We start from the raw sequence: 115,343 nt of genomic DNA on the forward strand, positions 1-115,343 counted from the left end.
AACAGCAGGATCAGCAGCGCAATCGCGCCAAGTTTGAAAAGCAGGCTGCGGTTCATGGGTCTCTCCCTGTTTTGATGAGGAGAGTCTGGGCAGCCTGTGTGGGGGATTTATGTGGGCAATGTGGAGACTGTGTGGAGATGCAGCACCACGTGCACGCCGCCCGGCACATTGCCGATCTGCAAGGCGCCGCCGTGCAGCTTCATGACTTCCTCGACAAAGTTGAGGCCCAGGCCGGTGCTCTTGCGCCCGCTGCCGGGACGCGGCAGGGAATAGAAGCGCTCGCTGAGACGCGGCAAGGCATAGTCGGGGATCGGTGCGGCCTGATTGAACAGGCTCACCTGCACGTCGTTGTGCAGTGTCTGTGCGCTGAATCTCAACACGCCACCGGGCGGTGTGAAGTCCAGCGCGTTGTCCAGCAAGTTGCCCAGTGCCTGGCGCAACAGGAAGGGCTCGCCAAACACCTTCACATCCGCCGCAATCCCTTGCTCGACGTGCAGCCCGGCGCTTTCGATTCGCGCACACTGGGCGTTGAGTACATCGTCGACCAAGGCCGCCAGCGGGATACTCGCCTGCTCCTCCAAACCCTGGCGTTGCTCTACCTGCGCCAGGTTCAGCAGGCGTTCGATCAACTGCTGCAGGCGCGCGCTTTCGCTGTCGATATTGCCGACGAAGCGCTGCTGCTGTTCGCGGCTCATATCGCCCTGCAGCAACTCTGCCGCACCGCGAATCGCGGCCAGCGGGCTTTTCAATTCATGGGTCAGGGTGTGCACGTAATGCTCGACGTAGGCCTTGCCCTCCAGTTGCGTACGCATGTGCTCGACGGCGGTAGACAGCTGCTTCAGCTCGCCGCCGCGATAATGCGGCAGCTCCGCCCTTCGACCTTCACTGACGGCTTCGGCGTAGGCGGTCAGGCGACGCAGTGCAACGCTCAGCCACCACGACAGCAACGCACCGAGCAACAGGCCGAGGATGACCAGGCCCGCGCCGTACCACAGCAGGCGGCGCTCAGTGCGGTCGACATACGGCTGCAATGAGCTGTTGGGCTTGGCCACGGTGACCACGCCGATGATCTGCCCGTTATCGCGGATCGGCGCGCCGACGTGCATCACCGATGAGGTGGGGTCATCCGCTGCGCTGCGGGTGGAGCGCGCGCCGTATTCGCCGCGCAGGGTCAGGTAGACGTCGTTCCACTTCGAGTAGTCCTGCCCCACCGCTTCGCCCGTGGAGTCGAGCAATACGGTGCCCTTGGCGTCGGTCACGTAGATACGGTGGTTGACCTGGTTTTTCGCCAGGCCCCAGATGGTCGCGCCCGGCTGGCGGTTGCCGTAGGCCTTGAGCAATTCGGGCCAGTGGCTCTGGCCGAGGGTGCCGTTCTTCACGTCTTCGCGCAGGATTTCGGCCAGCAGGTTGGCGGTGTCCACCAGGGTTTCTTCGGTGGACTGGCGCACGCCGGGGCGGATTTCCTTCATCACCGTACTGAGCACGAAGTAACCGGTGAGGCCGATAAACAGCGCATACACCAGGAAAATCCGCAGCCCCAGGCGCATCAGCTGTTGCTCGGGCTGTAGCTGTAGCCGAGGCCGCGATGGGTCTGGATCGGCTCGGCATCGGCGGCCACGCTGCGTAACTTGCTGCGCAGGCTCTTGATGTGGCTGTCGATATTGCGCTCGTAACCGGCGTCGGCCGCCACGCCCACCGCGTCCAGCAACTGCTCGCGGCTGAACACCCGCTCGGGTTGCTCCAGCAGGCTTTGCAGCAGGCGGAATTCATGCCGGGTCAGGCTCAGGGGTTGGCCGCGATAGCTGATCTGCATGCGCTCCAGATCGACCTGGAACAGCGCCGGCGCCACACCGGGGCCGACGCGCTTGAGGATCGCCCGTACCCGCGCCGCCACTTCCCGTGGGCTGAACGGCTTGACCACGTAATCGTCGGCGCCGATCTCCAGCCCGACCACGCGGTCGATCTCACCATCCCGCGCGCTGAGGAACATCACCGGCACTTCGCTGAAACGGCGCAATTGCTTGCAGGTTTCAAAACCGCTGATGTCCGGCAGGCCGATGTCGAGGATGATCAGGTCGGCGGGGGTCTGGCGCTGATGGGCCAATGCCTCCTGGCCGAGGCTCAGCCAGGTGGTGGTAAAGCCCTCGCCTTGCAGGGCGAATATCAGCGTGTCGGCTATCGCCGCTTCGTCTTCGACAATCAGGATGTGGGGCATGGGTTCAAATCAGCAGTCCGGTTTGTCGGCAGTGTAGCGACGGGCCGGGTTTACTGCTGCGCCAAATTCACGCAAGGCCTTGGCGCCGATCAGCAACGGGTAATTGAAGCTGCTGCGGTCGGTGAGGTTGACCTCGACGGTACGCTTGACGTTGCCCAGGCACATTTCCAGGTCGATCACCGGGCGCTTGGCCACGGTGGCTTCGTCCTTGTCGTCGTCTTCATCGGCGCGGCTCTTGATCTTGCTGATGCGCGAGACCTTGTGTTCGTAGACCTTGTTGGTAGCGTCCTTGCCGCCGAGGCGGAAGCGCACCCAGTCGTCACCGTCACGGGTGAAGGTCTCGATGTCACGGGCCGACAGCGAGGCGGTCAGCGCGCCGGTGTCCATCTTGGCCTTGAAGGTTTCGCCGATCTCCGGCAACTGGATGTATTCGTAGCGACCGTAAAGGGTCGGCTCGGCGGCCATGACAGGCAGGGCAACCAACGCGAGGGAGGCAAGAAGCAGTTTCACGAAGTGATTTCCTCGGAAAGAAGTAGGCGGATTCTAGACCGCAAAGACGGCACTTAGTTAGTCACGCCCACCATAACCGGCACATTGTGAAACATTCGTACGGCCATTTGCGATTTGGCCTCTAGACTCAGCTTGCTTATGATGGCCCGCCCACACGATTCCAAGAGTTACTTATGCGCCGCCTGCTCACCGGCTGTTTGGTTTCACTGCTGCTGTTGCTCAACACCCTGGTCCTGATCGGGCCGCTGCTGGTGTTTGCCCTGCTCAAACTGGTGGCGCCCGGTCGTTATCGGGACTACGCCTCATGGGCGGTGATGTGGATCGCCGAGACCTGGGCCGAGATCGACAAGCTTATTTTCGCCTTGTGCATCCCCACCCAATGGGACATTCGCGGCGGCGACGAGCTGCGCGGCGACACCAGCTACCTGGTGATCAGCAACCATCAATCCTGGGTGGACATCCCGGCGCTGATCCAGGCCCTCAACCGCCGCACACCGTTCTTCAAATTCTTCCTGAAAAAAGAACTGATCTGGGTGCCCTTCCTGGGCCTGGCCTGGTGGGCACTGGATTACCCGTTCATGAAGCGCTACACCAAGGCGTTCCTGGCCAAACACCCGGAGCTGGCAGGGCAGGACTTGAAGATCACCAAGGAGGCGTGCGAGCTGTTCAAGCGCCAGCCGGTGACCGTGGTCAATTACCTCGAAGGCACGCGGTTCAGCGAGGCCAAGCGCAAGCAGCAGGCTTCGCCGTTCACACGTCTGCTCAAGCCCAAGGCGGGCGGCGTGGCGTTTGTGCTGGCGGCAATGGGCGAACAGCTGGACGCAGTGCTCGATGTGACCGTGGTCTATCCGCAGCAAAAGATTCCGGGGTTCTGGGAGTTGATCAGCGGTGCGGTGCCCAAGGTGATCATCGACATCCAGACCCGTGAGCTGGACCCGGCGTTGTGGCAGGGGGATTACGAGAATGATCCGGCGTTTCGCCAGACCGTCCAGAACTGGGTCAACCAGCTCTGGACGCAGAAGGATGCGCGCATCGAACAACTGCGCGCGGAGCGTATTTAGCTACCGGTGCCCCAGGCCTGGGCCAACTTACCCAGCAGCGAGCTGTTGGCACCCTGCCCGCCCAGGTATTGCAGGATCACCGGGGCAAACTGGCCGACCATGCCACTGTCCATCCCCAGCGCGCTGAACGCGGTGTTCAGGTCATTGGTGTTCTTCACGTTCCCCAGCAAGCCGTCCAGGCCGCTGGTCTTGCTGCCGCCGGCCTGGCCGAGCATCCCGCTCAAGGCCCCGAGGCTGCCCAATGCATTGTTACCCGAGAGTTGGTCGAGGCCGGACACGCTGTTGCCCAGTTGCGAATAGTCGTTGCCACTCAGTTTGTTCTTGGCCAGGCCCAGCATGGCACCGGTACCGCCAACAGCCTGCTCGGGGGTGATGTTCAGTTGTGAGGTCAGGGCGCTGAGCAGGCCAGCGGTTTCGGACGACGGTGCTGCAGCTGCGGCCTTGTTGTTGCCCCCTTGCATGCCGGAAATGGCATTGGCCGCATCGCCAAGGCTGAACCCTGCGGCAAACACCGGAGTGGCGGCCAGGCTCATCAGGCAGGAAAGGGCGAAACCGCGTGAAATCTTCATTGGAGCAACCTCTGGATGTAGGGGTGAACGCAGGCGTTGGACTGGGTATCCCGTCGGTTGTTCCAGGCACCTCTGCAACCCCATCGGAATAAGCCGGCCTGAATCCGCGTCAGCAGCAATCGATCAGCAACCCCGGGGAACTGATAGTGAGCTCGGAAAGCAAAGGAGGATCAGTGAGTAAGCGGCCAACGGGCCCGACCGCATACCAAGTGCGTTGGCCAATCGTAGATATCCCAAACACGAAAACCCAAATGTGGGAGGGAGCAAGCCCCTTCCCACATTTGGGTTTCGTGTAACCGGGATTTATGCCGCGCTGAACAACTTATGCGGATCAATCACAAACTTCTTCGGCACGCCCGCATCGAACTCGCCATACCCACGTGGTGCGTCATCCAGGCTGATCACCTGCACACCGACGATCTCGGCAATGTTGATACGGTCCCACATGATCGCCTGCATCAGTTGGCGGTTGTACTTCATCACCGGCGTTTGCCCAGTGTGGAAGCTGTGGGATTTGGCCCAGCCCAGGCCGAAGCGGATGCTCAGGCTGCCCATTTTCGCGGCGGCATCCACGGCACCCGGATCTTCGGTGACGTACAGGCCAGGGATACCGATCTTGCCCGCCACGCGCACCACGCCCATCAGTGAGTTGAGCACTGTGGCCGGGGCTTCGGCCTTGACGCCGTCGTGGCCATGACCGCGTGCTTCAAAGCCCACGCAGTCGACGGCGCAGTCCACTTCCGGCTCGCCGAGCAGCGCGGCGATCTGTTCATGCAACGGCGTATCGGTGGACAGGTCGACGATTTCAAAACCCTGGGCCTTGGCGTGGGCCAGGCGGATGGAGTTGACGTCGCCGATGATCACCACCGCGGCACCCAGCAGGCGTGCAGACGCGGCAGCCGCCAGGCCGACCGGACCGGCACCGGCGATGTACACGGTGCTGCCAGGGCCAACGCCGGCAGTGACGGCGCCGTGGTAGCCGGTGGGGAGAATGTCGGAGAGGCAGGTCAGGTCACGGATTTTCTCCATGGCCTTGTCACGGTCCGGCAGTTTCAGCAGGTTGAAGTCGGCGTACGGCACCAGCACGTACTCGGCCTGGCCGCCGGTCCAATCGCCCATGTCGACGTAGCCGTAGGCACCACCGGCACGCGCCGGGTTGACGGTCAGGCACACGCCGGTGTGTTGCTCTTTGCACGAGCGGCAGCGCCCGCAGGCGACGTTGAAGGGTACGGAAACCAGGTCGCCGATCTTCAGGTTTTCGACGTCGCTGCCCTTCTCGATCACTTCACCGGTGATCTCGTGACCGAGCACCAGGCCGGTCTGGGCGGTGGTACGGCCGCGCACCATGTGTTGATCGGAGCCGCAGATGTTGGTGGAGACCACGCGCAGGATGACGCCGTGCTCAATCTTCCTGCCACGGGGGTCCTGCATTTTGGGATAGTCGATTTTCTGTACTTCGACTTTACCGTTGCCGAGATACACGACACCACGATTACCAGACATGCTTTCACCTCGCTGTTGTTTTTATGGAACTGCGTTGCCCTTTTGGGTGGGCAGCGCGTTGAGTGCTCGGGTACAGATGCTGTTTCTTGTGTTGTTTGTGAGGGCCTCATCGGGGGCAAGTCGAATCGTCGCACCGCCCCTCCCACACTTGATTGGGTTCACACAGTCAAAATGTGGGAGGGGGCTTGCTCCCGATGGCGGCAGTCAGAGCACCACAGTCCTATTGGCATTCAAGAACACCCGCCGCTCAATGTGATACCCCACCGCCCGGGCCAGTGTCAGCCCTTCGATGTCCCGCCCCTTGGCAATCAAATCCTCGGGATAGTGACTGTGATCCACCACCTCCACACCCTGGGCGATGATCGGACCTTCATCCAGGTCGTTGTTGATGTAATGCGCCGTGGCGCCGACCAACTTCACCCCCTTGTTGTACGCCTGGTGATACGGCTTGGCGCCCTTGAACCCCGGCAGCAACGAGTGGTGGATATTGATGGCCTTGCCGTCCAGCTTGCGGCACAGCTCCGGCGACAGCACTTGCATGTAGCGCGCAAGGATCACCAGTTCGGCGCCGGTCTCTTCCACCACTTGCCACACCTGACGCTCCTGGGACGGTTTGTCGTTAGGGTCGAGGGGGAAATGGTAGTAGGGAATTTGATGCCAGTCGGCCAAAGGTTTGAGATCGGGATGGTTGGACACCACCGCGACCACGTCCATCGACAGTTGCCCGATACGCTGGCGGTACAGCAGGTCGTTGAGGCAGTGATCGGCCTTGGAGACCATGATCACCACTTTTGGCCGGTAGTTCGGCGCCGTCAGCTCGAAGATCATGCCAAAGGCTTCACCCCGCGAGGCCAGGCCATCGCGGAACGCCTGCTCATCGAAGCCATCCGGCTGACGGAATTCCACGCGAATAAAAAACCGGCCCGAGAGGCGGTCATCGAACGAATGGTGCTCGGTGACGTAACAGCCCTGCTCGAACAGATAGCGGGTGACCGCGTCCACCGTGCCGAGCACGCTGGGGCAGTCGGCGGTCAAAATCCATGTATCGGGTGCGCGGCTCATTACAGTTAACTCCTCATACAGCGCTGCTTACTGTAGGAGCGAGCTTGCTCGCGAAAAATCCAAGGGCGCCGCGCTCATTCAGGATGCGCGCGTTATCGTTGACGTTTTTCGCGAGCCAGCTCGCGCCTACAGGGTCATATCAGGCTTGAACGCTCAGGCCAAATTCGGCCGAGGCATCCTGCAACCACAACCACCAGTAATCCGAGAAGCTGCGACGAATCACCAGCTCCCAGGTGTCTTCAGCGGTATGGCGGATCACCAGCTGCGACTTGGCGAACACCGTGCCCACCGCCTTGCCCACCGGGAAGTTGTTGGGGTGCACGTCGTAGCTGGTGGACTTCATCAGCACATCACGCACATTCGGGCCGCTGAGTTCGAGGATCTGCTGGCCGCCGCTGACGTTGACGACCTGGATATGCAGGTCACCCAGGGCGGCGCGCAGGTTTTGTTCGGCGGCGAATTCCTCACCGCCTGGCACGATCAGCAACCACTCATCCGGGCCGAGCCATTGCAGGCTGGTTTCGCCTTTGACGATGACCTGCAGGGCGCCGGGCAGTTCGATGCCCAGGGCCTTGTGCACACCGGCGGCGAAGGCCGCGTCATGGCCGTCGCCACGGATCGTGAGATGACCAAGCAATTTCTTTTCGCGCACGGTCACGCCGGCGTTCTTGCGGCCCTTGCCGACCAGGCTGGCGAGGTCGGCATGGTGCAGCGACGACTCGGCCTTGGCACCGGAGGTGGGGCGTTGTTGGTAAACATTGGCTGCTGTCATAAAGCACCTGTCTTGAATTCTGGGGTGACTGTTCTGGCCTCATCGGGGGCTAGCCCCCGATGCAGGCGACTGGGTCTATCAGATGTTCTGCCGATCACCCTTAGGATCAAAGAACACCGAAGACACAATCTCCGCCTCGATCACGCTGCCATCCGCCTGAGGCGAGAACACCCGCTCACCGATGCGCTTCAAGCCGCCCTTGACCACGCCCATGGCAAACGAATAACCCAGGGAGTTATGCGCGTAGCTGGAGGTGACATGCCCCACCATCTTCATCGGGATCGTCTGCTTCGGATCGAACACCAGTTGCGCGCCTTCCGGCAGCCACACGTTCGGGTCGATCGGCTTCAAGCCCACCAGTTGCTTGCGCTCTTCACGTACACAGTCTTCCCGGTTCATGCCGCGCCAGCCGATCCACGAGAACGGCTTGGTGCGACCGACACACCAGCCCATGTTCAGGTCGTCCGGGGTCATCGAGCCGTCAGTGTCCTGGCCGACGATGATGAAGCCCTTCTCGGCCCGCAGTACGTGCATGGTCTCAGTGCCGTACGGGGTCAGGTTGTACTTCTTGCCGGCTGCGACGATCTGTTCCAGCACGCCCATGGCGTAGTCGGCCTGCACGTTGACTTCGTACGACAGCTCACCGGTAAACGAGATACGAAACACCCGCGCCGGAACACCGCCCACCAAACCTTCCTTCCAGGTCATGAACGGGAAGCCGTCCTTGTCCAGGTCGATGTCGGTGACTTCCGCCAGCAGCTTGCGGCTGTTGGGGCCGGACAGGGTCATGGTCGCCCAATGGTCGGTGACCGAGGTGAAGTACACCTTGAGGTCCGGCCATTCGGTCTGTTGGTAGATTTCCAGCCACTGCAGCACACGGGCGGCGCCGCCGGTGGTGGTGGTCATCAGGAAGTGGTTGTCGGCGAGGCAGGCGGTAACGCCGTCGTCGAAGACCATGCCGTCTTCCTTGCACATCAGGCCGTAGCGCGCCTTGCCCACGTCGAGCTTGGTCCAGGCGTTGGTGTAGATGCGGTTGAGGAACTCACGGGCATCCGGGCCCTGGATATCGATCTTGCCGAGGGTGGACGCATCCAGCAGGCCGACGCTGTCGCGCACGGCCAGGCATTCGCGTTTCACCGCGGCGTGCAGGTCTTCACCGTTGCGCGGGAAGTACCACGGGCGTTTCCATTGGCCGACGTCTTCGAACTCGGCGCCGTTTTTCACGTGCCAGGCTTGCAGGGCGGTGTAGCGCACCGGCTCGAAGATGTGCCCACAGTGCCGGCCCGCTACCGCGCCGAAGGTCACCGGCGTGTAGTTGGGGCGGAACATGGTGGTGCCCATCTGCGGGATGGTCACGTTCAGCGAGCGCGCGGCAATCGCCAGGCCGTTGACGTTACCGAGTTTGCCCTGGTCGGTGCCGAAGCCCAGCGCGGTGTAGCGCTTGACGTGTTCCACCGACTCGAAACCCTCGCGGGTGGCCAGTTCGATGGCAGCGGCGGTGACGTCGTTTTGCAGGTCGACAAATTGCTTCGGCGCCCGTGCGGTCGCTTTCTCGTGAGGCACCTGGAACAGCGCCAGGGTCGGCTCTTCCAGACGGCTCAAGGCTTTTGGCAGCGTACCTTCCACCGGGGCAAAACCGGCGTCGCTGGCGGCGCGCACGCCGCCTTCAAAACCATCGGCCAGGGAATCGCCAAGGCCGTAGACACCGTTGATACCACCGACGCACACGCGTTTCTGCGGGGCTTCACCCGGTACAAAGCCGAGGATGTCTTCGCGCCAGGTCGGCTTGCCGCCCAGGTGCGAGGCCAGGTGGACCACCGGGCTGTAGCCGCCGGAGCTGGCCACCAGGTCGCAGTCCAGCCATTCGCCGGGGCTGGTGACTTTATGCGCCTTGACGTCAATCGCGGCGATACGCGCAGCGGTCACGCGCTTGGTGCCACGGGCCTCGATCACGGCGCTGCCGGTGAGGATACGAATACCTTTGGCGCGGGCTTCTTCAACCAGTGCACCGCGTGGGTTGTGGCGCACATCGGCCACTGCCACCACTTGCAGGCCCGCGTCCAGCCAGTCCAATGCAACGCGGTAGGCGTGGTCGTTGTTGGTCGACAGCACCAGTTTCTTGCCCGGTGCCACGCCGTAGCGGCGCACGTAAGTGGAGACCGCACCGGCCAGCATGTTGCCCGGCACGTCGTTGTTGCCGTACACCAGCGGACGCTCGCACGCACCGGTGGCCAGGACCACACGCTTGGCACGTACACGATGAATACGCTGGCGCACCACGCCAATCGGCGCACGGTCACCGAGGTGATCGGTGAGGCGCTCGTGGATGGTCAGGAAGTTATGGTCGTGGTAGCCGTTGACCGTGGCGCGGGGCAGCAGCACCACGTCCGGCAGGGCTTTCAATTCGGCGATAACGCTGGCAACCCATTCGGTGGCCGGCTTGCCGTCGAGGCTTTCGCGGGAATCGAGCAGCGAACCACCGAACTCTTCCTGCTCATCGGCGATGATCACGCGCGCGCCGCTGCGGGCGGCGGCCAACGCGGCAGCCAGGCCGGCAGGGCCGGCGCCGACCACCAGCACGTCGCAGTGACGGTTGAAGTTGTCGTAGGTGTCCGGGTCGTTCTCGGTCGGCGAGCGACCCAGGCCGGCGGCCTTGCGGATGTACTTCTCGTAGGTCATCCAGAACGATTGCGGGTACATGAAGGTTTTGTAGTAGAACCCCGGCGGCATCAGCTTGCCGCCGACCTTGCCGAGGATGCCCATCATGTCGTTGTTGACGCTCGGCCAGCCGTTGGTGCTGGTGGCGACCAGGCCCTGGTACAGCGCCTGTTGCGTGGCGCGCACGTTAGGAATTTGCGTGGCTTCGGTAGCGCCGATCTGCAGCACGGCGTTCGGCTCTTCGGCACCGGCGGCAAAGATGCCCCGTGGGCGCGAGTACTTGAAGCTGCGGCCGATAATGTCGACGCCGTTGGCCAGCAAAGCAGCGGCCAGGGTGTCGCCCTCGAAGCCTTTGTAGCTCTGGCCGTTGAAGCTGAAGGTCAGGACTTTGTTACGGTCGATCCGGCCACCGTTGGACAGGCGATTGATCTGGCTCATACCTTCTCTCCAGAGGCCTTGGCGGTGAACTGAGGCTTCTCACCGATCTTGTAGGTTTCAAGAATTTCGTAGGTCACGGTGTCGCGGGTCGCGTTGAAGTACTGGCGGCAACCGGCAGCGTGAATCCACAGTTCGTGGTGCAGGCCACGGGGGTTGTCGCGGAAGAACATGTAGTCGCCCCACTCTTCATCGGTGCAGGCATTCGGGTCCAGCGGGCGCGGGATGTGCGCTTGGCCGGACGCGTGGAATTCCTCTTCGGAGCGCAGTTCGCCACAGTGAGGACAGAAGATATGCAACATAGGGAATTTCTCCTGTTAGTGGGCGACGGCCGCAGCGCCGTGTTCGTCGATCAACGCACCGTTGTGGAAACGGTCGATGGAAAAAGGCGCCGCCAATGGGTGCATTTCACCCTTCGCGAGGCTGGCGGCAAATACGTTGCCTGAGCCCGGCGTGGCCTTGAAGCCACCGGTGCCCCAACCGCAGTTGAAGAACATGTTCGGCACCGGGGTCTTGGAGATGATCGGGCACGCATCCGGCGTGGTGTCGACGATGCCGCCCCACTGGCGGTTCATGCGCACCCGCGACAGCACCGGGAACATCTCGACGATGGCCTGGATAGTGTGTTCGATCACCGGGTACGAGCCGCGCTGGCCGTAGCCGTTGTAGCCGTCGATACCGGCGCCGATCACCAGGTCGCCCTTGTCGGACTGGCTGATGTAACCGTGCACGGCGTTGGACATGATCACGCTGTCGATAATCGGCTTGATCGGCTCCGACACCAACGCTTGCAGCGGGTGGGATTCGATCGGCAGGCGGAAGCCCGCCAGCGAAGCCATGTGCCCGGAGTTACCGGCGGTCACAACACCGACGCGCTTGGCGCCGATAAAGCCCTTGTTGGTTTCCACACCGATGCACACGCCGTTTTCCTTGCGGAAGCCGATCACTTCGGTCTGCTGGATCAGGTCCACGCCGAGTGCGTCGGCGGCGCGGGCGAAGCCCCAGGCCACGGCATCGTGACGGGCCACGCCGCCGCGACGTTGCACGGTGGCACCGAGTACCGGGTAGCGGGTGTTTTTCGAGCAATCCAGGTACGGAATCTCGTCGGCTACTTGCTTGGCATTCAGCAGCTCGCCATCCACGCCATTCAGGCGGTTGGCGCTGACACGACGCTCGGAATCACGGATGTCCTGCAGGGTGTGGCACAGGTTGTAGACGCCACGCTGGGAGAACATCACGTTGTAGTTCAGGTCCTGGGACAGGCCTTCCCATAGTTTCATCGCGTGTTCGTACAGGTGCGCCGACTCGTCCCACAGGTAGTTGGAACGCACGATAGTGGTGTTGCGCGCGGTGTTACCGCCGCCCAGCCAGCCTTTCTCGACCACGGCCACGTTGGTGATGCCGTGCTCTTTCGCCAGGTAGTAGGCGGTCGCCAGACCATGCCCGCCGCCGCCGACGATGACCACGTCGTAGACCTTCTTGGGGGTCGGCGTGCGCCACATCTTCTGCCAGTTTTCGTGGTGGCTGAGGGAGTGCTTGAAGAGGCCGAAGCCCGAGTAGCGTTGCATAGTCATTACTCCAAAACCGCGCTCAGCGATAAACCGGGAAATCAGCGCACAGGGCAGACACGTGCTTGGCCACGTTGGCCTCGACGTCGGCGTCGCCGAGGTTGTCGAGGATGTCGCAGATCCAACCGGCCAGCTCGATGCACTGCGGCACCTTGAATCCACGCGTGGTCACCGCCGGGGTGCCGATGCGCAGGCCCGAGGTCACGAACGGCGACTGCGGGTCGTTCGGCACGGCGTTCTTGTTGACGGTGATGTGGGCGCGACCGAGGGCGGCATCCGCCTCTTTGCCGGTGAGGCCCTGACGGATCAGGCTGACCAGAAACAGGTGGTTATCGGTGCCGCCGGACACTACATCGTAGCCGCGTTTGATAAACACGCTGGCCATGGCCTGGGCGTTATCGATCACTTGCTGCTGGTACGCCTTAAAGCCAGGCTCCAGCGCTTCCTTGAAGCACACCGCCTTGCCGGCGATCACATGCATCAGCGGGCCGCCCTGGGCGCCGGGGAAGACGGCGGCGTTGAGTTTCTTTTCAATTTCTTCGTTGGCCTTGGCCAGGATCAGACCGCCACGGGGACCGCGCAGGGTCTTGTGGGTGGTGGTGGTGACCACATCGGCGTACGGCAGCGGGTTCGGGTACAGACCGGCGGCGACCAGGCCGGCGACGTGGGCCATGTCGACGAACAGCAGCGCGCCTACTTTGTCAGCGATGGCGCGAAAGCGTGGGAAATCCAGGGTCTTGGAGTAGGCGGAGAAACCGGCCACGACCATTTTCGGCTTGTGCTCCACCGCCAGGCGCTCGACTTCGTCGTAGTCGATCAGGCCGGTGTCGGTGTTGATGCCGTATTGCACCGCGTTGTACAGCTTGCCCGAGGACGACACCTTGGCGCCGTGGGTCAAGTGACCGCCGTGGGCCAGGCTCATGCCCAGGATGGTGTCGCCCGCATTGATCAGCGCCAGGTACACGGCGCTGTTGGCGGACGAACCGGAGTGTGGCTGTACGTTGGCGTAATCGGCGCCGAACAGCTGCTTGGCGCGTTCGATGGCCAGGGCTTCGACCTTGTCCACGTGCTCGCAGCCACCGTAGTAGCGCTTGCCCGGGTAGCCTTCGGCGTATTTGTTGGTGAGGCCGCTGCCCTGGGCTTCCATCACACGCTTGCTGGTGTAGTTCTCCGACGCGATCAGCTCGATATGATCTTCCTGACGCTGCTCCTCGGCATTCATGGCCGCCAGCAGTGCGTCGTCATACCCTTGGATCTGGTCTTGTTTGCTGAACATCGCGTCTCTCCCAGCCTTTCGTATTGTTGAGGCCCGTGCAGGGCCCTTTGATGCGATGGTAGGGCTGGCGCAGACAGGTCAAATGCCTGCGCACGCCACGCAAAGGTGCGTTTACGACATTGCCGGAACAACACGAAACAAATGTGGGAGGGGGCTTGCTCCCGACAGTGGTGGGTCAGGCGATGATGTGGCGCAGAAGCAGCAGCAGGAGGAAGTGCAGCGGATAAAGGGCGTAGGCCCAGCGGCGCATTGCTGGCGGTGAGGTGCGATGGGCATGTCGCAATAAGACCAGGCCCGCCAATGGCGCAATCAGGCAGGTCGCCAACCCCAACAGCGCCACCGGCGTACCGCTATTGAGCAGGATCTGCCATTGGTTAGCGGCCACGCAGACACATCCTGGCAACACACTGAAATACCAAGGCCGGCGAAACACCAGCAACATCGCCAGTGGCAGCAACACACCAAAGAAACCGAACATTAAGTGCGACGAAAATACCGCCGCTATCGTGACGGCGATCAACGCCAATCCTCGATCAAAAAACGCCTTCTGCTGCCATCCTCGGGCAACCAGCAGCCCCAACGCCAGGGTGGGCAGCACGTTCAACGTATCGGCATCCTCGATAAACAGCCGATACGGCACTTCGCTGATCACGCTGAACAGCAGCAGCCAGCCCAGGTAGCGCCACTGGCCGGTCACCGGTGCGTTGCGGGCCCGGTGCAGGTTCGCCGCAATCGCCAGGCAAAACCACGGAAACGCCAGGCGCCCCGGCACATACAGGCCATCGAGGCTCAGACCGACATAACGCAGGTGGTCCAGCACCATGCTCAGCAGCGCCAGCCACTTGAGCAAATCCAAAGCGCCATCACGGACGCGTCCGACAGGCATCGTTTCAGAACCGTGCATAATTCCCCAGTGACTTTGCATTTACAGTGCGTGCGCAGCGTCAACAATCTTGGTTACAGTGCGCACCAACATCGACCACAGGAATGGGCCATGACCGACAAGAGCCAACAATTCGCCAGTGACAACTATTCGGGCATTTGCCCCGAAGCCTGGGCCGCCATGGAACAAGCCAACCAGGGTCATCAACGTGCCTACGGTGATGATGAATGGACCCACCGCGCCGCCGACGGTTTCCGCAACCTGTTCGAAACCGACTGCGAAGTGTTCTTCGCCTTCAACGGTACGGCCGCCAACTCCCTCGCGCTGTCCTCCTTGTGCCAGAGCTACCATAGCGTGATTTGCTCGGAAACCGCCCACGTCGAAACCGACGAATGCGGCGCGCCGGAGTTTTTCTCCAACGGCTCCAAGCTGCTCACCGCCCGCACCGAAAACGGCAAGCTGACCCCGGAATCGATCCGCGAGATCGCCCTCAAGCGCCAGGACATCCACTACCCCAAACCCCGCGTAGTGACCCTGACCCAAGCCACCGAAGTCGGCAGCGTCTACACCCCGGAAGAAATCCGCGCCATCAGTGCTACCTGCAAGGAACTGGGGCTGAACCTGCACATGGACGGCGCACGCTTTTCCAACGCCTGTGCGTTCCTCGGCTGCTCACCCGCCGACCTGACCTGGAAAGCCGGAGTGGACGTGTTGTGCTTTGGCGGCACCAAGAACGGCATGGCCGTGGGTGAAGCCATCCTGTTCTTCAACCACAAACTGGCGGAAGACTTCGACTACCGCTGCAAACAGGCCGGCCAACTGGCCTCGAAAATGCGCTTCCTCTCCGCCCCTTGGGTGGGACTGCTGGAAAACGACGCCTGGCTCAAACATGCGCGCCACGCCAACCACTGCGCGCAATTGCTCAGTAGCCTGGTGGCGGATATTCCCGGTGTGGAGCTGATGTTCCCGGTGCAGGCCAACGGCGTGTTCCTGCAACTGTCGGAACCGGCGATTGCCGCGCTGACGGCCAAGGGCTGGCGCTTCTATACCTTCATCGGCAAAGGCGGGGCGCGGTTCATGTGCGCGTGGGATACCGACGAAGAGCGCGTACGAGAATTGGCGGCGGATATTCGGACAGTGATGGGCGCCTGACCGCAGCAGATGCTGGCGCAATGCCGAGTCTGTCAATTGATATTTCTGACAGCTGCGCACTGGCTTTTCATTGGCTAGCCTCTTGGAACCCGAAAGGAAAACGTCGCTGCAGAGACGCCCTTTCGGGCTAACTGCCTGCCGACCATTCGGCTGGAAACGGAAATCCAGAAGAGAGCCAAACCCATGGAATATCAAAGCAACGGCAACACCCTGCAAGGCGACGGCACCGTCAACACCACCGTGATTGATTGGGATGAGTTCAGGAAGTACGCAAAAGTCGGCGACACTATCCGAGAGTCATCGCGGACGCTGCGGATCTACGACAAAGTCTATGAACTGACAGCATCAGGCCAGCACTTTGTGGTCCACATCTACGCCCAGTAACCGTTAACCCCCACGTCGGAGATTCATGACCTCCGACGTCCCCTTGATCGTTCCCACGCTCGCGTGGGAACGAGCTGAGTGGATCAGAACTCGATGCGCACATCCCCCTTCGGCACGCTGCAGCACGACAGGATGTAACCCTCAGCTTCGTCTTCCTCGGTGATCCCGCCGTTGTGGTCCATCTCCACCTCACCGCCCAGCTTCATCACCTTGCACGTCCCGCAAATCCCCATGCCGCAGGCCTTTGGAATCAACAGCCCAAGCTTGGCCGCCGCCGCGTGGACGGTCTCGCCAGGGGCGACGCGAATGCTCTTGCCCGAGGCGATGAACTCCACTTGATGCAGATCCGCCAGATCGATTTCCGGGGCATCCGCCGCTTGCTCGGCCTGCTCCACCGCGTCGGCGCGGGCTTCCGGCGGCGTGGCGCCGAAGGATTCCTCGTGGTAGCGCGCCATGTCGAAACCGGCGACTTCCAACAGGCGTTTCACCGCATTCATGTAGGGCGTCGGGCCGCAGCAGAACACTTCGCGCTCAAGGAAGTCGGGCACCATCAGTTCGAGCATCTTGTGGTTCAGGTAACCGCGATAACCGGCCCAGGGCTCGCCCAGGCCGTGTTTTTCGCAGATCAGGTGCAGGCTGAAGTTGTCGATCCGCGACGCCATATGCTCCAGCTCGCGGTGGTAGATGATGTCTTTGGGCGAACGGGCACTGTGGATAAACGTCATGTCGACGTTGGCGTTGGTGTCGTAGAACCAGCGGGCCATGGACATCACCGGCGTGATCCCCACGCCGCCACTGAGGTACAGCACTTTCGGGCTGGGGAAGTCGATGGCATTGAACAGCCCGACCGGCCCGTGCACCGCCAATTCCTGGCCTTCATGCAGGGTGTCGTGCAGCCAGTTGGACACCTTGCCGCCCGGTACGCGCTTGATGGTCACCGAGAAGCTGTAGGGCACCGACGGCGAACTGGAAATAGTGTACGAGCGCATGATCGGCTGGCCCTCGATTTCCAGCTCCAGGGTGACGAACTGCCCCGGCTTGAAAAAGAACAGGATCGGCTGGTCAGCCATAAAGCAGAAGGTGCGCACATCCCAGGTTTCCTGGATGACTTTGACGCAACGGACGATGTGCCGACCATTGGCCCAGGTCTGGGTGGTTACCGGATTCAGGAAATTATTGGACATGTTGTTCTCCACCGCCGACGTCGGCCTTATGGTGGCGATTCTGCGTAACGCGGGAACCGCCCATTTACCTATCTGCGACATTCACATACTTATCGCGACCAGCCCCCATACCACGGGGGTTGCGCGTCGGGAACAGAGTGGGCCATGTCGCTCATGGATAAGGTTCGGCGCATCAGCAGCCCCACACTCGCTCCCAACAACGACGCTTTCTTTACGCCTTGCTGCAAACCTGATCAGCCACTATTCGTCGGCCACACAGAATGGCCTTGAGGACACACACGATGGACGTCACCGCAACCTTAAGCTTGGGCGATCCGCTGGAACCCGCACGCAAGGCCACCGCGCAAATGCTGCAAGAGCGCGAGCGCACCTTTTCGCTGCCGCAGCCGTTCTACTCTGATGAGCGGTTGTTTGATATCGACATGCAGGAGATCTTCCAGAAAGAGTGGTTGATCGCCGGCATGACCTGCGAGATCCCCACCAAGGGCAACTACCTGACCCTGCAAGTGGGCAAGAACCCGATCATCGTGATCCGTGGCGCCGAAGGCGTGGTGCATGCGTTCCATAACGTGTGCCGCCACCGTGGCTCGCGCCTGTGCACCAGCGACAAGGGCAAGGTTGCCAAGCTGGTGTGCCACTACCACCAATGGACCTACGAGCTGGACGGGCGCCTGCTGTTCGCCGGCACCGAGATGGGCGCCGATTTCGACATGAAGCAATATGGCCTCAAGCCGGTGAATGTGAAGACCGCCGGCGGCTACATCTTCATCAGCCTGGCCGAGAACCCGCCGGCCATCGATGACTTCCTGTCGACGCTGAACCACTACATGGAACCCTACGACATGGAAAACACCAAGGTGGCGGTGCAAACCACCTTGATGGAAAAAGCCAACTGGAAGCTGGTGCTGGAAAACAACCGCGAGTGCTACCACTGCAACGCGTCGCACCCCGAGCTGTTGAAAACCCTGCTGGAATGGGACGACGTCACCGACCCGCGCGCCGATCAGGCCTTTAAAGACCACGTGGCAGCCTCCGCCGCCGCTTGGGATGCCGAGAAGATCCCTTACGCCCACGCCAGCTTCGGCCTGCGCAACCGTATCGTGCGCATGCCGCTGCTCAAGGGCACCGTGTCGATGACCCTGGACGGCAAGCAGGGCTGTGCCAAGCTGATGGGCCGTATCAAGAACCCCGACCTCGGCTCGATGCGCATCCTGCACCTGCCGCACTCCTGGAACCACTGCATGGGCGACCACATCATCGTGTTCACGGTGTGGCCGATCAGCGCCCAGGAAACCATGGTCACCACCAAGTGGCTGGTGCACAAGGACGCCGTGGAAGGCGTGGACTACGACGTGGAGCGCATGCGCCAGGTGTGGGACGCCACCAACGACCAGGACCGTCGCCTGGCCGAGGAGAACCAGCGCGGGATCAACTCCACCGCCTACCAGCCCGGCCCGTACTCCAAGACCTATGAGTTCGGCGTGGTGAACTTCGTGGACTGGTACAGCGAGCGCATGTTGAACAACCTCGGCGCAGCGCCGGCGCCTTACCTGAAAGGCGTGGCTGCACACGAATAACCGATACCCACAGCTCAAAACTGTGAGAGGGGGCTTAAGGCTTTTTGTAGGAGCGAGCTTGCTCGCGAAAAACTCACAAGCGCCGCGTTCATTCAGGAAGCACGCGTTATCGTTGACGTTTTTCGCGAGCAAGCTCGCTCCTACAGGAGGCGATGTACGCTTAACTGACTGGCATTAGGGCTTGCCCCCTCTCCCACTTGAACCTCACACTGCTTAATATTTGATCAACTCTTTCGCAGACCACTGCCAGCCTGCCCTCCAGCCTTTACCCAACAACTTATCCACAAAGCCACCCACAGCAATTGTGGGCAACTGCGCTATCCAACCAAAATTAATTGAAGAAAATCCGTGACTTATTCAAGTTGACGGTTCCAGCGACACATTGATCATTTATTGATCAAAACCCTAAAAGCCACGTAGAACGTGACCTGTAGCGGTACGCAAACACCTTATCCACAGAACCGCCAACAGACTTTGGGGGCAACTTCGGCAGCGCTGTGGAAAACCGCGTCAAACCTTCATATACCAAGGGTTCCAGCTATATTCCTGGGGTTTAGCGGCAATTTGATCAATAAACAACCAGACGAAGGAAAGCCTCTATTCATAAGGCCTGTAGCGGATAGCAAACATCTTATCCACAGAAGCGCCAACAGACTTTGGGGGAAAGTCCGAACACCACTTCAACCTTATCCACACAAAAAAACACCTAAAAACCGTGACTTAGCTTGGTTGTTTTTCGTACAACGGCTTGCAGGCGTTGATTTACGGGGGTTGTGGAGACCCACGAACATCTTATCCACAGCTACGCTCACAGCGTTTGTGGGTAAACCCATAACCTGTACAAAAAACACCCAGCATCTACACTCACTCTTGCAGTCAATTCCATGGCCTGGGTTAACGCGGAAGTCCTTGGCAGCCTGATCGGGAGGGAGAACGGTGATGTGGCAGGGCAAGCCCAGCCATCACTGCGCCAAAGGTTTTACGCTGATTGAATTACTACTGACGCTGGCCCTGCTGGCCACGCTTGCGACAGTGGCTTATCCGCTGACAGCATTGATGGGTAAACGTGATCGAGAACTGGACCTGCAACGCTCGCTGCGGGAAATCCGGCGTGCGATCGATGCCTACAAAGACGCCAGTGACGATGGCCGCATTGAAAAGAGCATCACCGACAGCGGTTATCCACCTTCCCTGCAGGTATTGGTCGAAGGCGTAACGGACAAAACCCATCTGCAAGGCAACAAACTCTATTTCCTGCGACGTATTCCCCGGGACCCATTCTGCGAATGTCCCGAGCTGGCGGCTGACAAAACCTGGCAATTGCGCAGTTACAAGAGCAGCGCCGACAACCCACAAGAGGGAGAAGATGTATTCGACGTTTCATCCCGAAGCACCCGGGAGAGCTTGAATGGAACGTCATACAGCCAATGGTGATCGAGGGTTTACCCTGATTGAGTTGCTGGTGGTCATGGCGATCATCGCCACCCTCATGACCCTGGTCACCCCGCAGTACTTCCGCCAGCACACCAAGGCCCAGGAAACCGTGCTGCGCCACAACCTGTCTTCCATTCGCCAGGCCCTTGACCAATACCGCGAGGACCACGGCGCCAATCCCGAGTCACTGCAAGCCCTGGTGGACCGTCGCTACCTGCGCGAGATCCCCATGGACCCGCTGACCGGCAGGCGTGACACCTGGCAACTGCAACCTTCGGACGAACAAGGCCTGGGCGATGTACGCAGCGGTGCCACGGGGACCGACACGAACGGGAACGCTTATGCCGACTGGTAAGCACAGCCAGCAGGGCTCGGTGTTCATGGGCATGTTGGTGACAGTGGCGGTGGTGGCCGTGATGCTGATGGAAGTCGGCACCCTGTGGTCCAGCGTGCTGCAGCGCGAACGCGAGCTGGAACTGCTGGCGCGGGGCAATGAAATCCGCCGGGCGATCGGGTTGTACTACGCGGCCGGCAATACCTTTCCCAAGTCACTCGAAGACCTGGTCCTCGACCGTCGCCAACCCACCACCAAGCGCTACCTGCGCCGGATCTACAGCGACCCGCTGACCGGCACCACCGATTGGGGCGTCGTGCCAGGGCCGGGCGAAACCGTCATGGGCGTGTTCAGCCAGGCCAAGGGTACGCCGTTCAAGCAAGGCAACTTTGCGGTTATCAATCAGAGTTTTACAGGGCAAGGCAGTTATCAAGGGTGGGTGTTTCTGTATGGCTCTGTACAGAGTAACCCTGCAACCCGCGTCACTCCTCTGGGAGATCAGCTGACTCAATGATTTCAACGATATGAACACACTGATCGTTCCAGCAGTTCGGAACTTGTTTATCTGGATTGAAGGTGGACTTGAGCATGAATCACTTAAAGAGATATATGAGCGTTTTATTCAAGTGCGTGCTAGCAGGGGTGTTATTGGCACCCGCCGCGGGATGGGGGCATGGGGCTGTCGAAACACCCCCATCCCGCGCGATGAACTGTTACGCAACAGGAGGGCAGTGGGGCTCTGCCAATGGCTCTTCTATTAGAGATGAAGGCTGTCGGGAGGCTTTTACAAAAACCTTCAGTTCACCTAGTGAATGGGCTACTGCCGCCGATCAATGGCATGAGGTTGCGAAGATTCCTCACATCAATCATCCGACCATGGATCAGATCAAGGCCACTATCCCGGACGGCCACATATGCGCAGCAAATGATCCTAAAAAGGCCAGTCTGGATTACCCCACTCCGTTATGGACCAAGACAGATATCGTCCCAGGTCAATCACTGACGATTCGCCTTGTTGGCACGATTCTTCATGTGCCCAGCACGTTTTATGCGTTTGTAACCAGGCCGGATTTTAACAGTGCAACTGACGTATTGAAGTGGAGCGATTTGATCGCTTTGGGGGCATCCGAAAGACTCGAAAAAGCCTACACCAATTGGAACCCTCTCCCCTTGCTCAAGGGGCTTTCAGGCTTTTACCTCATAAATCGCCCCATCCCCAGCAACGCATCAGGTAATGGGTTAGTGGTAGGGGTATGGGTCAGGGATGATCCGAACGGCGAGTTCTTCATTTCTTGTTCAGATGTAAGGTTCCAAGCGGGCGGTGTTCCAGACCCTCTGACGAACATTGGCCCGTACATTGGTCCTGATATGCAATCGCTCAACGTCGGCGACGACGTACACTTCCGGATCTTTGGGGCCGATGTCAAAGGAACAGAATTGGTCGATATTACCCATAAAATCCGAACCGATAATTTGGCTCCAGGCAAATGGGGACAAGAGATAGCCAACCAAGTCCCACCGGCCATTGCCAGAATCGGCGTGAAGACCAATGGTACGGTTACGTTCGACTCGGCGAACCCATTGGCCAACTCAACCTATTCCACCCACCCGGATTACAAACAAGTGATGTCGATCATCGCCGGCGGCGGTGAAACCCCTATCGATCAACGCCCACCGGTAGCGGTCATCAAACCCCATGCAAACGTTAAATCAGGTGAGCGTTTCACCATGGATGGCACCGGTTCTACGGTATACAACCCAGGTGCTGCAGGATGGATGTGGACCAACCACTTCCAGGGCGGCAGCTTCCACGAGTCGACAGCCACGTTCACTGCTCCCTCGGTAAATCAGGACACGGAACTCAAGATTGAACTACGGGTGTATGACAATAAGAACAAAAAAAGTACAGCCGCGCCCCCCGTCATCGTTATCGTTAAACCAGCAGGTGGTGGCGAAGAGTACCCGGCCTACAAAGAAGGCACTGCGTACAAGGCCGGCGACATCGTGACCAACAACGGCAAAAACTATAAATGCAAACCTCAGCCCTTCACCCCATGGTGTGCAGGCGCCGCATGGGCGTATGCCCCCGGCACGGGCACAGCGTGGGGCCAGGCCTGGGACGACGTTAAATGACCCGCTCGAACGCATATTCAGTTACTGGATAAGCATAAGAGCCAAACGTTATAGGGCGCCTCACGGCGCCTTATATCGAGCAACGCTACAGTTGAAGATGTACTTGAATTGAAAAGGTTCTAACGCAGTCCTACCGGCGGTGCCCGCTTCACAGCGGGCCGGGAGAGTTATACACAACCGCCGTACCTTGGCACTCCCAACAGGGTATTTCCATGCGTATTCACTCATTTATCCACAGCCCCCAGCGTGCCTTCACCTTGCTGGAGCTGCTGGTCGTCCTGCTGATCATCGCCCTGCTCGCCGGCTACGTCGGCCCGAAGATGTTCGACCGTCTGGAACTGGCCAAGGTACAAACCGCCCAGGGCCAGATGAAAGCCCTTGCCGATGCCTTGAACCAGTACCGCCTGGACAACGGCAACTACCCCGACGAAACCCTCGGCCTCGACGCCCTCACCACCCGGCCCGCCACCGCCAGCCATTGGCAGGGCCCCTATGTGAAGACGCTGCCGCCAGACCCTTGGGGTAACCCGTATCTCTACAAGAACCCCGGCACACCGCCCAACGATGCGGAGATCATCTGCCTGGGCCGTGACGGCAAGGCCGGCGGGGTGAACACCTACGCCGACATTGTGTACGGCCTGTGACATGTACACGCTGCGGCGGGTCCTGATACTGCTGTGCCTCACGGCTACCGCACAGGCCAACTGCTGGCAACTGGCAGCCAGCCGCTACCACGTCGACCCGCTGTTGCTGTACGCCATCGCCAAGGTCGAATCCGGCCTCAACCCCAGCGCGCGCAACCTCAACAGCGATGGCAGCCAGGACATCGGCCTGATGCAAATCAACAGCCGTCACTTGCCCGCACTGGCCCGGTTCGGCATCACCGAGCAGCACTTGATCACCCAGCCCTGCACCAGCGTCATGGTGGGCGCGTGGATTCTTGCCGGGTTTATCCGCGAGCAGGGTTATGGCTGGCAGGCCGTGGGTGCCTATAACGCCGGGGTCAAGCCGGACCGGGAAGCACGGCGCTCACGCTACGCCCTGGCGGTGTGGCGTTACTACGCGGTGTTGTTGCAACAGCGCCAACAACGGGCGGGGCAAATGCCATGATCGACGTTGACGTGCGCATCATCCGTGACGGCCATGTGCAGACCCTGCGCCTGCAAGCCGTTGACGTCGCCCAGGCGCGCCAGCAACTGCAGGCCGACGGCGCCCAGGTCATCTCGCTGAAAGCCCGCCGCCCACTCAAATTGCCCAGCCGTCGCAGTACGTTCGCCCTGGGCCTGTTTATCCAGGAGCTGGTAGTCCTGCTCGATGCCGGCCTGGTGCTGGTGGAAGCCGTGGAGACCCTGCGCGACAAGGCGCCCGCCGGCATCAACCGGCAGGTCATGAGCGAGCTGCTCGCCTCGATGTATGAGGGCAACTCGCTGTCCAGGGCAATGCAGCTCAAGCCGCAGACCTTCCCGCCGCTGTTGATTGCCACGGTGGCGTCCTCGGAACACAGCGGCCAATTGGCCGTGGCCCTGCGCCGTTACCATCATTTTGAAGCCCACCTGGCAACCGTGAAGAAGCGCGTCAGCGGCGCCCTGATGTACCCCTTGGTGGTGCTCAGCGTGGGCGCGTTGATCCTGCTGTTCCTGCTGTTCTTCGTGATCCCGCGCTTTGCCTCGGTGTTCGACGCGGTGGCCGACCTGCCGGCCACCGCACGCTTTATGGTGTGGTGGGGCGCACTGGTAGACGCGCGCGGCATGGAGTTGCTGCTTGGCCTGGTGCTGGCGATTGCCGCGCTGGTGCTGTTGTTGCGCAGCGCCGGGTTCAAGCGCCGCGTCGCCCAGCTGTTCTGGAAGATCCCCAGCCTGGGCGCCCAGCGCACGCTGTTTATCCTCGCGCGCTTTTATCGCACCGCCGGCATGTTGCTGATGGGCGGCATGCCAGTGGTCACTGCGGTGGAGCTGTCCGGTGCGCTGCTGCCCGTGGAACGCCAGGCGGACCTGCACCAGGCCATGACCGACATCCAGGCCGGCCAGCCACTGTCCACTGCCCTCGCCCGCCATCGATTGACCACCGCCGTCGCCGAACGTCTGCTACGCGTGGGTGAACAAAGCGGCGAGCTGGCGGCGATGTGCGAGCGCATCGCACAGTTCCACGATGAAGCGCTGGAGCGTGCCATCGAGCTGTTCAGCAAGGTCTTCGAGCCCATGTTGATGCTGGTGGTGGGCGGGCTGATCGGCCTGATCGTATTCATGTTGTACATGCCGATTTTCGAACTGGCAGGCTCCATCCAGGGGTAGTGCGATGAGCGAACAGACACGGCAATGGCAGGCCCTTGCAGAGCAACGCGGGCTGAGCTTGTCCAATTACCTGCTGGAGGTACTGGAGAAGGCGCCCGACCAATTAAGCACCATCGCCCAGCCCCTGGGCCTGCTTGCCATCGCCCCGGAAAACCTCAGTGAACACTGGCGCTTCGACCTGCTGGCACTGCCCCAGGCGCTGATCCATAACGTGCTGCCGGTGGATAACCACGGCCAGCCGTGCCTGGTACTGGGAGACCCTTTCACCCTGGCCAGCCGGCACTGGCTGCAATCCTCGAAAACCTTGCGTCAACTGCCCCTGGCCATGAGCCTGCCCGGCGCGGTCAAGGCCCAGTTGAGCCTGGCCGAAGCCAGCCAACGGGTGATGCAACCCTTCGGCGAGGACGACGAGAATGCCCGCGTCGGCCAGGCCGCCCAGGAAATTTCCCTGAGCAGCATCGCCCGCGACGACAACCCGGTGGTGCGCCTGGTCAACTCCATGCTGTTCGACGCCCTGCAAAGCCGTGCCAGCGACGTCCATGTGGAAACCACCCCCCAGGGCCTGGTAATCAAGTACCGCATCGACGGCGTGTTGCAGCAGATGGGCCAGGCCAGCGGCATGGACATGGCTGAGCAGGCACTGTCGCGGATCAAGGTGTTGTCGGAGCTGGATATCGGCGAGCGGCGGGTGCCCCAGGACGGGCGTTTCAAGATGAAGATCCAGGGTCGCGAAGTGGACTTTCGCGTGTCGATCATGCCCAGCATCCACGGTGAAGATGCGGTGCTGCGGATTCTCGACAAGTCCCAGCGCGGCGAGTCCCTGAGCCTGGAAACCCTGGGGTTGAACGCCGAGACCATCGCACGCATCCGTGTGTTGGCCGGCGAACCCTACGGCATGTTGCTGGTGACCGGCCCCACCGGCAGCGGCAAATCCACCACGCTGTATGCCGCCCTGTCGGAGACCAATACCGGCGAGAAAAAGATCATCACCATCGAAGACCCGGTGGAATACGAACTGCCCGGGGTCCTGCAAATCCCGGTGAACGACAAGAAGGGCCTGACCTTCGCCCGTGGTCTGCGCTCGATCCTGCGTCACGACCCGGACACCATCCTGGTGGGGGAAATACGCGACGGTGAAACGGCGGGCATTGCGGTGCAAGCGGCGTTGACCGGGCACCTGGTGCTGTCGTCGGTGCACGCCAACAGCGCGTTCAGTGTGCTGGAGCGCTTTACCTACATGGACGTGGACCCGGCCAGCGTTGTCGAAGCCCTTAACGGCGTGGTCGCCCAGCGCCTGGTGCGGCGCATCTGCCCGGATTGCGGTACGGATGCCGACCCCGACCCTGACATCACCCACCTCGCCCAACTCGCCGAGGCTCAACTCCAACAGGGTCACTACCGCGTGGGCAAAGGCTGCGAGGCCTGCCGTCACACCGGCTATCGCGGCCGACTCGCCCTGGCCGAAGTGCTGACACTGACCGACAGCATCAAGGAGGGCCTGCTCAACCGCAGTTCGGCCGCCACCCTGCGCGAACTGGCCCGTGAAGCCGGCCACGTGTTTATCCGCGACATCGCCCTGGCCCACGCCGCCCAGGGCGACACCACGCTCAAGGAGATCCACCGTGTCATTTCCCTTTATTGAGCATGTGGTGTGGCTGCACAGCGACGGCGCCGAATGGGCCGCACGACCGCGCTGGCGCGGTGCGGCAGTATGGCGTGCGCAACAGGCTGGCGAGCCATTGGCCGCCTGTGCCGAACTGCTGGAACAGGCGCCGCGCGGCCGCGTCGGGTTTCTGGACCGGGCCACGGTGCTGCTGGGCTTCCCCCATGTGCACTACCTGATGCTGGCGTGGCAAACCGGCGTGTACAGCCAGGCCGACTGGCAAGGCTTGGCCGAAGTGACCTTCAACCAACAGGCCGGCACCGACCCCGGACAGTGGCAAGTGCAAGTCGCCAACAGCACCTTTGGAGATGAACGCCTGGCGGTCGCGACGCCACGGAATTTGCTGCAAGACCTGCGGGAGTTGTTCAAGCAACAGCACCTGCCGCTGGTGACATGCGCGCCATTGTTGACGGCCGTGGCCCAACGGTACTGGCAGCAATTGCCTGACGATTGCGTGCTGGCGGTACCTGAGGCGCGAGGTCTCAGTTGCCTTTACCGGCAACAGGGTGTGGCTCAACAAGTCTGCGTGCTGCAAACCCCACCCGGCAGCCCCTTGAGCGACAACCTGTTCACCGCCGACCTGCTGGCGCAACGGCACGCGGCGGCCACATGGGTCGTCGCCAATCACCCCACTGAACATTGGCTGGGGCCACTGCATCCCTGGCTGGGGGAGCCGCTGGCATGATCGCTCAGCTGAAATCACAACTCGCCGGTGCCTGGCGACAGCGGCAGGCGCCGGACGTCGACTTCCTGCACCCCAATGCCGTCTATCGGCCGCTGGTGAGTGTGTTGTGGCTGGTAGCCGCCGGGCTTGTCTTCGTGACCTGGCAACACTGGCAGCGCATGGAGCATCAGCAACGACAGACCGACGCACTGGAGCAGCGCTTTATCGAATTGACACGCCGCCAGGAGCAACTGATCCAGGCCGCCATTCGCTTGTCACCCCAGCAGAAACAACAACTGGCCGCCTTTTCCCGACAGCAGGACACGCCCTTCGCGCTGATGGACGCCGTGGCCCGGGCCTGGTCCGCGGAAGTCGCGCTGACGCGCGTGGAGGTCGACACCCAGGCCCGACTGATTCACTTGGAGTTGGAAGCCAAGGTGCTGGGCGATGCCTTTCGCTTTGTCGAACGGCTCAAGGCCCAGCCAGGGGTGCACGTGAACCTGCAACAAAGCGCACGCAAGGCCAATGACCCGCAACACCCGGTGCAGGTCAAACTTGCGGTTGGTGCAGGGTAGTCGCCCATGGACGCACTGACTCGCCACCTCCCGCGCGTGCGCTGGCACCTGATGCAATGGCAGCAGCGCCTGGGCTTTTGGGGGCTGCTGGCGCTGGGGCTGATGGCGGCAACGTTGCTGATCGAAGTCACAGTGATTCATCCGGCAGGCATTGCCGACAGCCTGCGGCGCCAGGAACTGGAGGCCGGTATCGCCGAGCAGCCCCAGGATGTGCAGGTGACCGAACCGGCCGTGGTCGAACGCCTGCCCAGTGCACAGGACTTCGCCCCACGCCTGGAAAAGCTGCTGGACGTCCTCACCCGGCGCGGTTTTCTCATCGAACAAACCACCCTGGCCTACTCCGCGCCCGGCAACACCGGGCTGCAACGGCTGGACGTGGACATTCCCCTCGTCGGCCCCTACGCCTTGCTGCGCGATGCCCTGGACGACGTCGCCAACGAGCCGGCCGTGCGCATCGAACGCCTGGCCCTGGAGCGCAAGGAAATCACCAGCGGCATGTTGAACATCAGCCTCAAGGTGAGTGTGCTGGGGGTGGTGGAATGACGCTGCCGCTGTATCTGCGCGTGCTGTTGTTGCTGACCTTGATCGGCTGCGGCTGGCTGTTCTGGCAGGACACTGCGGACAACCCCGCACCCTCGCCGGTGCCAGTGATCGCCCGCCCTGTAGAGGTGCCCTCGGCACCGGTTGCCGCACCGGCACCGGCGGTGGCCGAAGCCATCGACCTGTTTCCCGCCCAGACCTGGACACCTGCACCGCCGCCCATACCGGTCGACACCTCAACGCCCAAGCCACCGCCCCTGCCCTTCACCGTGAGCGCGCAATGGCGCTACGAGAACCAGGCGAAAATCGTCGTGCTCAGCGACAATGGCAGCCAGTACACCCTGTGCAACCGTTGCTCGGTACCCGGGCGCATCGTGCCCGGCAGGATGCTCGACGCGCACTACCGGCTGGACAAACTCACCGACACCGCCGTGGTGCTGACCTACATGCCCCTCAAGCATGTCAGCACCTTGCGGCTGGACACTCACTGACCGGCGCAGGACACGATCATGGCCATACGCACGTGGATACCCTTGAGCCTCGCCGTGGCCCTGCTCAGCGCCTGCCAGACCCAGCGGGCGATCAAGGAGAGCGACGAGTTGCGCCAGAAGGGCGACATCATCCGCTCGGTCGAAGTGCTGCAAGCCGAAGCCAGACAGGCCCCCGACGATGTGCAACTGCGCACCGCCAACTTCAGCAAGCTGGAACTGCTGGTAGCTCAATACAGCCGCGAAGCCAGCACCGCGCTGATGCGTGGCGACGATGCCGCTGCCATCCGCGCCCTGGAAACCATCCTCAAATACGACCCCAGCAACCTCGGCGCGCGCCAGGAAATCCAGAGCATCCAGGCGATGAAACAGCTGCGCCCGCAACTGGCCCAGGCCTACGAAATGAAGCGTTCCAACCCGGTGGAAGCCCTCAACCTGGTGCGCCGGATCATCGCGCAAAAGCCCAACTACCGAGAGGCCCTGGACTTTCGCAATGCCCTGACCCGTGAACTGGTGAGCGCCGATTACCTCAGCGCCGACCTCTCCGAGGCCATGCGCAAACCCCTGAGCCTGGAGTTCAGCGCCCAAAGCCTGACCACGATTTTCGAGACCATTGCGCGCCTGTCGGGGGTCAACTTCGTCATCGACAAGGACGTCAATCCCAGCGCCTCGGCAAGCATGACCGCAAGCCGAACCACCGCTGAAGACGCGCTGAACCTGCTGCTGACCACCCAGGGGCTGGACAAGAAGGTCCTCAACGCCAACACCCTCCTGGTTTACCCCCGCCGCCCGGACAAGGAACGGGAATACCGCGAGTTGGCCGTGCGCACCTTCTACCTCAGCCATGGCGACCCCAAGGTCATCGCCGCCGAGATCAAACAGGTGCTCAAGCCCAAGGAGGTGCTGGTGGACGAACGCCTGAACGCAGTGATCGTGCGCGATGGCCTGGACACCCTGAGCGCCGTGGAAAAACTGGTGGAAGCCATTGATATCGCACAATCGGAAGTGACCATCGACATCCAGGTGCTGGAGGTCAGCCTGACCGACGAGTTGAACCTGGGCATCCAGTACCCGGAGAGCATCGGCCTGTCCGTGGGCAACCTGGCCAACGTGCCTGCCGGACTGGCAGGCATCCCGCTCAGCGCATTGCACGGGATCAATGGCGACAACATCCTGCTCGACGCGGGCAGTACTTCGGCGCGCATCAATATGCTGCAACGCAGCGGCAACACCGTGACCCTGGCCAACCCCAGGGTGCGGGTGCGCAACCGCGAAGAAGCCCAGGTAAACATCGGCGATAAGATCCCCGTGGTGACCACCACCACCGCCAACCAGATCACCACCTCGTCGGTGTCTTACCAGGACGTGGGGTTGCAGATCACGGTCAAGCCGAATATCAGCCTGAGCGATGAGGTGAACCTGGAGCTGAACGTGGAAATGAGCCATATCACCAAGCGTATTCCCGGCTCGGAAAACGTACCGGCCACCTTCGAACTCGGCTCACGGGCCACCAAGACCCTGCTGACCGCGCGCAACAATGAAACCCAGATCGTCTCGGGGCTGATCCGCACGGCGGACGTCGACGAGGGCTCGGGTTTGCCGTGGTTGAGCCAGATCCCGTGGATCGGCAAGAAGCTGTTCGGCACCAACCAGAATACCCAGCAGAAAACCGAGATCATCCTGCTGCTGACCCCGAGGATCGAACGCAACCTGGACCTGCCGATTGCCCAGATCAGCACCTTCCACAGCGGCACCGAGGCGCGCAGTTCGACCCAGGGCATGATCCTGCGCGACACCACCGACAAAATGATCCTCAAGCCGATTGGCGGCGACCCCACGCCGGCGCTGCCACCGCCGATGCAACAGCCGGATGCCACCTGGCAACCCCTGCCGCCACCGCTGCCGGACCTGGTGCCCAAGCCTGCGCCCGAACCTGCGCCCCAATGAAGATCCAATGTGGGAGGGGGCTTGCCCCCGATTGCAGTGTGTCAGTCTCAGTATCCTTGACTGGTCCACCGCTATCGGGGGCAAGCCCCCTCCCACATTTGTTTTGCAGTGTTGGTGGGTTAGCGCACCACACCTTCTTCGATCAGCAACTTGAGAATGGCTTGGGCGCCTTCCTCGGCGCTCACACCCTTGAGCACCTGCCCACCGCCGCCACTGGCCTTGGCCGTAGCCGCCTTCATACGGTCGGCGCCGCTCTTGGCCTTGATCACCTTGAGGCGCTTGGGCCGGGGCTTGGCCGGTTGCAGCACGGCGCCTGTGAATAACGCGTCCTGCTCGACTTCCACTTCGTGGGCCGCCAATTCACCGCGTTGTGCCGGACCGTAGGCGCTTTGCCTAGGTTTTGGCGCGGCGTTATCCACCGTCGCCAGAAACGGCAGGCGCACCTTCAAGCGCCTGCGCTGCCCACGGGGCAAGGCTTGCAGCACATGGGCTACGCCGCCGTCGATAGACTCCACCTCGGCCAGCCCGACAATCAGCGGCCAGCCCAATTGCTCGGCCAACAGGAACGGCAACATGCCCGAGCCTTCACCGGTTTCGGCCTGGCTGCCGGCAAGCACCACCTGGGCACCGGCGTCCCGCAGGTACTCGCCGAGCACCGGCAACGCATCGCTGCCCTCCGATTGTTCCAGCACGTGCAACTGTGGCAGGCCCATGCCCAGGTAGCTGCGCAAGGTCGGTTCGGCGATGTTGCCGGCGTGCAGCACCTGCAACTTATCCCCAGCCATCTGCAGACCCAGTTCGACGGCGCGCGCATCCTGTTCGGCGCGGCGTGGCCGGCCAGAGGTGGGGTGGGCGCCGATGGACACCAGGCTGATTACATTCGTGGTCATGGTCATGTCCTCAAGCCGCATCGCGCTTGGCGCCATTGCGGTAGGCCTCGACCGCAGCGATCAAGGCTTGCAGAATCGCGGCGCTTTCGCCGATCACCGACAGGTCGGCACGCTTGATCATGTCGCAGCCCGGGTCGAGGTTGATCGCCACCACCTTGTCGCAGGCGCCAATGCCTTGCAGGTGCTGGATCGCCCCGGAAATCCCCACGGCCACATACACCCGCGCCGTCACCCAGGTACCGCTGGCGCCGACCTGGCGATCACGGGCCATGAACCCATCGTCCACCGCCACCCGCGAGGCGCCTTCGGTGGCCCCCAAAGCCGCGGCGGTCTGGTGGAACAGCGCCCAGTCCTTCACGCCGTTGCCGCCGGAGAAAATAAACTCGGCCTCGGCCATGGGAATCGCCGCCGGGTCCACCGCCACCGCACCGAGATCCTCGATACGCGGCAGGCTGCGTGCCAGGCTTGTGGATAACTCCACGGGCAGCACTTCATGGCGTGTGTCGCTGACCGGATCGGCGCATTCGGCGGCGGCCAGAATCAGGCGTGGCAGCGGCCGCGCCAAGTCTTCCCGGCCCGCACCGGCGCGGCCGATGCACTCGTCGCCCTTGATCTGCCAGACGCGAGTGGCCGGGCGCTCCTTGAGACTGGCGGCAAAGCGCCGACCCAACTCGCCGCCACCACTGCGGCTGTCGGGCAGCAACCAATGGCGCGGGTTGAATTGGTTATCCACAGCGCGCAAACCCTGCACGCGTTGCTCCGGTGAATAACCGTCGAATTCGCGGCCGTCGAGCACCAGCAGGCGATCGACACCGGCCATGGCAAACGCGCTTTCCTTGTGTTCGCCAAACACCACCGCCAGCACCGCGCCGTCGCTGCCGGCGAGTTGCCGCGCCAGGCCGAGCAGGTCGCGGTCGTGGCTGCTCAAGCGGCCACCGACCATGTCCGGCACTACGTTGATGTAGAACGCAGGCGCAGGCACCTGATGCAGCGGCAACTGCACTTCAATCGCCGCCGTACGCTTGGCCGCACCGCCCTGCTGGGCACCGCTGCGGTCGATGCGCTTGATGCCGTTGGGGCCGATAAAACCGACGCCATGCACGTTCTTGCGGATGACGCCGTTAGGCCCCATCCAGCTGTGTTGCACCGGCTGCATCGCCGCATGCAGCGGGTGCAGACGGTTGCGGGCAATCCATTCGGCCCGTGGGTCGCGGCGGATAATGTCGCTCATCAGTGCACCTCCGCAGGTTCACGCTTGTTGGGAGCTTTGGCCGGTGCGACGTCTTCCAGCAATGCATCGGCCACCAGCTCGGCGATGTCCTTGATCAACGGGCGCGGCTCAACCACACCTTCGAGCATCGCCGTGCATTGCGGGCAACCCACCGCCACCAGCTCGGCACCGGTCTCGCGGATGTCTTCCATGCGCATATCGGGGATACGTTGCTTGCCGGGAATATCGGTGATCGGCGCGCCGCCGCCACCGCCGCAGCAGCGCGAGCGGAAACCCGAGCGTTGCATCTCCTTGACCTCGATGCCCAGCGCCCGCAGCACCTGGCGCGGCGCCTCGTATTCGCCGTTGTAGCGGCCCAGGTAGCACGGGTCGTGGTAGGTCACGCTATTGCCTTTGTGCTGGCCCAGGTTCAGCGCGCCCTCGCCGATCAGCTCGGCCATGAAGGTGCTGTGGTGCTGCACGCGGTAGTTGCCGTTGAAGGCGCCGTACTCGTTTTTCAGCACATGGAAGCTGTGGGGGTCGCAGGTGACGATGCGCTTGAAGCTGTACTTGGCCAACGTCTGGATATTGCGCGTGGCGAGCATCTGAAAGGTCGCTTCATCGCCCAGGCGCCGCGCGACGTCGCCGCTGTCGCGCTCTTCCAGGCCGAGTACGGCGAAGTCGACCTTGGCCGCCTTGAGCACTTTGACGAACGCCCGCAGGGTGCGCTGATTGCGCATGTCGAAGGCGCCGTCGCCGACCCAGAACACCACGTCGACGCTGCCTTTGTCGCTGAGCAACGGCAGGTTCAAGTCCGCCGCCCAGTTCAGGCGACCGCCCGGCGCAAAGCCGCCGGGGTTGTCGGTGGCGATCAGGTTTTCCAGGACTTCGGCGCCCTTGTTCGGGGTCGCGCCTTTTTCCAGGGTGAGGTAGCGGCGCATGTCGACGATGGCGTCGACGTGCTCGATCATCATCGGGCACTCTTCCACGCAGGCGCGGCAGGTGGTGCACGACCACAGGGTCTCGGCGTCCACCAGGCCGTTGACGATCGGCTGATGCGGATTGCCGCCGTGTTCGCCAATGGCTTTGCCCGGATACGGGCTACCGGCGAACTTGGCATCGGTGCCGCCCGCCAGGCCGACCACCATGTCCTGAATGAGTTTTTTCGGGTTCAACGGCTGGCCGGCGGCGAAAGCCGGGCACGCCGCTTCGCACTTGCCGCACTGCACGCAGGCATCGAAGCCAAGCAGTTGGTTCCAGGTGAAATCCTTGGGTTTTTCCACGCCCAGGGGCGCGCTCTTGTCGCTCAGGTCCAGGGGTTTCAAACCGGTGGAACGACCACCGCCAAAGCGCTCGGCACGGCGGTGCCAGGCCAGGTGCAGGGCACCGGCAAAGGCGTGCTTCATCGGGCCGCCCCAGGTCATGCCGAAGAACATCTCGGACACGCCCCACAGCACACCCACACTCAGCAGCGCGGCCAGCAGCCAGCCACCGAAGTCGGCGGGCAGGATCCCCGCCACCGGCAGCGTCACCAGGAAGAAACTCACCGAGAACGCCATCAGGCTTTTCGGCAGGCGCATCCACGGGCCCTTGGACAGGCGCGACGGCGGATTGCGCCGTCGCAGGTAAACGAACGTGGCGCCGACAAACATCAACACCGACGCCAGCAGCAAGGCGTAGCCGAGGATACGGTTATGCAGGCCGAAGCCGTGCACCAGGATCGCCAGCAGCGCCGACAGCACAAAGCCCAGGGCAGTGGCGACGTGGGTGTTGGCGATGTATTTGTCGCGGGCGACCACGTGGTGCAGGTCGACCATGTAGCGCTTGGGCATGGCCAGCAGGCCGCCCAGCAGGTCGACCTTGGAGGCACGGCCACGGCGCCACATGTTCACGCGGCGCAGGGCGCCGAGGACGGCAAGGCCCAGGGCGGCGAATAAGAGAATAGGCAGCAAGGTGTTCAACATGGTGAAGCTCCCACAGACCGCACAGGTCTACTGTGAAACTGGCCCGAATGTGGGAGGGGGCTTGCTCCCGATGGCGGACTGTCAGTTGGTACAGTTGTCGCTGAACCACCGCTATCGGGGGCAAGCCCCCTCCCACATTTGACCGCGTTCACCTCATCAAAAGTCTTTGCACAGGCGCAGGGCGTCATAGATGGCAGCGTGGGTATTACGCTGGGCCACACAGTCACCGATACGGAACAGCAAGTACCCCTCGCCCGCCTCGCTCAAGCATGGCTGCGGCTTGATCGCGAACAGGGCTTCGACGTCGACCTGGCCCTTGTTGCGCGAACCTTCCTTGAGCCCGTAGTAAATGGCTTCGTCCGGGCGCACGCCGTTCTCGACCACCACCTGATCGACCACCCGTTCCTCTTTGGCGCCGGTGTATTCGTTCTCCAGCACCGCCACCAGCTTGTCGCCCTCGCGGTAGACCTTTTCCAGCATCATGTCGCCGGTCATGATCACTTCCTTGGGGTACATGCTGCGGTAGTAGGTCGGGAACGACGTACCGCCGATGGCTACGCCCGGCTTGATGTCATCGGTGACGATTTCCACCTGGCAGCCTTTGTCGGCCAGGAAGTCCGCCACCGACATGCCGGTGAATTCGCAAATAGTGTCGTACACCAGCACGTTCTTGCCCGGTGCGACCTTGCCGTCGAGTACGTCCCAGCTGCTCACCACCAGGCCTTCGGCAGCGCCCCAGTGTTCGTTCTGCTCGATAAACGGATGCCCGCCGACCGCCAGCACTACCACGTCCGGACGCAGGTCCAGGATGGTCTCGGCATCGGCCGCCACGCCCAGGCGCAGGTCGACTTTCAAACGCGCCAGCTCCAGCTGGAACCAGCGAGTGATACCGGCGATCTGGTCGCGTTGCGGCGCCTTGGAGGCGGTGGTGATTTGCCCGCCGATAAATTCTTTCTTCTCGAACAGGGTCACGTCGTGGCCACGTTCGGCGGCCACCCGCGCGGCTTCCATCCCGGCAGGGCCGGCACCGACCACCACGACTTTGCGTTTCGGCCCGGTGGACTTCTCGATGATATGCGGCACGCCCATGTACTCACGGGAGGTCGCGGCGTTCTGGATGCACAGCACGTCCAGGCCCTGGTACTGGCGGTCGATGCAATAGTTGGCGCCGACGCACTGTTTGATCTGGTCGATCTGGCCCATCTTGATCTTGGCGATCAGGTGCGGGTCGGCGATGTGCGCACGGGTCATGCCGACCATGTCCACATAGCCGCCTTCCAGGATACGCGTGGCCTGGTTCGGGTCCTTGATGTTCTGTGCGTGCAGCACCGGGACCTTGACCACTTCCTTGATACCGGCCGCCAGGTGCAGGAACGGCTCCGGCGGATAACTCATGTTGGGGATCACGTTGGCCAGGGTGTTGTGGGTGTCGCAACCCGAGCCCACCACGCCGATGAAATCGAGCATGCCGGTGTCGTCGTAGTACTTGGCGATCTGTTTCATGTCCTCGTGGGACAGGCCGTCCGGGTGGAACTCGTCACCGCACAGGCGCATGCCCACGCAGAAGTCTTCACCGACTTCGGCACGCACGGCTTTCAACACTTCCAGGCCGAACTTCATGCGGCCTTCGAAGGTGCCGCCCCACTCGTCGGTACGCTTGTTGACCCGTGGGCTCCAGAACTGGTCGATCATGTGCTGGTGCACGGCGGACAGTTCCACACCGTCCAGGCCACCGGCCTTGGCACGCCGCGCGGCCTGGGCATAGTTGCCGATCACGCGCCAGATTTCTTCCGGCTCGATGGTCTTGCAGGTGGCACGGTGCACCGGCTCACGCACGCCGGACGGCGACATCAGGGTCGGCCAGTTAAAGCCATCCCAACGCGAGCGACGGCCCATGTGGGTAATCTGGATCATGATCTTGGCGCCATGCTTGTGCATGGCATCCGCCAGGTTCTGGAAGTGCGGGATGATGCGGTCGGTGGACAGGTTCACCGAGCTCCACCATTCCTGGGGGCTGTCGATGGCAACCACCGAGGAACCGCCGCAGATCGCCAGGCCGATACCGCCCTTGGCTTTTTCTTCGTAGTACTTCACATAGCGGTCGGTGGTCATGCCGCCGTCGGTGGCATACACCTCGGCGTGGGCGGTACTGAGCACGCGGTTGCGGATGGTCAGTTTGCCGATCTGGATCGGCTGGAACATTGCTTCGAAAGCCATGGCACGGTCCTCGGCTTACAACGGCTTGACGGTGAACAAGCCGTCATCGTGGCCCTCTTCGGAGCCTCCGTAGACTTGTTCGGCCACGGTGCGGATCTGGCTGCCACGGGCTTGCAGAATCTGGTCCATGGCACCGGCAAACCAGCCGGTAAACATGTAGTCGACCTTGCGCCCGACCTTGCCGTACACATAGACGAAGGCCGAGTGTTCGAGCTTGACGCTTGCGGTACCTTTATCCAGGTCGATGTCCTGGATCTTGAACAGGCCCCAGCCGCGTTGCGACAGGCGCTTCATGTAGTGTTCGAACACCGCGACGCCTTCCAGGCCATGGCATTCAGCTTCTTTCTCGCACCAGTGCCAGGCGGATTTGTAGCCGGCCTTGTAGAGGATTTCGGCGTAGGCCTCGGCGCCCAGCACTTCTTCGATGCCCATGTGGTTGTTGACGAAGAAATGACGCGGCACGTACAGCATCGGCAGGGCGTCGGACGTCCAGACACCGGTTTCGCTGTCGACTTCAATAGGCAATTGCGGGGCGATCTTGGCCATGGAAACTTAACTCCAGAAAAATTCGTTGTGGTGTAGCCCGTGGATAGTTGGCTTATTCGCCCCAAACGTCCTTCAAGACGTTGACCCAGTTCTCGCCCATGATCTTGCGCACCACACGCTCGGGGTGGCCGCGCTTGAGCAGGGTCTCTGTCAGGTTGGGGAACTCGCCGACGGTGCGGATGCCCAGCGGGTTGATGATCTTGCCGAAGCTGGTCAGGCGGCGGGCGTAGCCCTTGTCATGGGTCAGCATTTCAAAGAAATCCTGGCCATGGCCCTGGGTAAAGTCGGTGCCGATACCGATGGCGTCTTCGCCGACGATGTTCATGGTGTATTCGATGGCTTCGGCGTAGTCGTCGATGGTCGAATCGATGCCCTTGGCCAGGAACGGCGCGAACATGGTCACGCCGACAAAGCCGCCGTGGTCGGCGATGAACTTCAGCTCTTCATCGGACTTGTTGCGCGGGTGCTCTTTAAGGCCGGACGGCAGGCAGTGGGAGTAGCACACCGGTTTTTTCGATTCGAGGATGACTTCTTCACTGGTCTTGGAGCCGACGTGGGACAGGTCGCACATGATGCCGACGCGGTTCATCTCGGCGACGATCTCGCGCCCGAAGCCCGACAGGCCGCCGTCGCGTTCGTAGCAACCGGTGCCGACCAGGTTCTGGGTGTTGTAGCACATCTGCACCACACCGACGCCGAGCTGCTTGAAGATCTCCACATACCCGAGCTGGTCTTCAAATGCATGGGCGTTCTGGAAGCCGAAGATGATGCCGGTCTTGCCCTGTTCCTTGGCCTTGCGGATGTCGGCGGTGGTTTTCACCGGGATCACCAGGTCGCTGTTCTCGCGGATCAGGGTCTGGCTGGCGACGATGTTGTTGATCGTGGCCTGGAACCCTTCCCACACCGACACGGTGCAATTCGCGGCGGTGAGGCCACCTTTGCGCATGTCCTCGAACAGGTCGCGATTCCACTTGGCAATGATCAGCCCGTCGATAACGATGCTGTCGGCGTGCAATTCGGCTGGGCTCATCAGGCGTCCCCTTATTTTGGCGATTCATGCGCCGAATCGTCTGCCGGCGCTTTGGGGCCAGCATATGCCCAGGGGACGACCGAGCCGGGTGCAAAAACGACAGGGGAATTGCCGAAAGCGTCAATCCACGACAAAGGCTGTTAAGAGGTGTCTGACTGGCGGCTGTTATTTGTCTTACGCTTGAGCCAGAATTCCCGCATCACCTGATATGAGACGGCGCAATGAAATCGATTTTCCTGGCTTTGGCACTCATCGCAACCGGCGTCCACGCAGCCGAAGACACCGACAGCACGCCGTGCGATGGCATCGAAAACGACAAGCAAACCCTGGAATGCGCCACCTACAACAAAACCACTGCCGAGCAATTGCTCAAGGATAATTATCAGGGCCTGCTGGAACGCATGCATTCCACCTATGGCAGCGACAAGACCAAACTCGCCGACATTACCGCTCGTCTGAAGGATGCCCAGCAGAAATGGGAAAAACTGCGTGACGCCGATTGTGCGGTGGACACCTTTCCAGCGGTGACGGGCACCAAGGCCTATGCGATTGCACAGAATGACTGTTTGGCGCGGATGAGTGATGAGCGGTCGGAGTTTTTGGAGTCGATTGGGCAGGAGTAAGTGCCACTCCCGCAGCCGGAGCGCGGGAGCGACAGGCAGTCATCACTCCATGAACGGCGATTTGAAAGGGCTTTTCGTCAATGGTCGACTTGGCGCATAGCTGTAGCCTAACTTAGCAATATCCATCACTTCGCTGATGCGCCGACTCCAGGGCTTGAGCACATCCTCATAGTTGTGCCCGGGCGGGCCTTGCTCCATAGGGCAGTAATGCGGGGCAAGATCCGGCTCATCCAGCATTTTCTGCGCCTGCCAATCCGCCCAGATTTTGTCGACGAAGCAGTGATGCAGGAAAAATACCGGATCATCCGGTGACGTCATGGGCAACATATTCCCCCCCACCCAAAGATGTACGCGGTTATGCAATTGCGAGCCAAGCGTAACGACGTTTGGATCTCCACGCCGGACGATCCAGCCTTCCAGGCGGTTTCTGAACCCCCGGGTGAACGGGCTCGAGTTATAGTTCGGTTCGTCATACAACGCCTCGCCCATAGCTATTCTCAAATCGTCTTCGGTGGGTAATGAGCCGATCACTGTTCCGAACTGACGCTTTAACCCAGGCCCAGGCAAGCCTTCGTTCGGGTAGGACGGCACGTTCCAGTTCCCGAATTTATGGGCGAAGACCCCATCCTGCACCCGAAACTCATCAGTAGCATCGCCATCGCCACCCAGGAAGCTCTGGTCCCACACGGGTGAGCGCTCAGGAGCGGCCGCGTCCAGGGTCCAGTTCCAATAGGGCAGCGTAATACCTGGCTTGATGGATTGAAGTTCCGCCTCAAACTGCATCAGCATTTCACGATGCCACGGCAAGAATGCCGGTCCCCGGTGAGCACCATTACGGTAGTTAGGATCTCGAGGTTCATTCGGATAGACCGTGGGCACCATGACTTCATGATGCCAATGAACATATTTGTCATAAGCACCGCTTTTTTTCATCGCCAGTAACGTCATTGTGAATTCGAGCTTCTCCGCCACCGTCAGTGATCGGATTTCCTTGCGAATGTTCATTACATAACTCCCTTATCGGAAAGCCATCGAACAACCTGAGAGCCAACGATTGGCTCACGCAGGAAAATCTACGAGCATCATGGCAACGCGGTCTACTGTCAGAAATAACAGGTCAGACCTACTTTACGACCGGTGGTCTCGCGCCCGCGCCAACCCTGGTAACCTTTCGTCCCCCCCACATTTACCAAGGCAACGTTATGACTCTCTGCGGCATCGAAATCAAAGGCAGCGAAGCCATCATCGCCGTCGCGTCCCTCGGCGATCAGGCGCTGACCCACGTCGCCCTGGCCACCAAGAAAATCGCCCTCGAAGACGACGATGAAGCGGCCAACGTCAAAGCGTTCGCCGCCCAGGTGAAAGCGTTCGTGCAGGAAAATGCGATCGAACGCATCGTCATCAAGAAGCGCAGCAAGAAAGGTGAATTCGCCGGGGGCCCGACCACCTTCAAGATTGAAGGGGTGTTTCAGTTGCTCGATGGGGTTGAAGTGACGTTACTGTCGCCGCAGACCATCAACGCCCAGAACAAGAAGCACAACTTCGAACTGCCAGCGACGCTGAACAAATATCAGCATGAAGCGTTCAAGGCGGCCTGCTCAAGCCTGATGAAAAAGTAATCCGCATCAACTTCTGACGCACTGTTCCAACCCATGACCGCCGCCTTCGTATTCGGGGCCGTAATAATATTTGGTGAAAGCGAGTTTACCTTCCGGTGTTGGAACAACTTGAGCAACACCGACCCCATAATCTTTCAGTGCCGGGTCGGTATGCGCAAAGTAAACCGCCAGCGTATCCGAGGTGCCAGCGGCAAAACCGTTGTAGCGAGAGTTGTCCTCCAACGTCAGGGTGAAGGTGTAGGCACCGTACTTGCCGGTACTTTGCCTGGCGTTTAGCTGCATATCGACAACCCCCTTGAAGGCGCCGATATGGCTATCACGACCCGTACACTCATAACGCCCGCTGTAATCGGCTCCAGTGAACGGCGCGGGTGCGGAGGCGGGGGCTTTGGCAGCCCAGGCGGGGGCAGATGCAAAAGCGATGAAGGCAAGCATTTTCCTAAGCATACGGACCTCTTGTCGTTTAACTTAAGTAGTTAAGTACGAACTTTAAATATCAGTTGATTAATGGTTAGTTTGACTAACTGGCGTCAGCCGCAACGGTTTTTACATTAGCAGCCCCCTCTACCGGCGACATAGCCGACACCACGGAAAAGGATAACTCCTACATTAGATCCAACCCTGTCAAACACTCGACACCACAATGGAAGTTGCTCAGGGCCATCCGCTGGTCTGAAGCGAACCTTGAGTTTCACGCACTCACCTAGGCTGAAATCACTGCTCATCCGAGCAGTGACAAGCAACGTATTGCGAGCAATTCAAGGAGATGATCATGGCATGGTTCCCATCCCTGGCTGCCCTGGGAGGCAGCAGTGGCACACGTACAATGGCCGGTCCGCAAACGATAGGCCAACTCAAGTCAGGTACTTCACGCCTGGTGGACGCTTACCCTTATGACTACGCAAGTATCCTCCGTGCCTCCAGCCCCGAATCAGGCTGGCTGACCCAGCCTCTGGAGGGTGTAGAGAAAGACGCGCGTGTCGTCATCATTGGCGCAGGCATGTCCGGGCTGCTGACGGCAAGAGAGCTGCTGCGCGCAGGCTTGAATGTGGTGTTGTACGAACGCAACCAGCTGGAACAGGTCGATGACGACTGGCACCGCTATATCCATGGCCGCACATGCAGTTTCGTGCGCAAGCTGGAAGCCGACACAGTGTGTGAACTGGGAGCCATGAGGTTCCCCGCGAAGGCCAAGGTCACCTGGGAAGTATTCGGGGACATCCTGGGAGATGACACATTACTCCAACTGTTCCCCAACCCAGGCCTGGTACCCACTGTCCTGTGCCAGGACGGTATCGCCCATCGGTGGCTGGCAGGCAGCATACAAGCGCCCGACCTGCCCCCACAGTTCGTCAAAGTCTCCACCGATGTGCGCAATGCGATCAACGACATACAAGGCGGCGGCTCCAGCATTCTCCAGATTCTGCGGTTGCTTGAACAACCCCGGCTGTCCGCTGAAGAAGAAAACCGCATCCAGGCGTTCTGGACGGCGATGATCGAGCGCTTCGACAAACTGGACCTGGGCACCTGGCTGCTTGGCAACGTAGCGGAGCCCAAGGGGTGGACGCCAGAGCAGTTGGCAATTTTCGTCAACGTAGGCTTCGGCACGGGCGGCATGGGCAGCATGTTTTCCATGGGGTTCCTGGAGATGCTGCGAATCTGGCTGTGGGATTACCTGGATGAATATGCTCTGCCGGCAGGCATTGGCTCGGGCATGATCGCGCATGCCATCCTGAAAAAGCTCAGGGACGAATTCGGCCCAGCCGGCAAGAACACCTTTACCGTGCATGAACGCCATGAGGTACAGGAAATGGGAGTCTTCGTATCGGCCGACGGAGGGTCAGCCCAAGCCGGCCTGCTGGTACGCAACCTCAACAAAGAAGGGGTAGAAGGCGTCGCATTGGTACCGGTGAACACCGACCATATCGTTGCTGCCATACCTCATACGGCCCTGCTGACGATGATGTCGCTGGCCAGTGAACTGAGCTATCCGCGTAACGGCTTACGGGTAGAAATCCCGATCAATGGCGTACCTCACGCCTTTCATAGCTACTTCGACAAAGCCTGGCCTTCGGCAATCTATAAAAGCCATATAGCGCCACTGAAAAACGCCTTGGCGCGGCTCAATATGATGAACGCCAGCAAGTCGTTTTATGTCGTTCCCCAAGCGCCATGGGCACAGGGCTCAACACTGGCCAGCAGTTGGGCGCGCATCGACGGCAGGCCCATACGCTGCCTCATGAGCGAAGGCTGGACCCGCTCCAGCTACTTCATCCCGGCAATCGCGGAGGATCGGCCCGGCCCTGTTGCCGTATTGCTTTCGTACACGTGGAACCTGGACTCGATCATGGCGCGCAGCGTGCTGGATATCGCACCATCCCGGGAAAATGGCACGCTGGGCATTGCTGATTTCACCGAAAGCCCGGCCTGGTTCGGGCCTGGATTTCCCCAGCAATGGTGGCGAAGCTACAGGGCGTGGGCCAGCGTGCTGCCCTATGTGCAGAACCCGACCCGCCAGGTTCGTACGACGGTGTACTTCCACTCTTTGTTGGGTAACAGGCAGGACGACCCAAATGCCATTGGCGTCGACTGGCAGGATCAGATCGGTACAGCAGGTGGGTTCAAACTCGACGCACCTGGAGACTTCGCGACTTCGAATACGTTGTGCAACCTGTACCTGTTCACCCAGGACCCCGCATTCAACTCACAGGCAAGGGACCGAGTCTATCGGCAAATATTCCTGTCCTCGGACAGTGCCAGCAACTACCCAGGCTGGTGTGAAGGGGCCTTTATGTCCGGAATGAATGCCGCCATCGGTGTATTGGCGAGTATCAATCAGGACAAACTCAAACCAGAGCCTGCACAGTTGCTGCTGGGCAATCCACTGGCGGCCATCAATCGACTGATCCCCCTCAAGCCTTACGTCAGACAGCCGTAACACACTCTTCGAATGGGATTAACGTCATGAAGGTCGTCGCTGAAGTGAGTGGTAGCACCCGCCACGCTAGTCTTTCCCTACGCCGTATCGAATAGGCCAAACCAGTCTTTGGACTGGTTTGGCCTTCCTGCCCTCCTACTTCCTGGCCGCAATACCGGCCGCCTTGCTTCGTTTGACATGGCGCAGCCACTCGCCGAACGATTTGTCTTCGAGCGCATACCCGCCGCGACTCGACTTCCACACCAACTCCTTGTCGCGCAAGGCATCGATGCAGGCCTGGACGGTCTGCGTGCCCGGCACCACGTCACTGCCCATGGCTTCCAGCGCCTTGCTGACAGCCGTGAGGGTGCTGTCGGTGAAGGGGGCGAAGGGTTCGTTGTTCTGGGAACGCTCCACCATCACCTCCAGCACGGCGCGCTGCGGGATGGTCAGGGCGTTCCAGGCACTTTCGAACTCGGTCCATACACCCGCGCGCAGCAGTTCGGCGCGACTGTGCAGCAATTGGCCCAGATTGCTCGCCTCGCCCAGTTCCAACGCGACTTCACCGATGATCGTGCGCAACATCTCGGGACGCCGGCCTACCAGCTCAAACGCCTCATCAATATCAGCCGCGTTGAACTGGTTGGTCTCGGCCAGGTGCGCGTTGAGGTGCACGGTGTAGGCCTGGGTGAACTCTTTACCCAGCAGCGGAAACGGCGTGATGCTGGAACCGAAGAACGGCTGGCTTTTACCCAATACCAAATGGGCGAGTTTGTCGCGATTGGAGCCGGTAAACACCAGGCGCAAGCCGCTGCCCTCTTCGTCACGGCCCTGGTTGAGCTGATCCCGGGCAGCCTTCAGCGCGAACATCGCATTGATACCCGACTCGGTGGTCAAGGCGTGCTGCGCTTCGTCAATCACCAGCACAACGGGTTTTTCTGCAGCACTGTGGAGCAATTCCAGGGCTTGGGTCAGCGTCGCACCGACAGGCAATTGTGGCTTGGTAAAGTCCCAGGAGAGCGTTCGCAGAAAGCTCAGTTTCTCGATGCCAATGTTCTTGGCCAGTTTGCGGATGCCCTTTTCATAGGGAACCAGGGCAGCCGCAATAGCACTGGCAATCAACTCGGCAGGATCTTTCTCTTTGTCAGCCCAGAGATCCACATACACCGTCAGCCAGCCCCGGAGCTGACATTCCGGAATCAAGTCTTCGCGCAGGAAAGTGCTTTTGCCGGTGCGACGGGGGGCCGCGAGAAACAGGCCAGAGGTGAAATCCTGAATACCGGCGCCCACCAGGCCATCGGCAATACTGCTTGCCAGGGCGGGGCGACGGAACACGAAGCCGCTGTGCTTGGACATGGATTTATACTCAATTATGAAAACAACTATAAATTATAGTTATGAGTATAATTCACTATAATTGCCCGTCAAACCACCTCCCGTCGCCGATCCTCCCTCGGACACTTGGCAAACCTCGCCCGATAACTCCGGGTGAAATACGACGGCGACTCGAACCCGCAGGCAATGCTCACCTCCAGCACGCTCATATCGCTCTGGCGCAGCAGCTGCCGGGCTTTTTCCAGGCGCAGGCCAAGGTAGAAGTTGCTCGGGGTATCGTTCAAATGCAGGCGAAACAGACGCTCCAACTGGCGCCGGGTAACTTTGATCGCGTCGGCCAACGCCAAGGTGCTCAGGGGCGGTTCGGTGTGCTGCTCCATCTCTCCGATCACTTGCACCAGCTTCTTGTTGTTGATGCCGTAGCGTGTGGCGATCTGCATGCGCTGGTGGTCCTTGCGCGGGCGGATGCGGCCGAGTACGAACTGTTCGGAGACCTGGATCGCCAGGTCGGCGCCGTGGGCCTGGGCGATCAGGTCGAGCATCAGGTCGATGGAGGCGGTACCGCCGGCGCAGGTGATGCGGCGGCGGTCGATTTCGAACAGTTCCTGGGTCACGCTCAGGTGCGGGTACGACTCCTTGAAGGCATCGATGGCTTCCCAGTGCAGGGTCAGGCGATGACCGTCGAGCAGGCCCGCTTCGGCGAGCACGCAGGCGCCGGTGTCGATGGCGCCGAGGGTCACGCCGTCATGGTCCAGGCGGCGCAGCCAGTGTTCCAGCGCCGGCGTGGCGAACTGCAGCGGTTCGAAGCCGGCCACCACCAACAGCGTCGCGCCCTTTTTCAGCGGTTCCAGCGCGGCGTCGGCGTTGACCGACATGCCATTGCTCGCCAGCACCGCGCCGCCATCGGCGCTCAGCACATGCCAGCGGTACAACTCGCCACGAAAGCGGTTGGCCACGCGCAAAGGTTCCAGTGCAGAAATAAAACCGATGGCCGAGAACCCCGGCATCAGCAGAAAGTAGAAATCCTGGGACATGGTGGCGCTCTCGTAGGACGGGCAGCGTGGCACTGTGATACTCCCGTTCTCGGGTGGATTCAAGGGGGCAGGTCGCTGCAGTGCAAGAGCTGGTCGCCGCCGTGCGTTTTGTCGCCTCCAAAGCTACGTAACTTGGCCTCACGGCGCACAAAGACGCCGGCCCCCACAATAACGACCTGCCGAGGGATCCACCATGAACCGACTGATTCGCCGCTGCGTGCTTGCACTCAGCGCCAGCGCCATCTTGAGCACGAACGTATGGGCTGCCGACGCGGCATCCTGCCAGAACGTGCGCATGGGCGTGGTGAACTGGACCGACGTCATCGCCACCAGCGCCATGACCCAAGTGTTGCTCGACGGCCTCGGCTACAAGACCAAACAAACCAGCGCCTCCCAGCAAATCATCTTCGCCGGTATCCGTGACCAGCGCCTGGACCTGTTCCTCGGCTACTGGAACCCGCTGATGACCCAGACCATCACGCCGTTCGTCGACGCCAAGCAGGTCAAAGTCCTCGACAAACCCAGCCTGGAAGACGCCCGCGCGACCCTCGCGGTGCCGACTTACCTGGCGGACAAAGGCCTGAAGACCTTTGCCGACATCGCCAAATTCGAGAAGGAGCTGGGCGGCAAGATCTACGGCATCGAGCCGGGCTCGGGGGCCAACACCCAGATCAAGGCGATGATCGCCAAGAACCAGTTCGGCCTGGGCAAGTTCCAACTGGTGGAATCCAGCGAGGCCGGCATGCTTGCCGCCGTGGACCGTGCGGTACGCCGCAAGGAAGCCGTGGTGTTCTTCGGCTGGGCGCCGCACCCGATGAACGTCAATATCGCGATGACCTACCTCACCGGCAGCGATGACGCCCTGGGCCCGAACGAAGGCATGGCCAGCGTGTGGACGGTCACCGCGCCGGCCTACGCCGAACAGTGCCCCAACGTGCACAAGCTGCTGACCAACCTGACCTTCACCGCCGCCGACGAGAGCCGGATGATGCAGCCGTTGCTGGATCACAAGGACGCCCTCGAGTCCGCCAGGCAGTGGCTCAAGGATCACCCCCAGGACCAGGCGCGCTGGCTCGAAGGCGTGACCACCTTCGACGGCAAACCGGCTGCAGCCAACCTGCAACTCACCAGCAAATAACCTGATTTGAACCACCGTGTCGCAGCCGCTCCTGGCTGCGAACGGCACCACTACGCCCGTAAGGAACCGCCCCATGAACCACGACGTCATCATCACCTGCGCACTCACCGGTGCTGGCGACACGACCGCCAGAAGCCCACACGTGCCGGTCACCCCCAAGCAAATCGCCGCCGCCGCGGTGGAAGCCGCCAAGGCGGGCGCCACCGTGGTGCACTGCCATGTGCGCGACCCCGAGACCGGCAAGTTCAGCCGCGACGTCGCCCTGTACCGCGAGGTGATGGAGCGCATCCGTGAGGCCGACATCGACATCATCGTCAACCTCACCGCCGGCATGGGCGGCGACCTCGAGATCGGCGGCGGCGAGCACCCGATGGAATTCGGTCCCAATACCGACCTGGTCGGCCCGCTGACCCGCCTGGCCCATGTGGAAGAACTGCTGCCGGAAATCTGCACCCTGGACTGCGGCACCCTGAACTTCGGCGATGGCGACACGATTTACGTCTCCACACCGGCGCAGTTGCGTGCGGGCGCCAAGCGCATCCAGGAACTGGGCGTGAAGGCCGAGCTGGAAATCTTCGACACCGGCCACCTGTGGTTCGCCAAGCAGATGATCAAGGAAGGCCTGCTCGACAACCCGCTGTTTCAACTGTGCCTGGGCATCCCATGGGGCGCGCCGGCCGACACCACCACCATGAAGGCCATGGTCGACAACCTGCCGGCCGACGCGGTGTGGGCCGGGTTCGGAATCGGCCGCATGCAAATGCCCATGGCCGCGCAGGCGGTGCTGCTGGGCGGCAACGTACGGGTCGGCCTGGAGGACAACCTGTGGCTGGACAAGGGCGTACTCGCCACCAACGGTCAACTGGTGGAACGCGCCGGCGAAATCCTCAGCCGCCTGGGCGCGCGGGTCATGACCCCGGCGGAGGGTCGCATCAAGATGGGCCTTACCAAACGCGGCTAACCGAATCAAAAAATGTGGGAGGGGCTTGCCCCCTCCCACAGGGAATCACCGAACGTTTTAGGAATTTGCCATGCGCTTTATCACTGAGATCAAAACCTTCGCCGCCCTGGGCAGCGGTGTTATCGGCAGCGGCTGGGTGTCCCGCGCGCTGGCCCACGGCCTGGATGTGGTGGCCTGGGACCCGGCGCCGGGTGCCGAAGCGGCGCTGCGCAAGCGCGTCGCCAATGCCTGGGGCGCCCTGGAAAAACAGGGCCTGGCACCCGGCGCAGCGCAAGACCGCCTGCGCTTTGTGGCCACCATCGAAGAATGCGTGAAAGACGCCGACTTCATCCAGGAAAGCGCCCCGGAACGCCTGGAACTGAAGCTGGAATTGCACAGCAAGATCAGCGCCGCGGCCAAGCCCGATGCACTGATCGGTTCGAGTACCTCAGGGCTGTTGCCAAGTGAGTTCTACGAGGGCTCGACCCGCCCGGAACGCTGTGTGGTCGGCCATCCGTTCAACCCGGTCTATCTGCTGCCGCTGGTGGAAGTGGTCGGCGGCAAGCACACCGCGCCGCAAGCGATCCAGGCCGCGATCAAGGTGTATGAATCCCTCGGCATGCGCCCGCTGCATGTGCGCAAGGAAGTCCCCGGGTTTATCGCCGACCGCTTGCTCGAAGCCCTGTGGCGCGAGGCGTTGCACCTGGTCAATGACGGCGTGGCCACCACCGGCGAGATCGACGATGCCATCCGCTTTGGCGCCGGCCTGCGCTGGTCGTTCATGGGCACCTTCCTCACCTACACCCTGGCGGGCGGCGATGCGGGCATGCGCCACTTCATGGCGCAGTTCGGCCCGGCGTTGCAGTTGCCGTGGACCTACCTGCCGGCACCGGAGTTGACCGATAAGTTGATCGACGACGTGGTCGATGGCACCAGCGACCAGCTGGGCAAACACAGCATTTCGGCGCTGGAACGCTATCGTGATGATTGCCTGCTGGCGGTGCTGGAAGCGGTGAAAACCACCAAAGCCAAGCACGGCATGACCTTCGCCGAATAACGGAACCCTCACCATGCCTGCACTGACCACCTACACCACCCCAGTCCTTGCCGACTGGGTGGACTACAACGGCCACCTGCGCGACGCGTTCTACCTGCTGATCTTCAGCTACGCCACCGACGCGCTGATGGACACCCTCGGCCTGGACAGCGAAAACCGCGAAGCCAGCGGCCATTCGCTGTTCACCCTGGAACTGCACCTGAACTACCTGCACGAGGTGAAACTGGGCGCCGAAGTGGAGGTGCGCACGCAACTGATCGCCCACGACGCCAAGCGCCTGCACCTTTATCACAGCCTGCATTTAGTGGGTGATGAGAAAGAACTGGCCGGCAACGAACAGATGCTGCTGCACGTCGACCTGGCGGGTCCGCATTCGGCCCCGTTTGCCGAGGCGACATTGGAAAAACTCATTGCAATCAGCGCTGAGCAAGCCGACCTGCCAAGGCCCGCGCTCCTCGGCCGAGTGATTGGACTGCCCCCGAAAAAATAAGGAGCCATCATGCAAACCGCCGCCGCTGTTGCCGATTTTCGTACTTACCCGAAGCTCTGCGACCTCGCCGATGCACAGGTGCTGGACGATCAGATTCGCGTGACATGGGCCGATGGCCGGGTGAGCCCGTTTCACCATCAGTGGCTGCGGGACAACTGCCCGTGCACGCAATGCGTGTACAGCGTGACCCGCGAGCAAGTGCTGGAAATTGTCGATGTGGATGAAAACCTCGGCGCCATCAGCGTGCGTATCGACCAGGGCTTCCTCAGCGTGGAATGGCACGGCGGTCATCGCAGCCAGTACGATCCCGGCTGGCTGCGGGCCCATGCCTACGACGATGAATCCCGCGCCGAACGCCGGGCGGCGAAACCAAAGTCGCGGCTCTGGGACAACACCTTCGAACTGCCTATATTCGACTACGCGGCGGTCATGCAAGACCCTGCGGCGCTGCTGCAATGGCTGCTGGCCTTGCGTGACGCGGGCCTGACGCAAATGCGCGGCGTACCCACCGAACCCGACTCCCTGGCGCGTGTTGCCCAGCGTATTTCATTTATCCGCGAGAGCAATTTCGGCGTGCTGTTCAACGTGCAATCCAAGGCCGATGCCGACAGCAATGCCTACACCGCTTTCAACCTGCCCTTGCACAGTGATTTGCCGACCCGGGAGCTGCAACCAGGGCTGCAATTCCTGCATTGCCTGGTCAACGATGCCGACGGGGGCGAAAGTATTTTTGTCGATGGGTTTGCCATCGCCAATGCCCTGCGCGAGGAAGATCCCGAAGCGTTTCGTGCCTTGTGTGAAATACCCGTGGAGTTTCGCAACAAAGACCGCCACAGCGACTATCGTCGCCTCGCGCCGATCATCGCATTGGACGCCTTGGGGGATGTGGCAGAGATTCGCATGGCCAACTTCTTGCGTGGGCCGTTCGAGACGTCGGTGGCGCAGATGCCGTTGCTGTATCGGGCTTATCGACGCTTTATCGCGATGACGCGCGAGGCGCGCTTTCGGCTGGTCAAGCGCCTGAACCCGGGCGAGCTGTGGTGCTTCGATAACCGCCGCACGTTGCATGCGCGCAATGCGTTTGATCCCACCTCCGGGGCGCGGCACTTTCAGGGTTGCTATATCGACCGGGATGAACTGCTTTCACGAATCCTGGTGCTGCAGCGCTAAAAAAGCCCCGGTCCAGCCGTGACTGGATCGGGGCAGAGTGCCTTGTGTGAGCCGTGCATCCCGAGGGTGACCAAACCTTCAAGCTGCTTGCTGATGGACAGTGTGCCTATTACTTCAGTGGGTAAATGGCCCGAAAACGACACGCTCATAGCCATCTGAGCCATTCGTGCATTCTGCCCTTGCCGACCGGCCGGGGGCCTACCAGAATCCAAGTCGATCCCCGCTCCCTTCACCAGGATAAACGTCATGATGCATGCGGATTTGATTGACCAGGATGACCTGCTGAGCCAACTGCGCTCCCTGGGTTTCGAGGTGTCCAGCGGCGCCAGCGCCGAACAGGCCTGCGAGTGCGCGGTACGCGGTTTGAGCGAAGCGCGGGCCAAGGCGCTCAAGGGTATGGTTGAGCAGATGTACACCGGCAGTGCGACGATTTTGCCGGCGGTGCGTCAGGCGATCGATAAACAGTTGTTACCGGCACTGATGCAGTTCAAACAGAACTCCGGCGCCTGACAGACCGCTATCGGGGGCAAGCCCCCTCCCACATCAGGCCAGGTTCGTCATGACAACTCGGTCACGTGTGGGAGGGGGCTTGCCCCCGATGCAGTCAACTCGGTTTAAAGCCGTACACTCGCGAAAGTCGACTCATTGCGCGCCTGGCTCAACGCCGACATCGGCCCCGACAACGGTGACAACACCAGCGCCTGCGGAATCGGCATCATCGCCACCTGCTGGGTGGTGTTGGAGCCTACGCGCTCATCCCGTGGCGGAATGCCGAAGTATTCGCGGTAGCACTTGGAGAAGTGCGGCGTGGAGACAAACCCGCACACCGAGGCCACTTCGATGATCGACATCGGCGTTTGCTTGAGCAACTGCCGCGCGCGAATCAGGCGCAGCTTGAGGTAGTAGCGCGACGGCGAGCAGTGCAGGTATTTCTGGAACAGCCGCTCCAGCTGGCGACGCGACACGGCGACGTACACCGCCAGTTCGTCGAGGTCGATCGGCTCTTCGAGGTTGGCCTCCATCAGCGCGACGATTTCCTGCAGCTTCGGCTGGTTGGTGCCCAGCATGTGCTTGAGCGGCACACGCTGGTGATCCTGTTCGTTGCGGATGCGCTCGTACACGAACATCTCGGAGATCGCCGCCGACAGTTCGCGGCCGTGGTCGCGGCTGATCAGATGCAGCATCATGTCCAGCGGCGCGGTGCCGCCCGAACTGGTGAAGCGGTTGCGGTCGAGGGTGAACAAACGGGTGCTCATCGACACGCGTGGGAAGGCTTCCTGCATCGACGCCAGGCATTCCCAGTGCACGCTGCAATCGAAGCCGTCGAGCAGACCGGCACAGGCCAGGGCCCAACTGCCGGTGCACACCGCGCCAAGGCGACGGGACTGGCGCGCCTGGCTTTGCAGCCACGACACATGCTCACGGGTCACGGTGCGCTGGATACCCACGCCGCCGCACACAATCACAGTGTCCAGGGCCGGGGCTTTGTGCATGGAGGCATCGGGGGTGATTTGCAGACCGTCGCTGGCCCATACCTGATTGCCGTCGACACTCAGGGTTGTCCAGCGATACAGCTCGCGGCCGGACAGCTGGTTGGCCATGCGCAGCGGTTCCACGGCCGACGCCAGGGAAATCAGCGTGAAATTGTCCAGCAGCAAAAAGCCGATGGATTGAGGCGCACGGTTCTGGGGTTGGGCCCCGGAGTTGAACGACGTCATGGCGGTATCTCCTCACACAAAGCAGGTGATGGCCTCAGGCGAGGCTCTTGTTATTGCGCTCTTCATCCAGCAAGGCGAGAGGCTTTGAATTCATAGAGCAAATGCCATGCCTAAATTTGAATGGCCATTCAACAAATCCTGAAAACGACCTGATGACGCGTCTAAATAAGCCCGCGCGGTAAGTGCGGGATATGGCCGAAAATGGAGTGACAGCCGCCCTGCTCAAGGGGTGTGAGCAGTTCGGTATCACTTGTGGGAAGGCGCTTTCAGCGCGTAGGAAAAGTCTGTCACCGCACGCACAGGTGACGGGTGGTCGAGGGGAAAATCGTTTGGAAGCTACTTATCTGTTTGCGACGCGCTAAAAGGTGGCGATTTTGGTTGGAGTGTTCACTTGTAGTGAGCGGGCTCGCCCCGCGCTGGGTGGCGAAGCCGCCCCAAAATCAGGCGACCGGGTTTTATCTGAAACTATGTGGTGCCTTTACCCAGCGCGGGGCAAGCCCGCTCACCACAAAGGCCCTGTTCATCACAACAAGCTAATCAGCACTCCACCGCACTGACCGCCAACCCGCCCCGGGACGTCTCCTTGTACTTGTCATGCATATCCGCCCCGGTATCGCGCATGGTGCGGATCACGCGGTCCAGGGAGATAAAGTGCTGGCCATCACCGCGCAGGGCCATCTGCGCCGCGTTGATCGCCTTCACCGCGGCAATCGCATTGCGCTCGATGCATGGCACTTGCACCAGCCCGCCCACCGGGTCGCAGGTCAGGCCGAGGTTGTGCTCCAGGCCGATTTCGGCGGCGTTGCACAGTTGCTCCGGGGTTGCGCCGAGGATCTCTGCCAGCCCGGCAGCGGCCATGGCGCAGGCCGAACCCACTTCGCCCTGGCAACCGACTTCGGCCCCGGAGATCGAGGCGTTCTTCTTGCACAGGATCCCCACCGCCGCCGCACTGAGCAGGTAGTCGACCACGTTGGCTTCGGTGACTTCGTCGCTGAACTTCATGAAGTAGTGCAGCACCGCCGGAATGATCCCCGCCGCACCGTTGGTGGGCGCCGTGACCATGCGTCCACCGGCGGCGTTTTCTTCGTTCACCGCCAGGGCGAACAGGTTGACCCACTCCATCGCACTCAAGGTCGAGCCGATCACATTGGGCTTGTTCAACTCCTGCAGGCTGCGGTGCAACTTGGCGGCACGACGGCGCACATTGAGGCCGCCGGGCAAGATGCCTTCGTGCTTGAGGCCCTCCTCCACGCACGCCTGCATGGCGCGCCAGAGTTTCATCAGGCCACTGCGGATTTCGTCTTCGGAGCGCCAGACTTTTTCATTGGCCAGCATCAACTCGGCAACGCGCAGGTTGTGGGTCTTGCACAGCTGCAACAACTCCACCGCGCTGGAGAAATCATAGGGCAACTCGGTGCGGTCCATGTCCGCCACACCGCTCTGCGCCTGGGCTTCATCCACCACGAAACCACCGCCCACTGAGTAGTAGGTGTCGCGGTGCAGCTCGCCGTCATCACCAAACACCACCAGGGTCATGGCGTTGGGGTGGAACGGCAGGTTTTCGTCGAGCAGGCGCATGTCCCGGGCCCACACGAACGGCACGGGCAAACGCCCGTCGAGCAGCAATGTGTCGGTTTCGCGCAGGGTGTGGATGCGCACGCCGATCTGCGACGGATCGATCGCATCCGGCCACTCGCCCATCAGCCCCATGATGGTAGCGGTGTCGCTGCCGTGGCCGATGCCGGTGGCGGACAGCGAACCGTACAGCTGAACTTCGACACGCCTGACTTGTTCCAACAGTTCACGTTCACGTAACCCCTGGACGAACAACGCTGCGGCGCGCATGGGGCCGACGGTGTGAGAACTGGAAGGCCCGATGCCGATCTTGAACAGGTCGAAAACACTGATAGCCATTGCGGTAGAACTCCTCGATAAGCACGGCCAGGCTTGAACGAGGTGCTACGCTCAGATCGCCCAGATGGCGGCATCATCAAGCTTTTGCTGTCGCTCACGGCGTCTCACACCGACGCACCCATGCTCACCAGCGTCGCTCCCGTGCGATCGCCCGTTTCAGCCGTTTTTAGCGGTGCAGATGGGCAAAAACAGCGGTTTTACCTTGGGAAAAACCTGTAAGCGACGTCACCGACACTGGATACGACCCTCCCTGTACTGGATACGACGCCCCCTGTAGGCGTCAGATTTTCACTGGTACATGATCAGTCTCGACTCGTTTGCAAGGCACCGTGGCAGAGCTGTCGCCGCACGCTCCAACCGCAACACTTATAAAGCGCGGCGAATGCCGCCAGAAAAAACACAGGAGTCTACCCAGATGAAAGGTTCACCCTCGTTGTTGTTGGCCGCCATGCTGAGTCTGCCAGTCATGGCGCACGCCGCAGAACCGGAACAGTGCAAGACCGTCAACTTCTCCGATGTCGGCTGGACCGACATCACCGTCACGACCGCGACCACCAGCGAAATCCTCAAGGGCCTGGGCTACAAGACCAAGACCACGATGATTTCCGTTCCTGTGACCTACAAGTCCCTGGCCGACGGCAAGAACATGGACGTGTTCCTCGGCAACTGGATGCCGACCATGGAAAACGACATCAAGCAGTACCGTGATGCCGGCACCGTGGAAACCGTGCGCGCCAACCTGGAAAACGCCAAGTACACCCTGGCGGTACCCGAGGCGCTGTACAACAAGGGCCTGAAAGACTTCGCCGATATCGCCAAATTCAAGGATGAGCTGGGCGGCAAGATCTACGGCATCGAGCCGGGCAACGACGGCAACCGCACCATCCAGACGCTGATCGACAAAGACGCCTTCGGCCTCAAGACCGCCGGTTTCAAAGTGGTCGAATCCAGCGAAGCCGGGATGCTTTCCCAGGTGGAGCGCGCCACCAAGCGTGACCAGGCCATCGTGTTCCTCGGCTGGGAACCGCACCCGATGAACACCCGCTTCAAGATGAAGTACCTGACCGGGGGTGACGATTCGTTCGGCCCCAACTACGGCCAGGCCACCATCTACACCAACACCCGCAAGGGCTATACCGAGGAATGCAGCAACGTGGGTCAGTTGCTGAAGAACCTGGTGTTCACCTTGAACATGGAAAGCACCCTGATGGGCAACGTCCTGGACGACAAGATGAAGCCCGATGCCGCCGCCAAGGCCTGGCTGAAAAAGAACCCGCAAGTCCTCGACACCTGGCTCGCCGGGGTCACCACCGTCGATGGCAAACCAGGCCTGGAGGCCGTCAAAGCGTATCTCGCCAAGTAATCCCGCTGACCCCGGGGCGGTGCGCTGCCCCGGGATGTTTTCCCTCTTCGCATGTGGACATTCACTACCATGCTGACTGAACAGAAAATCCCACTAGGCCAGTACATCGCTGCCTTCGTCGAATGGTTGACCCAACACGGCGCCAACTACTTCGACGCAATCGCATCGACACTGGAAACGATGATCCACGGCGTGACGTTCGCGCTGACCTGGTTCAATCCGCTGGCATTGATCGGTCTGATTGCGCTGCTGGCTCACTTTATTCAACGTAAATGGGGACTGACTGTTTTTGTCATCGCCTCCTTCCTGCTGATCCTCAACCTGGGGTACTGGCAGGAAACCATGGAGACCCTCGCGCAGGTGCTGTTCGCCACCCTGGTCTGCGTGGTCATCGGTGTGCCGCTGGGCATTGTTGCCGCGCACAAACCGCTGTTCTACACCATGATGCGGCCGGTGCTCGATCTGATGCAGACCGTACCGACCTTCGTCTACCTCATCCCTACCCTGACCCTCTTCGGGCTGGGTGTGGTGCCTGGGTTGATTTCCACGGTGGTGTTCGCGATTGCCGCGCCGATCCGCCTGACCTACCTGGGTATCCGTGATGTACCGCAAGAGTTGATGGACGCCGGCAAGGCCTTTGGCTGCTCGCGCCGTCAGTTGCTCTCGCGCATTGAACTGCCCCACGCCATGCCGAGCATCGCTGCCGGTATTACCCAATGCATCATGCTGTCGTTGTCGATGGTGGTGATCGCCGCCCTGGTGGGCGCCGACGGCCTCGGCAAGCCAGTGGTCAACGCGCTGAACACCGCCGATATCGCCCTGGGCTTCGAAGCCGGCCTGGCGATTGTGCTGCTGGCCATCATGCTCGACCGCATCTGCAAACAACCCGACGCCAAAGTAGGGGGTGATGCATGAGCATTATCCGATTCGACAATGTCGACGTGATCTTCTCCAAAGACCCACGCGAAGCGCTCAAGCTGCTGGACCAGGGCATGAGCCGTAACGAAATCCTGAAAAAGACCGGGCAGATTGTCGGCGTTGAAAAGGCCAGCCTGGATGTGGAAAAAGGCGAGATCTGCGTGCTGATGGGCCTGTCGGGCTCCGGCAAGTCGAGCCTGCTGCGCTGCATCAACGGCCTCAACACCGTCAGCCGTGGCCAGCTGTTCGTCGAGCATGAAGGTCGCCAGATCGACATCGCCTCCTGCAGCCCCGCCGAGCTGAAAATGATGCGCACCAAGCGCATCGCCATGGTGTTCCAGAAGTTCGCCCTGATGCCTTGGCTGACGGTGCGCGAGAACATCAGCTTTGGTCTGGAAATGCAGGGCCGCCCGGAAAAAGAACGGCGCAAGCTGGTGGACGACAAACTCGAGCTGGTGGGCCTGACCCAATGGCGCAACAAGAAGCCCGATGAGCTGTCCGGCGGCATGCAACAACGCGTCGGCCTGGCGCGCGCGTTGGCGATGGACGCCGACATCCTGCTGATGGACGAGCCCTTCTCCGCCCTCGACCCGCTGATCCGCCAGGGCCTGCAGGACGAGTTGCTGGAACTGCAAAGCAAGCTGAGCAAGACCATCGTGTTCGTCAGCCACGACCTCGACGAGGCGCTCAAGCTGGGCAGCCGCATCGCGATCATGAAAGACGGCAAGATCATCCAGTACAGCGTGCCGGAAGAGATCGTGCTGAACCCGGCGGACGACTATGTGCGCACCTTCGTCGCCCATACCAACCCGCTGAACGTACTGTGCGGCCGCAGCCTGATGCGCACACTGGACAACTGCAAACGCGTCAACGGCTCGGTGTGCCTCGACCCGGGCGGCGATTCGTGGCTGGACCTGGCCGAAGGCAACACCATCCAGGGCGCCCGCCAGAATGGCGTGGTGATGAACCTGCAGAACTGGGCACCGGGGCAACCGGTGGAAGGCCTGGGTCGAGTCCCGACACTGGTGGATTCGAATATCGGCATGCGTGATGCGCTGCAGATTCGCTACCAGACGGGGAACAAGCTGGTGTTGCATGACAACAACCAGGTGGTGGGGATCCTCGGCGACAGTGAGCTCTACCACGCCCTGCTGGGCAAAAACCTGGGCTAGCAAACACCGCAAACGCCATTGGAGAAACTGGGTCAAACATGTGGGAGGGGGCTTGCCCCCGATAGCGGTAGATCAGTAACAGATGGACTGACTGACACACTGCAATCGGGGGCAAGCCCCCTCCCACATTTAAAGCACCACCAGGCTCAACTATCAGCTATAGACACGGCCAAGGAGCTGCCGATGGCTTTCAAACTGATCGAGCACGTCCCGGGTGATCTGTTCCTGGGCGAAGCCCATCAGGTCGTATTCCTGAGGCCCGTTGTGCAGGTACACCTCGGCCCGGTAATAGCGGGTGCGTTCTTCTTCGGGCAGGTCGTTCGGTGCCGACGAGTAAGCATCCAGGCTCACTTCATAAACGAAGGGGTTGCCCTCTTCCATCTCGATGCGCACACCGATGCAGCGCTTGGATTTACCCAGCAGCGTCTGCACTTCCAAACCTTGTTCACGCAACGCAGTCGCCGCTTCTTCCAGCGCCGGCGTGACGTGCTTGTCCATAAAGCGCTGCACAGTGCCCTGGCTCGGTTGCAGGTCGAGTGCCGTCAAACGCTCGCTGAAGCCACGACGCCCGCGTTCAGCCAGTTGCGCCTGCTCCTGTTCGATCGCCACGTCCTGGCGCATCGCCTTGTGCAAACCGAACATAAAGAAAATCAGCACCACCGAGAACGGCAGCCCCGCCAGCACCACCATGGTTTGCATGGCTTCGAAGTTGCCGGCAAACAGCAGGCCGATGGTCACCAGGGTGATCACCGCCGACCAGAAGATGCGCAGCCAGTGCGGTGCGTCTTCATCCACATTGCCGCCTTTGCAGGAAAGGTTGGCCATCATCACCGCACCGGAATCCGCCGGGGTCAGGAACAGCACAAAGCCCACGAAGATCGACACGCCGATGACGATTTTCGACGCCGGGTAATGCTCCAGCAACTGGTAGATAGCCATGGACGGTTGTTCCAGCGCCGTCTTGCCCAACTCCACCGCACCATGGTTGAGCACCAGGTCCAGCGCCGAGTTACCGAAGATCGACAGCCACGCCAGGGTAAAGCCCAGGGGAATCAGCAACACGCCGGCCACCAGTTCACGCACCGTGCGGCCACGGGAAATCCGCGCGATGAACATGCCCACGAACGGTGCCCAGGAAATCCACCAGGCCCAGTAGAACAGGGTCCACAGGCCCATCCAGCGTTCGGTCTTGTCACCATCGCCTTCGTACACATAGAGGTCGAAGGTTTTCAGCACGATGCCGTTGAGGTAGTCGCCGGTGTTCTGCACCAGGCCGTTGAGCAGGTGCAGGGTCGGGCCGAACAGCAGCACGAAGATCAGCAAGCCGCTGAACAGCACGATATTGAGGTTGGACAGGCGGCGAATGCCGTTCTCCACGCCCGACACGGCGGCGATGGTCGCCACGGTGCTCATCACAATGATCACGATCAGCAGGTTGGTGTTGCTGTGCGCCATGCCGAACAGGTTTTCCAGGCCGGACGACACCTGCATCGAACCGATGCCCAGGTTGGTCACCAGGCCCAGCAGGGTCACGAACATGCCGAAACCGTCCACCGCGTGACCGGCCGCGCCCTTCACCCAACGCTCACCCACCAGCGGGTACAACGCCGAACGCAAGGCCAGCGGCTGGTTATGCCGGTAGGCGAAGTACGCCACCGCCAGGCCGACCAGCGCATAGATCGCCCAGCCATGCAGGCCCCAGTGCAAAAAGGTCAACTGCAACGCCTGGCGTGCCGCGCTGTTGCTGGCGGCCGCGCCTTCGGGCGGGTTGAAGTAGTGATCCAGCGGCTCGGAGGCACCGAAGTACAGCAGCGAGATGCCGATACCCGACGAGAACAGCATGCCGGCCCAGGCGCCGTAGCTGAAGTCCGGGGTGTCGTCCTTGCTGCCCAGTTTCAACTTGCCATAGGACGAAAACGCCAGGCCGACCACAAACACCAGGTAAGCGGCGATGACCACCATGTAGTACCAGCCGAAGCTTTTGGAAAGCCAGGCCTGGGCTACGCCGAGCATGCGCCCGGCCTCCTGCGGGGCGATGATCAGAATGGCGGTCAACAACAGAATCAGCGCGGTGGAGGTGTAGAACACCCAACCGTTGACCCGTACCTTTTCCGGCGGGGTCTTTATAAGAGAGGCAGAACTCATGGCGCAGATGCTCCGGGCAGTGCGAGAGAGAAACACAAGGCAGCGGTTATCCCGACCTATCGATTTTTCGGCAGTCGACGGACGGGTGTTATAAAGACACCCCGAAAATCCTTGAGCCCCACGAGGCAGTGGGCAGGCCTTGATACCGCCTGTTTCAAAGGTTTTTGCAGGTGCCGGATGTCGCGGCCCTCACGTAGGAAATACCTGTAGGCAGCGACCATTTGTCGCAGAGCTTATTCTTTGTTGATTGAACGTTCAATCAAAACAAAATAGACTGGCCTTCAAGTCGACGAACGTTCATCGCCCGTCGGCAGGCCTAAGGAGAGGTGCTACATGCCCAAGGTCGGTATGCAACCCATACGCCGCCAACAGTTGATCGAAGCCACGTTGACGGCCATCGACCAGGTCGGAATGGGAGATGCCAGCATTGCGCTGATCGCCCGTTTGGCCGGGGTCTCGAACGGCATCATCAGTCACTACTTTCAGGACAAGAACGGCCTGATCGCCGCGACGATGCGCTACCTGATGAACGTGCTGATCGAGAACGTCCACGAACGCAGGCTTGCGCTGAAGGACGACAGCCCACGGGCGCACCTTCGGGTGATCATCGAGGGCAACTTCGACGCCAGCCAGGTCAATGGCCCGGCAATGAAAACCTGGCTGGCCTTCTGGGCCACCAGCATGCATCACCCGTCATTGCACAGGTTGCAGCGGATCAACGATCAACGTCTGTATTCCAACCTGTGCTGCCAGTTCCGCCGAGTGCTGCCGCTGCCGCACGCACGCAAAGCAGCCAGAGGCCTGGCGGCCCTGATCGACGGTTTGTGGTTGCGCGGCGCCCTGTCGGGAGACGCTTTCGACACGGCGCAGGCGCAACGGATCGCTTACGAATACATGGATTTCCAATTGGCCAAGCAGGTGAGTTAGAGCCCTTATAAACGCTCAACCCCTGAACGTCCGCCACCCAGTGCTGCCACACCCTCATGGCCCACTGTGCGGCGGGTAACGCCAACCACTTATGCACTTGCGAGGACTTTATGGCCCGTTTCGACCTGCAAAAACTCTACATTGACGGCGGCTACAGCGACGCTGGCAGCGATGCCACCTTCGAAGCCATCAACCCGGCTAACGGTGAAGTTCTCGCCCAAGTGCAACGCGCCACGTTCGACGACGTTGAACGTGCCGTGGTCAGCGCGGAAAAAGGCCAGAAAATCTGGGCCGCCATGACCGCCATGGAGCGTTCGCGCATCCTGCGTCGTGCCGTCGACATCCTGCGCGAGCGCAACGACGAACTGGCCGCCCTGGAAACCCTGGACACCGGTAAAGCCTTCTCCGAAACCCAGTACGTCGACATCGTCACCGGCGCCGACGTGCTGGAATACTACGCCGGCCTGGTACCGGCCATCGAGGGCGAGCAGATCCCACTGCGCGACACCTCGTTCGTCTACACCCGCCGCGAGCCCCTGGGCGTGGTCGCCGGTATCGGCGCGTGGAACTACCCGATCCAGATCGCCCTGTGGAAATCCGCACCGGCCCTGGCCGCCGGCAACGCGATGATCTTCAAACCAAGCGAAGTCACCTCGCTGACCACCCTGAAACTGGCCGAGATCTACACCGAAGCCGGCGTTCCAGCCGGCGTGTTCAACGTCTTGACCGGCAGCGGCCGTGAAGTCGGCACCTGGCTGACCGAGCACCCGCGCATCGAGAAAGTCTCGTTCACCGGCGGCACCGACACCGGCAAGAAAGTCATGGCCAGCGCTTCGAGCTCGTCGCTCAAGGAAGTGACTATGGAACTGGGCGGCAAGTCGCCGCTGATCGTGTTCGAAGACGCCGACCTGGATCGTGCGGCCGACATCGCGATGATGGCCAACTTCTACAGCTCCGGCCAGGTCTGCACCAACGGCACCCGCGTGTTCGTGCCCAAGCACCTGCAAGCGGCATTCGAAGCCAAGATCGTTGAGCGTGTTGCGCGCATCCGCGTTGGCGACCCGCAGGACGCCAACACCAACTTCGGTCCGCTGGTCAGCTTCGCCCACATGGAAAGCGTGCTGGGCTACATCGCGAAAGGCAAGGAAGAAGGCGCCCGCGTGCTGTGCGGCGGCGACCGCCTGACCGACGGCGACCTGGCCAAAGGCGCCTTTGTGGCCCCGACCGTGTTCACCGACTGCACCGACGAGATGACCATCGTCCGTGAAGAAATCTTCGGCCCGGTGATGAGCATCCTCACCTATGAAACCGAAGAAGAAGTGATCCGCCGCGCCAACGACACCGACTTCGGCCTGGCTGCGGGCCTTGTGACCAAGGACCTGAACCGCGCCCACCGCGTGATTCACCAGCTGGAAGCGGGCATCTGCTGGATCAACGCCTGGGGCGAATCCGACGCGAAGATGCCGGTGGGTGGCTACAAGCAATCCGGTGTGGGCCGTGAAAACGGCATCAGCTCGCTGAACAACTTCACCCGCATCAAATCGGTACAGGTTGAGCTGGGCGACTACGCCTCGGTGTTCTAAGACCCGGGTTCTGTAGTGCCTTTGAGGCCGCCATCGGGGCTTGTCGCACCGCCCCGATGAGGTCCGACCTGACCACACTTCAAAGAGGGTGCATTTATGTCCCAAGAATACGACTACATCATTGTGGGTGCCGGCTCCGCCGGTAACACCCTGGCGACCCGTCTGACCGAAGACGAAGGCGTCACCGTCCTGCTGCTGGAAGCCGGCGGCCCCGACTACCGCCTCGACTTCCGTACCCAGATGCCCGCCGCCCTGGCCTTCCCACTGCAAGGCCGGCGCTACAACTGGGCCTACGAAACCGATCCGGAGCCGCACATGGACGGCCGCCGGATGGAATGCGGGCGTGGCAAGGGCCTGGGTGGCTCTTCGCTGATCAACGGCATGTGCTACATCCGTGGCAACGCCATGGACTACGACAACTGGTCGAAGCTGCCAGGCCTGGAAGACTGGAGCTACCTCGACTGCCTGCCGTATTTCCGCAAGGCCGAAACCCGCGACATCGGCCCGAACGACTGGCACGGCGGCGATGGCCCGGTCAGCGTGACCACGCCTAAAGCCGGCAACAACCCGCTGTTCCACGCCATGGTTGAAGCGGGCGTGCAGGCCGGTTACCCGCGCACCGAAGACTTGAACGGCTACCAGCAGGAAGGCTTCGGCCCGATGGACCGCACCGTCACGCCTAACGGCCGTCGCGCCAGCACCGCACGCGGTTACCTGGACATAGCCAAGAAGCGCTCCACACTGACCATCGTCACCCACGCCCTCACCGACAAGGTGTTGTTCGAAGGCAAGCGTGCCGTGGGTGTGCGTTACCTGATCGGTGCCGCCGAAGAGCGCGTGGAAGCCCGTGCGCGTAAAGAAGTACTGGTGTGCAGCGGCGCAATCGCTTCGCCGCAGCTGCTGCAACGCTCCGGCGTGGGCCCGGCCAAGCTGCTGGAAAGCCTCGACATCCCGGTGGTCCACGATCTGCCCGGCGTCGGCGAAAACCTGCAGGACCACCTTGAGTTGTACCTGCAATATGCGTGCACCCAGCCGGTGTCGCTGTACCCGTCGCTGCTCTGGTACAACCAGCCGGCCATCGGTGCCGAGTGGCTGTTCAACGGCACCGGCATCGGCGCCAGCAACCAGTTCGAAGCGGGCGGTTTTATCCGTACCCGTGAAGAATTCGAATGGCCGAACATCCAGTACCACTTCCTGCCGGTCGCGATTAACTACAACGGCAGCAACGGTGTCAAAGAGCACGGCTTCCAGGCGCACATGGGCTCCATGCGCTCGCCGAGCCGTGGCCGCGTGCAACTGAAGTCGAAGAACCCACGGGACTACCCGAGCATCCTCTTCAACTACATGGCCACCGAGCAGGACTGGCAGGAATTCCGCGACGGCATCCGCCTGACCCGTGAAATCATGCAGCAGCCGGCACTGGACCCGTACCGTGGCCGCGAAATCAGCCCGGGCATCGAGGTGCAAACCGATGAGCAGTTGGACAAGTTCATCCGCGAGCACGCCGAGACCGCGTTCCACCCGTCCTGCTCATGCAAGATGGGCGACGACGAGATGGCCGTGGTCGATGGCGAAGGCCGCGTGCATGGCATGCAGGGCCTGCGCGTAGTCGATGCGTCGATCATGCCGATCATCACCACCGGCAACCTGAACGCGCCGACGATCATGATCGCCGAGAAAATCGCCGACAAGATCCGTGGCCGCCAGCCGCTGCCGCGCAGCACTGCCGACTACTACGTGGCCGGCGACGCGCCGGTGCGTGGCAAGCCGTTGCGTGAAGTGGGGCCATTGGCGCAATAACGCCAAACCCTGTGGTGAGCGGGCTTGCCCCGCGCTGGAGTGCGCAGCGCTCCCAAGATTTTGGGGGCCGCTGCGCAGCCCAACACGGGGCAAGCCCGCTCGCCACAGGGGCACTCGCTACAAAGAATCACCTCTCCTTGATCGCTCCCCAGCCCAGGCCTACTCTGTGTGCCTGCCCGCGCTGAGCCGCCCACAAGGAAGGCCCCATGTTCGACCACCACACCACACTCAAAAAGCATTTCAGTGCCCTGCGCACCACCGCCGAATTTTTCTCCCTGCGTTACGTGCGCGAGTCCGGCCAGTACCTGTCGGTGCGCAAGAACGTCGCCGAACCGCCGCACCTGAACCACGACGAAGGCGCCATGCTCACCGTGCGTTTGAACGGTGTGGAAACCTACGCCGCGACCCACGATATTTCCCTGCCTGGCCTGCAAGCCGCCCTCGAGCGCGCCGAACAGCAAGCCCGCCTGATAAAACCTCACGCCCTGCTCGACCTGCGCGACCAACCGGTGTCCAGCGATGTCGCCGACTACCTGTCGCCGCACCTCGAGCACGCCTTCCCGTCCTTGAGCGACTGCTACCAACTGCTCGGCGATGAGTCCTCTGCGGTGCCCCAGGACGAGCGCCTGGTGAACTGGGAAGTCAGCCTCGGCCTGACCCATGTCGAGCAGATCTACCTCAACAGTGCCGGCGCCGAACTGCGCCAGGCCCAGCGGTTTGTGTTCCCCGGCGTCAACGTCACCGCCTACGACGGCAACGACAGCCAGTCGCGCACCCTCGGCGGCAGCAACTTCGGCCAGCAAGGCGGGTTTGACGTGATCAGCCGCTTCGGCCTGGTGGGCGCCGCGCCGCGCATTGCCGACGAAGCCCTGCAACTGCTGCTGGCGCCCAACACGCCCCAGGGCCCGCGCGACCTGCTGCTGATGCCCGACCAGATGATCCTGCAGATCCACGAGTCCATCGGCCACCCCCTGGAACTCGACCGTATCCTCGGCGACGAGCGCAATTACGCCGGCACCAGTTTTGTGAAGGCCAGTGACTTCGGCCAGCTGCAATACGGCTCCAAGCTGTTGAACGTGACGTTCGACCCGGACATTCCCGAGCAACTGGCCAGCTACGGCCATGACGACGACGGCACCGCGGCCAGCAAGCAATTCCTGATCCGCGAAGGGCTGCTGCTCAAGCCCCTGGGTGGGGCGTTGTCGCAGTTCCGCTCGGGCATGGGCGGCGTGGCCAACAGCCGCGCCAGCAGCTGGAACCGCGCGCCGATCGACCGCATGGCGAACCTGAATATCGAAGCCGGCGATAAGAGCCTGGCGCAACTGATTGGCGGCATCGAAAACGGCATCCTGATGTCGACCAACCGTTCGTGGTCCATCGACGATGCACGCAACAAGTTCCAGTTCGGCTGCGAGTGGGGCCAGTTGATTGAAAACGGCGAGCTCAAGGGCGTGGTAAAGAACCCCAACTACCGGGCGATTTCCGCGCAGTTCTGGCGCAACCTCAGCGCCGTGGGCGACGCCAGTACCTTCAAGGTGCTGGGCACGCCGAACTGCGGCAAGGGCGAGCCTAACCAGGTGATCCGCGTCGGCCATGCGTCGCCGGCCTGTGTGTTCAGCAACGTTGACGTATTTGGGGGAGATGCCTGATGAACACCTTCAAGGCATTGGTGCAGTGGCTCAAGCAGGCCATCACCGACAAGGAACAATTCCACCTGGGCTATGCGGCAGAATCGTCGGAGTTCGTGCGCTTCAACCACGCCAAGGTGCGTCAGGCCGGGCACGTGCAGCAGGCCAGCCTCAACCTCAAGCTGATCAGCGATGGCCGCCATGCCGACCTCGGCATCACCCTGGCCGGCGAGCCCGAGCTGGATCGCCAGCGCCTCGCCGACGGCCTGCGCCAATTGCGCGAAACCCTGCCGCTGCTGCCCCATGACCCGTACCTGTTGCTCAACCACAACGCCTGGCAAAGCCACAACGAACAGGCCCGCCCCCTGCCCGACCTGGCCCAGGTGCTGGAAGAAATCAGCCAGGCCGCCGATGGCGTCGACCTGGTCGGCTTCTATGCCGCCGGCCCGATCAGCCGGGGCTTCGCGAGTTCGGACGGCGCGTTTGGCTGGCATCAGGCCAATAGCTTCAACTTCGATTTCAGCCTGTTCCATGCCAATGGCGAGGCGGTAAAAGCCAGCTACGCCGGCGACGCCTGGGACAGCGCCGAGTTCGCCCGGCGCTTCCAGTTGGCGCGTGAACAGCTGGAATTCCTTGGCCGCCCGCTGCACCCGTTGGCGCCCGGACAATACCGCGCCTACCTCGCGCCGGCGGCGCTGGAAGAAATCATCAGCATCATCACCTGGGGTGGTTTTTCCGCCCAGGCCATCGCCAGCAAAGGCAGCTCGTTGCAACGGCTGTATGCCGGCGAGCAGTCCTTGAGCCCGCTGGTGACGGTGAAAGAACACATCACCGAGTCCCTGAGCCAGGCGTTCTCCAGCGAAGGCTACCCGCGCAGTGACGTCACGCTGATCAACGCCGGCAAGGCCGACGGCCAGCTGGTGAACTCGCGCAGCGCTGCCGAATATGGCCTCAGCGCCAACGGCGCCAGCGGCGATGAGTCACCGAGCGCCTTGCAGATTGCGGCGGGCACCCTGGCCCAGGCCGATATCCTCAAGCAACTGGGCACCGGGCTCTACATCAGCAACCTGTGGTACCTGAATTACTCCGACCTGCCCGCCGCACGCCTGACCGGCATGACGCGCTTCGCCACGTTCTGGGTGGAAGACGGCAAGATCAAGGCGCCGGTCAGCACCATGCGTTTTGATGACAGTGTCTACCAGTTGCTCGGTTCGCAACTGGAAGCGCTGACCGCCGAGCGGGAACTGCTGCTGTCGGCCAGCACCTACGGCCAGCGCAATACCGCGTCCAACCTGCTACCGGGTGCCCTGGTTAAACGCCTGACCCTGACCCTGTAGATACACCCCCCCTGTGGGAGCGGGCTTGCCCTCTCCCACCTTGTCCTGTGCTGATTTCAGACATCCCGGTTTCAGCCCTTCCTACTGTAAATTCTCTTCCTCCCAGTCTGCACGGGCAGCCTGTTGTCGCCTGCGAAAAACCTCGTTATAACGGTTAGTGGCACCCCGCCACCTCACCCACGAGAGCACGACCTTGCCCGGGAAGGGCAAGCTGGAGCGTTGACATGAACCATGGAAGTTTTGTCATAGAAAAGCTGTTCAAGCACTACAACGTTCATGTTGAGCAGTTGGGAAACGATTCGGAAAAGAAGACCATCCTGATGGTCAATGGCGCACTGTCCACCACACGCTCATTCGCCCGTACCAGTAAATGCCTGGCCGAGCATTTCAATGTGTTGTTGTTCGACCTGCCCTTCTCGGGCTATTCCCGCGAACACAACACCGACCTGGATCTGGTGACCAAGGATGACGAGGTACAAATCCTGCGCGCCCTGGTCGAGCGCTTCCAGGTCAACCACCTGGTCTCGGCCTCCTGGGGCGGTATCTCCACGCTGCTGACCCTGGCGCACAACCCGCCGTCGATCGAAAGCTCGGTGGTGATGGCCCTGGCGCCCAACCTCAACCAGGCCATGCTCGACTATGTGGAGCGCGTGCGGGTGCTGATCGAGGCCGATGACAAATCCGCCGTCGGCCACCTGCTGAACGAGACCGTCGGCAAATACCTGTCGCCACGCCTCAAGCGCAACAACCATCGGCACCTGTCGAACATGGCCACCACCGAGTACCGCCAGGCGCGCTTTCATATCCACCAGGTCCTGGCCCTGGGTGATGGCAACTACTTGCCGGCACTGCGCCAGATCGAAACCCCGGTGCACTTTCTCAACGGCACGCTGGACGAATACACCCCCGCCGCGGATGCCCAACTGTTCAAGCACTACGTCGGCCGCAGCAGCTTTGCCGTGGCCGAACACACCGGGCATTTACTCGACCTGGAGTCCCGCGAGGCGGCTTTGGCGGTGCACCGTGCGCTGTTGGATTTCCTGGTGGGCGAGCACGCGGCGCTGTCGGATTTAGACGAACCGCCAGTGGGAAAAGGAGCGACGAATGGCGCATAATCGCCGACACATAGCCGGCTAACAAACAGGTACCCCATGCCAGATCGTGCCCCTCTCGATGCCAAGACCGCCCGCTGGCTCCCCTGGGTGGTCGCGATTGCCTTCTTCATGCAATCGCTGGATGGGACGATTCTCAACACGGCACTGCCGGCCATGGCCCGGGACCTGGCGGAAAACCCGCTGCGCATGCAAGGGGTGGTGATCGCCTACATGCTCACCGTCGCCCTGCTGATCCCGGCCTCGGGCTGGATCGCCGACCGCTTCGGTACCAAGAAAATCTTCTTCGGCGCGATCATGCTGTTCAGCATCGGCTCCTTGCTGTGCGCCCTGTCCAGCAGCCTGACCATGCTGGTGGGCGCGCGGGTCATCCAGGGCCTCGGCGGTGCGCTGATGCTGCCGGTCGGTCGGCTCGTGGTGCTACGTGCCTACCCCCGCTCCGAACTGGTGCGGATCATGGGCTTCATCACCATCCCCGGCCTGCTCGGGCCCTTGCTCGGCCCGACCATGGGCGGCTGGATGGTGCAATACCTGACCTGGCACTGGATTTTCCTGATCAACCTGCCGGTGGGCATGATCGGTTGCTACGCCGTGTGGAAATTCATCCCCGACCTGCGCGGCAGCGAGCGCACACGCTTCGATGGCCTCGGTTTTCTATTGTTCGGCGCAGCGATGGTGCTGATCACCATTGCCATGGAAGGCCTGGGCGAGCTGCACCTGCCGCACCTGCGGGTGATGCTGCTGCTGTTCGGCGGGTTGGCGTGCCTGGCGGCGTACTGGCTGCGCGCCGGGCATATCGATAACCCGCTGTTTTCACCGGCGCTGTTCAAGACCCGCACGTTTGCGGTGGGCATCCTCGGCAACCTGTTCGCGCGCCTGGGCAGCGGTGCCTTGCCGTTCCTGGTGCCGTTGCTGCTGCAAGTGGCCCTGGGGTACTCGCCGTCCCAGGCCGGCATGAGCATGCTGCCCCTCGCGGCAGCGGCGATGTTCGCCAAGTCGGTGGCGCGTCCGTTGATCGAGCGTCTGGGTTATCGCGTGGTGCTGACCGGCAATACCCTGGCCCTGGGCATCATGCTGGCGAGCATGGGCCTGGTCAGCGAGCAGACGCCCTACCCGCTGCTGCTGGCCATGCTGGCGGTGCTGGGGGCGATCAACTCGCTGCAATTTACCGCGATGAACACCGTCACCCTGATCGACCTCGATGACGCCCAGGCCAGCAGCGGCAACAGTCTGCTGTCGGTGGTGGCGCAACTGTCCCTGAGCCTGGGGGTGGCCTGTGCCGGTGCGTTGCTCGGCGGGTTTACCGCCGAGTCGGGCAACGATGGCGTGAGCACGGTGCTCGGCGCGTTCCAGCTGACCTTCCTCACCGTAGGCATCATGGCGATGCTGGCGGCGGCGATCTTCCTGCAACTGTCGCCCCAAGACGGCAAACGGGCGGCCAGCCCGGAACAGCATATCGAGCATTAACGGGCGTCTCGTCTAGAACTTGCGGGGAAATTCCTACAGGGCTGGTACACTGCGCGACATTTTGTTTTGCAGAGCCAGTCCCGTGACTACCATCGCCACCGCTTTTAATACTTTGCCCCTGTCCGCCGCCATGCTGGCTAACCTCGACTCGCTGGGTTATGTCGAGATGACGCAGATCCAGGCGCAAAGCTTGCCGGTGATCCTCAAGGGGCTGGACCTGATTGCCCAGGCCAAGACCGGCAGCGGCAAGACCGCGGCGTTCGGCATTGGCCTGCTGAACCCGATCAACCCGCGCTACTTCGGCTGCCAGGCCCTGGTGATGTGCCCGACCCGTGAGCTGGCCGACCAGGTCGCCAAGGAAATCCGCCGCCTGGCCCGCGCCGAAGACAACATCAAGGTCCTGACCCTGTGCGGCGGCGTGTCCCTCGGCCCGCAGATCGCTTCCCTGGAGCACGGCGCCCACGTGATCGTCGGCACCCCGGGCCGTATCCAGCAACACCTGCGCAAGGGTTCGCTGGTGCTGGACGGCTTGAACACCCTGATCCTCGACGAAGCCGACCGCATGCTCGACATGGGCTTCTACGACGCCATCGAAGACATCATCAGCAAGACCCCGCCGCGCCGCCAGACCCTGCTGTTCTCGGCCACCTACCCGGTGAGCATCAAGCAACTGGCCTCGAAATTCATGCGCGCGCCGCAGCAAGTGAAAGCCGAAGCGTTCCACTCCGACGACCAGATCGAGCAGCGTTTCTACGAGATCTCCCCGGAAGAACGCATGGACGCCGTGACCAAGGTGCTGGCGCATTTCCGCCCGGCCTCCTGCGTGGCGTTCTGCTTCACCAAGCAGCAAGTGCAGGAAACCGTCGACCACCTGACGGCCAAGGGCATTTCCGCCGTCGGCCTGCATGGCGACCTGGAACAGCGCGACCGTGACCAGGTATTGGCGATGTTCGCCAACCGCAGTACCTCGGTGCTGGTGGCCACCGACGTCGCCGCCCGCGGCCTGGACATCGACGCGCTGGACATGGTCATCAACGTCGAACTGGCCCGCGACTCGGAAATCCACATCCACCGCGTGGGCCGTACCGGTCGTGCCGGTGAGACCGGCATCGCCATCAGCCTGGTGGCGCCGTCCGAAGCGCACCGCGCCCAGGCCATCGAGCAACTGCAGAAGTCGCCGCTGAACTGGGACCAACTGGACAACCTCAAGCCGCAAAGCGGTGGTCCGCTGCTGCCGGTGATGAGCACCCTGTGCATCGCCGCCGGGCGCAAAGACAAGGTGCGCCCAGGCGACATCCTCGGCGCATTGACCGGCGAAGCCGGCATCCCGGGTGCCCAGGTCGGCAAGATCGCGATCTTCGACTTCCAGGCCTTCGTGGCCGTGGAACGCGGCATCGCCAAGCAGGCGTTGCAGCGCTTGAACGACGGCAAGATCAAAGGCCGTTCGTTGCGTGTGCGGATCCTGTAACACGATCTCCGCACCAATGGAGATCCAATGTGGGAGGGGGCTTGCCCCCGATAGCGGAGTGTCAGTCAATATAGATGTGACTGAACCGCCGCTATCGGGGGCAAGCCCCCTCCCACATTAACTGCATTCCAAATCAGAATTTGTATGAGGACACCGTTTTGCGCTCGACCGAAGTTGTGATCATTGGCGCCGGCGCCGCAGGCTTGATGTGCGCACTGACCGCCGCCGGGCGTGGGCGCAAGGTGATGCTGCTCGACCATGCGAACAAGGCCGGCAAGAAGATCCTGATGTCGGGCGGTGGCCGCTGCAATTTCACCAATATGTACACCGAGCCGGCCAACTTCCTCTCGCACAACGCGCACTTCTGCAAGTCGGCCCTGGCCCGTTACACCCAGTGGGATTTCATCGGCCTGGTGGCCAAGCACGGCGTGCCGTACCACGAGAAGAAACTCGGCCAGCTGTTCTGCGATAACAAATCCAGTGACATCCTCGGCATGCTGCTGGACGAGTGCATCCAGACCGGCGTGAGCCTGCACCTGGACACCTCGATTGAAGAAATCGCCAAGGTCGACAGCGGCTACCAGTTGCAAACCACCTTGGGTGAACTGCGCTGCGAATCCCTGGTGATCGCCACCGGCGGCCTGTCGATCCCGACCCTGGGCGCCAGCGGCTTTGGCTATCAAGTCGCCAGGCAGTTCGGCCATGAGCTGTTGCCGACCCGCGCCGGGCTGGTGCCGTTCACCATCACCGACCAGCTCAAGGACTTGTGTGGCGAGCTGTCCGGGACCTCGGTGGATTGCCTGGTCAGCTGCAACGGCCAGAGCTTTCGCGAGAACCTCCTGTTTACCCATCGCGGCCTCAGCGGCCCGGCGATTCTGCAGATTTCCTCCTACTGGGAGTCCGGCGACACGCTGGAGATCAACCTGCTGCCCGACCACGACGCCCACACCTGGCTGCAACAGCAGCAGGTCGAGCGCCCCAACAGCGAGCTGAAAACCCTGCTGGGTGAAATCTTCACCAAGAAGATGGCCAATCTGCTGGCGGATACCTGGTTCGCGTCCAAGCCGATGAAGCAGTACACCCACGCTGAAGTGGCCGATATCGCGCAAAAACTCTCGAGCTGGCAACTGGTGCCGGCGGGCACCGAGGGCTACCGCACGGCCGAGGTGACCTTGGGTGGGGTGGATACGCGGGAAGTCTCGTCCAAGACCATGGAATCACTGAAAAGCCCGGGCTTGTACTTTATTGGGGAAGTGCTGGATGTGACCGGGCATCTGGGCGGGTTTAACTTCCAGTGGGCCTGGGCTTCCGGTTACGCGGCCGCGCAGTTTGTTTGACACGACGCAGTAAAAAATGTGGGAGGGGGCTTGCTCCCGATAGCGGTGTACCAGTGATAGATGTTCTGACTGACACACTGCAATCGGGAGCAAGCCCCCTCCCACATTTTGATTTGCGGTATGCCTGGGAATAATTTGCTGCCAGATGTGATCACCACCCTTGCCGTGGCGTCACTGATGGCTCAATTTAGCGGCATCGTCCCGGAAGACTCCAGACTTCATGTCATCGACCTCGTTCAAGCAGTCCATGCGGCGCCTGTGGGCGCTGGATAAATTCAGCTACAGCATCCGGGTGTTTATCGCCCTCACCGGCAGCATGGCGCTGTGCTGGTATCAGGATGAAATGACCCTGCTGATCCCGCTGTTCCTGGGGATTATCGCCAGCGCCCTGGCCGAGACCGACGACAGCTGGCAAGGCCGCCTCAACGCCCTGGCAGTGACGCTGGTGTGTTTCAGCATTGCCGCGCTGTCGGTGGAGCTGCTGTTCCCCTACCCCTGGATTTTCGCCATCTCCCTGGCCCTGGCCACGTTCTGCCTGACCATGCTCGGCGCCTTGGGCGAACGCTATGGTGCGATTGCTTCGGCCACCTTGATTCTGTCGGTCTACACCATGATCGGTGTGGACCAGCGCGGCGGCGCCGTCAGTGATTTCTGGCATGAGCCGTTGCTGCTGGTGGCCGGCGCCGCCTGGTACGGCGCGTTGTCGGTGCTGTGGCAGGCGCTGTTTTCCAACCAGCCGGTGCAGCAGAGCCTGGCGCGGTTGTTCCGCGAATTGGGGCGCTACCTCAAGCTCAAATCATCGTTGTTCGAACCGATTCGCCAACTGGACGTGGAAGCCCGCCGCCTGGAACTGGCCCAGCAAAACGGCCGGGTGGTGGCGGCGCTGAATGCGGCGAAGGAAATCATCCTGCACCGCGTCGGCAATGGCCGACCCGGCTCGAAGGTCAGTCGCTACCTCAAGCTGTACTTCCTGGCCCAGGACATCCACGAACGCGCCAGCTCCTCCCACTATCCTTACAACGCCCTGGCCGATGCGTTTTTCCACAGCGATGTGCTGTTCCGCTGCCAACGCCTGCTGCGCCAGCAAGGCAAGGCCTGCCAGTCCCTGGCCGAGTCGATCCAGTTGCGTCAGCCGTTCATCTATGACGACAGCTTCGCCGAAGCCCTCGGCGACCTGAACGCCTCCCTGGAACACCTGCGCATCCAGAGCAACCCGGCCTGGCGCGGCCTGCTGCGCTCCTTGCGCGCCCTGGCGGCCAACCTGTCCACCCTCGACCGCCTGCTCGGCGACGCCAGCAACCCCGACGCCCTGGCCGACGCCACCGACAGCAACCTGCTGGACCGCGCCCCGCGTAACCTGAAAGAAATGTGGACGCGCCTGCGTACCCAACTCACGCCGACGTCGCTGCTGTTCCGCCATGCGCTGCGCCTGTCCCTGGCACTGACCGTCGGCTACGGCATGCTGCATGCGATCCACGCCTCCCAGGGTTACTGGATCATCCTCACCACGCTGTTTGTTTGCCAACCGAACTACGGTGCCACGCGGCGCAAGCTCGGCCAGCGGATCATCGGCACCGCCATCGGCCTCACCGTGGCGTGGGCGCTGTTCGACCTGTTCCCAAGCCCGCTGGTGCAATCGATGTTCGCCATCGCCGCCGGCCTGGTGTTCTTTATCAACCGCACCACCCGCTACACCCTGGCCACGGCGGCGATCACCCTGATGGTGCTGTTCTGCTTCAACCAGGTGGGCGATGGCTACGGACTGTTCCTGCCACGCCTGTTCGATACCCTGCTCGGCAGCCTGATCGCGGGCCTGGCGGTGTTCCTGTTCCTCCCGGACTGGCAAGGCCGGCGCCTGAACAAAGTGCTGGCCAACACCCTGACCTGCAACAGCATCTACCTGCGCCAGATCATGCAGCAATACGCCGCTGGCAAGAGCGACGACCTGGCCTACCGCCTGGCCCGGCGCAATGCCCACAACGCCGATGCGGCGCTGTCCACCACCTTGGCCAATATGCTGATGGAGCCGGGGCATTTCCGTAAGGAAGCGGACGTGGGCTTCCGCTTCCTGGTGCTGTCGCACACCTTGCTCAGCTACCTGTCGGGGCTCGGAGCACACCGCGAAACCCAACTGCCGGCCGAGGTGCGCGCGCACTTGATCGATGGCGCCGGCAATAGCCTGGCGGCGAGCATTGACGAAATCGCCACCGGGCTGGCGAACAAGCAGCCGATTGCGATTCAGAGCGATGCCGAGGAGGCCCTGGCGGCGGACCTGGAGCAGATGCCGGATGAGATTGATGAAGGGCAGCGGTTGGTGCAGACGCAGTTGGCGTTGATATGCCGGCAATTGGGGCCGTTGCGCACCTTGGCGGCGCATTTGATCAAAGATACCAGCGCGGCTTAGGTCGCTATCGGAGGCAAGCCCCCGATGAGGCCCGCACAGGCCCTACATGCCATGGGCCTTCATCAGCCGCTCATAACTGCCATCCGCCTTCATCCTGGCAATCTCGCGGTCAAAACCGGCAACGATCTGCGCATGCTCAGGGTTCTTCAGGCTGACCAGGATATGCAGGCTGTTTTCGCTCAGCGGCGTGGGCAGAAACTCCACCGCATTGCGCACCCGCACCGACTCGCGCGACAGGTAATAGCGCGCCACATACTCATCCTCCACGGTCAACCGCACCCGCTGCGCCGCCAGCATGCGCACCGCCATGGCGAAGTTATGCACCGGCACTTTCTGCAACTGCCCATCCCCATCGAACGCCGCCGAATAGGCATAACCGCGCACCACGGCAATGGGATAGTCATGCAACTGCTCCAGGTTCTGAAACTCGATGGGATCGTCACGGCGCTTGATGAAACGTACGCGATTGAGCAGGTATTCGCCGGAAAACTGCCCCAATTGTGTACGGGCCTCGTCGTACCAGGCGTTGACCAGCACGTCATAGCGCCCGTCGCCCACCCCCATCAGCGCCCGCGCCCAGGGCACTTGTTCGAAGTCACTGGCATAGCCCGCACGGGCCAAGGCCGTGGTGACTATATCGGTGGCCAGGCCACCGTTGATCAAGGTGGCATCGGTAAACGGTGGCCAGGCATCCGCGACCAGGCGCAGACGCTGTGCGAACACAGGTGTCGCCAGCAACAACACTCCAATCAAAGCAACGGCACGAGACAATCGCGGCATGCTCAAAATCCTTGGCGGCGGGCGGTGGCCTTGGCTCAGGCAGGGCCTGAGGTTCTAACATTAGCTCAGATTACACAAAGAAACGGACGTCGAGAGCACTCAATGATGGCAAATTGATTTCATTCACAAAAATAGTCGATTTAGACAGAGTCGTCCGCCGCGCTTACTATCCAGAACAGACATTCAAGTGAGAACACACCATGACAGTCGATTGGGTCTGTAAACATCACACCGACCTGGGCAAGGAGCAGCTCTACGCCATTTTGCGTTTGCGCGGCGAGGTCTTCGTTGTCGAGCAGAAGTGCGTCTACCAGGATATCGACGGGCAAGACCTGGCGGGCGATACCCATCACCTGATGGCGTGGAAAGACGACGAGCTGGTGGCCTACCTGCGCCTGCTGGACCCGGAGTCCCAGGGCGGCGACGTGGTGATCGGCCGCGTGATCGTGGCGCCGGTTGCACGGGGCTCCGGGCTGGGGCACCAGATGATGGAAGAAACCCTCAGGCAGATTGACGAGATCTGGCCTGAGACGCCGATCTTCCTGTCAGCCCAGGCCCATCTGCAGGGGTATTACGGGCGATATGGGTTTGTGGTGGCGGGTGAGGAATACCTGGAGGATGATATTCCACATATCGGGATGCGGCGCGCTTGAGGCCGCCATCGGGAGCAAGTCGAATCGTCGCACCGCCCCTCCCACATTTGAATGTATTCACCGTTCAAACTGTGGGAGGGGGCTTGCTCTCGATAGCGCCGGCCCAGCCACCGCTGAACTCAGGGATAATCCAGAACCCGCTTGATCTGGCTGAGATTCACCTCGATCCACCCCCGATCAATCGCGCCCCAATCGCGAATCCGATAATGCCCGGCATGGTTGCGGGCCCCATCCTCCTGCTCGAACTCACACACAATATCCAGGTCCGCCAGCGCCGCAATCGTGTCCTGCGCAGTGCGCCGGGGCATGCCGGTGACGTCGGTCAGCGCCGGGACGCTGCTGGCCAGCCCACTGTCGATCAGGTACGCCACGTACAGCCGGCGGTAGAAGCTGCTTTTGGTCTTGCTCACATCCATGGTTGGTCGCCTTGTGCGGTCAGGGCTTGCCCTGCAGGTCGCGATACGTGAGGTACACCCGCAGGTCGAATTCCACCTGGTGGTAGCCGGGCATCATGTAGTCGCAGAGTTTGTAGAACGCTTTGTTGTGGTCCGATTCCTTGAAGTGCGCCAGCTCGTGAACCACGATCATGCGCAGGAACTGCGGCGCGGCCTCTTTGAACAGCGAGGCAATGCGGATCTCTTTCTTGGATTTGAGGTTGCCGCCCTGCACCCGTGAAATCGTGGTGTGCAGGCCCAGGGCGCGGTGGGTCAGGTCCAGGCGGTTATCGAACAGCACTTTGTCGATGGCCGGCGCGTTGCGCAGGTGTTCCTGCTTCAAGGCCTGGGCATAGGCGTACAGGGCTTTGTCGCTCTGCACCCCATGGCGATCGGGGTAACGCTGCTCCAGGTAGGCGCCCAACTGGTCCTTGGCGATCAGTTGGCGCACTTGCTCCTGGAGGGCAGCGGGGTAGGCCTGGAGGTATTTCAGCGCGGTCATTGGGGTCTGCAACAGGATTCGGATGGGCGCCAGTGTAGCGAATTCAGTGCGTGCGGGCGCGTGACCAGTCGACCACTTCTTCAGCCATCAAGGGCTGCGCCGCCCACGGCCCCTGGATAAACGGGCAACCCTGGGCCTTGAGCCACTGGGCCTGCTCCTGGGTTTCCACGCCCTCGGCCACCACGACCACCTCAAAATGCCTGCACAGCTCGATAATGCTGCGCGCCATCGCCGCGTCCCGCACCGAGCCCGGTAGCCGCGCAACCAATTGCGGATCAAGCTTGAGCGTATCGAAGGCCAGGTCACGCAAATGCGCCAGGGAACACTGTCCCGAACCGAAGTCATCCAGCGCGATACGCACCCCGATACGGCGCAGCAACTTGAGCTGCTTGGCGCCCTCTTCCAGGTTACTCATCAGGCAGTCCTCGCCGATTTCCACCTCCAACTGGTACCCCTCCAGCCCATAGCGATCCAGCATCTGCTGCAGTTGATTCACCAGGTTGGGCATATTGAACTGGCTGCTGCTCAGGCTCACGCTCAGCACCAATTCATCGTCGAACGCGGCCTGCCACGCCTGGCGCTGGGCGGCGATCTGCTGGTAAATCCATGCGCTCAGTTGGCTGATCAGCCGTGCTTCTTCCAGCAACGGTAAAAACAGCCCCGGCGGCACATCGCCGACGCTGGGGTGCTGCCAGCGCAACAACACCTCAACGCCGCGCAAACGCCCATCCACCAGCGAAACCTGGGGCTGATAGACCAGGGTGAAATCCTTGTTTTGAATCGCTGTACGCACGCTGTCTTCGAGCATCAACCGCGAGCGGGCGCGGCCGTTCATTTCCTGGTCGTAATAGCGATATTGCTGACGGCCGGCGCGCTTGGCTTCATACATGGCGATGTCGGCCGCACGTAGCAAACCACTCAAATCCGCGCCGCAATCCGGGAAGGTAGCAATGCCGATGCTGACGCCGAGCATGACATCCAAACCGTCGACCTGCTGGCACACCGACACTCGTTCGATCAGTTTTTCCGAGATCTTTGCCGCCTGCTCCGGAAACTCCAGCTCCAGCAACGCCGTGAACTCATCGCCGCCCATGCGGCCGATAATGTCGTAGGAACGCAGGCAGCCCTGCAATTGCTCCGAGACCCAGCGCAATACACGGTCGCCGGCATCATGGCCCAGAGAATCGTTGACCCGCTTGAAACCGTCGAGGTCCAGGTACAGCAACACCAGGGACTGCTCTGTCCGCTCACTGCGCGATAAGGTGTTTTCCACCGCCTGGTAAAAACCGCGCCGGTTCAGCAGACCGGTCAGCGGGTCGGTCACGGCCTGGAACTCCAGCTGCTGGTGCAAGTGACGCACTTCGGACATATCCAGCACCGTCACCACCATGGCCTTCTGTTCAGCGGGCAGCGGCGCAGAGGACAACGCCACCGGCACCTGCTGGCCGCGGCCGGTGCGCAGGAGCGCATCATGCAGGCGCCAGGTCTCACCGCGGCGGTAGCCGGCGTACATCTGCGATTCCAGCCAGACGGGCACGTGGGGCTTTTGCAGGAAACTCAGGAACTCCTGGCCTTGCAGCTCCTGGATCGTGGCATTGAGCAGGCGCGAAATCGCCGGGTTGGCGTATTCGATCATGCCCTCTTCACTCACCACCAGGATGCCCTCGGCGGCGTTATCCAACACCGACGCATTGAACGCCCGGGCGGACTCCAGGTCATGGCTCAGGCGCTGCAAGGCCCGGCGGTTGCGCTGGTGCTCCAGCAACGCCTGGACCTTGGGCTTGAGGACGTGCGGGTCGAAGGGCTTGAACAGGTAGTCGATGGCGCCGCTGGCGTAGCCTTCCAGCACGGCGGCGGGGGATTGAGCGTTGGCGCTCAGAAAGATGATCGGGGTCATGCGCGTGCGCTGGCTGCCGCGCATCAAGCGGGCGACTTCGAAACCGTCCATGCCGGGCATCATCACATCCAGCAGCACCAGGTCGACCTCATGCTGCAACAGCAACTCCAGGGCTTCCACGCCGGACGCGGCCGTTACCACCACCCAATCATCACGTTGCAGAAGTGCACGCATGCTGATCAGATTTTCCGGGTAGTCATCGACCACCAGAAGAACCGAACTGCCATCGCCATGAGGTGGAACGCATTCCATGCTAGGTCTCTTCCTTGGGTCTACTCCGGTCACTTCTGAGAGAAAACCCGGACAAACATTGAGGCCTCACTCTAGCCCCGGATCCTGAAAATCAGAAGTGACGTGGATGCCATCATTGCGCCAAAGTTCAGTCAGCCGACTAACGGTCAACCTCTACAGCCCACGGTTCATGGGAAACATGGCTTTTTGGCATTCCCTTGGCGCCAATAAATTGCCAGCAAGTGTTTAACAACTGGCCGACCACCGCCTATAAAGAACCTGTCAGGCCCCCGGGCCAAAGCCTTCACCCCCTGTAAAAGGCCAACGCCATGATCGACCTCTCCACTTGGAACCTGAGCATTCCGGTCGGCTCTCCCCCCGCGACCATCGACACACCCAGGCTGCTCAGCGGCTTCAACGACCAATACTTCCAGGCCGAAGGCAGCAACGTGCAATTCTGGACACCCGTCACCGGCACCCGCACCGAAAACGCCGTGTACCCGCGCAGCGAACTGCGCGAAACCTACGCCGACGGCCGCCTGCGCAACTGGACCTACCCCGAAGCCGACAACTTCCTGCGCGCCACCCTCGCGGTCAACCAGGTGCCCTCCAGCGGCAAGATCGTCATCGGCCAGATCCACGCCTACGACAGCCAGAAACCGCTGATCAAGCTCGAATACCAGTTCAAGGAAAAGACCCAGACCGGCAACATCGTCGCCAAGGTGCGCATGCGCCCGGATGAAGATGAAAGCCGCGTGATCATCGTCGCGTCCAATGTGCCGCTGGAGAAAAGCTTTACCTACGTGATCAACCTCAACAAAGCCGGGCTGCTCAGCGTGTACGCCGCCGACAGCGAATGGAACGAGCGCATTGGTGCGGCGTGGGCCGCCAAGCCGCTGTACTTCAAGGCGGGCGCTTATGTGCAGGACAACAGCGGGGACAGCAAGGAAGGCGCGAAGGTGACGTTTGCGAAGTTGGATATTGATCACGAGTGAACGGATCGGCCTAAATTCGAGCAGGCATTGTCCGATGGCGTCAGAGACTATTCCCACCTCTTGAACAGCCACGAGCCCTGTAGGAGCCGGGCTTGCCCGCGATGGCGGAGTGTCAGCCACTACCTCCCGCGACTGACACTCCGCCATCCCGCTATCAGCTACAAAGGCCCGCTTTATTGCGGGCTTCTCATGCAGTCGGCTGGGTAAGCATAAAAAACCTCACCGATTATAAGCTGTTGACGCTCCATGAAATGAAGGCAGTGAGATAAGCACACCTCAACCCCAAGAAGTCACTTCAACACCTAATCGCGACTACAAAATTTAAATCCGCCATAACTTCAATTCCAAAAAAATATACCCCCCTGTCATTTATAACAGGTTACAAACTCAAACTCCCCACTTAACCTTTAGCAGACAAGCCACTCAACTTCTAACTTTTAGTATCTGGAGTAAGCATCTCATGGCCACCGCACAAAAAACTCCAAACAATAGCTATCTTGGGGTGATCGATATTTCAAATCCCGCCAACCTCACCATTATCAGCTCCGACCTGGACAGGCATGTAATATCCAAAGGTTACTTCTACTACGGCGGAGTTTTTTTCAATGTTACTGGCACTTTCTCCTATGTCGATCCAACCAAGCCCGATAGCGCTGTAACTTTTGACTTATCCATGACCCCAACAATCCCCTCAAATCCCCCTAACGGCCTCGACCCGGCATATCGGGTCATTCTCGTATCGGACAACAGAGATTACACACTATTAAAAGGTCGACTTGAAGTGACTGCCGGCCCCTTTAAAGGATTGACCCGCGTTCTCGATGTTGTCCAAGTTGCCACACCTAATGGCGTTTACCAAGGACCGTTGGCAGGCTATCCTTCAACACTGACAATCATAGAAAGCCACACGAATACCGGCACCATAAACCTGGCGACATTTGAATATGGTGGAAAAACGTATGACACCACCGGGACTTTTGTCTATGCAAATCCAACCAACAATACAGGCTGGGTAACTATAGACCTAACCATGACCCCACAAACCGACAGAGAACCTATATACACAGCGCGACTGTACTCACCCGACAGAAGTTATGCTTCCTTAACCGGCGGCCTAACTATAGTTGTCGGTCCCGGCGCAAGTATCAGCCCTTATGAGATGACGCTTACCAAGAACTAGCCACCTCAAGCAAAACAGTTAATTCAGAGATACTTCAAATACCGACCACAAAAAACCCGCATCACTGCGGGTTCTTTGTGGATGTAATTGCTTAGTTCACCTTAGCGTTCAACTCACCTTTCAGGTAACGCTGGTACATCGCTTCCAACGAGATCGGCTTGATCTTCGAAGCGTTGCCCGCAGTGCCGAAGGCTTCGTAACGAGCGATACACACATCACGCATCGCGGTCACGGTCGCGCCGAAGAACTTGCGCGGGTCGAACTCACTCGGGTTGGTGGCCATCAGGCGACGCATTGCGCCGGTGGACGCCAGGCGCAGGTCGGTGTCGATATTGACCTTGCGCACGCCGTACTTGATGCCTTCGACGATTTCTTCAACCGGCACGCCGTAGGTTTCTTTGATGTCGCCGCCGTACTGGTTGATGATCGCCAGCCATTCCTGCGGGACCGAGGAAGAACCGTGCATCACCAGGTGGGTGTTAGGGATGCGCTTGTGGATTTCCTTGATGCGGTCGATGGCCAGCACGTCGCCGGTCGGCGGCTTGGTGAACTTGTAGGCGCCGTGGCTGGTGCCGATGGCGATGGCCAGGGCGTCGACCTGGGTCTTCTTGACGAAGTCGGCGGCTTCTTCCGGGTCGGTCAGCATCTGGCTGTGATCCAGCACGCCTTCGGCGCCGATGCCGTCTTCTTCACCGGCCATGCCGGTTTCCAGGGAGCCCAGGCAACCCAGTTCACCTTCAACCGAAACGCCGCAGGCGTGGGCCATGGCCACGGTTTGTTGGGTTACGCGTACGTTGTACTCGTAGTCGGTCGGGGTCTTGCCGTCTTCGCCGAGGGAGCCGTCCATCATCACCGAGCTGAAGCCCAGTTGGATGGAACGCTGGCACACGTCAGGGCTGGTGCCGTGGTCCTGGTGCATGCACACCGGGATGTGCGGGAATTCTTCGATCGCGGCGAGGATCAGGTGACGCAGGAACGGGGCACCGGCGTATTTGCGCGCACCGGCCGAAGCCTGGACGATCACTGGGGAGTCGGTCTTGTCAGCGGCTTCCATGATGGCGCGCATCTGCTCAAGGTTGTTGACGTTAAAGGCTGGGACGCCGTAGCCGAACTCGGCTGCGTGGTCCAGCATTTGACGCATGCTGATAAGTGCCATTGTGTTGTCTCTCCCGGTCGAGGGTCGTTAATCGTGCAAGCCTGCCGTAGCGGCGGCTGCTATTCAAGTTATTGCAGGTCAGGCTTTGCATGCCTGGCGTGCTGAATCGTTATTGCTGATGTGGGAGGGAGTTTGCCCCCGATGACAGTGGCTCAGTCAGCACATGGGGGGGCTGACAAACCGCTATCGGGGGCAAGCCCCCTCCCACATTTGGATCTCATCAAATTTGAAATCTTATTGGGCCTTGCAGCCCCGCCCGATCAAATCGTCAGTGGCGACCCAGTAAACCAGGCCTTCCTCACCTTTTGTGTGAAACGCCAGCTGGTCGTTGCTGTACAGCACGCCCGAGGCGGCAACGTCCTGTTTGAGGCGATAAACCTGGTCGGAACCGCCGAGGCGTACATCCACCTCACTGCGGGCCTGGTTGGCGAAGCGCCAGTTGACCTCGGCCTTGCTGTCGCAGGTCCAGGTGGTCCACTGACCTTCCGGCTCTGCCTTGTTGAACATGTTCATGCTGCTGCAACCGGCCAGTAGGGCCAGGGCTGCCAGGGCGAAAACGCCTTTCATTGCCAATCCTCGCAGCGGGGCCAAAGGCCGCCGATGCCGTCGGTTAGTTGATGAGACCCGTCAAGGGCAACCCTGTTCCTGACCGTTGGGCGCGGAGTCGTATTTCTCCAGCCGTTCGTTGCCGATGCGCTTGTTGATCACCGGCATGGTCTCGGCTTGCCAGTCAGCCTGGTAGCAGCTTTTTTTCTGCTCCGTGGCAGGTTTGCCTGCCGCCGGCGCTGCGCTTGGCGTGCTGCCGCAGCCGGCCAACAGGCCCGCAGCGATCAGCATTGCCAACGACTTGATCATGGGAATACTCCTTTTCCGGATCACGAGCCTTAGCCTTTGGCCCGGGTTTCCAGCACTTCAACGGCGGGCAGGACTTTGCCTTCGACGAATTCGAGGAACGCACCGCCACCGGTAGAAATGTAGGAGATCTGGTCGGTAACGCCATATTTATCGATGGCCGCCAGGGTGTCGCCGCCGCCGGCGATGGAGAATGCCGAGCTGTCTGCGATGGCCTTGGCCAGCACTTTGGTGCCGTTGCCGAACTGATCGAACTCGAACACGCCGACCGGACCGTTCCACAGGATGGTCTGGGAGGCTTTCAGCAGTTCTGCAAAATTGGCTGCAGTTTGCGGGCCGATGTCCAGGATCATGTCGTCGGCGGCTACGTCGGCGATGAGCTTGACCGTGGCTTCGGCGGTTTCAGCGAACTCCTTGGCAACCACCACGTCCACCGGCAACGGCACGCTGACCTTGGCGGCAATGGCACGGGCGGTGTCGAGCAGGTCCGGCTCGTAAAGGGACTTGCCCACCGGGTGGCCTGCTGCCGCCAGGAAGGTATTGGCAATGCCGCCGCCAACGATCAACTGGTTGCAGATCTGGCTCAGGCTATTGAGCACGTCCAACTTGGTGGACACCTTGGAGCCGGCAACTATGGCCGCCATCGGTTGGGCCGGAGCGCCCAGGGCCTTGCCCAGTGCCTCCAGTTCAGCCGCCAGCAATGGGCCGGCAGCCGCCACCTTGGCGAACTTGGCCACGCCGTGGGTCGAACCCTCGGCACGGTGGGCGGTGCCGAACGCGTCCATCACGAACACGTCGCACAGGGCGGCGTATTGCTGGGCCAGTTCGTCGCTGTTCTTTTTCTCGCCTTTGTTGAAGCGCACGTTTTCGAACAGCACGATGTCGCCAGGCTTAACGTCGACGCCGCCCAGGTAGTCAGCCACCAACGGCACGTCACGGCCCAGGGCCTTGCTCAGGTAGTCGGCTACCGGCTTGAGGCTGTTTTCGGCGGAGAACTCACCTTCGGTCGGGCGACCCAGGTGGGAGCAGACCATCACGGCCGCGCCTTTTTCCAGGGCCAGCTTGATGGTCGGCAGCGAGGCCAGGATTCGCGCATCGCTGGTGACAACACCGTCCTTGACGGGGACGTTGAGGTCTTCGCGAATCAGTACGCGCTTACCTTGCAGATCGAGGTCGGTCATCTTCAACACGGTCATGGGTGGCAGTTCCTGAATTACTGTTGAGGTTGTTTAGAGGCGATATGCAGATAATGTTCCGCAACATCCAGCATTCGATTGGCAAAGCCCCATTCGTTGTCGAACCAGGCCAGGATGTTCACCAGCCTCGGGCCGGAAACGCGGGTCTGGCTGGCATCGACAATCGCCGAATGCGGGTCATGGTTGAAATCACAACTGGCGTGGGGCAACTCGGTGTAGGCCAGCAAGCCTTTGAGCGGGCCGCGGGTGGCGGCGTCGCGCAGGATCCGGTTGACCTCCGTCGCATCCGTGTCGCTGACGGTTTGCATGGTGATGTCCAGGCAGGACACGTTCACCGTCGGCACCCGTACGGCTTTGGCCTGGATTCGCCCGGCAAGTTCCGGCAGCAGGCGTTCGATGCCGCGCGCCAGACCGGTGGATACCGGAATCACCGACTGGAACGCCGAGCGCGTGCGGCGCAGGTCTTCATGGTGATAGGCGTCGATCACCGGCTGGTCGTTCATCGCCGAGTGGATGGTGGTGATCGACACGTAGTCCAGGCCGATCGCCTGATCCAGCAGGCGCAACAGCGGCACGCTGCAGTTGGTGGTGCAGGAGGCGTTGGACACCAGCAGCTCACTGCCGGTCAGGCAATCCTGGTTGATGCCGTAGACGATGGTGGCGTCGACATCCGCCTCGCTGGCCATCGGCTGGGAAAACAGCACACGCGGTGCGCCGGCGTCGAGGAAACGCTGGCCATCGGCACGGGTGTGATAGGCACCGGAGCATTCCAACACCAGGTCGACGCCCAGCGCCGCCCAGTCGATGCCCTCGGGGGTGGCACTGCGCAACACTTTCACGCAGTCGCCGTTGATATGCAGACAATCGCCTTCGACCCGCACTTCGCCGGGAAAGCGGCCGTGGGTGGAGTCAAAGCGTGTCAGGTATTCGATGCTGGCCATGTCGGCCAGGTCGTTGATCGCGACAATTTCAAACCCGGCTGCCGCCCCTCGCTCGAACAGAGCACGCAAGACGCAACGACCAATGCGGCCGTAGCCGTTGAGTGCAACTTTGTAAGGACGCGGTTGGGGCATGGGGTTCTCGATCAAGGTTAGTTCGGTGTTGAATGTTCTGACGCTATCGCGGGCAAGCCCGCTCCCACATCAGACCGCGATCCAAATGTGGGAGCGGGCTTGCCCGCGATAGCGCCAGTACAGACAACGCAGACTGACTTAGTCTTCCAGCAGCTCTTCAGCCTGACCCAGGATGTTTTCCAGGGTGAAACCGAACTCTTCGAACAACGCTGGCGCCGGCGCCGACTCACCGTAGGTGGTCATGCCGATCACGCGGCCTTCCAGGCCCACGTACTTGTACCAGTAGTCGGCGTGCGCCGCTTCGATGGCGATACGCGCGCTGACCTGCAACGGCAGCACCGATTGCTTGTAGCCGGCGTCCTGGGCTTCGAACACGCTGGTGCACGGCATGGACACAACGCGCACGTTACGGCCTTGGGCAGTCAGCTTGTCGTACGCCTGAACGGTCAGGCCCACTTCGGAACCGGTGGAGATCAAAATCAGCTCCGGCTCGCCGATGCAGTCCTTGAGCACGTAGCCGCCACGGCTGATGTCGGCGATCTGCGCCTCGGTGCGCACCTGGTGTTGCAGGTTCTGACGGGAGAAGATCAGCGCCGAAGGGCCGTCCTTGCGCTCGATCGCGTGCTTCCAGGCCACCGCGGATTCCACCGCGTCGGCTGGGCGCCAGCAATCCAGGTTCGGCGTGGTGCGCAGGCTGGTCAGTTGCTCGACCGGCTGGTGCGTCGGGCCGTCTTCGCCGAGGCCGATGGAGTCGTGGGTGTACACATGGATCACACGCTTCTTCATCAGCGCGGCCATACGGACGGCGTTGCGCGCGTACTCCATGAACATCAGGAAGGTCGCCCCATAAGGCACCAGGCCGCCGTGCAGGGACACGCCGTTCATGATGGCGCTCATGCCGAATTCGCGCACACCGTAGTACATGTAGTTGCCGCTGGCGTCTTCGGCCGAAACACCTTTGCAGCCCTTCCACAGGGTCAGGTTGGAACCGGCCAGGTCGGCCGAACCGCCGAGGAACTCAGGCAGCAGCGGGCCAAAGGCGTTCAGGGTGTTCTGGCTGGCTTTACGGCTGGCGATGGTTTCGCCCTTGGCCGCGACTTCGGCGATGTAGGCCGAGGCTTTTTCCGAGAAATCGGCAGGCAGGTCACCGGCCAGGCGGCGTACCAGCTCATTGGCCAGCTCAGGGAATTCGGCGGAGTAGGCAGCGAAACGCTGGTCCCACTCGGCTTCGGTGGCCAGGCCTTTTTCCTTGGCATCCCATTCGGCGTAGATGTCGGCCGGGATTTCGAACGGGCCGTGGTTCCACTTCAGCGCTTCGCGGGTCAGGGCGATTTCCGCGTCACCCAGTGGGGCGCCGTGGCAGTCTTCTTTACCTTGCTTGTTCGGCGAGCCGAAACCAATGGTGGTCTTGCAGCAGATCAGGGTCGGCTGCGCGCTCTTGCGGGCGGTGTCGATGGCGGTCTTGATCTCTTCCGGATCGTGGCCGTCGACATTGCGGATTACCTGCCAGTTGTAGGCTTCGAAACGCTTGGGGGTGTCGTCGGTGAACCAGCCTTCGACTTCGCCGTCGATGGAGATACCGTTGTCATCGTAGAAGGCGATCAGCTTGCCCAGGCCCAGGGTGCCGGCCAGGGACGCGACTTCGTGGGAAATGCCTTCCATCATGCAGCCATCACCCAGGAACACGTAGGTGTGGTGATCGACGATGTCGTGGCCAGGGCGGTTGAACTGCGCGCCCAGGACTTTTTCAGCCAGCGCGAAGCCCACGGCATTGGCCAGGCCTTGGCCCAGGGGACCGGTGGTGGTCTCGACGCCTGGGGTGTAGCCGAATTCCGGGTGCCCCGGGGTGCGGCTGTGCAACTGGCGGAAGCTCTTGAGGTCATCGATGGTGACGTCGTAGCCGGTCAGGTGCAGCAGCGAGTAGATCAGCATCGAGCCGTGGCCGTTGGACAGCACGAAGCGGTCACGGTCGGCGAACGACGGGTTGCTCGGGTTGTGCTTCAGGTAATCACGCCAAAGTACCTCGGCGATATCCGCCATGCCCATCGGGGCACCGGGATGGCCGCTGTTGGCTTTTTGCACGGCATCCATGCTGAGGGCACGAATGGCGTTGGCACGCTCACGACGGCTGGGCATCGCTGTTCTCCTGAGGATTTTGAAGAGTGAATGATTAAAAGAAACGGAAAAAAGGATCGGCATTTTCCCTCAGCCACCGCCTGCGGGCAATGACAGATAGTCACTTGCAGGTGTTTTTCCTGTGCTTTGGGCGGCAATCGCTTGCAGAAACCTTTAACCGCTTCGTCCAAAGGTTATAGCGGCGGCTTATAACCGCCACTTATCGATCAATATCAAAACTTTTTGATATTGACCTTGCGGGGATACTCACCCGTCACTAGACTGCTGGCCTTATGAACCTACCCGTGCCCACCCTGCGTCCTGACGACGGCGAAGAGCTGGCAGCCTTGTGCAAGGCCGCTGGCGACCCATTGCGTCTGAACGTATTGCGCGCACTGACCAACGACTCATTCGGCGTACTGGAACTGGCACAGATCTTCGCCATCGGCCAGTCGGGCATGAGCCACCATCTGAAGGTGCTGGCCCAGGCCGACCTGGTCGCCACCCGTCGCGAAGGCAATGCGATTTTCTACCGCCGCGCCCTGCCCCATACCGACCTGCTCGGCGGCAAGTTGCACGCTGCCTTGCTTGAAGAAGTGGACAGCCTGAGCCTGCCCCATGACGTGCAGTCACGCATCGGCCAGGTCCACGGGCAACGTGCTGCCGCGAGCCAGGACTTTTTCGCACGAGTTGCCGAGAAATTTCGCGCCCAGCAGGACTTGATCGCAGGTCTGGCCCAATACCGCGACAGCGTACTGGCGCTACTGGATAAGCTGAGCTTCAGTGAAGAAGCGACGGCGCTGGAAGTCGGGCCTGGAGATGGCGGCTTCCTGCCGGAACTGGCACGCCGCTTTCGGCAGGTCACTGCGCTGGACAACAGCCCGGCGATGCTCGAACTGGCACGCCAGCTCTGTGAGCGCGAGGCATTGGGCAATGTCAGCCTGCAGTTGGCTGACGCCCTGAGCAGCACAACGATCAAGGCCGATTGCGTGGTGCTGAACATGGTCTTGCACCATTTCGCCGCCCCCGCCGACGCTTTAAAGCAAATGGCCGGGTTGCTGCACCCCGGCGGTAGCCTGTTGGTTACGGATTTATGCAGCCACAACCAGAATTGGGCCAGGGAGGCCTGCGGTGATCTCTGGTTGGGTTTTGAACAGGACGATCTGGCCCGTTGGGCCACCGCTGCGGGACTCGTTCCCGGGGAAAGCCTCTATGTAGGTTTACGTAATGGTTTCCAGATCCAGGTCCGCCACTTTCAGCGACCGACTGGCGACACTCACCATCGGTAAATATCAGGAAAACATCGAGATGAGCGAATACTCCCTTTTCACCTCCGAGTCCGTGTCTGAAGGGCATCCGGACAAAATCGCCGACCAGATTTCTGATGCGGTGCTGGACGCCATCATCGCTGAAGACAAGTTCGCCCGTGTGGCGTGCGAGACCCTGGTGAAAACCGGTGTAGCGATCATCGCCGGCGAAGTGACCACTACCGCCTGGGTTGACCTGGAGCAGATCGTTCGTGACGTGATCACCAACATCGGCTACAACAGCTCCGACGTCGGTTTCGACGGCGCGACCTGTGGCGTGATGAACATCATCGGCAAGCAGTCGCCCGACATCAACCAGGGCGTCGACCGTGCCAAGCCGGAAGACCAGGGCGCCGGCGACCAGGGCCTGATGTTCGGCTACGCCAGCAACGAAACCGAGGTGCTGATGCCGGCACCGATCACCTTCTCGCACCAGCTCGTGCAGCGTCAGGCTGAAGCGCGTAAATCCGGCGTGCTGCCTTGGCTGCGCCCGGACGCCAAGTCCCAGGTGACCTGCCGCTACGAAGGCGGCAAGGTGGTCGGCATTGACGCCGTCGTACTGTCGACCCAGCACAACCCGGACGTTTCCTACGCTGACCTGCGCGAAGGCGTGATGGAGCTGATCGTCAAGCACGTGCTGCCGGCCGAACTGCTGAGCAAGGACACCCAGTTCCACATCAACCCGACCGGCCAGTTCATCATTGGCGGCCCGGTCGGTGACTGCGGCCTGACCGGTCGCAAGATCATCGTCGACAGCTACGGCGGCATGGCCCGTCACGGCGGTGGCGCGTTTTCCGGCAAAGACCCATCCAAGGTTGACCGCTCGGCCGCCTACGCCGGTCGTTACGTGGCCAAGAACATCGTTGCTGCCGGCCTCGCCGAGCGTTGCGAGATTCAGGTGTCCTACGCCATCGGCGTGGCCCAACCTACGTCGATCTCGCTAAATACCTTCGGTACCGGCAAGATCAGCGATGACAAGATCATCAAGCTGGTGCGCGAGATCTTCGACCTGCGCCCGTACGCGATCACCACCATGCTCGACCTGCTGCACCCGATGTACCAGGAAACCGCAGCCTACGGCCACTTCGGTCGTACCCCTGCGCAGAAGACCGTCGGCGACGACACCTTCACCACCTTCACCTGGGAAAAAACCGACCGCGCCAACGACCTGCGCACTGCCGCCGGCCTGTAATCGCCCACGGTACATAAAGCCTCGCCGGGTTTGCCCGGCGGGGCTTTTTATTGCCTGCGGGACCGCCTTCACATTTTTTGGATCCAAAGCTTGCAGGCACAATAATGGCCCTCTAGAATCCGCGCCCTCTCGGGCCTTCACCTTATTTGGATATTGCCCTGCGCCAGCCCGGGACTCATAAGTGCGCAGGCAATCGAACATTGAGGTTTTTCATGCGCATCTCCACGCTCGCCCCTGCCGCCCTTCTGCTCAGCCTGTTCGCCCTGCCGGCCCACGCCGCCGACCTGAGCGCATTGAGTGGCGCCCTGGGCTCCCAGCTGGGTGTCGGCAATTCCGGCGACTGCCAAAAGCAATCCGCAGACCTGCAAACCAAGATCGATGCGGCCGAAGCCAGCAAAGACAGCTTGAAAGTGAAGGCCTTCAAAGCGGCGCAAGACCAGATCAACAAAGGTTGTGACAAACTCGCCCAAGCCCAGGCCAAAGCCGACGCCAAGCAGGAAGCCAAGGCTGATAAGCCTGATGCCGTGAAAGCGCTGGGCGGCCTGTTCAAGTAAGCCGAAACACCCGGTAAAAAGCCCCGCAGCGTCGGGGCTTTTTTGTGGGTGAAGGGATCATTTAGGCTGGGCGCCCCTTCCGAGCAAGGATGCTCATGATGCGTTTACTGATTGTTCTGCTACTCAGCGCTCTACCCTTTTCGGCCTGGGCTGAAAACTGCCCCGATGAGGCCCGTGCCCAGGTCGACACCCTGGCCGAACAAATCCGCCTGTGGGACGACAGTTACCACCGCCTCGGCCAATCCCCCGTCAGTGATGAACTCTACGATCAGGCCCGCCAGCGTCTGGCCCACTGGCGCCAGTGCATGCCCACCCCCACGGCGCCTGATAACCCGCTGGCCAGTTCACGGGGCACCTTGCCTCACCCGATCGCCCATACCGGCCTCGAAAAGCGCCTGGATGAGCAAGCCGTGGGCGCCTGGCTGGGCACGCGCCGGGATGTATGGATCCAACCCAAGGTGGACGGCGTTGCGGTGACCCTGGTGTACCGCCAGGGTCGCTTGAAACAGCTGATCAGCCGTGGCGATGGCAAGCTGGGCCAGGACTGGTCGACCTCCGCGCGCAAGATCCCCGGCATTGTCCAGCAACTGCCGGAACCCATTGACCTGGTGCTGCAAGGCGAACTTTATTGGCGCCTCGACGAGCATGTGCAATCGACAACCGGTGGGCTCAACGCGCGCAGCAGGGTGGCCGGGCTGATGAATCGCCGACAGCTGAGCGACACCGACGCTGCCGGTATCGGCCTGTTTATCTGGGCCTGGCCCGAAGGCCCTGCGGCGTTTCCCGAGCGCCTGGCCACCCTGGCACGCTGGGGATTCACCGACAGCCAGCGCTATAGCCAGCCCGTCCAGGACATCATCGAAGCAGCACATTGGCGCACCTATTGGTACAACCACCCCCTGCCCTTTGCCAGTGACGGCGTGGTGCTGCACCAGGCGCAGCGCGCACCCGCTGAACGCTGGCAGCCCAGTGCGCCTTACTGGGCTGTCGCCTGGAAGTACCCCGCCTCCCAGGCCCTGGCCCTGGTACGCCAGGTGCAGTTCAAGATCGGCCGCACCGGACGCATCACCCCGATTCTGGAACTGGAGCCGGTGCGCCTGGACGACCGCCTGATCAGCCGGGTCAGCGCCGGCTCGTTGAAGCGCTGGCAGGCCCTGGATATTCGCCCGGGCGACCAGGTGTCCGTCAGCCTGGCGGGCCAAGTGATCCCTCGACTGGACCAGGTGATCCTGCGCAATACCACCAGGGTCGAACTGCCAGTGCCCGACCCTCGGGACTTTCACGCCTTGAGTTGCTGGCAGCTGGAGCCCGGCTGCGAAGAACAGCTCCTCGCACGCCTTACCTGGCTGAGCGGCAACCAGGGCCTGGCATTACCGCACATAGGCCGCGAGACGTGGAACATATTGATCCAGGCCGGTCTAATCGCAGGCTTTCTCGATTGGTTAACCCTGGATACGGCAGAGCTTGCTAACATTGATGGCTTTGGTGAGCGCAGCCGCGCACGACTGCTCGAAGGCCTCCACAGCGCTCGGCAACGCCCCTTCGCACAATGGCTCAAGGCCTTGGGTGTGCCGCCTGCGGCACGTAACAACCTGGAAGGTGACTGGCAGACGCTGGTCGCCAGAGACACCCAGGCCTGGCTGGCCATCGATGGCATCGGCCCGGGCCGCGCGGCGCAACTGAGCGCTTTTTTTCGCGACCCACACGTACAGACATTGGCTGAAACATTACGCGTGGCCGGAATAGACGGGTTTTGAACCCGTCCCAGCCACCTTTGAATCACAGCAGAATTCACCCTGCTATTTGCACACCTGGAGCTCCACATGAAATTCCTCGCCCCTTTTGCCCTGCTGACCGTCGCAAGCTTCATGGCCACGCCACTGCTGGCCGCCGAAGAAGCCACCCCACTCACCGGCTGTGCCGCCAAACGCCAGGCCATCAGCACCCAGCTCGAACAGGCCAAGGCCCACGGCAACAGCGACCAGCAAGCCGGCCTGGAAAAAGCCCTGAGCGAAGTCACCGCCAACTGCACGGATGCCGCCTTGAGGAAGGAGCGCGAAAACAAGGTACTCGACGCCAAGCACGAGGTCAGCCGCCGTCAGGCCGACCTCGACAAGGCGATGAAAAAAGGCGACGCGGACAAGATCAACAAGCGTAAGGACAAACTCGCCGAGTCACGCAAGGAACTGCAGGACGCCGTGGAAGAACTCGACCAGTAAAACCGGTCAGTGGTCGCGAAATTGTTTATGGCAGGCACTGCAGGCATCTTCGACTTTCTGTACGGCAGGCGTAAGGTTGCTGGCCTTGTAGGGCTGCACCTGGCTGGCGATCACCAGCTCACCGGTGGCCGCTTCCAGGTCGCGTGCCAGTTGCTGGAACTGCGCCTGTTTTTGCCACACGTCGTCCTTGGCGCTGGTGTGATCCTCTTCGCGTACGCTCGGAAAATGTTTCCACGGTTCATGGGACAGCGCATCGAGCTTGACCGCGCCTTCGGCGAATTTCGCGCCATCGAAGGCAATGCGCCCGCGCAGCATGCCGCCCAGGTCTTCAGAGGTCTTGAGCATCTGCTTGAAGATCGCCTTGCGCTGGCCCAGGGGCGAATTCGGATCGACGCCGCCGCAGGCGGACAGTGTCAGGCAGGCCAACAGCACAAGCGTCATTTTTTTAAAAGTCATGGCGGCTCAGGGTCACGGGAAACGGCGGCCAGTATCCTCGCCCTGCTCGTAAAGACCAATAGCCCTATTAATAATAAGGGTTGTCCACAGGCGCTGCGGCGCGGGCAATCGCTTCAGGAACTGTTTGTATGAATCTCACACTGAAACACTGGAGCCGCCGGCTGGCATGGGCTCTGCCGATGTTTGCGCTGCTGGCAGGCTGCGACGCGGGCAAAGACGCCGGCAAAGATGAAACAATTAAACCCCACGCCGTGGCCACCTACGTGAATGCCCCTTGGGAGGCCTTGCCGAGCGTGTCCGACGCCGACCTACTGGCCGGTTTTGAATCCTGGCGCAGCGCCTGCCAGCGCCTCAAGGCAGACCCGGTATGGGGCGCGACCTGTGCCGCAGCAGCCAGCGTGCCCGGCAATGCCGTGGCGGTGCGCGGTTTTCTCAAGGAGCGCCTGGATGTGTTCGGCCTGCGTTCGGCTGACAACACCCCCAACGGCTTGATCACCGGCTACTACGAACCGGTCTACCCCGGCAGCCTGACCAAGACCGCCGCCGCTCACGTACCCGTGTATGGCGTACCGGATGACCTGATCATCGTCAATCTGGAAAGCATCTACCCGGAGCTCAAGGGCAAGCGCCTGCGCGGCCGCCTCGAAGGCCGCGTACTCAAGCCCTATGACGATGCCAGCGCCATCAACGGCCAAGGCTCCACCGCCAAGCCAATTGCCTGGCTGACCAATCCAATGGACCTGCAATTCCTGCAGATCCAGGGCTCGGGGCGCATTCAACTCAAGGACGGACGCCAACTGCGCGTCGGTTACGGCGACCAGAACGGCTACCCGTATCGCCCTATCGGCCGTTGGCTGGTGGAGCAAGGCGAGCTGAAGAAAGAAGACGTGACCATGGGTGCCATCAGCGCTTGGGCCAAGGCGCACCCGGAGCGCATCCCGGAACTGCTGGCCAGCAACCCCAGCTACGTATTCTTCAGCGCTCGCCCCGACAGTAATGAAGGCCCGCGCGGTTCGCTGAATGTGCCGTTGACCGCTGGCTACAGCGTAGCAGTGGATCGCAAGGTAATTCCGTTGGGCAGCCTGTTGTGGCTGTCGACTACCAAGCCCGACGGCTCGCCATTGGCACGCCCGGTCGCCGCGCAGGACACCGGCGGTGCAATCACCGGAGAAGTGCGCGCGGATTTGTTCTGGGGCACGGGTGATGCTGCCGGAGAGCTGGCGGGAAATATGAAGCAGCAAGGACAGATCTGGATGCTGTGGCCCAAGGGCGCGGCGTTGCCGCAGGTGCCGGATGCACCCACCGGAACCTGACACTCGCGAAAAACGTCAACGATAATGCAGCACTTTCTGGCAGCCCGCGTCGTCTGTTCGTTCTTCGCGAGCAAGCTCGCTCCTACAGAAACCGGTTCAGATCGACACGAAGAAGAAGCTCGCAATCAATGCCATGCCCACCGCCCACACCAGTGAGCGCAATATCGCCCAGTCGGCCAGGTAGCAAATGATGTACAGCAGGCGGCTGGTGATAAACAGCACAGCCAGCACATTGATGGTCACCAGTTCGGCCGTGCCGGCCAGGTGGGCGATAATCACCGCGGCGGCAAAGGCGGGGGTGACTTCAAAGCTGTTGAGCTGCGCACTGTGGGCGCGCTTGGCAAACCCTTCAAGGGTATCCAGGAAAGCACGCGGGTCGTGGTTCTGCCGCGGCCCGAACTTGCCGCCACTGAACTTGGCCACGCCCGTGCACAGGTAAGGCAGGAAAATCGCGATCAACACACACCAGAAAGCAGCCGTCATCACTCAGTCCTTTTGTCGTTTTATGCAGCGATTAGAGTTCTAGCACTAAAAACCCAATGTCGCACCTAACCGCTATGAGCCGCGCGACACCGAAAGGTTCTACCGCACTTTCACCCAAGACCTTGCAACCTCATGCCGCCACTGCGGTCCATCCCCCATCAACAACCCACCCCCACCTTCCAAGGACCCCGGATGCTTGAACTTGTCGCCGCCTTTATTTGCCTCACAACCCTGCTCACCTATGTGAACTTCCGCTTTATCGGCCTGCCGCCCACCATCGGCGTGATGGTCACGGCCCTGCTGTTCTCCCTGATCCTGCAAGGCCTGAGCGTGCTCGGCTACCCAGGCCTGGAGGAACGCATCCAGCAACTGATCGGCCAGATCGACTTCGGCGACCTGCTGATGAACTGGATGTTGTCGTTCCTGCTGTTCGCCGGCGCCTTGCACGTCAACTTGAACGACCTGCGCAGCTACCGCTGGCCCATCGGCCTGCTGGCCACCTTCGGCGTATTGATCGCCACTGTGGTGATCGGCAGCCTGGCGTATTACATCTTCGCCCTGTTTGGCTGGCACGTGAGCTTCCTTTACTGCCTGTTGTTCGGAGCACTGATCTCGCCCACCGACCCCATTGCGGTACTGGGCGTGCTGCGAACCGCCAATGCGTCGAAACCGCTGAAGACCACGATTGTGGGTGAAAGCCTGTTCAACGACGGCACGGCGGTGGTGGTGTTTACCGTATTGCTGGGCATCGCGCAGCTGGGCGAGACGCCAACCGTGGGCGCCACGGCCATGCTGTTCGCCCATGAGGCAGTGGGTGGCGTGGTCTTCGGCGGGCTGATCGGCTACCTGGTGTACCTGATGATCAAGAGCATCGAACAGCACCAGATCGAAGTGATGCTGACCCTCGCCCTGGTCATCGGCGGCTCGGCGATGGCCACCGAACTGCACGTCTCCGCACCGATCGCGATGGTGGTGGCCGGGCTGATCATCGGCAACCTGGGACGCAAGCTGGCGATGAACGACATGACCCGGCGCTACCTGGACGGCTTCTGGGAATTGCTGGACGACATGCTCAACGCGCTGCTGTTTGCGCTGATCGGCATGGAGCTGCTGCTGTTGCCGTTCAACTGGCTGCACGTGTTCGCAGCCAGTTTGCTGGCGGTGGCGATCCTGCTGTCGCGCCTGCTGACCGTAGCCCCGGCGATCCTGTTGCTGCGGCGCTGGCGCACGGTGCCACGCGGCACCATCCGTATCCTGACCTGGGGCGGCCTGCGCGGCGGGGTTTCGGTGGCACTGGCGCTGGCCCTGCCACTGGGCCCGGAGCGCGATCTGCTGCTGAGCATCACCTACATCGTGGTGTTGTCGTCGATCCTGTTGCAGGGGCTGAGCATCGGCAAGCTGGTCAAGCGCGTGACCCAGGGCGAACCCCAGGCCACACCTGACGTTCACTGATCCTTGTTGATCCGCTGCGGATGCCTCGGGTCCGCAGCGTGCTTGCCCGGCAAGCTACTCTCGCTGCGAATCTGCGCATGGCTGATCAACGCAAAGATAAAGCTGCCACCGATGATATTGCCGGCCAGGGTTGGGCCGGCAAACACCAGCCAGAAATCCTTCCAGGGCAACTCACCGGCAAACACCAGGTATGAGACTTCCGCCGACCCCACCACGATATGGGTGAAATCCCCCAGGGCCATCAGGTAGGTGATCAGAATGATGATCCACATCTTGGCGCTTTCCATCGAAGGGATCATCCACACCATGGTGGCGATCATCCAGCCGGAGACGATGCCCTTGGCGAACATCTGGCCGGCGTCGTTTTCCATGATCTTGCGCCCGATTTCCAGGAAGGCCATGTCGGTCTTGGTGTCGAAGATCGGCAGGTGCAGCATCACATAGGCCACCAACAGCGTGCCGCACAGGTTGCCCACCAGTACCACGCTCCAGAGCCTGATCAGCCGCCCAGCATTGGCCAGTGTAGGTTTGCTCATCACCGGCAACACGGCGGTCAGGGTGTTTTCGGTGAACAGTTGCTGGCGCGCCAGGATCACCGCCAGGAAGCCTGCGCAGTAGCCGAAGCTGGCGATCACCTTGAACGCTTCGCCGTCCGGCAGGCGTGAATTGAGCAGCCCCATGGCCATCAGCGACAGGCCCATGGTCAAGCCTGCGGCCAGGGCCGACCACCACAAGGCGGCGACACTGCGCTCCAACTCCTGGTCGCCCTGGGTACGGATGATTTCGTGGAGCACCGCAGCACGGGGTGGCTGGTTCTTGTCCACGTCCTGTTGCTCTTCCTGCGACAGGTTGGGGGTCTTGCCGTCTTCGTTGGTGGCCATGATGTTCCAGAGTCCGAGGGGTGCCTGTAGCTACGACAGGCTGGCGCGGTAGCTGTTCAGTGGCCAGACAACTAAACCGGCATGCGCCAAGCCTTGGCCATCTCCACAGTGGTGGAACTGGAAGGCGTGCCCCAGGGTTTGTTGCGCGCCCGGTAATTTTCGCTGAGGTCATCAAGCACACGGTTGAACGCGAGTGGCGTAGTGGCCTTGGCCAAGTCTCGGGCTGCGCGCTGTAACAGTTCAACATTGGACGCCGGCTGGCCTGGTCGGAACAACGAGGGGTAGATGACCTCCCGCGTAAAGCTCTCGGCACGTACCGCAATATCGCGCCGTTTCATTTCGGCAACGGCGCAGGTCATGACTTTGGAAGAGGTGTCGCCCTGCTTGGCAGCCATTTGCAGCAACGCCTGGAAATTGTGTTGGCCAGTATCATTCAAGCGCCGTCCCAACCATTCGGTTTTCTCGGGACTGCGGGCAAGTGCATCCAGATTACGAACTGCCGACGACAACTTCGGTGTGAACAGCAAGCTATCATGGGAGTTATCGACCTCAGTAATCGCACGGTCCAGGGCGTGCAGCACCTGCTTCGCTTCTTCTCGAAACATCAGCACGCTGGCTGCGGCCGTGTCTTTCTGCAACGCCGGCTGCACACTGGCCAGTGTTTTATCATCCATCGCAAGCACCGCTTCATCCAGCGTACCGAACGAGTGAGACTCACGCGTCGCGGCACGACGCTGCAGATGCCCCTCCACCGCCTCACGCGCCTTTTCCTGCAGGTGCTGCTTGTACTCATCCTTCATGGTGAAGTTGACCGTACCGCTGAGCAGGCCGCGAAAATCGCCTTTTTCGGTATTCAGTGGCAACGCCAGCGTCTGCTCGGCAAATGCTTCGAGCCTTTTATCCTGGTAAGCCTCGGCGGCCGAGTGGGGTGTTCCTGTGATGCAGTCGGCCAGGCTGCTGATAAAACCGCCACTTTGGGCTGGTGCCCCGACGGCGTCCGACTCGAACTTGATGATCAGCGACTCAGACTTGCTCAGGGGGCTCTCGGGAAACAATCGGTCCACCACGCCTGGCGCTGGTGTATTGAGCAACAGGCCACCGTCCTGAAAGGCCGTGGTTTCAGATGCCATCTGGAAGGCATGCCCTTGTTCCACAGGGCTTTTGAACAGGACGGGCAACGAACCCGAAATACGCGCGGCGCGGGCGATATCCATGTCCGGAGTCAAACTGCTGTTGAACACTACCAACTGTGGGCGCCCACCAAACATGCCAGTCCCCGTGATATTGAGTTGCTTGACCGCTGGAATAGTGCGGCTTAACACCTCAAGGTCGGCAAACGTGGGCGCGCCACCGGCACTGAGCTTGTCAGCAATGCGCATGACTTCGGCGGGCCGGGTTTCTCTGGGAGAGTCGGCAATATGACCAAGAAGCGCCTTGCGCGACTCGTCGCGGATCATGTCCTCCAGCGGAACGGCAGCGGTTTTCAGACGCGGCAGCAGGGTCACCAGCAACTGGGAAATGTTGCCGACCAGGCCCGGCAAGCGCCCCACATGCTTGCCAAGCGTCGAACTGGCTTCCTGCAACCAGGCCGTCACAGAGTCTTTGCTGTTCAGCAGACTGGGCAGATTGATGGTGTCCGACAGCCCATCGAATGCTGCCGCCCCCATGCCACTGGCAATCAAGGCTGCAGAAATCGCGCCGGCAGAGGAACCGGAGATCTCTCGAATGCCTTCCAATTGCCGTGCGTCTTCCAGTGCCTGCACACCTCCCGAGAAGGCGACGCCCTTGGCGCCACCACCACTGAGCACCAAATGCGTGATGGGCGGCGGCGATAACACCACCTCCACCCGCCCTTGAGGATCGCGAAGGAGGGTCAGATTGCGATCGCCGCCACTGTCCACCAACAACGTCTTCGCCGTGTGATCGGCGCTGGCGTTGTCATCTCCATGCAAAGGCGTCTGAACAGGGGTGACCGGATTGAGCACTTTCATGAGCCGACTCTCTCTGCAGGGGTGTAATCCTGAGTGATGAGAGAGCCTGGGAAAGATCCAGCCGGAACAACCCGGCAACAGAAATCAAACGGGTGACATGTAGTTACTCGCGGATGCCATCGTCCTGGAACTGGTCCTTGACGTACTTGATCTCGGTGCGTCCATGAGGGGCGGGCAAACCGTCCTCGCCCAGGTTGACGAAGACCATTTTTTCCACGGTGAGAATGCTTTTGCGGGTGATCTTGTTGCGCACTTCACAGGTGAGGGTGATGGAGGTGCGGCCAAACTCGGTGGCAGTGATCCCGAGTTCGATGATGTCGCCCTGGCGCGAGGCGCTGACAAAGTTGATTTCGGAGATGTACTTGGTCACCACGCGCTGATTGCCCAATTGGACGATGGCGTAGATGGCCGCTTCTTCGTCTATCCAGCGCAGCAGGCTGCCGCCGAACAGGGTGCCGTTGGGGTTGAGGTCTTCGGGTTTTACCCATTTGCGGGTGTGGAAGTTCATGGTCACTCCAAAGCGTCTTGCCGAATGATGGGCAACATCATGGCAGAGCCTGCCCCCAAGCTCTATGCGCCATTGCCTATCAACCTCATGTGCGATCTTCATATGACCGACAGAAAGGCTTGGGAAGTGCCGCGTACGCGGCTATAATCGCACCGCTTCAAAACGGTCATCTTCAGTTGATACCGTTTCTCCCGCCACCTGTCCGAGGGGCGCTGCAGCAGGTTCAACCTGTCAGGCTCGGATGGGGCGTTGTCCGGCCTGGTTGCCCTGGCCTGATACTAAACGCACAACGGCGCCCATTCGCACACTACGAATGGAGGCTCTTCATGAGCGCTGTAATTACGCCTGCAGATTTCAACGACTACAAAGTCGCCGACATGTCCCTCGCCGCCTGGGGCCGTCGCGAAACCTTTATCGCCGAATCCGAAATGCCAGCCCTGATGGGCCTGCGTCGCAAGTATGCCGCCGAGCAACCGCTCAAGGGCGCGAAGATCCTCGGCTGCATCCACATGACCATCCAGACCGCCGTGCTGATCGAAACCCTGGTTGCCCTGGGTGCCGAAGTGCGTTGGTCGTCCTGCAACATCTTCTCGACGCAAGACCAGGCCGCTGCCGCCATCGCCGCCGCCGGTATCCCGGTATTCGCCTGGAAAGGCGAGACCGAAGAAGAGTACGAGTGGTGCCTGGAGCAAACCATCCTGAAGGATGGCGCGCCTTGGGATGCCAACATGATCCTCGACGACGGCGGCGACCTGACCGAGCTGCTGCACAAGAAGTACCCGCAGATCCTCGACCGCGTCCACGGCGTGACCGAAGAAACCACCACCGGCGTGCACCGCCTGCTGGACATGCTGGCCAAGGGCGAGCTGAAAATCCCGGCCATCAACGTCAACGACTCGGTGACCAAGAGCAAGAACGACAACAAGTACGGCTGCCGTCACAGCCTGAACGATGCCATCAAGCGCGGCACCGACCACCTGCTGTCGGGCAAGCAAGCCCTGGTGATCGGCTACGGTGACGTGGGCAAGGGTTCGTCCCAATCCCTGCGCCAGGAAGGCATGATCGTTAAAGTCTCCGAAGTCGACCCGATCTGCGCCATGCAAGCCTGCATGGACGGTTTCGAAGTGGTGTCGCCGTTCCTCGACGGCGTCAATGACGGCACCGAAGCCAGTATCGACAAGGCCCTGCTGGGCAAGATCGACCTGATCGTGACCACCACCGGTAACGTCAACGTCTGCGATGCCAACATGCTCAAGGCCCTGAAGAAGCGCGCCGTGGTGTGCAACATCGGTCACTTCGACAACGAGATCGACACCGCTTTCATGCGCAAGAACTGGGCATGGGAAGAAGTGAAGCCGCAGGTACACAAGGTTCACCGTACCGGCGCTGGCGATTTCGACCCACAGAACGACGACTACCTGATCCTGCTGGCTGAAGGCCGCCTGGTTAACCTGGGCAACGCCACCGGCCACCCAAGCCGCATCATGGACGGCTCGTTCGCCAACCAGGTACTGGCCCAGATCTTCCTGTTCGGCCAGAAATACGCCGACCTGTCGCCAGCCCAGAAAGCCGAGCGCCTGACCGTGGAAGTACTGCCGAAGAAACTCGACGAAGAAGTGGCCCTGGAAATGGTCCGCGGCTTCGGCGGCGTGGTGACTCAGCTGACCAAGACCCAGGCCGACTACATCGGCGTGACCGTCGAAGGTCCGTTCAAGCCGCACGCTTATCGCTACTAAGTAATCAGCCCAACCTGCTCTACCTGTAGGAGCGAGCTTGCTCGCGAAAAACTCAAGGACACCGCGTACATCCTGTTTCTACGCGTTATCGTTGACGTTCTTCGCGAGCAAGCTCGCTCCTACAGTGCAGATGGGTTGCACAGTCGGCTTCTGAGTTTCAAAGGGTATGACCATGTCCCAAGACCGTCGCTACAGCTTCGAGTTCTTCCCCACCAAGACCGATGCTGGACATGAAAAACTAATGGCGACTGCCAAGCAGTTGGCCACTTACCACCCCGACTTCTTCTCCTGCACCTACGGCGCCGGCGGCTCGACCCGCGATCGTACGATCAACACCGTCTTGCAGCTTGAAAGCGAAGTCAACATTCCCGCCGCTCCGCATTTGTCCTGCGTGGGCGACAGCAAGGCCGACCTGCGCGGCCTGCTCACTCAATACAAGGCCGCCGGCATCAAGCGCATCGTTGCCCTGCGTGGCGACTTGCCGTCCGGCATGGGCATGGCCAGCGGTGAGCTGCGCTACGCCAATGACCTGGTGAGCTTCATTCGTGAAGAAAGCGGCGATCACTTCCATATCGAAGTGGCCGCTTACCCGGAGATGCACCCCCAGGCGCGCAATTTCGAAGACGATCTGCAGAATTTCGTACGCAAGGCCAACGCCGGCGCCGACAGCGCGATCACTCAGTACTTCTTCAACGCCGACAGCTACTTCTACTTCGTCGAGCGTGTACGCGCCATGGGCGTGAACATCCCGATCGTGCCGGGCATCATGCCAATCACCAACTACAGCAAGCTGGCGCGCTTCTCCGACGCCTGCGGTGCTGAGATCCCACGTTGGGTGCGCAAGCAACTGGAAGCCTATGGCGACGACGTCAAGAGCATCCAGGCGTTCGGCGAACAGGTGATCAGCAATATGTGTGAAGAATTGTTGCAAGGTGGCGCACCAGGCCTGCATTTCTATACCCTGAACCAGGCTGAACCAAGCCTCGCGATCTGGAACAACCTTAAACTGCCACGTTAGGCCGGTTTAATCGCTGTACCCGGCCCTCGTTATTACGGGGGTTTTTTTCGTCTATATATCCCCGGAAAGGAAGCCTGCAGTACATGAATACAGCGTCCCCGACTCCCCGCCCGCAACTGGTGTACCTGGTATTCGGCGCCGAGACCTATCATCAGGAAGCCGTATTCAGCATCGCCAGCGCCCTGGCCCACCTGGGCGGTCCCCAGGACATGCCATTGGACATCCAGGTGTTCAGCGACAATCCGGCCCCCTATCGCGGCTTGCCGGTACAGGTTCACACGCTGGACGACGCCACGCGCAGACGCTGGAGCGAGCCCCACGGCTACCATTTCCGCACCAAGCACGTGCTGTTGCGCCAGGTGTTGGAAACAGCGGAACGGGCGCTGTTGATCGACACCGACACCTTTTTCCACGACTCACCCATGGCGCTGTTCGAACGCGTCGCGCCCGGTACCGTGCTGTGCAATGCCTTCCACGCCAAGTACGGCGACAACCGCGAAAGCGTGCTGTATGAAGCCCTGGCCAGGCACCTTGAAGACAAAGGCCTGGCCGACGATGACATGTGGCTGCTCAACTCCGGCGTCATGGGCCTGACCCGGCAAGACGCGCACATCCTTGATCGCTCGATCGAGTTGATGGACGAGCTGTTCCCGATGGCCCACGGTGCCTACACCTTGGAAGAGTTCTGCCTGTCGGTGGCCGCGTACCGTACGCTCAACGTGCGCCAGTGCCCCGACCTGATCCACCACTACTGGAGCCGCAAGCAGTTGTTCCGGGCCAAGGTCAAGGCGTGGGTCACCAAGCACGCCGCGAACCCCATCTGCGCCCAGGCCCTGGCCGACACCCGCAATGTGTCTGCCCACCTGCCCCGCCCGCCACGGTTGCAGCGCTTGATGTACAAGCTAATCACCCTGGCCTTGCCCAAACGCAAGCAGCAGTTCATCCGCGAAATTCTCTACGGCTGCTACGAGCACGAGAATGAATTCGACCAGGCCTGTGGCCCGGTTTGGTGGGACAAGGCCCGGCAGAATCAGGAAGAGCGGCAAAAAGGCCCGGTCGATGCGCATCAGCTCGAACATTGGTTCGCCAACCCAGTGGTGCGCCTGATTCTGGGCGAGCGACGTGCAGCCATCTATGAACACCTGATGACCTCACCCCCAAAATAGCGTCGCCCGCAGATGCGTGTGCCAGCGCTTCTCTTTAGCGCACGAGCATCGTAACCTCGGGGCATGCCCGTCATTCTGAAGCTGTTGACCGTTACGCTTTTTACTTGCTTGAGCCTCGCCGCTTATGGCGAGAAATTGCGCATTGTCACCGAGCCCTGGGCGCCTTATGTGTACGAAGAGCACGGCACCATGCACGGGCTGGACTACGAAACCACGGTGATCGTGTTCCAGCGCCTGGGGGTCGAGGTGCAATGGCAGTTCCTGCCCTGGAAGCGCTGTCTGGCCATGCTCGATCAGGGTCATGCCGATGGCGCACTGGATATTTTCCACAGCCACGAACGCGACGCCCTGCTGCTGTACCCGAGTGAACCGTTGTCGGAAGTGGAGTTCGTGATGTTCTACGCCAACGAACGCCCTCACCCGGTCCAAGGCCTCGACGAGCTGGACGGCCTCACTGTCGGCACGTCGCCAGGCTATCTGTATGGCGCGCCATTCAGCGACTCCACCCGGTTCAGCCGCGAGCCGGCCCCCAGCCACGAGGCCAACTTCGGTAAATTGCTGCTGGGACGCATCGACCTGCTGATCACCGACCGCCGGGTTGGCCAGCATGTGATCAAGGCCCTGGGCCTGGAAGGCAAGGTCAGCCAGGCGCCCATCGTGGTCAGCCGCCAGCAGCAATACCTCGCCGTACGCCGTGGCGCGGGGATGGACCTGCTGGTGCAACGCTTTGCCGCCGAGCTCAAGCGCTTCAAACAGGAACCGGCCTACGCCGCTTTAAGCGCCAAATATGGTGGAATCCACGCCATAACCGCGTCCGGACACACCGTTGAGCAGCAGGAAAGCGGCGCACAGTGATTGCTCTGTTATACTCCGGCCTTTCCGCCAGGCTTACGCCCGGCCGCTGAGGTCCTGAAAAAGGCACCCAACCCCGCTACTGCGCAGCTTTCAGCCCGCGCGAGCCGGTGGAGTGCCCGCCAGACGCAGCAGGACCGGACGGGATTGCGCTCCCCTAAGCGCCATTCACGCCCGGCAAGATTATCCCTCTGGGCCAAGCCCTAACTAAAACAGGATTACTCATGTCCTTTGCTTCCCTCGGTCTCTCCGAGGCTTTAGTCCGCGCCATCGAGGCAGCGGGCTATACCGAGCCTACTCCGGTGCAACAGCGGGCTATTCCCGCCGTGTTGCAAGGTCGCGACCTGATGGTTGCGGCTCAGACAGGTACGGGTAAAACCGGCGGCTTCGCCCTCCCGATTCTGGAGCGGTTGTTCCCCAACGGTCATCCGGACAAATCCCAGCGTCACGGCCCGCGCCAACCGCGCGTACTGGTCCTGACCCCTACCCGCGAACTCGCCGCGCAGGTGCACGACAGCTTCAAGCTGTATGCCCGCGACCTGAAGTTCGTCAGCGCCTGTATCTTCGGCGGCGTCGGCATGAACCCACAGGTTCAGGCCATGTCCCGTGGTGTTGACGTGCTGGTGGCGTGCCCCGGTCGTTTGCTCGACCTGTGCGGCCAAGGCAGTGTCGATTTGTCCCACGTGGAAATCCTCGTGCTGGACGAAGCCGACCGCATGCTCGACATGGGCTTTGTCCATGACGTGAAGAAGGTCCTCGCCCGCCTGCCGGCCAAACGTCAGAACCTGCTGTTCTCGGCAACGTTCTCCAACGACATCACCGCCCTCGCCGGCAAGCTGCTGCACAACCCGGAGCGCATCGAAGTCACGCCGCCGAACACCACGGTCGAGCGTATCGAGCAACGCGTATTCCGCCTGGCCGCCAGCCACAAGCGTTCATTGCTGGCGCACCTGATCACCGCCGGCGCCTGGGAACAGGTACTGGTGTTCACCCGCACCAAGCACGGCGCGAACCGCCTGGCCGAGTACCTGGACAAGCACGGCCTCACCGCCGTCGCCATCCACGGCAACAAGAGCCAGAACGCACGCACCAAGGCCCTGGCCGACTTCAAGGCCGGTGAAGTGCGCATCCTGGTGGCCACCGATATCGCCGCCCGCGGCCTGGACATCGACCAGTTGCCACACGTGGTCAACTTCGAGCTGCCAAACGTCGACGAAGACTATGTGCACCGTATCGGCCGTACCGGCCGTGCCGGGCGTTCGGGTGAAGCCATTTCCCTGGTTGCCCCGGACGAAGAGAAACTGCTGAAAAGCATCGAACGCATGACCAAGCAGAAAATCGCCGATGGCGACCTGATGGGCTTCGATGCCAGCGCCGTTGAGGCCGAGAAGCCTGAAGTGCGCGAGCGTCCGGACGTGCGCAACCCACGTAACCCACGCGGTCCGAAGGGCGATGGCCCGAACGGCGGCGGTGGTGGCGGTGGTCGTCGCGACAAGGGCAAGGACAAAGGCGGCAAGGACAAGGCGCCAACCAACGGCCGTGGCGAACGCCCGGCCCGTGAGCAGAAGCCCCGTGAAGGCACCCCGGCCCGCGAACAGCGCCAGCCGAGCCAGCCCCCACGTGCCGCAGCCGACCGCGCCCCGGACGAATTCCTCGACGACGACGTGGACAACTTCGGTAACCGCGTGGACTACGTGCCCCAGGCCAAACCGGCCCAGGGCCGCGGCCGTCGTCCAGGTGCTCCGGCACAGGGCGCAGGCGCCGGCGCTCCACGTGGCGGCCAGCCTCAGGGCGGTCGTCAGAACGGCCCGCGCAACAGCAGCGGCGGCACGACCGGCACCCCGCCGGCCAAGCGCAGCGGCCCACGTAATGGTGCACCACGTGACGGCCAGGCGCGTCGCGAAGATTCGCGCAGCAACAACCGCCGCCCGGCCCGTGACGACCAGCCGCGTTTGTCCGAGCCGGCCGTGCAGAACCCGCGCGGTGGCCCGGCGCCGAAGATCATCCACAAGGAGTCGAAAGCCGACCGCTTCCCGACACCCGAGCAGCTGGATCAACTGCCAGGCCGTCCGCGTGGTGAAAAACCGGCATTGCTGACCCGCAACCGCTGAGTTTCAAAGCGCCATGAAAAATGCCCCGCATCGAAAGATGCGGGGCATTTTTTATCTCCTCCCGACACGTTCCCTGAGATGAGCGAACTGGTTGTGGTGAGCGAGCTTGCTCGCGCTGGGCTGCGCAGCAGCCCCAACACCTGTCACCGTGTTCTGCCAGAAGAATCATGGTGTATCTGATTAGGGCCGCTTCGCGCCCCAGCGCGAGCAAGCTCGCTCACTACAGGAAATACAGGCCAAAAAAAACCGGATCCTGAGATCCGGTTTTTTGTGTGCGGGCAGAAATTACTTCTGCTTGACGCCTTCCAGCGAGATGTCCAAATCGACGGTCTGGGAAGTCGGGCCTGGGCCCTTGATGCCGAAGTCGTTCAGGTTCAGCGTGGTCTTGGCGTTGAAGCCGGCACGTTCGCCGCCCCATGGATCCTTGCCTTCACCGTTGAACGTGGCCTTGAAGGTCACAGGCTTGGTCACGCCGTGGAAGGTCAGGTCGCCGGTCACATCAGCGGTTTTCTCACCGGTGGATTTAACCGCAGTGGAGACGAACTTGGCATCGGCGAACTTGCCGACATCCAGGAAGTCCTTGCTGGCGATGTGCTTGTCACGTTCGGCGTGGTTGGACCACAGGCTGGCGGTTTTCACGTCGACCGAGATTTTGCTGGCTTCAGGCTTGGCGGCATCCCAGCTGAACGTACCATCCCAGTCCTTGAAGGTACCGTGGATGTAGCTGTAGCCCAGGTGGCTGATTTTCCAGTCGATGAAGGCGTGCTGGCCTTCCTTGTCGATCTTGTAGTCGGCAGCCATCACCTGACCTGCAGACAGCAGCGCTGTACCGATTGCCAGAGCGGCGAGGGTCTTTTTCAACATGCTTTCTATTCCTTGTGAGTCGAGGTTGAACATCAGGCTTTGCGCCCCAGCATTCGCGTGAGGGTCGCATCACGGTCGATAAAGTGGTGTTTCAACGCAGCCACGCCGTGCAGGCCGGCGAAGACCACCAACACCCAGGCGAGGTACAGGTGCACCACGCCGGCTGTGTCTGCCTGGTCCGGTAGACCGGAAACCACGGCAGGAATTTCGAACAGGCCAAACACCGGGATACCGACACCGTCTGCGGTGGAAATCAGGTAACCGGCGATCATCACGGCAAACAGCCCGAGATAAAGGAACGCGTGGCCAAACGCGGCACCGATACGGGTCAAGCGGCTGTAACTGGCCAGCGGCGGAGGCGGCGGGCTGATCAGGCGCCAGACAATACGCACCAGCATGATGGCAAACAGCGTGATGCCGATGCTCTTGTGCAGGTCCGGTGCGTCCTTGCGCCAGGCGCTGTAATAGTCCAAACCCACCATCCACAAGCCCAGGGCGAACAGGCCGAACACCACCAGGGCCACGCCCCAGTGCAAAACCATACTGACCCAGCCGTAACGGGCCGGTGAGTTACGTAGCTGCATGTACTTAATCCCGTAAGAGCTGCGCCCAAGACTAGCGATTTACCTATCGAATTAAAGCGGAAAATTTCGCTTTGAAATATCGAGAAATACGATCTGGAGCCTATGCACAATAAGTTAACCAAGGATTAAGGACTATTCCTAAGAAACGTGACAGTCCGTCCTACGTTTACTCCGAATTCCCCACAATGGCTTGTGACCCGGGCCACCATTGCATAGGCTTGCGCGATTGTTTCACCTGCGCCGTTCGCAGGACCGCTTCGAGGAGATCACCGATGGGCTTGAACAACCAGTGGATGCAACGCGACCTCGCGGTGCTGTGGCATCCCTGCACCCAGATGAAAGACCACCAGCAACTGCCTCTGATCCCGATCAAACGCGGTGAAGGCGTCTGGCTGGAAGACTTCGAAGGCAAGCGCTACCTCGACGCCGTCAGCTCCTGGTGGGTCAACGTGTTCGGCCACGCCAACCCGCGCATCAACCAGCGCATCAAGGACCAGGTCGACCAGCTGGAACACGTGATCCTCGCCGGTTTCAGCCACCAACCGGTGATCGAGCTGTCCGAGCGCCTGGTCAAGATGACCCCCGAAGGCCTGACCCGCTGCTTCTATGCCGATAACGGTTCGTCGTGCATCGAAGTCGCGCTGAAGATGAGTTTTCACTATTGGCTCAACCGTGGCCTGCCGAATAAAAAGCGCTTCGTGACCCTGACCAACAGCTACCACGGCGAAACCATCGCCGCGATGTCGGTGGGCGACGTGCCGCTGTTTACCGAGACCTACAAGGCGCTGCTGCTGGACACCATCAAGGTGCCGAGCCCGGATTGCTACCTGCGCCCCGAGGGCATGAGCTGGGAAGAACACTCGCGCACGATGTTCCTGGCCATGGAACAGACCCTGGCCGAGCACCACGACAGCGTCGCCGCCGTGATCGTCGAGCCGCTGATCCAGGGCGCCGGCGGCATGCGCATGTACCACCCGGTGTACCTCAAGCTGCTGCGCGAGGCCTGCGACCGCTATGGCGTGCACCTGATCCACGATGAAATCGCCGTGGGCTTCGGCCGCACCGGGACCCTGTTCGCCTGTGAACAGGCCGGCATCCGCCCGGACTTCCTGTGTTTGTCCAAGGCCCTGACCGGCGGCTACCTGCCGTTGGCCGCCGTGGTCACCACCGATGACGTCTACGACGCGTTCTACGACGACTACCCGACCCTGCGCGCCTTCCTGCACTCCCACAGCTACACCGGCAACCCGCTGGCGTGCGCGGCGGCCCTGGCGACCCTGGATATTTTCGAAGAAGACAACGTCATCGAAAACAACAAGGCCCTGGCCCGGCGCATGGCCACGGCAACGGCCCATCTGGTCGACCATCCGCACGTCTCGGAAGTACGCCAGACCGGCATGGTGCTGGCCATCGAGATGGTCCAGGACAAGGCCACCAAGACCCCTTACCCGTGGCAGGAACGCCGTGGCCTCAAGGTGTTCGAACATGCCCTGGAACGCGGCGCGCTGTTACGGCCGTTGGGCAGCGTGGTGTATTTCCTGCCGCCCTATGTGATTACACCGGAGCAGATCGACTTCCTCGCCGAAGTCGCCAGCGAAGGCATCGATATCGCCACCAACAGTAAAGTCAGCGTGGCGGTGCCGAAGGATTTCCACCCTGGTTTCCGCGATCCGGGTTGATTGTCGGCATACCTACACCTTTTTCCAGAGAACCGACATGAGACTGTCCCGCTTTTTCACCGACACCCCGCTGAGCCTCGGCGATCACGAACTGCCCGAAGCCCAGGCGCACTACATCAGCCGCGTGCTGCGCATGGGCGAAGGTGACGCCGTGCAATTGTTCGACGGCTCCGGCCAGGAATTCCTGGGCAGCCTGCTGGAAGTCGGGAAGAAACGCGTCACCGTGCAACTGACCGAAAGCTTCGCCGGCCAGGCCGAATCGCCGCTGCACACCCACCTCGGCCAGGGCCTGTCCCGGGGCGAGCGCATGGATTGGGCGATTCAGAAAGCCACCGAACTGGGCGTCAACGCCATCACGCCGATCTTCAGCGACCGCTGCGAAGTGCGCCTGAAGGACGAACGCGCCGACAAACGCCTGCTGCACTGGCGCCAGGTGGCGATCAGCGCGTGCGAGCAGTGCGGGCGTTCGACGGTGCCGGTGATTCACCCGCCGTTGCTGCTGGCGGACTGGTTGAAGCAGGTCGAGGCGGACCTGAAACTGGTGCTGCACCCGGTGGCCGAGCCGATGGTCAGCCATGCCAAGCCTGCGAGCCTGGCGTTCCTGATCGGGCCCGAGGGTGGATTGACGGATGGGGAAGTCGAAGCGGCCCAAGGCGCCGGCTTCCACGCCGCCCGCCTCGGCCCGCGTGTGTTGCGCACCGAGACTGCGCCCGTCGTCGCGTTGGCGGTTGCCCAACAACTCTGGGGCGACTTCTAAATGTGGGAGGGGTGATCAGTCCACCGGATCGCTGATCGGCTTGGCAATGATCGCCTTCAACTCACTGGTCATCGGGAATTCCAGGTTCAAGCCCTTGGGTGGAATCGGCTGTTCAAACCAGCGCTGGTAAATCCCGTTGATCTCCCCCGAGCGGTACAGGTCGCCGAGGGTCTCGTTGACCACCGCAAGAAACTGCGGATCATCCTTGCGCACCATGCAGCTGTAGATCTCCCGCGACTGCTCCTCGCCCACCACCACCCAGTTGTGTGGGTCCTTGGCCTTGGCGCGTTCGCCGTAGAGCAATGCATCGTCCATATAGAACGCGGCCGCGCGGCCTGTCTCGAGCATCTTGAACGCCTCGCCGTGGTCCTTGGCGCTGATCACGAACATATTGCTCTTGTGCTCAGCGTTGTAGCTCTTTAGAAAACGCTCGTTGGTGGTGCCGGCGGTAGTCACCACGTTCTTGCCCGCCAGGTCGGCGAAGCCCTTGATGCCGCTGTTCTTAGCCGTCAGCAACTGGCCTTTCACGTAAATAAACCCGTAGGAAAATGCCACCTGTTTCTGCCGCTCGGCCGTGACGCCAGTGGAGCCGCACTCCAGGTCGACGGTGCCGTTCTGCACCAGCGGAATCCGCGTTTGCGAGGTCACCAGGTTGTACTTCACCTTCAGGTCAGCCACCCCGGTTTTCTGCTGGATACGCTCGACGATCTTGCTGGCCAGGTCCACCGAATAGCCCATCGGCTTACCGGTGTGATCCCCCACGTAGGAAAACGGCACCGACGCATCGCGATAGCCCAGGGTGATGGACTGGGTGCTGGCGATCTTGCCCAGCGTACCGTCCAGCGGCGCCTGGTTGGCATGGGCGTGTACTCCCAGCAAAAGGCCCAGGGTGCAGCCGGTCAACAGGATTTTTTTCATTGTTATTCTCCGTTGGTCTTTGACGTTATTTTCGTACCGCAATCACGCTGATTTCCACCAGCACGCTCGGCCTAGCCAGCTCCGCCTGCAGGGTGGTGCGCGTCGGCGCCATCCCGGGCGATAGCCAGGCGGCCCACACCTCATTCATCGGCGCAAAACCGCTGCCGATGTCTTTCAAGTAAATGGTCGCATTGAGCAAATGATCCTTGTCACTGCCGGCCTGGGCCAGCAGCGCATCGATCCTGGCCAGCACTTCGCGGGTCTGCGTCGCCACATCCTGGCCTTCGCCGGGCACCTGGCCCGAAAGGAATACCAGATCCTTGAACGTGACGGCGCCGGACAGCCGGTCGTTGCTGCTGATTCGGTTGATGGTCATGGTTCAATCCTCACGCGGCGCGGGGCGCCAGGCCCTGCATATCAATGGAAGGTAGGTGATGGCCGATCAACTCGGCCAGCAATTGGCCGCTGCCGCACGCCAGGGTAAAGCCGAGGGCGCCGTGGCCCAGGTTCAACCACAGGTTGCGATAGACACTGGCACCAATCAACGGCACTCCGGTCGGGGTGGCGGGACGCATACCCGCCCATTCCACAGCATGGGCATAGTCACCAGCTGTAGGAAATGTCTCGACCGCCTGGCGTTTCATCAGCGCCAGGCGCTTGGGCTCAAGGCTGGCGTCAAAGCCGACGATATCCACCATGGCCGCCACCCGCAGCTGTTCGCCGATACGCGCGTAGACCATCTTGCGGTCGTAGTCGGTGATGCTCACATTCGGCGCCTGATGCTGTGCGCCAATCGGTACGCTGAGGCTATAGCCCTTGAGTGGATACAGTGGCAGTGACACGCCGGGCAATGCCAACTCGGCGCTGCGATGGCCCGCCGCGAGCACCAGTTGCTCCACCGGCATCACCTCGCCCCCCAATTCGATGGCCTGTACCACACCGTCGGCGTGGCGAATCCCGGTGACCTTGCGCCCCAGCAGAAAGGTGCAGCGCCCCGACGCTTCGAGCCTTTGCGCCAGGCGTTGGCAAAAGGCATGGCAGTCCGCCACTTCCTCGTTGGGCGTGTAGATACCGCCCACAAACTGATCAGCCACCTGTGCCAGCGCCGGTTCCAGGCGCGCACAATCCAGGGCCGACAGCACCTGTTGTTGCAGGATGTCGGTGACCTTGCTGCGCGCACGCTCAAAGGTATCGGCATTGCGAAAGGTCACCAGCTTGCCGTTACGCCGCCAATTGAACGTGTCCAGGCGATCGTCGACGCGCCATTGCTGCAAGGTGTTTTGGCTCAGGCTCGCCAGGCGCAGCAAGTGCGCGGCGTTGCGCTTATTCACCGAGCCACGGCAGGCGCCGATGAAGGCGGCCATCCAGCGCCATTGCTGAGGGTCCAGACGTGGGCGCAGCTTCAGCGGCGAGTCACCGCGCAGCAGCCAGCCAATGGCCTGTAACGGCACCCCTGCATCCGCCAGCGGTGCAACGTAGCGGTAGGACAATTGCCCGCCATTGGCGAAACTGGTTTCGCTGCCCACGGTGTCACGCGCGTCGATCACCGTCACTTCATGACCTGCACGTACCAACGCGTAGGCACTCGCCAGGCCGATAACGCCACCGCCAATGATGCAAACCTGCCTGGCCATTCAACACCCCCAGCCCTTGATCCAAGAAAGCCCCAGCGTAGGTGCAGGTGACAGGCCGCCGACAATGAATAAAGATGGGGCACCTATAAACAAAGGTTATGGACCTGCCATGCGCTTGCGTCATATCGAAATCTTCCAGGCCATCCGCCAGACCGGCTCTATCAGCGCCGCCGCGCAGTTGCTGCATGTCTCCCAACCGGCGGTGACCAAGGTGTTGCAACATGCCGAGTTACAATTGGGTTTCCCGCTGTTTTTGCGGGTACGCGGCAAATTGCAGCCCACGCCCGAAGCCCTGGCGCTGGAAAGCGAAGTCGAAAAAGTCACCGCGAGCCTGCAAGGCGTGCGGCGCCTGGCCAAGAGCCTGCGCCGCGCCCCGGGGCAAAGTGTACGGATTGGTGCAATCCCGGCATTGGCGCTGTCGCTGCTGCCCCCGGCGATTCTGGAATGGAAGCGTGACTACCCGGACATCGCCTGCGAACTGTCCAGCGACCATAGCCGCGAGCTGGTGCAAAAACTGTTGATGCGCGAAATCGACCTGGCACTGACCCTCAGCTTCTCCGGCCATCCCGGGTTGACCACACAAGTGCTGGCCAACGGTGTGTTGGTGGCCCTGGCGTCGAAAAACTACTGGCCGGACGCTGAGCTGCATCAAGCCCTGCCCCTGGCAGACCTGGCGGGGGCACCGTTGATTGGCCTGTCCAGCGCCGACCCGCTGGCGGCGAAGCTCGACAACTACCTGGAGAGCGTCGACCCGCCGCCTCGGGTGACGATCTCGGTGCAAACCTATTCCCTGGCACGGGCAATGGTGGAGTCCGGCGCCGGCTTGACGGTCATCGACCCTTTTACCGCCCTCGGCGCATCGACGGCGACCACCTGCATCCGCACGCTTACACCGCCGCTGCCGATCACCCTCTACGCCCTGACCCGTGCCGATGAACCGCCGCCGCATATGCTGGCCAATCTGCTACAGATCTTCGGCAACCGGGCTCGGGAGCAGCTGGAGCGCCTATAACACGTAGTGCATGATCGCCACGAAATGCAGCAGGCTGCCGCCGATCACAAACAAATGCCAGATCCCGTGGGAATGCCGCAGGCGATGCTCCAGGGCAAAGAAGATGATACCGACGGTGTACAGCACCCCGCCCGCCGCCAGCCAGATAAACCCGGCGGTGCCCAGCGCGGCGATCAGCGGCTTGACCGCCACCAGCACGATCCAGCCCATCACCGCGTAGATCACGATGGACAGGATGCGC

General features: G+C 61.4%; 105 protein-coding genes and 1 riboswitch (2 of these 106 only partly in view). Of the genes, 57 read left to right on the forward strand and 48 right to left on the reverse strand.

Features of this window, described 5'->3' with window-relative positions; genetic code table 11:
* The 4 genes in view from creD to J3D60_RS18830 are tightly spaced (at most 51 nt apart) and all read right to left on the reverse strand, a layout consistent with a single transcriptional unit that may run on beyond the window.
* Positions 1-56: the beginning of a cell envelope integrity protein CreD gene (creD, locus tag J3D60_RS18815; RefSeq protein ID WP_253492365.1), read on the reverse strand. It extends 1,318 nt beyond the left edge of the window; 56 of the gene's 1,374 nt are visible here — the first part of the coding sequence; the start codon lies at positions 54-56; its stop codon lies off the left edge, out of view.
* A gap of 51 nt (positions 57-107) precedes the next feature.
* A complete protein-coding gene (gene creC, locus J3D60_RS18820) occupies positions 108-1,547 on the reverse strand; it encodes a two-component system sensor histidine kinase CreC (protein ID WP_253492369.1) in 1,440 nt (479 codons plus the stop codon).
* Positions 1,547-2,215 (reverse strand): two-component system response regulator CreB, encoded by a 669-nt coding sequence (gene creB / locus J3D60_RS18825; protein WP_027605971.1) that lies wholly within the window; start codon positions 2,213-2,215, stop codon positions 1,547-1,549. The genes creC and creB overlap by 1 nt, the downstream gene beginning before the upstream one ends.
* 9 nt (positions 2,216-2,224) lie before the next feature.
* Positions 2,225-2,725: an ATP-dependent zinc protease gene (locus J3D60_RS18830; RefSeq protein WP_027605972.1), complete on the reverse strand. Its 501-nt coding sequence runs from the start codon at positions 2,723-2,725 to the stop codon at positions 2,225-2,227.
* A gap of 173 nt (positions 2,726-2,898) precedes the next feature.
* On the opposite strand from J3D60_RS18830, the gene J3D60_RS18835 reads away from it, so the two are divergent.
* Positions 2,899-3,786, forward strand: a complete 888-nt coding sequence (locus J3D60_RS18835; protein ID WP_115485645.1) for an acyltransferase — start codon at positions 2,899-2,901, stop codon at positions 3,784-3,786.
* On the opposite strand, the gene J3D60_RS18840 is transcribed toward J3D60_RS18835, so the two are convergent.
* The 9 genes from J3D60_RS18840 to J3D60_RS18880 form a co-directional block, all read right to left on the reverse strand.
* Entirely contained in the window at positions 3,783-4,355 is a 573-nt protein-coding gene (locus J3D60_RS18840) for a DUF2780 domain-containing protein (protein WP_253492372.1), read from the reverse strand. The genes J3D60_RS18835 and J3D60_RS18840 overlap by 4 nt on opposite strands.
* A gap of 303 nt (positions 4,356-4,658) precedes the next feature.
* The gene (gene fdhA / locus J3D60_RS18845; RefSeq protein ID WP_005792122.1) at positions 4,659-5,858 is read right to left on the reverse strand and encodes a formaldehyde dehydrogenase, glutathione-independent; all 1,200 of its coding nucleotides are present in this window, start codon (positions 5,856-5,858) and stop codon (positions 4,659-4,661) included.
* A 204-nt stretch (positions 5,859-6,062) separates the two neighbouring features.
* Complete coding sequence (gene purU, locus J3D60_RS18850; protein ID WP_065925438.1) at positions 6,063-6,920, reverse strand: formyltetrahydrofolate deformylase; 858 nt, start codon at positions 6,918-6,920, stop codon at positions 6,063-6,065.
* A gap of 139 nt (positions 6,921-7,059) precedes the next feature.
* Entirely contained in the window at positions 7,060-7,692 is a 633-nt protein-coding gene (locus J3D60_RS18855) for a sarcosine oxidase subunit gamma (RefSeq protein WP_027605977.1), read from the reverse strand.
* Positions 7,693-7,770: 78 nt separating this feature from the next.
* Entirely contained in the window at positions 7,771-10,788 is a 3,018-nt protein-coding gene (locus tag J3D60_RS18860; RefSeq protein WP_027605978.1) for a sarcosine oxidase subunit alpha, read from the reverse strand.
* Positions 10,785-11,087, reverse strand: coding sequence for a sarcosine oxidase subunit delta (locus tag J3D60_RS18865; protein WP_027605979.1), 303 nt, complete (start codon positions 11,085-11,087; stop codon positions 10,785-10,787). Before J3D60_RS18865 ends, J3D60_RS18860 begins: the two co-directional genes overlap by 4 nt.
* Positions 11,088-11,102: 15 nt before the next feature.
* Entirely contained in the window at positions 11,103-12,353 is a 1,251-nt protein-coding gene (locus tag J3D60_RS18870) for a sarcosine oxidase subunit beta (protein WP_010207084.1), read from the reverse strand.
* Between the two features lie 22 nt (positions 12,354-12,375).
* Positions 12,376-13,629, reverse strand: coding sequence for a serine hydroxymethyltransferase (gene glyA, locus J3D60_RS18875; protein ID WP_027605980.1), 1,254 nt, complete (start codon positions 13,627-13,629; stop codon positions 12,376-12,378).
* A gap of 175 nt (positions 13,630-13,804) precedes the next feature.
* On the reverse strand, positions 13,805-14,533 hold the full coding sequence (locus J3D60_RS18880; protein WP_253492375.1) for a TraX family protein: 729 nt from the start codon (positions 14,531-14,533) through the stop codon (positions 13,805-13,807).
* Between the two features lie 90 nt (positions 14,534-14,623).
* On the opposite strand from J3D60_RS18880, the gene J3D60_RS18885 reads away from it, so the two are divergent.
* Both J3D60_RS18885 and J3D60_RS18890 read left to right on the forward strand, forming a co-directional pair.
* Positions 14,624-15,664 carry a low specificity L-threonine aldolase gene (locus J3D60_RS18885; protein WP_065938192.1) on the forward strand — a complete coding sequence of 347 codons (1,041 nt, stop codon included), beginning with the start codon at positions 14,624-14,626 and terminating at the stop codon, positions 15,662-15,664.
* A 183-nt stretch (positions 15,665-15,847) separates the two neighbouring features.
* Positions 15,848-16,048, forward strand: a complete 201-nt coding sequence (locus J3D60_RS18890) for a hypothetical protein (RefSeq protein WP_065938191.1) — start codon at positions 15,848-15,850, stop codon at positions 16,046-16,048.
* An 83-nt stretch (positions 16,049-16,131) separates the two neighbouring features.
* Here the strand turns inward: J3D60_RS18890 and gbcB are convergent, their stop codons facing one another.
* On the reverse strand, positions 16,132-17,232 hold the full coding sequence (gbcB, locus tag J3D60_RS18895) for a glycine-betaine demethylase subunit GbcB (RefSeq protein ID WP_065925442.1): 1,101 nt from the start codon (positions 17,230-17,232) through the stop codon (positions 16,132-16,134).
* Between the two features lie 281 nt (positions 17,233-17,513).
* On the opposite strand from gbcB, the gene gbcA reads away from it, so the two are divergent.
* The 14 genes from gbcA (at position 17,514) to J3D60_RS18965 (ending at position 30,878) form a co-directional block, all read left to right on the forward strand.
* Positions 17,514-18,809, forward strand: coding sequence for a glycine-betaine demethylase subunit GbcA (gbcA, locus tag J3D60_RS18900; protein WP_065938190.1), 1,296 nt, complete (start codon positions 17,514-17,516; stop codon positions 18,807-18,809).
* Between the two features lie 939 nt (positions 18,810-19,748).
* Positions 19,749-20,243 carry a type II secretion system protein gene (locus tag J3D60_RS18905; RefSeq protein ID WP_115485635.1) on the forward strand — a complete coding sequence of 165 codons (495 nt, stop codon included), beginning with the start codon at positions 19,749-19,751 and terminating at the stop codon, positions 20,241-20,243.
* Positions 20,218-20,598 carry a type II secretion system protein gene (locus J3D60_RS18910; protein WP_027605986.1) on the forward strand — a complete coding sequence of 127 codons (381 nt, stop codon included), beginning with the start codon at positions 20,218-20,220 and terminating at the stop codon, positions 20,596-20,598. Before J3D60_RS18905 ends, J3D60_RS18910 begins: the two co-directional genes overlap by 26 nt.
* The gene (locus tag J3D60_RS18915; protein ID WP_253492377.1) at positions 20,585-21,091 is read left to right on the forward strand and encodes a type II secretion system protein; all 507 of its coding nucleotides are present in this window, start codon (positions 20,585-20,587) and stop codon (positions 21,089-21,091) included. The genes J3D60_RS18910 and J3D60_RS18915 overlap by 14 nt, the downstream gene beginning before the upstream one ends.
* A 74-nt stretch (positions 21,092-21,165) precedes the next feature.
* Complete coding sequence (locus J3D60_RS18920) at positions 21,166-22,710, forward strand: lytic polysaccharide monooxygenase (protein WP_253492381.1); 1,545 nt, start codon at positions 21,166-21,168, stop codon at positions 22,708-22,710.
* 212 nt (positions 22,711-22,922) lie between these two features.
* Positions 22,923-23,354, forward strand: coding sequence for a type II secretion system major pseudopilin GspG (gene gspG, locus J3D60_RS18925; RefSeq protein WP_253492384.1), 432 nt, complete (start codon positions 22,923-22,925; stop codon positions 23,352-23,354).
* 1 nt (position 23,355) lies between these two features.
* Positions 23,356-23,820: a transglycosylase SLT domain-containing protein gene (locus J3D60_RS18930; protein ID WP_253492386.1), complete on the forward strand. Its 465-nt coding sequence runs from the start codon at positions 23,356-23,358 to the stop codon at positions 23,818-23,820.
* Entirely contained in the window at positions 23,817-25,001 is a 1,185-nt protein-coding gene (locus J3D60_RS18935) for a type II secretion system F family protein (protein WP_253492388.1), read from the forward strand. The genes J3D60_RS18930 and J3D60_RS18935 overlap by 4 nt, the downstream gene beginning before the upstream one ends.
* 4 nt (positions 25,002-25,005) lie before the next feature.
* A complete protein-coding gene (locus tag J3D60_RS18940) occupies positions 25,006-26,643 on the forward strand; it encodes a GspE/PulE family protein (RefSeq protein ID WP_253492390.1) in 1,638 nt (545 codons plus the stop codon).
* A complete protein-coding gene (locus J3D60_RS18945; protein ID WP_253492392.1) occupies positions 26,624-27,349 on the forward strand; it encodes a hypothetical protein in 726 nt (241 codons plus the stop codon). Before J3D60_RS18940 ends, J3D60_RS18945 begins: the two co-directional genes overlap by 20 nt.
* A complete protein-coding gene (locus J3D60_RS18950; RefSeq protein WP_253492394.1) occupies positions 27,346-27,903 on the forward strand; it encodes a hypothetical protein in 558 nt (185 codons plus the stop codon). Before J3D60_RS18945 ends, J3D60_RS18950 begins: the two co-directional genes overlap by 4 nt.
* A 6-nt stretch (positions 27,904-27,909) precedes the next feature.
* Complete coding sequence (locus J3D60_RS18955) at positions 27,910-28,446, forward strand: hypothetical protein (RefSeq protein WP_253492397.1); 537 nt, start codon at positions 27,910-27,912, stop codon at positions 28,444-28,446.
* The gene (locus J3D60_RS18960; RefSeq protein ID WP_253492400.1) at positions 28,443-28,934 is read left to right on the forward strand and encodes a hypothetical protein; all 492 of its coding nucleotides are present in this window, start codon (positions 28,443-28,445) and stop codon (positions 28,932-28,934) included. The genes J3D60_RS18955 and J3D60_RS18960 overlap by 4 nt, the downstream gene beginning before the upstream one ends.
* An 18-nt stretch (positions 28,935-28,952) precedes the next feature.
* The gene (locus tag J3D60_RS18965; RefSeq protein WP_253492402.1) at positions 28,953-30,878 is read left to right on the forward strand and encodes a secretin N-terminal domain-containing protein; all 1,926 of its coding nucleotides are present in this window, start codon (positions 28,953-28,955) and stop codon (positions 30,876-30,878) included.
* 119 nt (positions 30,879-30,997) lie between these two features.
* Here the strand turns inward: J3D60_RS18965 and J3D60_RS18970 are convergent, their stop codons facing one another.
* The 6 genes from J3D60_RS18970 to J3D60_RS18995 form a co-directional block, all read right to left on the reverse strand.
* Positions 30,998-31,768 carry an electron transfer flavoprotein subunit beta gene (locus J3D60_RS18970; RefSeq protein WP_253492404.1) on the reverse strand — a complete coding sequence of 257 codons (771 nt, stop codon included), beginning with the start codon at positions 31,766-31,768 and terminating at the stop codon, positions 30,998-31,000.
* 10 nt (positions 31,769-31,778) lie between these two features.
* Positions 31,779-32,999: an electron transfer flavoprotein subunit alpha/FixB family protein gene (locus J3D60_RS18975; protein ID WP_065938188.1), complete on the reverse strand. Its 1,221-nt coding sequence runs from the start codon at positions 32,997-32,999 to the stop codon at positions 31,779-31,781.
* Entirely contained in the window at positions 32,999-34,942 is a 1,944-nt protein-coding gene (dgcB, locus tag J3D60_RS18980; protein ID WP_253492407.1) for a dimethylglycine demethylation protein DgcB, read from the reverse strand. The genes J3D60_RS18975 and dgcB overlap by 1 nt, the downstream gene beginning before the upstream one ends.
* Before the next feature lie 156 nt (positions 34,943-35,098).
* Entirely contained in the window at positions 35,099-37,159 is a 2,061-nt protein-coding gene (gene dgcA, locus J3D60_RS18985) for a dimethylglycine demethylation protein DgcA (RefSeq protein ID WP_253492409.1), read from the reverse strand.
* 15 nt (positions 37,160-37,174) lie between these two features.
* Positions 37,175-37,705, reverse strand: coding sequence for a DUF5943 domain-containing protein (locus J3D60_RS18990; protein ID WP_027606002.1), 531 nt, complete (start codon positions 37,703-37,705; stop codon positions 37,175-37,177).
* 52 nt (positions 37,706-37,757) lie between these two features.
* Entirely contained in the window at positions 37,758-38,735 is a 978-nt protein-coding gene (locus tag J3D60_RS18995) for a dipeptidase (protein WP_010207105.1), read from the reverse strand.
* A 221-nt stretch (positions 38,736-38,956) separates the two neighbouring features.
* Between J3D60_RS18995 and J3D60_RS19000 the strand changes: the two genes are divergently transcribed.
* Entirely contained in the window at positions 38,957-39,358 is a 402-nt protein-coding gene (locus J3D60_RS19000; protein WP_027606004.1) for a lysozyme inhibitor LprI family protein, read from the forward strand.
* 42 nt (positions 39,359-39,400) lie between these two features.
* Here the strand turns inward: J3D60_RS19000 and J3D60_RS19005 are convergent, their stop codons facing one another.
* Positions 39,401-40,363 carry a tyrosinase family protein gene (locus J3D60_RS19005; protein WP_253492411.1) on the reverse strand — a complete coding sequence of 321 codons (963 nt, stop codon included), beginning with the start codon at positions 40,361-40,363 and terminating at the stop codon, positions 39,401-39,403.
* A 197-nt stretch (positions 40,364-40,560) separates the two neighbouring features.
* Here J3D60_RS19005 and J3D60_RS19010 point away from each other — a divergent pair, with 197 nt between their 5' ends.
* Entirely contained in the window at positions 40,561-40,977 is a 417-nt protein-coding gene (locus J3D60_RS19010; RefSeq protein WP_253492413.1) for a DUF3010 family protein, read from the forward strand.
* A 6-nt stretch (positions 40,978-40,983) separates the two neighbouring features.
* Here the strand turns inward: J3D60_RS19010 and J3D60_RS19015 are convergent, their stop codons facing one another.
* Positions 40,984-41,424, reverse strand: a complete 441-nt coding sequence (locus tag J3D60_RS19015; RefSeq protein ID WP_253492416.1) for a hypothetical protein — start codon at positions 41,422-41,424, stop codon at positions 40,984-40,986.
* Between the two features lie 379 nt (positions 41,425-41,803).
* On the opposite strand from J3D60_RS19015, the gene J3D60_RS19020 reads away from it, so the two are divergent.
* A complete protein-coding gene (locus J3D60_RS19020) occupies positions 41,804-43,915 on the forward strand; it encodes an FAD-dependent oxidoreductase (protein WP_301294731.1) in 2,112 nt (703 codons plus the stop codon).
* Positions 43,916-44,050: 135 nt separating this feature from the next.
* Here the strand turns inward: J3D60_RS19020 and J3D60_RS19025 are convergent, their stop codons facing one another.
* Complete coding sequence (locus J3D60_RS19025) at positions 44,051-45,250, reverse strand: AAA family ATPase (RefSeq protein ID WP_065938181.1); 1,200 nt, start codon at positions 45,248-45,250, stop codon at positions 44,051-44,053.
* Positions 45,251-45,318: 68 nt separating this feature from the next.
* Positions 45,319-46,263, reverse strand: coding sequence for a GlxA family transcriptional regulator (locus tag J3D60_RS19030; protein ID WP_027606007.1), 945 nt, complete (start codon positions 46,261-46,263; stop codon positions 45,319-45,321).
* Between the two features lie 193 nt (positions 46,264-46,456).
* Here J3D60_RS19030 and J3D60_RS19035 point away from each other — a divergent pair, with 193 nt between their 5' ends.
* From J3D60_RS19035 to J3D60_RS19060, 6 genes are all read left to right on the forward strand, one after another.
* Complete coding sequence (locus tag J3D60_RS19035) at positions 46,457-47,401, forward strand: choline ABC transporter substrate-binding protein (protein ID WP_065938180.1); 945 nt, start codon at positions 46,457-46,459, stop codon at positions 47,399-47,401.
* A 73-nt stretch (positions 47,402-47,474) separates the two neighbouring features.
* Positions 47,475-48,362 (forward strand): 3-keto-5-aminohexanoate cleavage protein, encoded by an 888-nt coding sequence (locus J3D60_RS19040; RefSeq protein WP_027606009.1) that lies wholly within the window; start codon positions 47,475-47,477, stop codon positions 48,360-48,362.
* Between the two features lie 70 nt (positions 48,363-48,432).
* The gene (locus tag J3D60_RS19045) at positions 48,433-49,398 is read left to right on the forward strand and encodes an L-carnitine dehydrogenase (protein WP_253492421.1); all 966 of its coding nucleotides are present in this window, start codon (positions 48,433-48,435) and stop codon (positions 49,396-49,398) included.
* Positions 49,399-49,411: 13 nt separating this feature from the next.
* The gene (locus J3D60_RS19050; protein ID WP_115485621.1) at positions 49,412-49,888 is read left to right on the forward strand and encodes a thioesterase family protein; all 477 of its coding nucleotides are present in this window, start codon (positions 49,412-49,414) and stop codon (positions 49,886-49,888) included.
* Between the two features lie 9 nt (positions 49,889-49,897).
* Positions 49,898-51,058, forward strand: a complete 1,161-nt coding sequence (locus J3D60_RS19055) for a gamma-butyrobetaine dioxygenase (protein ID WP_253492422.1) — start codon at positions 49,898-49,900, stop codon at positions 51,056-51,058.
* Positions 51,059-51,304: 246 nt separating this feature from the next.
* Positions 51,305-51,568: a hypothetical protein gene (locus J3D60_RS19060; protein WP_027606014.1), complete on the forward strand. Its 264-nt coding sequence runs from the start codon at positions 51,305-51,307 to the stop codon at positions 51,566-51,568.
* Positions 51,569-51,672: 104 nt separating this feature from the next.
* Here the strand turns inward: J3D60_RS19060 and J3D60_RS19065 are convergent, their stop codons facing one another.
* Together J3D60_RS19065 and J3D60_RS19070 are read right to left on the reverse strand one after the other, a co-directional pair.
* A complete protein-coding gene (locus tag J3D60_RS19065) occupies positions 51,673-52,776 on the reverse strand; it encodes a GlxA family transcriptional regulator (RefSeq protein ID WP_065938176.1) in 1,104 nt (367 codons plus the stop codon).
* Between the two features lie 537 nt (positions 52,777-53,313).
* Positions 53,314-54,690: an L-serine ammonia-lyase gene (locus J3D60_RS19070; RefSeq protein WP_065938175.1), complete on the reverse strand. Its 1,377-nt coding sequence runs from the start codon at positions 54,688-54,690 to the stop codon at positions 53,314-53,316.
* 415 nt (positions 54,691-55,105) lie between these two features.
* Between J3D60_RS19070 and J3D60_RS19075 the strand changes: the two genes are divergently transcribed.
* The 3 genes from J3D60_RS19075 (at position 55,106) to choV (ending at position 58,143) form a co-directional block, all read left to right on the forward strand.
* Complete coding sequence (locus tag J3D60_RS19075; RefSeq protein WP_065938174.1) at positions 55,106-56,053, forward strand: choline ABC transporter substrate-binding protein; 948 nt, start codon at positions 55,106-55,108, stop codon at positions 56,051-56,053.
* Between the two features lie 69 nt (positions 56,054-56,122).
* The gene (gene choW / locus J3D60_RS19080) at positions 56,123-56,968 is read left to right on the forward strand and encodes a choline ABC transporter permease subunit (protein WP_016972877.1); all 846 of its coding nucleotides are present in this window, start codon (positions 56,123-56,125) and stop codon (positions 56,966-56,968) included.
* Complete coding sequence (choV, locus tag J3D60_RS19085) at positions 56,965-58,143, forward strand: choline ABC transporter ATP-binding protein (RefSeq protein ID WP_115485618.1); 1,179 nt, start codon at positions 56,965-56,967, stop codon at positions 58,141-58,143. Before choW ends, choV begins: the two co-directional genes overlap by 4 nt.
* 153 nt (positions 58,144-58,296) lie before the next feature.
* Here the strand turns inward: choV and J3D60_RS19090 are convergent, their stop codons facing one another.
* A complete protein-coding gene (locus tag J3D60_RS19090; RefSeq protein WP_253494022.1) occupies positions 58,297-60,231 on the reverse strand; it encodes a BCCT family transporter in 1,935 nt (644 codons plus the stop codon).
* Positions 60,232-60,621: 390 nt separating this feature from the next.
* On the opposite strand from J3D60_RS19090, the gene betI reads away from it, so the two are divergent.
* From betI to yccS, 10 genes are all read left to right on the forward strand, one after another.
* Positions 60,622-61,215 (forward strand): transcriptional regulator BetI, encoded by a 594-nt coding sequence (betI, locus tag J3D60_RS19095; RefSeq protein WP_053128113.1) that lies wholly within the window; start codon positions 60,622-60,624, stop codon positions 61,213-61,215.
* Positions 61,216-61,325: 110 nt separating this feature from the next.
* On the forward strand, positions 61,326-62,798 hold the full coding sequence (gene betB, locus J3D60_RS19100) for a betaine-aldehyde dehydrogenase (RefSeq protein WP_253492423.1): 1,473 nt from the start codon (positions 61,326-61,328) through the stop codon (positions 62,796-62,798).
* A 96-nt stretch (positions 62,799-62,894) separates the two neighbouring features.
* A complete protein-coding gene (gene betA, locus J3D60_RS19105; RefSeq protein WP_027606022.1) occupies positions 62,895-64,598 on the forward strand; it encodes a choline dehydrogenase in 1,704 nt (567 codons plus the stop codon).
* A 206-nt stretch (positions 64,599-64,804) separates the two neighbouring features.
* The gene (locus J3D60_RS19110; protein WP_253492424.1) at positions 64,805-66,247 is read left to right on the forward strand and encodes a TldD/PmbA family protein; all 1,443 of its coding nucleotides are present in this window, start codon (positions 64,805-64,807) and stop codon (positions 66,245-66,247) included.
* A complete protein-coding gene (locus J3D60_RS19115; protein ID WP_253492425.1) occupies positions 66,247-67,563 on the forward strand; it encodes a TldD/PmbA family protein in 1,317 nt (438 codons plus the stop codon). Before J3D60_RS19110 ends, J3D60_RS19115 begins: the two co-directional genes overlap by 1 nt.
* A 224-nt stretch (positions 67,564-67,787) precedes the next feature.
* Complete coding sequence (locus J3D60_RS19120) at positions 67,788-68,678, forward strand: alpha/beta fold hydrolase (protein WP_253492426.1); 891 nt, start codon at positions 67,788-67,790, stop codon at positions 68,676-68,678.
* A 36-nt stretch (positions 68,679-68,714) separates the two neighbouring features.
* Complete coding sequence (gene mdtD, locus J3D60_RS19125) at positions 68,715-70,142, forward strand: multidrug transporter subunit MdtD (protein ID WP_027606026.1); 1,428 nt, start codon at positions 68,715-68,717, stop codon at positions 70,140-70,142.
* A 130-nt stretch (positions 70,143-70,272) separates the two neighbouring features.
* Positions 70,273-71,610, forward strand: a complete 1,338-nt coding sequence (dbpA, locus tag J3D60_RS19130; protein WP_235865629.1) for an ATP-dependent RNA helicase DbpA — start codon at positions 70,273-70,275, stop codon at positions 71,608-71,610.
* A 158-nt stretch (positions 71,611-71,768) separates the two neighbouring features.
* Positions 71,769-72,947, forward strand: a complete 1,179-nt coding sequence (locus J3D60_RS19135) for an NAD(P)/FAD-dependent oxidoreductase (RefSeq protein WP_065938167.1) — start codon at positions 71,769-71,771, stop codon at positions 72,945-72,947.
* A gap of 220 nt (positions 72,948-73,167) precedes the next feature.
* Complete coding sequence (gene yccS / locus J3D60_RS19140; RefSeq protein ID WP_065938166.1) at positions 73,168-75,351, forward strand: YccS family putative transporter; 2,184 nt, start codon at positions 73,168-73,170, stop codon at positions 75,349-75,351.
* Between the two features lie 42 nt (positions 75,352-75,393).
* On the opposite strand, the gene J3D60_RS19145 is transcribed toward yccS, so the two are convergent.
* Complete coding sequence (locus tag J3D60_RS19145) at positions 75,394-76,131, reverse strand: ABC transporter substrate-binding protein (RefSeq protein WP_065938165.1); 738 nt, start codon at positions 76,129-76,131, stop codon at positions 75,394-75,396.
* A gap of 200 nt (positions 76,132-76,331) precedes the next feature.
* On the opposite strand from J3D60_RS19145, the gene J3D60_RS19150 reads away from it, so the two are divergent.
* Positions 76,332-76,784: a GNAT family N-acetyltransferase gene (locus tag J3D60_RS19150; RefSeq protein ID WP_253492428.1), complete on the forward strand. Its 453-nt coding sequence runs from the start codon at positions 76,332-76,334 to the stop codon at positions 76,782-76,784.
* A 119-nt stretch (positions 76,785-76,903) separates the two neighbouring features.
* On the opposite strand, the gene J3D60_RS19155 is transcribed toward J3D60_RS19150, so the two are convergent.
* From J3D60_RS19155 to J3D60_RS19165, 3 genes are read right to left on the reverse strand one after another with little or no spacing between them, the layout of a single operon-like run.
* Positions 76,904-77,200, reverse strand: a complete 297-nt coding sequence (locus J3D60_RS19155) for a helix-turn-helix domain-containing protein (protein WP_053128093.1) — start codon at positions 77,198-77,200, stop codon at positions 76,904-76,906.
* Between the two features lie 19 nt (positions 77,201-77,219).
* On the reverse strand, positions 77,220-77,720 hold the full coding sequence (locus J3D60_RS19160; RefSeq protein WP_027606033.1) for a M48 family metallopeptidase: 501 nt from the start codon (positions 77,718-77,720) through the stop codon (positions 77,220-77,222).
* A gap of 43 nt (positions 77,721-77,763) precedes the next feature.
* Positions 77,764-79,869 (reverse strand): bifunctional diguanylate cyclase/phosphodiesterase, encoded by a 2,106-nt coding sequence (locus J3D60_RS19165; protein WP_065938163.1) that lies wholly within the window; start codon positions 79,867-79,869, stop codon positions 77,764-77,766.
* 308 nt (positions 79,870-80,177) lie between these two features.
* Between J3D60_RS19165 and J3D60_RS19170 the strand changes: the two genes are divergently transcribed.
* Entirely contained in the window at positions 80,178-80,843 is a 666-nt protein-coding gene (locus J3D60_RS19170; RefSeq protein WP_065925486.1) for a polysaccharide lyase family 7 protein, read from the forward strand.
* Between the two features lie 460 nt (positions 80,844-81,303).
* A complete protein-coding gene (locus tag J3D60_RS19175) occupies positions 81,304-82,023 on the forward strand; it encodes a hypothetical protein (RefSeq protein WP_147296002.1) in 720 nt (239 codons plus the stop codon).
* A gap of 91 nt (positions 82,024-82,114) precedes the next feature.
* Here J3D60_RS19175 and fba read toward each other — a convergent pair whose 3' ends face one another.
* The 6 genes from fba to tkt all read right to left on the reverse strand — a co-directional run bounded on the left by fba (position 82,115) and on the right by tkt (position 88,436).
* Positions 82,115-83,179 (reverse strand): class II fructose-bisphosphate aldolase, encoded by a 1,065-nt coding sequence (gene fba, locus J3D60_RS19180; RefSeq protein WP_003177554.1) that lies wholly within the window; start codon positions 83,177-83,179, stop codon positions 82,115-82,117.
* 234 nt (positions 83,180-83,413) lie between these two features.
* A complete protein-coding gene (locus J3D60_RS19185) occupies positions 83,414-83,746 on the reverse strand; it encodes an MliC family protein (RefSeq protein WP_253492431.1) in 333 nt (110 codons plus the stop codon).
* Between the two features lie 60 nt (positions 83,747-83,806).
* Positions 83,807-84,034: a hypothetical protein gene (locus tag J3D60_RS19190; protein ID WP_253492434.1), complete on the reverse strand. Its 228-nt coding sequence runs from the start codon at positions 84,032-84,034 to the stop codon at positions 83,807-83,809.
* Between the two features lie 29 nt (positions 84,035-84,063).
* Positions 84,064-85,227: a phosphoglycerate kinase gene (locus J3D60_RS19195; RefSeq protein ID WP_253492436.1), complete on the reverse strand. Its 1,164-nt coding sequence runs from the start codon at positions 85,225-85,227 to the stop codon at positions 84,064-84,066.
* A gap of 17 nt (positions 85,228-85,244) precedes the next feature.
* Entirely contained in the window at positions 85,245-86,300 is a 1,056-nt protein-coding gene (gene epd, locus J3D60_RS19200) for an erythrose-4-phosphate dehydrogenase (RefSeq protein ID WP_065938159.1), read from the reverse strand.
* A gap of 138 nt (positions 86,301-86,438) precedes the next feature.
* Complete coding sequence (gene tkt, locus J3D60_RS19205) at positions 86,439-88,436, reverse strand: transketolase (protein ID WP_065938158.1); 1,998 nt, start codon at positions 88,434-88,436, stop codon at positions 86,439-86,441.
* A 272-nt stretch (positions 88,437-88,708) separates the two neighbouring features.
* Here tkt and J3D60_RS19210 point away from each other — a divergent pair, with 272 nt between their 5' ends.
* From J3D60_RS19210 to J3D60_RS19230, 5 genes are all read left to right on the forward strand, one after another.
* The gene (locus tag J3D60_RS19210; protein ID WP_065938157.1) at positions 88,709-89,704 is read left to right on the forward strand and encodes a metalloregulator ArsR/SmtB family transcription factor; all 996 of its coding nucleotides are present in this window, start codon (positions 88,709-88,711) and stop codon (positions 89,702-89,704) included.
* Between the two features lie 19 nt (positions 89,705-89,723).
* On the forward strand, positions 89,724-90,914 hold the full coding sequence (gene metK, locus J3D60_RS19215) for a methionine adenosyltransferase (protein ID WP_253492439.1): 1,191 nt from the start codon (positions 89,724-89,726) through the stop codon (positions 90,912-90,914).
* 212 nt (positions 90,915-91,126) lie between these two features.
* Positions 91,127-91,468, forward strand: a complete 342-nt coding sequence (locus J3D60_RS19220; RefSeq protein WP_065938155.1) for a hypothetical protein — start codon at positions 91,127-91,129, stop codon at positions 91,466-91,468.
* 95 nt (positions 91,469-91,563) lie between these two features.
* Positions 91,564-93,225, forward strand: a complete 1,662-nt coding sequence (ligB, locus tag J3D60_RS19225) for an NAD-dependent DNA ligase LigB (protein WP_065938154.1) — start codon at positions 91,564-91,566, stop codon at positions 93,223-93,225.
* Positions 93,226-93,291: 66 nt separating this feature from the next.
* On the forward strand, positions 93,292-93,687 hold the full coding sequence (locus J3D60_RS19230) for a DUF1090 domain-containing protein (protein ID WP_027606045.1): 396 nt from the start codon (positions 93,292-93,294) through the stop codon (positions 93,685-93,687).
* A 6-nt stretch (positions 93,688-93,693) separates the two neighbouring features.
* Here the strand turns inward: J3D60_RS19230 and J3D60_RS19235 are convergent, their stop codons facing one another.
* Positions 93,694-94,143 carry a cytochrome c gene (locus tag J3D60_RS19235; protein WP_253492441.1) on the reverse strand — a complete coding sequence of 150 codons (450 nt, stop codon included), beginning with the start codon at positions 94,141-94,143 and terminating at the stop codon, positions 93,694-93,696.
* A 128-nt stretch (positions 94,144-94,271) separates the two neighbouring features.
* Here J3D60_RS19235 and J3D60_RS19240 point away from each other — a divergent pair, with 128 nt between their 5' ends.
* On the forward strand, positions 94,272-95,456 hold the full coding sequence (locus J3D60_RS19240) for a murein transglycosylase A (RefSeq protein WP_065938152.1): 1,185 nt from the start codon (positions 94,272-94,274) through the stop codon (positions 95,454-95,456).
* 96 nt (positions 95,457-95,552) lie between these two features.
* Here the strand turns inward: J3D60_RS19240 and J3D60_RS19245 are convergent, their stop codons facing one another.
* Positions 95,553-95,939 (reverse strand): MAPEG family protein, encoded by a 387-nt coding sequence (locus J3D60_RS19245; protein WP_065938151.1) that lies wholly within the window; start codon positions 95,937-95,939, stop codon positions 95,553-95,555.
* A 192-nt stretch (positions 95,940-96,131) separates the two neighbouring features.
* On the opposite strand from J3D60_RS19245, the gene J3D60_RS19250 reads away from it, so the two are divergent.
* Complete coding sequence (locus J3D60_RS19250; RefSeq protein WP_253492443.1) at positions 96,132-97,391, forward strand: sodium:proton antiporter; 1,260 nt, start codon at positions 96,132-96,134, stop codon at positions 97,389-97,391.
* Here the strand turns inward: J3D60_RS19250 and J3D60_RS19255 are convergent.
* The 3 genes from J3D60_RS19255 to J3D60_RS19265 form a co-directional block, all read right to left on the reverse strand.
* Entirely contained in the window at positions 97,385-98,272 is an 888-nt protein-coding gene (locus J3D60_RS19255) for a formate/nitrite transporter family protein (protein WP_065938149.1), read from the reverse strand. The two genes, J3D60_RS19250 and J3D60_RS19255, sit on opposite strands and share 7 nt — an antisense overlap.
* A gap of 71 nt (positions 98,273-98,343) precedes the next feature.
* Complete coding sequence (locus J3D60_RS19260; RefSeq protein WP_253492444.1) at positions 98,344-100,263, reverse strand: patatin-like phospholipase family protein; 1,920 nt, start codon at positions 100,261-100,263, stop codon at positions 98,344-98,346.
* Between the two features lie 103 nt (positions 100,264-100,366).
* Entirely contained in the window at positions 100,367-100,771 is a 405-nt protein-coding gene (locus J3D60_RS19265; RefSeq protein WP_065938148.1) for an acyl-CoA thioesterase, read from the reverse strand.
* Between the two features lie 198 nt (positions 100,772-100,969).
* A riboswitch (S-adenosyl-L-homocysteine riboswitch) is annotated at positions 100,970-101,076 on the forward strand.
* 21 nt (positions 101,077-101,097) lie between these two features.
* Between J3D60_RS19265 and ahcY the strand changes: the two genes are divergently transcribed.
* The 5 genes from ahcY to J3D60_RS19290 all read left to right on the forward strand — a co-directional run bounded on the left by ahcY (position 101,098) and on the right by J3D60_RS19290 (position 107,654).
* Positions 101,098-102,507: an adenosylhomocysteinase gene (gene ahcY / locus J3D60_RS19270; protein WP_065938147.1), complete on the forward strand. Its 1,410-nt coding sequence runs from the start codon at positions 101,098-101,100 to the stop codon at positions 102,505-102,507.
* A gap of 172 nt (positions 102,508-102,679) precedes the next feature.
* Positions 102,680-103,525, forward strand: coding sequence for a methylenetetrahydrofolate reductase [NAD(P)H] (gene metF / locus J3D60_RS19275; protein WP_065938146.1), 846 nt, complete (start codon positions 102,680-102,682; stop codon positions 103,523-103,525).
* Positions 103,526-103,608: 83 nt separating this feature from the next.
* Complete coding sequence (locus J3D60_RS19280) at positions 103,609-104,691, forward strand: hypothetical protein (RefSeq protein WP_253492445.1); 1,083 nt, start codon at positions 103,609-103,611, stop codon at positions 104,689-104,691.
* Between the two features lie 63 nt (positions 104,692-104,754).
* Positions 104,755-105,546 (forward strand): ABC transporter substrate-binding protein, encoded by a 792-nt coding sequence (locus tag J3D60_RS19285; RefSeq protein WP_065938144.1) that lies wholly within the window; start codon positions 104,755-104,757, stop codon positions 105,544-105,546.
* A gap of 221 nt (positions 105,547-105,767) precedes the next feature.
* Positions 105,768-107,654, forward strand: coding sequence for a DEAD/DEAH box helicase (locus J3D60_RS19290; RefSeq protein ID WP_253492446.1), 1,887 nt, complete (start codon positions 105,768-105,770; stop codon positions 107,652-107,654).
* A gap of 285 nt (positions 107,655-107,939) precedes the next feature.
* Here the strand turns inward: J3D60_RS19290 and J3D60_RS19295 are convergent, their stop codons facing one another.
* The gene (locus J3D60_RS19295) at positions 107,940-108,518 is read right to left on the reverse strand and encodes a YceI family protein (RefSeq protein ID WP_253492448.1); all 579 of its coding nucleotides are present in this window, start codon (positions 108,516-108,518) and stop codon (positions 107,940-107,942) included.
* A gap of 32 nt (positions 108,519-108,550) precedes the next feature.
* Positions 108,551-109,102: a cytochrome b gene (locus tag J3D60_RS19300; RefSeq protein WP_027606058.1), complete on the reverse strand. Its 552-nt coding sequence runs from the start codon at positions 109,100-109,102 to the stop codon at positions 108,551-108,553.
* 272 nt (positions 109,103-109,374) lie between these two features.
* Between J3D60_RS19300 and J3D60_RS19305 the strand changes: the two genes are divergently transcribed.
* Both J3D60_RS19305 and J3D60_RS19310 read left to right on the forward strand, forming a co-directional pair.
* The gene (locus J3D60_RS19305; protein ID WP_253492449.1) at positions 109,375-110,781 is read left to right on the forward strand and encodes an adenosylmethionine--8-amino-7-oxononanoate transaminase; all 1,407 of its coding nucleotides are present in this window, start codon (positions 109,375-109,377) and stop codon (positions 110,779-110,781) included.
* 37 nt (positions 110,782-110,818) lie between these two features.
* The gene (locus tag J3D60_RS19310) at positions 110,819-111,538 is read left to right on the forward strand and encodes a 16S rRNA (uracil(1498)-N(3))-methyltransferase (RefSeq protein ID WP_253492450.1); all 720 of its coding nucleotides are present in this window, start codon (positions 110,819-110,821) and stop codon (positions 111,536-111,538) included.
* Positions 111,539-111,553: 15 nt separating this feature from the next.
* Here the strand turns inward: J3D60_RS19310 and J3D60_RS19315 are convergent, their stop codons facing one another.
* The 3 genes from J3D60_RS19315 to J3D60_RS19325 are packed head-to-tail and all read right to left on the reverse strand — an operon-like array spanning position 111,554 to position 114,090.
* Positions 111,554-112,456 (reverse strand): transporter substrate-binding domain-containing protein, encoded by a 903-nt coding sequence (locus J3D60_RS19315; RefSeq protein WP_253492452.1) that lies wholly within the window; start codon positions 112,454-112,456, stop codon positions 111,554-111,556.
* A gap of 25 nt (positions 112,457-112,481) precedes the next feature.
* On the reverse strand, positions 112,482-112,832 hold the full coding sequence (locus tag J3D60_RS19320; protein WP_027606062.1) for a RidA family protein: 351 nt from the start codon (positions 112,830-112,832) through the stop codon (positions 112,482-112,484).
* A 10-nt stretch (positions 112,833-112,842) separates the two neighbouring features.
* Positions 112,843-114,090, reverse strand: coding sequence for a D-amino acid dehydrogenase (locus J3D60_RS19325; protein ID WP_253492455.1), 1,248 nt, complete (start codon positions 114,088-114,090; stop codon positions 112,843-112,845).
* 109 nt (positions 114,091-114,199) lie between these two features.
* Between J3D60_RS19325 and J3D60_RS19330 the strand changes: the two genes are divergently transcribed.
* Positions 114,200-115,102 (forward strand): LysR family transcriptional regulator, encoded by a 903-nt coding sequence (locus J3D60_RS19330; RefSeq protein ID WP_065938137.1) that lies wholly within the window; start codon positions 114,200-114,202, stop codon positions 115,100-115,102.
* On the opposite strand, the gene J3D60_RS19335 is transcribed toward J3D60_RS19330, so the two are convergent.
* Positions 115,097-115,343 carry the end of a hemolysin III family protein gene (locus J3D60_RS19335; RefSeq protein ID WP_065938136.1) on the reverse strand. It continues 371 nt past the right edge of the window, so the window shows 247 of its 618 coding nt (coding positions 372-618); its start codon lies beyond the right edge, outside the window; the stop codon is at positions 115,097-115,099. The two genes, J3D60_RS19330 and J3D60_RS19335, sit on opposite strands and share 6 nt — an antisense overlap.

The organism is Pseudomonas sp. S3E17, assembly GCF_024168685.1.
Taxonomy (GTDB): Bacteria; Pseudomonadota; Gammaproteobacteria; order Pseudomonadales; family Pseudomonadaceae; genus Aquipseudomonas; species Aquipseudomonas marginalis.

Coding starts and splice junctions, on each gene's coding strand:
- creC (WP_253492369.1), bottom strand. CDS start 1,547: ATGCGCCTGGGGCTGCGGATTTTCCTGGTGTATGCGCTGTTTATCGGC.
- creB (WP_027605971.1), bottom strand. CDS start 2,215: ATGCCCCACATCCTGATTGTCGAAGACGAAGCGGCGATAGCCGACACG.
- J3D60_RS18835 (WP_115485645.1), top strand. CDS start 2,899: ATGCGCCGCCTGCTCACCGGCTGTTTGGTTTCACTGCTGCTGTTGCTC.
- J3D60_RS18840 (WP_253492372.1), bottom strand. CDS start 4,355: ATGAAGATTTCACGCGGTTTCGCCCTTTCCTGCCTGATGAGCCTGGCC.
- fdhA (WP_005792122.1), bottom strand. CDS start 5,858: ATGTCTGGTAATCGTGGTGTCGTGTATCTCGGCAACGGTAAAGTCGAA.
- purU (WP_065925438.1), bottom strand. CDS start 6,920: ATGAGCCGCGCACCCGATACATGGATTTTGACCGCCGACTGCCCCAGC.
- J3D60_RS18855 (WP_027605977.1), bottom strand. CDS start 7,692: ATGACAGCAGCCAATGTTTACCAACAACGCCCCACCTCCGGTGCCAAG.
- J3D60_RS18860 (WP_027605978.1), bottom strand. CDS start 10,788: ATGAGCCAGATCAATCGCCTGTCCAACGGTGGCCGGATCGACCGTAAC.
- J3D60_RS18865 (WP_027605979.1), bottom strand. CDS start 11,087: ATGTTGCATATCTTCTGTCCTCACTGTGGCGAACTGCGCTCCGAAGAG.
- J3D60_RS18870 (WP_010207084.1), bottom strand. CDS start 12,353: ATGCAACGCTACTCGGGCTTCGGCCTCTTCAAGCACTCCCTCAGCCAC.
- glyA (WP_027605980.1), bottom strand. CDS start 13,629: ATGTTCAGCAAACAAGACCAGATCCAAGGGTATGACGACGCACTGCTG.
- J3D60_RS18880 (WP_253492375.1), bottom strand. CDS start 14,533: ATGCACGGTTCTGAAACGATGCCTGTCGGACGCGTCCGTGATGGCGCT.
- J3D60_RS18885 (WP_065938192.1), top strand. CDS start 14,624: ATGACCGACAAGAGCCAACAATTCGCCAGTGACAACTATTCGGGCATT.
- J3D60_RS18890 (WP_065938191.1), top strand. CDS start 15,848: ATGGAATATCAAAGCAACGGCAACACCCTGCAAGGCGACGGCACCGTC.
- gbcB (WP_065925442.1), bottom strand. CDS start 17,232: ATGTCCAATAATTTCCTGAATCCGGTAACCACCCAGACCTGGGCCAAT.
- gbcA (WP_065938190.1), top strand. CDS start 17,514: ATGGACGTCACCGCAACCTTAAGCTTGGGCGATCCGCTGGAACCCGCA.
- J3D60_RS18905 (WP_115485635.1), top strand. CDS start 19,749: ATGTGGCAGGGCAAGCCCAGCCATCACTGCGCCAAAGGTTTTACGCTG.
- J3D60_RS18910 (WP_027605986.1), top strand. CDS start 20,218: ATGGAACGTCATACAGCCAATGGTGATCGAGGGTTTACCCTGATTGAG.
- J3D60_RS18915 (WP_253492377.1), top strand. CDS start 20,585: ATGCCGACTGGTAAGCACAGCCAGCAGGGCTCGGTGTTCATGGGCATG.
- J3D60_RS18920 (WP_253492381.1), top strand. CDS start 21,166: ATGAATCACTTAAAGAGATATATGAGCGTTTTATTCAAGTGCGTGCTA.
- gspG (WP_253492384.1), top strand. CDS start 22,923: ATGCGTATTCACTCATTTATCCACAGCCCCCAGCGTGCCTTCACCTTG.
- J3D60_RS18930 (WP_253492386.1), top strand. CDS start 23,356: ATGTACACGCTGCGGCGGGTCCTGATACTGCTGTGCCTCACGGCTACC.
- J3D60_RS18935 (WP_253492388.1), top strand. CDS start 23,817: ATGATCGACGTTGACGTGCGCATCATCCGTGACGGCCATGTGCAGACC.
- J3D60_RS18940 (WP_253492390.1), top strand. CDS start 25,006: ATGAGCGAACAGACACGGCAATGGCAGGCCCTTGCAGAGCAACGCGGG.
- J3D60_RS18950 (WP_253492394.1), top strand. CDS start 27,346: ATGATCGCTCAGCTGAAATCACAACTCGCCGGTGCCTGGCGACAGCGG.
- J3D60_RS18955 (WP_253492397.1), top strand. CDS start 27,910: ATGGACGCACTGACTCGCCACCTCCCGCGCGTGCGCTGGCACCTGATG.
- J3D60_RS18960 (WP_253492400.1), top strand. CDS start 28,443: ATGACGCTGCCGCTGTATCTGCGCGTGCTGTTGTTGCTGACCTTGATC.
- J3D60_RS18965 (WP_253492402.1), top strand. CDS start 28,953: ATGGCCATACGCACGTGGATACCCTTGAGCCTCGCCGTGGCCCTGCTC.
- J3D60_RS18970 (WP_253492404.1), bottom strand. CDS start 31,768: ATGACCACGAATGTAATCAGCCTGGTGTCCATCGGCGCCCACCCCACC.
- J3D60_RS18975 (WP_065938188.1), bottom strand. CDS start 32,999: ATGAGCGACATTATCCGCCGCGACCCACGGGCCGAATGGATTGCCCGC.
- dgcB (WP_253492407.1), bottom strand. CDS start 34,942: ATGTTGAACACCTTGCTGCCTATTCTCTTATTCGCCGCCCTGGGCCTT.
- dgcA (WP_253492409.1), bottom strand. CDS start 37,159: ATGGCTTTCGAAGCAATGTTCCAGCCGATCCAGATCGGCAAACTGACC.
- J3D60_RS18990 (WP_027606002.1), bottom strand. CDS start 37,705: ATGGCCAAGATCGCCCCGCAATTGCCTATTGAAGTCGACAGCGAAACC.
- J3D60_RS18995 (WP_010207105.1), bottom strand. CDS start 38,735: ATGAGCCCAGCCGAATTGCACGCCGACAGCATCGTTATCGACGGGCTG.
- J3D60_RS19000 (WP_027606004.1), top strand. CDS start 38,957: ATGAAATCGATTTTCCTGGCTTTGGCACTCATCGCAACCGGCGTCCAC.
- J3D60_RS19005 (WP_253492411.1), bottom strand. CDS start 40,363: ATGAACATTCGCAAGGAAATCCGATCACTGACGGTGGCGGAGAAGCTC.
- J3D60_RS19010 (WP_253492413.1), top strand. CDS start 40,561: ATGACTCTCTGCGGCATCGAAATCAAAGGCAGCGAAGCCATCATCGCC.
- J3D60_RS19015 (WP_253492416.1), bottom strand. CDS start 41,424: ATGCTTAGGAAAATGCTTGCCTTCATCGCTTTTGCATCTGCCCCCGCC.
- J3D60_RS19020 (WP_301294731.1), top strand. CDS start 41,804: ATGGCCGGTCCGCAAACGATAGGCCAACTCAAGTCAGGTACTTCACGC.
- J3D60_RS19025 (WP_065938181.1), bottom strand. CDS start 45,250: ATGTCCAAGCACAGCGGCTTCGTGTTCCGTCGCCCCGCCCTGGCAAGC.
- J3D60_RS19030 (WP_027606007.1), bottom strand. CDS start 46,263: ATGTCCCAGGATTTCTACTTTCTGCTGATGCCGGGGTTCTCGGCCATC.
- J3D60_RS19035 (WP_065938180.1), top strand. CDS start 46,457: ATGAACCGACTGATTCGCCGCTGCGTGCTTGCACTCAGCGCCAGCGCC.
- J3D60_RS19040 (WP_027606009.1), top strand. CDS start 47,475: ATGAACCACGACGTCATCATCACCTGCGCACTCACCGGTGCTGGCGAC.
- J3D60_RS19045 (WP_253492421.1), top strand. CDS start 48,433: ATGCGCTTTATCACTGAGATCAAAACCTTCGCCGCCCTGGGCAGCGGT.
- J3D60_RS19050 (WP_115485621.1), top strand. CDS start 49,412: ATGCCTGCACTGACCACCTACACCACCCCAGTCCTTGCCGACTGGGTG.
- J3D60_RS19055 (WP_253492422.1), top strand. CDS start 49,898: ATGCAAACCGCCGCCGCTGTTGCCGATTTTCGTACTTACCCGAAGCTC.
- J3D60_RS19060 (WP_027606014.1), top strand. CDS start 51,305: ATGATGCATGCGGATTTGATTGACCAGGATGACCTGCTGAGCCAACTG.
- J3D60_RS19065 (WP_065938176.1), bottom strand. CDS start 52,776: ATGACGTCGTTCAACTCCGGGGCCCAACCCCAGAACCGTGCGCCTCAA.
- J3D60_RS19070 (WP_065938175.1), bottom strand. CDS start 54,690: ATGGCTATCAGTGTTTTCGACCTGTTCAAGATCGGCATCGGGCCTTCC.
- J3D60_RS19075 (WP_065938174.1), top strand. CDS start 55,106: ATGAAAGGTTCACCCTCGTTGTTGTTGGCCGCCATGCTGAGTCTGCCA.
- choW (WP_016972877.1), top strand. CDS start 56,123: ATGCTGACTGAACAGAAAATCCCACTAGGCCAGTACATCGCTGCCTTC.
- choV (WP_115485618.1), top strand. CDS start 56,965: ATGAGCATTATCCGATTCGACAATGTCGACGTGATCTTCTCCAAAGAC.
- betI (WP_053128113.1), top strand. CDS start 60,622: ATGCCCAAGGTCGGTATGCAACCCATACGCCGCCAACAGTTGATCGAA.
- betB (WP_253492423.1), top strand. CDS start 61,326: ATGGCCCGTTTCGACCTGCAAAAACTCTACATTGACGGCGGCTACAGC.
- betA (WP_027606022.1), top strand. CDS start 62,895: ATGTCCCAAGAATACGACTACATCATTGTGGGTGCCGGCTCCGCCGGT.
- J3D60_RS19110 (WP_253492424.1), top strand. CDS start 64,805: ATGTTCGACCACCACACCACACTCAAAAAGCATTTCAGTGCCCTGCGC.
- J3D60_RS19115 (WP_253492425.1), top strand. CDS start 66,247: ATGAACACCTTCAAGGCATTGGTGCAGTGGCTCAAGCAGGCCATCACC.
- J3D60_RS19120 (WP_253492426.1), top strand. CDS start 67,788: ATGAACCATGGAAGTTTTGTCATAGAAAAGCTGTTCAAGCACTACAAC.
- mdtD (WP_027606026.1), top strand. CDS start 68,715: ATGCCAGATCGTGCCCCTCTCGATGCCAAGACCGCCCGCTGGCTCCCC.
- dbpA (WP_235865629.1), top strand. CDS start 70,273: ATGCTGGCTAACCTCGACTCGCTGGGTTATGTCGAGATGACGCAGATC.
- yccS (WP_065938166.1), top strand. CDS start 73,168: ATGTCATCGACCTCGTTCAAGCAGTCCATGCGGCGCCTGTGGGCGCTG.
- J3D60_RS19145 (WP_065938165.1), bottom strand. CDS start 76,131: ATGCCGCGATTGTCTCGTGCCGTTGCTTTGATTGGAGTGTTGTTGCTG.
- J3D60_RS19150 (WP_253492428.1), top strand. CDS start 76,332: ATGACAGTCGATTGGGTCTGTAAACATCACACCGACCTGGGCAAGGAG.
- J3D60_RS19155 (WP_053128093.1), bottom strand. CDS start 77,200: ATGGATGTGAGCAAGACCAAAAGCAGCTTCTACCGCCGGCTGTACGTG.
- J3D60_RS19160 (WP_027606033.1), bottom strand. CDS start 77,720: ATGACCGCGCTGAAATACCTCCAGGCCTACCCCGCTGCCCTCCAGGAG.
- J3D60_RS19165 (WP_065938163.1), bottom strand. CDS start 79,869: ATGGAATGCGTTCCACCTCATGGCGATGGCAGTTCGGTTCTTCTGGTG.
- J3D60_RS19170 (WP_065925486.1), top strand. CDS start 80,178: ATGATCGACCTCTCCACTTGGAACCTGAGCATTCCGGTCGGCTCTCCC.
- J3D60_RS19175 (WP_147296002.1), top strand. CDS start 81,304: ATGGCCACCGCACAAAAAACTCCAAACAATAGCTATCTTGGGGTGATC.
- fba (WP_003177554.1), bottom strand. CDS start 83,179: ATGGCACTTATCAGCATGCGTCAAATGCTGGACCACGCAGCCGAGTTC.
- J3D60_RS19185 (WP_253492431.1), bottom strand. CDS start 83,746: ATGAAAGGCGTTTTCGCCCTGGCAGCCCTGGCCCTACTGGCCGGTTGC.
- J3D60_RS19190 (WP_253492434.1), bottom strand. CDS start 84,034: ATGATCAAGTCGTTGGCAATGCTGATCGCTGCGGGCCTGTTGGCCGGC.
- J3D60_RS19195 (WP_253492436.1), bottom strand. CDS start 85,227: ATGACCGTGTTGAAGATGACCGACCTCGATCTGCAAGGTAAGCGCGTA.
- epd (WP_065938159.1), bottom strand. CDS start 86,300: ATGCCCCAACCGCGTCCTTACAAAGTTGCACTCAACGGCTACGGCCGC.
- tkt (WP_065938158.1), bottom strand. CDS start 88,436: ATGCCCAGCCGTCGTGAGCGTGCCAACGCCATTCGTGCCCTCAGCATG.
- J3D60_RS19210 (WP_065938157.1), top strand. CDS start 88,709: ATGAACCTACCCGTGCCCACCCTGCGTCCTGACGACGGCGAAGAGCTG.
- metK (WP_253492439.1), top strand. CDS start 89,724: ATGAGCGAATACTCCCTTTTCACCTCCGAGTCCGTGTCTGAAGGGCAT.
- J3D60_RS19220 (WP_065938155.1), top strand. CDS start 91,127: ATGCGCATCTCCACGCTCGCCCCTGCCGCCCTTCTGCTCAGCCTGTTC.
- ligB (WP_065938154.1), top strand. CDS start 91,564: ATGATGCGTTTACTGATTGTTCTGCTACTCAGCGCTCTACCCTTTTCG.
- J3D60_RS19230 (WP_027606045.1), top strand. CDS start 93,292: ATGAAATTCCTCGCCCCTTTTGCCCTGCTGACCGTCGCAAGCTTCATG.
- J3D60_RS19235 (WP_253492441.1), bottom strand. CDS start 94,143: ATGACTTTTAAAAAAATGACGCTTGTGCTGTTGGCCTGCCTGACACTG.
- J3D60_RS19240 (WP_065938152.1), top strand. CDS start 94,272: ATGAATCTCACACTGAAACACTGGAGCCGCCGGCTGGCATGGGCTCTG.
- J3D60_RS19245 (WP_065938151.1), bottom strand. CDS start 95,939: ATGACGGCTGCTTTCTGGTGTGTGTTGATCGCGATTTTCCTGCCTTAC.
- J3D60_RS19250 (WP_253492443.1), top strand. CDS start 96,132: ATGCTTGAACTTGTCGCCGCCTTTATTTGCCTCACAACCCTGCTCACC.
- J3D60_RS19255 (WP_065938149.1), bottom strand. CDS start 98,272: ATGGCCACCAACGAAGACGGCAAGACCCCCAACCTGTCGCAGGAAGAG.
- J3D60_RS19260 (WP_253492444.1), bottom strand. CDS start 100,263: ATGAAAGTGCTCAATCCGGTCACCCCTGTTCAGACGCCTTTGCATGGA.
- J3D60_RS19265 (WP_065938148.1), bottom strand. CDS start 100,771: ATGAACTTCCACACCCGCAAATGGGTAAAACCCGAAGACCTCAACCCC.
- ahcY (WP_065938147.1), top strand. CDS start 101,098: ATGAGCGCTGTAATTACGCCTGCAGATTTCAACGACTACAAAGTCGCC.
- metF (WP_065938146.1), top strand. CDS start 102,680: ATGTCCCAAGACCGTCGCTACAGCTTCGAGTTCTTCCCCACCAAGACC.
- J3D60_RS19280 (WP_253492445.1), top strand. CDS start 103,609: ATGAATACAGCGTCCCCGACTCCCCGCCCGCAACTGGTGTACCTGGTA.
- J3D60_RS19285 (WP_065938144.1), top strand. CDS start 104,755: ATGCCCGTCATTCTGAAGCTGTTGACCGTTACGCTTTTTACTTGCTTG.
- J3D60_RS19290 (WP_253492446.1), top strand. CDS start 105,768: ATGTCCTTTGCTTCCCTCGGTCTCTCCGAGGCTTTAGTCCGCGCCATC.
- J3D60_RS19295 (WP_253492448.1), bottom strand. CDS start 108,518: ATGTTGAAAAAGACCCTCGCCGCTCTGGCAATCGGTACAGCGCTGCTG.
- J3D60_RS19300 (WP_027606058.1), bottom strand. CDS start 109,102: ATGCAGCTACGTAACTCACCGGCCCGTTACGGCTGGGTCAGTATGGTT.
- J3D60_RS19305 (WP_253492449.1), top strand. CDS start 109,375: ATGGGCTTGAACAACCAGTGGATGCAACGCGACCTCGCGGTGCTGTGG.
- J3D60_RS19310 (WP_253492450.1), top strand. CDS start 110,819: ATGAGACTGTCCCGCTTTTTCACCGACACCCCGCTGAGCCTCGGCGAT.
- J3D60_RS19315 (WP_253492452.1), bottom strand. CDS start 112,456: ATGAAAAAAATCCTGTTGACCGGCTGCACCCTGGGCCTTTTGCTGGGA.
- J3D60_RS19320 (WP_027606062.1), bottom strand. CDS start 112,832: ATGACCATCAACCGAATCAGCAGCAACGACCGGCTGTCCGGCGCCGTC.
- J3D60_RS19325 (WP_253492455.1), bottom strand. CDS start 114,090: ATGGCCAGGCAGGTTTGCATCATTGGCGGTGGCGTTATCGGCCTGGCG.
- J3D60_RS19330 (WP_065938137.1), top strand. CDS start 114,200: ATGCGCTTGCGTCATATCGAAATCTTCCAGGCCATCCGCCAGACCGGC.